The organism is Streptomyces sp. NPDC028308, assembly GCF_055565855.1.
In genome coordinates this window covers 279638-394980 of sequence record NZ_JBVHTO010000007.1, presented here as the reverse complement: position 1 = coordinate 394980, position 115343 = coordinate 279638, and the positions used below count along the sequence as shown (strand labels likewise).

Here is a 115343-nt window from a genome sequence, read left to right as displayed (position 1 = left end):
CGGCGACAGCGCCGCCCGTGTCCTCTCGCTCGCCCAGCAGACCGCCGACCAGGCGATCGCCGAGGCGCGCTCCGAGGCCAACAAGATCGTCGGCGAGGCCCGCAGCCGCGCCGAGGGTCTGGAGCGGGACGCCCGCGCCAAGGCCGACGCCCTGGAGCGGGACGCGCAGGAGAAGCACCGCGTCGCGATGGGCTCCCTGGAGTCCGCCCGCGCCACGCTGGAGCGCAAGGTCGAGGACCTGCGCGGCTTCGAGCGCGAGTACCGCACGCGTCTGAAGTCCTACCTGGAGTCGCAGCTGCGCCAGCTGGAGACCCAGGCCGACGACTCGCTCGCTCCGCCGCGTACGCCGGCCACCGCGTCGCTTCCGTCGTCCTCCGCGCCCTCCATGGCGCCGGCCGGTGCGAGCGCTCCGGGCTACGGCGGCAACCAGGGCATGGGCGGCAACCCGTCGCAGCCCGGGCCGTCCTACGGCGGTCAGCAGCAGATGTCGCCGGCGATGACGCAGCCGATGGCGCCGGTGCGGCCGCAGGGGCCGTCGCCGATGCAGCAGGCTCCCTCGCCGATGCGGGGCTTTCTGATCGACGAGGACGACAACTGACGGGCTTCGGTACGCCTTAGGCGTCGGCAGCGTCAGGGCGGGGCCCCCGGGTGATTCCGGGGGCCCCGCCCTTTTGTCTTGCCTTGCGGCTGCCTGTGGGACGGCGAAGGCCCGGGGCACCGTGGATGCGGTGGCCCCGGGCCTTCGCCGTTGCCCGGTGTGGGGGTGGGCGTGGGGGTTTCCTCGCCCCCTCCGCCCCTTCCCGTCCCGTCCCCGGGGGCTGCGCCCCCGGACCCCCCTGTCGCGCTCCGCGCTCGTCCTCAAAACGCCGGACGGGCTGATTTGGCCCCTCCCGCGTCCCGAGCTGATGGACTCCGGACGGGCTGAACGTGCTCCAGCCCGTCCCGGGCTGGTGGGCCCCGGACGGGCTGGAACTGCCGCTGTCGCCTCAGTTCGCCTTGCGGAGGTGGAAGGTCAGGGTCAGAGGGGCGTCCGTGAAGGCGGGGCCGTAGGTGTCGTCGGGCTCGCCCTGGTTGAAGTCCGTGGCGAGGACCTCGTCGGCGATGAGGCCGGAGTGCTCGGACAGGGCCGCGATCACGGCCGGGTCCGTCGCCGTCCAGCGCAGGGCGATGCGGTCGGCCACGTCGAGGCCGCTGTTCTTGCGGGCCTCCTGGATCAGGCGGATCGCGTCACGGGCCAGGCCCGCCCGGCGCAGCTCCTCGGTGATCTCCAGGTCGAGGGCGACCGTCGCGCCCGAGTCGGAGGCGACCGACCAGCCCTCGCGGGGGGTCTCCGTGATGATCACCTCGTCCGGGGCGAGGGTGACCGTCTCGCCGTCGACCTCGACGGAGGCCGTGCCCTCGCGCAGGGCGAGGGACAGGGCGGCCGCGTCGGCGTTCGCGACGGCCTTGGCGACCGCCTGGACGCCCTTGCCGAAACGCTTGCCGAGGGCGCGGAAGTTCGCCTTGGCCGTGGTGTCGACCAGGGAGCCGCCGACCTCGGAGAGCGTGGCGAGGGAGGTGACGTTCAGCTCGTCCGTGATCTGGGTGTGCAGCTCCGGGTCGAGGGACTCGAAGCCGGTCGCGGCGATCAGCGCGCGGGACAGCGGCTGGCGCGTCTTGACGCCCGACTCCGCGCGCGTGGCACGGCCCAGCTCCACCAGGCGGCGGACCAGGACCATCTGCCGGGACAGCTCCGGGTCGACGGCGGACAGGTCCGCCTCCGGCCAGGACGACAGGTGCACCGACTCCGGGGCGCCCGGGGTGACCGGGACGACCAGGTCCTGCCAGACCCGCTCGGTGATGAACGGGGTCAGCGGGGCCATCAGGCGCGTGACGGTCTCGACGACCTCGTGCAGGGTCCGCAGGGCCGCCTTGTCGCCCTGCCAGAAGCGGCGGCGCGAGCGGCGCACGTACCAGTTGGACAGGTCGTCGACGAACGCCGACAGCAGCTTTCCGGCGCGCTGGGTGTCGTACGACTCCAGGGCCTGGGTCATCTGGTCGGTGAGCGCGTGCAGTTCGGACAGCAGCCAGCGGTCCAGGACCGGGCGGTCGGCCGGTGCCGGGTCGGCCTCGCTCGGGGCCCAGCCCGAGGTGCGGGCGTACAGGGCCTGGAAGGCCACCGTGTTCCAGTAGGTGAGGAGCGTCTTGCGGACGACCTCCTGGATCGTGCCGTGGCCCACCCGGCGGGCGGCCCAGGGCGAGCCGCCCGCGGCCATGAACCAGCGGACCGCGTCGGCGCCGTGCTGGTCCATCAGCGGGATCGGCTGAAGGATGTTGCCCAGGTGCTTGGACATCTTGCGGCCGTCCTCGGCGAGGATGTGGCCGAGGCAGACGACGTTCTCGTAGCTGGACTTGTCGAAGACGAGTGTGCCGACCGCCATCAGCGTGTAGAACCAGCCGCGCGTCTGGTCGATGGCCTCGCTGATGAACTGCGCCGGGTAGCGGCTCTCGAACAGTTCCTTGTTCTTGTACGGGTAGCCCCACTGCGCGAACGGCATGGAACCCGAGTCGTACCAGGCGTCGATGACCTCCGGGACGCGGGTCGCGGTGCGCCCGCAGCCGTCCTCGGGGCACGCGAACGTGACCGCGTCGATGTACGGGCGGTGCGGGTCCAGGCCCGACTGGTCGGTGCCCGTCAGCTCGGTCAGCTCGGCGCGGGAGCCCACGCAGGTGAGGTGGCCCTCCTCGCACGTCCACAGCGGCAGCGGGGTGCCCCAGTAGCGGCTGCGGGACAGCGCCCAGTCGATGTTGTTGTTCAGCCAGTCGCCGAAGCGGCCGTGCTTGACCGAGTCGGGGAACCAGTTGGTCTTCTCGTTCTCCTGGAGGAGACGGTCCTTGATGGCCGTGGTGCGGATGTACCAGGACGGCTGCGCGTAGTACAGCAGGGCCGTGTGGCAGCGCCAGCAGTGCGGGTAGCTGTGCTCGTACGGGACGTGCTTGAAGAGCAGACCGCGGCCGAGGAGGTCCTCGGTGAGCTTCTCGTCGGCCTTCTTGAAGAAGATCCCGCCCACGAGCGGCACTTCCTCCTCGAAGGTGCCGTCCCGGCGGATCGGGTTGACGACGGGGAGCCCGTACGCCCGGCAGACCTTGAGGTCGTCCTCACCGAAGGCGGGGGACTGGTGGACCAGACCCGTACCGTCCTCGGTCGTCACGTACTCGGCGTTGACCACGTAGTGGGCCGGCTCCGGGAACTCGACGAGCTCGAACGGACGTTGATAGGTCCAGCGCTCCATCTCGGCGCCGGTGAAGGTCTGTCCCGTGGTCTCCCAGCCCTCACCGAGCGCCTTCTCGACGAGCGGCTCGGCGACGACGAGCTTCTCCTCGCCGTTCGTCGCGACGACGTACGTGACGCCGGGGTGCGCGGCGACCGCCGTGTTGGAGACCAGCGTCCAGGGGGTCGTCGTCCACACCAGGAGCGCGGCCTCGCCGGCGAGCGGACCGGAGGTGAGCGGGAAACGGACGTACACGGACGGGTCGACGATCGTCTCGTAGCCCTGCGCCAGCTCGTGGTCCGACAGACCCGTCTCGTCGCGCGGGCACCACGGGGCGACGCGGTAGTCCTGGACCAGCAGGCCCTTGTTGAAGATCTCCTTCAGCGACCACCAGACGGACTCCACGTACTCGGGGTCCATCGTGCGGTAGGCGTCGTCGAGGTCGACCCAGTAGCCCATGCGGTTCGTGAGCTCGGTGAAGGCGTCCGTGTGGCGGGTCACCGACTCGCGGCACTTGGCGTTGAACTCGGCGATGCCGTACGCCTCGATGTCCTTCTTGCCGTCGAAGCCGAGTTCCTTCTCCACCGCGATCTCGACGGGGAGGCCGTGGCAGTCCCAGCCGGCCTTGCGGGCCACGTGGTAGCCGCGCATGGTGCGGAAGCGGGGGAACACGTCCTTGAAGACGCGCGCCTCGATGTGGTGGGCGCCCGGCATGCCGTTGGCGGTGGGCGGGCCCTCGTAGAACACCCACTCGGGGCGGCCCTCGGACTGCTCCAGGCTCTTGGCGAAGATCTTCTGCTCGCGCCAGAAGTCGAGCACGGCGTGCTCGAGGGCGGGCAGGTCGACCTGGGCGGGCACCTGGCGGTACGTCGGCGCTGTCATCGGCGAGCTTCCTCCAACGGACTTTCTGCCTTCCGTCGGAGGGACGAGAGCTCTGCTGCCGTAGCAACCCACGCCGTGTGCGGCGCGCTCCCGCGGTACCACCCTCCTTGGCCCTCCGGCGCGCGGTGTGCACCGGTGAGCCCCCTCATTGGGGTCGCGATGCCGGGTCTACTGGCCCCACGCGGGGTGTTCTTCCGGCGGCTCCGGGGTGATCTTCACGTCGCGCTGGCCCCCGGGCTTCCACCGCCCCCGGGTCGCTCCTGGCCGCCTACGCCGCTACTCGTCCCCATCCACGCTTCTCGCTCCGCCCAGTGTACGGCGCCCCGGGGACCGCGGCCGACCGGTTTCCCGGGGTCCCCGGCGGGCGCCCGCCGGCACCGCGCCGGCCTGCGGGCTGACCCGAATGGCGCGGTCCCCGGGTCCGGATCGCGGGACGCCGTACTCGGCGGATTACCCGGCGGGGAGCTGGGCACAACGCTTGCAGGCTCGCCGCGCGACACGCGTGGGGCGGGCGAATCGTTGGCGTGCCCCGTTGCCGCGGGCCTGAAGTCGATTTATCGTCCCAGCACGATTCGCGAGCAAGATCACAATATGTGAAGGGGCCGCGGCCATGGTGGCGAAAAAGACCGCCGTACAGCAGTCGGCGTCCGGCAGATCCACGGGTCCGGCGGCCAAGGACATGGAGGGCGGGAAGCAGACCGGGGGGCGGGCCCGGGGGACCACGGCGTCGGCCGCGCGACCGGCTTCCGCGAAGATCTCCGCCGAGGACGCCCCCGCCGGGGAGGCGCCCGGCGCGAAGACGGCGGCCGGGAGGAAGCGGGCCGCCGGGACGGCGGGCGGGAAGACGTCGGCCGCGCGGAAGGTTGCCGGGAAGGCGTCCGCCGCGAAGACGGCCGGCGGGAAGTCCGCCGCCGGGAAGGACGCGGGCGCGGCACGGACCGCCGGGCCCGAGGCGGCTCCGGCGGAGGCGGCGGAAGGCGGCAGGACGGCGCGGGCGAAGACGCCGGCGAAGAAGGCCCCGGCCAGGAAGGCGCGGGCGGCCGGGGGCGGGAGCGGCGCGGAGCACGAGGCGGACGGGCGGGGCCCGGCGAAGGACGCCGCGACGCCGGGCGCCGGGAACAACGGCACCACCAGGAGGGCCGGCGCGAGGAGCGCGGCCGGCAGGAGCAGCACAACCGACAAGGCGGCCGCCTCCGCGGCCGAGGGCGCGGCCGAGGCCGCGAAGAAGACGGGAGCCACGACGGTGGTTGCGAAGAAGACCCCTGGCACGGCCACGGCGGCGAAGAATCCCAGCGCGGTTCCCAAGGCGCGGCTCGCGGCGGCGGAACCCGGCGAGCTCGCGGTGCGCCCGGGCGAGGACCCCTGGACTCCCGAGGAGGTCGAGGAGGCACGCGCGGAGCTGGCGTCCGAGGCGGTCCGGCTGGGCGCCGAGATCACCGCCTCCGAGGAGGCACTGGCCGGCCTGATGCGGGACTCCGGTGACGGCGCCGGCGACGACGAGGCCGACACCGGCACCAAGAACATCACCCGCGAGCACGAGATGTCCCTCGCGGCCAACGCGCGCGAGATGCTCGACCAGACCGAGCGTGCCCTGCTCCGCCTCGAAGCGGGCACGTACGGCCTGTGCGAGAACTGCGGCGAGCCCATCGGGAAGGCCCGTATGCAGGCCTTCCCGCGCGCCACCCTGTGCGTGGAGTGCAAGCAGAAGCAGGAGCGCCGTTACTGACCGGCCGGTGACGGGTTCCCGGCGCCGCGTCCGGCGCGCGCCGCCGGGTCGCTCGGGGCCGGCCACGGACCGGGCCCCGGGCCGGTCCCGGATCGGCCGCCGCCGGGGCCTCAGGGGCCTCCTGAGCACGTGGCCGCCGGGGCCCGTGCCGTACTCTCGTCCTCAGTCAGGCACCTAGGTTGAGGGACTCACGTGGCAGAGGCGGAGCGCATCATCGGTACGCCGGAAACCCCAGACGCGTCGGGGGCCGAGCCGGACCAGCCCGAAGGGGACACGGCGCCGGCCGAGCGCCCGGGCTCCGAGGGGCCGTCGGACGCGCCCGCGCGACCCAGGGGCGGGCGGCGCATCGCCGTGCTGTTCACGGTCGCCGCGCTGGCCTACGCCCTCGACCTCGTGAGCAAGATGCTCGTGGTGGCGAAGCTGGAGCACCACGCGCCGATCGAGATCGTCGGGGACTGGCTCAGGTTCGAGGCGATCCGCAACGCGGGCGCGGCCTTCGGCTTCGGTGAGGCCTTCACCATCATCTTCACCGTGATCGCGGCCGCCGTGATCGTGGTCATCGCCCGGCTCGCGCGCAAGCTCTACAGCCTGCCGTGGGCGATCGCGCTCGGCCTGCTGCTGGGCGGCGCGCTGGGCAACCTGACCGACCGGATCTTCCGGGCGCCCGGCGTCTTCGAGGGCGCGGTCGTCGACTTCATCGCCCCCAAGCACTTCGCCGTCTTCAACCTCGCGGACTCGGCGATCGTCTGCGGCGGCATCCTGATCGTGCTGCTGTCCTTCCGCGGGCTGGACCCGGACGGCACCGTCCACAAGGACTGACGGCCCCGTTCACGGGCACTGGCGTTCGGGTTCTGGTCAGGGGGTGCCGGGCCCGTCCGGCATACTCGACGGGTGAGCACGATTCCCGAGATCCGTACCCTGCCCGTGCCGGACGGCCTGGAGGGCGAGCGTGTCGACGCCGCCATCTCCCGCATGTTCGGCTTCTCCCGTACGAAGGCGGCCGAGCTGGCCGCGGCAGGCAAGGTGCTGGTCGACGGCACGGTGGTCGGCAAGTCCGAACGGGTGCACGGCGGCGCCTGGCTCGAGGTGGAGATGCCGCAGGCGCCCGCACCCGTGCAGGTCGTCGCCGAGCCCGTCGAGGGCATGGAGATCGTGCACGACGACGACGACGTGCTCGTGATCGTCAAGCCCGTCGGTGTGGCCGCCCACCCCAGCCCCGGCTGGTCCGGGCCGACCGTGATCGGCGGCCTGGCCGCCGCCGGGTACCGGATCTCGACCTCGGGCGCCGCCGAGCGCCAGGGCATCGTGCACCGGCTCGACGTGGGCACCTCGGGCCTGATGGTGGTCGCCAAGTCGGAGTACGCGTACACCTCGCTCAAGCGCCAGTTCAAGGAGCGCACGGTCGACAAGCGCTACCACACGCTGGTCCAGGGCCACCCGGACCCGACGAGCGGCACCATCGACGCCCCCATCGGACGGCACCCGAACCACGACTACAAGTGGGCGGTGACCGCCGAGGGCAAGCCCTCCGTCACGCACTACGACCTGGTGGAGGCGTTCCGCGCGGCGTCGCTCCTCGACGTCAAGCTGGAGACCGGCCGCACCCACCAGATCCGCGTCCACATGGCCGCCCACCGCCACCCCTGCGTCGGCGACCTGACCTACGGCGCGGACCCGACCCTCGCCAAGCGCCTCGGGCTCACCCGGCAGTGGCTGCACGCCGTGCGCCTCGGCTTCGAGCACCCCGGCGACGGCCAGTGGGTGGAGTTCGGGAGCGAGTACCCGCAGGACCTCCAGCAGGCGCTGGACAAGGTGCGTGAGGAAAGCAACGCATGAGCGAGGGCTACGTGCTGCGCGTCGCCGAGGACACCGCCGACCGTGAGGCGTGCTTCGCGGTCCGCAAGGAGGTCTTCGTCGTCGAGCAGGGAGTCCCCCAGGACGTGGAGTACGACGCGTACGACGCGGGCGGCGCCCTGCACGTGCTCGCGGTGCGCGACGACGGTGTGCCGCTGGGCACCGGGCGGCTCCTGTACGGCGAGGAGGCCGCGGCCAGGACCGGCGGCGACCCGGCCGTCGGATCCCTCGGCCGCCTCGCGGTGAAGCGGGAGGCGCGCGGACTCGGTGTCGGTGCCGCGCTGGTGCGCGCCATCGAGGACGCGGCACGCGGGCGTGGACTGGCCGCGGTGGACCTGCACGCGCAGACCCATGCCCTCGGGTTCTACGAGCGGCTCGGCTACGTGGCGTACGGCCCGGAGTTCCCCGACGCGGGAATTCCGCACCGGTCGATGCGGCGGTCCCTGTAGCGCGGGGCGCTCGTCCGGTCCTGCCGGTGGCGTGCGGCGCTCCCGGGGGCCCGCCGTCGCGGCGTTCGGATTCGGCGCGTGGCACGCTGGACGTCTGGCAGTTCTTGATCGTCTAGACCGTCGGAGCGCTGAGACCGTGGATCAGTTGGCCCTGCTGTTCGTGCTGCTGCTCGGGGCCGTCGTGAGTGTCCCGGTCGGTGACCGGTTCAGGCTGCCCGCCCCGGTCCTGATGACACTCCTCGGGATCGTGCTGGCCCTGCTGGACTTCGTCCCGAACGTGGACATCCCGCCGGACCTGATCCTGCCCGCCCTGCTGCCGCCCCTGCTGTACGCGGCCGTGCGGCGGACCTCGTGGAGACAGTTCGCGGCCAACAAGCGGCCGATCTTCCTGCTCGCCGTCGCGCTCGTCTTCGTCACGACGGCGGTGGTGGCGGCCGTCGCCGGCGCGATCGTGCCGGGTCTGCCGGTCGCCGCCGCCGTCGCGCTCGGCGCCCTGGTCGCGCCGCCCGACCCGGTGGCGGCGACCGCCGTCGCGGGACAGCTCGGGCTGCCCCGCCGGCTGGTGTCGATCCTGGAGGGCGAGGGCCTGTTCAACGACGTGACGGCCATCGTGCTCTACCACGTCGCCATCGCCGCCGCCGTCAGCGGGACGTTCTCCCTGCCGGGCGCCGCCCTCGACTTCCTGCTGTCCGCCGTCGTCGCCCTCGTCATCGGCGTCGCGCTGGGCTGGGGCGCCAACAAACTCATGGACCTGCTCGGCGACCCCACCCTGCAGATCGGCCTGACCCTGCTGGTGCCGTACGCCTCCTACGTCCTCGCGGAGGAACTCCACGGCTCCGGGGTGCTGGCCGTGCTGACCACGGCGCTCTTCCTGGCCGAGTACTCCACCGACGCCGACGACGTGATGACGAGGCTCGCCGGGCACACCTTCTGGGACGTGGTGGACACCCTGGTCACCGGCGTCGCCTTCGGGCTCATCGGGCTGGAGCTGCACAACGCCATCAGGACCGCCGAGGGGCACTGGGGCGAGATGCTCGGCTGGGCCGGGGCCGTCGTCCTCGTGGTCGTCCTCGTCCGGCTGGCCTGGCTGCTGCCGGCGACCTGGCTGACCCAGCGCCTGCACGCGAAGCGGGACTACGACGAGGACATCCCGACCTCCTGGCGCGAGACCGTGGTGATGTGGTGGGCGGGGATGCGGGGCGTGGCCTCGGTGGCCCTGGCGCTGGCGATCCCGCTGAAGATGGACGACGGCTCGCCGTTCCCGAACCGGGACGAGATCATCTTCATCGCCTTCGGGGTGATCATGGCGACGCTCGTCCTCCAGGGCCTCACCCTCCCGTTCCTGGTCAGGAAGCTCGGCGTGCGCCCCGACGTCGACAGTGAGAAGGAGTTCGAGAAGGGCCTGGCGATCCGCGCGGCCAAGGCCGCCAAGCGCAGGCTGAAGGAGATCGAGGAGGTGGAGGAACTGCCGGAGGAGCTGTCCGAGCAGTTGCTGCGCCGGGCCTTCGACATCGGGCTGCGGATCAGCCCCGAGCTGGGCGACGACGAGCGGCGCGAGGCGCACGAGCAGCGGGCCCGGCGGATCAGGCGGGTCCGGCGCATCCAGGCGGAGATGATGAGCGCGGCCCGGCACGAGGTGCTCTCCGCGCGCAGCGAACCGGGGGCGGACCCGGAGATCGTGGACCGGGTGCTGCGCCATCTGGACGTGCGCAGTCTGCGCTGACGCTGTTCCGGCGCGCGGCCGGCGGCCGCGGGACCGGCGCGCGCCCCAACGGCCTTTGTACGATCGGCGCATGGCACGCAACGTGGTGATCAGCGGCGGCGGTAAGGGGATCGGGCTGGCGGCGGCGCAGGCGTTCGCAGCGGACGGGGACCGGGTCCTGCTGCTCGGCCGCCGGGGCGACGTGCTGGAGCGGGCGGCCGTACCCGGGGCGCTGGCCTTCGCGGCGGACCTCAGCGACCCCGAGGACGTACGCGAGGCCGCCGCCTTCGTCGCGTCCGAACTCGGCACCGTGGACGTGCTGGTGCACAGCGCCGGCGGCAACGGCAGCCGCGAGACGGCGCCCGACGAGGACCCGCTGGAGGCGCTCGCGCGCACCTGGAGCGTCAACTTCCGGCTCAACACCCTGACCGCCGCGCTGCTGACCGAGGCGCTGCGGGACCGGCTCGCCTCGCCCGGCGGGAGGGTGCTCTTCCTGAGCTCCATCGCCGCCTACCGGGGGTCGGGCGCCGCGGCGTACGCGGCGTCCAAGGCGGCGCTGCATCCGTACGCGTTCGCCCTGGCCAGGGAGCTGGGACCGCGCGGCGTCACGGTCAACGTGGTGGCGCCCGGCTACGTGGAGGACACCGAGTTCTTCGGCACCGGTCTCGACGCGGAGCGGCGGGCGCGGCTCGTGGCGGAGACCTCGACGGGCCGCGTGGGTACGCCCGGTGACGTCGCGTCGACCCTGCACTGGCTGGCGTCGCCGGCCGCCGGGCACGTGACCGCCCAGGTGATCCAGGTCAACGGCGGGGCGGAACGCGGCCACTGAGCGGCACCCGGCGGATGTGCGGCGGGGCCCGGCGGCCACCTCACGTGGTCGCCGGGCCCCGCCGTTTCGCATTCCCGCGGGCGTCCGCCTCGCGGCGTGGGTTCAGCCGCGTCCGGTGCGCGGTGTCTCGTGGACGCGCCGGGGCGCGCCGTCGAAGGGCGAGCGGCCGTTGCGGCGGCTCGGCAGCAGCACGGCGTCGGCGGTGTTGACCCGGGGCAGCGCGTACGGGTGCTCCTGCGTCAGCCAGCGGATCATCTGCTCGCGCACCGTGACCCGTACGGTCCAGATGTCGTCCGCGTCCTTCGCGGTCGCCAGGGCGCGGACCTGCAGGGTGCTGGGCGTGGTGTCGGTCACCGCGAGGCCCCAGTCACGGCCGTCCCAGGCGGGGCACTCCCGCAGGATGTCGCGCAGCTTCTCGCGCATCAGCGGCACGGGAGCGGTGTGGTCGAGGTGGAAGAAGACGATGCCGGTCATCTGGGAGCTGCCGCGCGACCAGTTCTCGAACGGCTTCGACGTGAAGTACGACACGGGCATCGTGATCCGGCGCTCGTCCCAGGTCCGTACCGTCAGGAACGTGAGCGTGATCTCGTCGACCACGCCCCACTCGCCGTCCACCACGACCGTGTCACCGAGGCGGACCATGTCGCCGAAGGCGATCTGCAGACCGGCGAAGAGGTTGCTGAGGGTGGACTGGGCGGCGACACCGGCGACGATGCCGAGGATGCCCGCAGAGGCCAGCAGCGAGGCGCCGGCCGCCCGCATCGCCGGGAACGTGAGCAGCATCGCGCTGACCGCCATCACCCCGACGATCGCGGTGACCACCCGCTGGATCAGCGACACCTGCGTGCGCACCCGGCGGACCCGGGCGGGGTCGCGGTGGGCGTTGGCGTAGCGCGAGTACGAGGTCTGGACGATCGCCGCGGCGATGCGCACCACCAGCCAGGCGGTCGCACCGATGAGGACCAGGGTCAGGGCGCGGCCTATGCCGACGCGGTGGTCCCGGAACAGCGACACCTCGTCGTAGGCCCCTCTGAGCAGGGCGGAGCACAGGACGAGCTGGAAGGGGACACGGCCGCGGCGCAGCAGGCCCCACATCGGGGTCTCGTGGTGGCGGGCGTCGGTTCGTCGCAACAACTGGTCGACGGCCCAGCCGACGACCAGAGTGAGGACGACCGAGCCGCCGACGACGATCAGCGGGCGCAGTACGTTCTCCATGCCTGCGCGCCTAACCGGGACGGGCCCACCTCAACCTGTGATCTATGTCCGGTTCCGGGTACGGGCCGGTCCGTCACTGTGGGTGCGGGCTGGCACCATGGCCTCATGAACATCATGCTCTTTCACTCGGCCTACGGGCTGCGCCCCGCGGTGCGAGCGGCGGCGGAGCGGCTGCGCGCGGCGGGACACGAGGTGTGGACCCCCGATCTCTTCGAGGGCCGGACCTTCGAGACCGTCGAGGAGGGCATGGCCTTCAAGGACGGGATCGGCAAGGACGAGCTGCTCAAGCGCGCGATCCTGGCCGCCGCGCCCTACTCGGAGCGGGGACTGGTGTACGCGGGCTTCTCCTTCGGCGCCTCGGTCGCGCAGACCCTGGCCCTCGGCGACGACAAGGCCCGCGGGCTGCTGCTCCTGCACGGCACCTCGGACATCGCGGAGAGCGCCTCGGTCGACGAGCTGCCGGTCCAGCTGCACGTCGCCGAGCCCGACGCCTTCGAGACGGACGACTGGCTCAGCGCCTGGTACCTCCAGATGCAGCGCACCGGCGCCGACGTCGAGATCTACCGCTACGCCGGCGCCGGGCACCTCTACACCGACCCGGACCTGCCGGACTTCGACGCGGAGGCGGCCGAGGCCACCTGGCGGGTGGCGCTCGGCTTCCTCGACTCGCTCTAGGGTCGTGTCCGGTTCAGGGGGCTACGCGGCTCAGCCGGCGGCCCGGTACGCGGCCCAGCTCTGCTGCATGCGCGTCACCTGGCCGGCGGTGAACTGGTACATGCACGCGTCGTACGTGTAGTCCATGAAGTTGTGGATCGGGTCGACGCCCGTCTTGTTGGTGCAGGTGTCGCGTCCGGTCGGGCACTCGAACGCGGCGCTCTTCTCGGCCGGGGTGTCGGTGACGTAGTCGCCGTTGCCGTTGCAGCCGCCCTGGAAGGTGTGGTACAGCCCCATCCAGTGGCCGACCTCGTGCGTGGCGGTGTCGCCCTCGTCGTAGTTGGTGGCCGAGCCGCCGGGCAGCGACGCGTCGAGGACGACGACACCGTCCATGGAGGGGCTGGTCTTGTAGGAGCTGGGGAAGGTGGCCCAGCCGAGCAGCCCGCCGCCGAGGTTGGCGGTGTAGATGTTGAGGGCGTTGGCGCCGCCCTTGCGGAGGGCGGACTTCATCGCCTTCTCCGCGGTCGAGCCCGAACTCAGGTTGTACCAGGACGCGTTGTCCGTGTAGTCGGTTCCGGCCAGCGTGAACTGGTAGCCCGAGTCGGTGTTGCCGGTGCCCTGGCCCGCGTACGCGGCGTTCAGGACGCTGAGCTGGCTGCTGATCTGGGCCGAGCTGAGCTGCCCGGTGGCGCCGTCGTGGATGACGTGGAAGTACACCGGGATGGTGGTCGACGCGGCCGCCGCGGACAGGCTCTGGCCGCTCGCGCGCAGCTTGTCGAGCTTCTTGTGCAGATCGGCGTCCATGGCCTGGGCCTTGGCCTGGGTGAGCTCGTTCGGCTCGGCCCGGTGCTCGCCGGCCTTGGGGCGGGCCTCGCGGGCGAGGGAGCTCACGTCGTCGGCGCAGTCGGCGGCCGGAGTCTTGGCCGCCGCGAGGCCGGTGGGGGCGGAGAGCGGAGCGAGCATGAGGGTTCCGGCCACGACGGCCGTGCCGAGAAGGCGTCTGCGCAGATGGGGGGATATTCGGGCAAGCGCACGCATGCTGACTCCTAGCGGATGCGGTGGGGAGGGCCTTTCTGGCCGCCGCCGGGAGATTACGTGGACATGATGAATCTTGAAGAGAATCCTTTAGGCCCAATCAAACGTCAGGCAAACAAGGGCAATTGGGGGAAGAAATTCGGTCCCCGTCCGAAGTTTGAGATGTAGACGTAATGGGCGCGGTAACCACGGCGGGTGGTGTGTCCGGATTCGGACCGTGCTCGGCACCACCCGCCGTAGTGGCGTGATCTTCCGTTAACAGGGCTCAGCCGTTGCGCAGGTGGCCGAAAGTCGCCCCTCGTACACCTCGCCGTCGCGCTAGCGCACCGGCGCGTACACCCGCTCGATCTTCTGCGTACCGCTGCGCGTGCGGTACGAACGCGCCCAGGACGAGGTCGCGTCCGGGTCCCGGCGGTCGGAGAGCACGTAGTAGTCCATCTGCGCGCGGTCCGCGGTGAGGTCCAGGACGCCGTAGCCGTGGCGGTCCGTGTCGACCCAGTGGACGTGCCGGTTGGCGGCCCGGATCAGCGGCGAGGCCACCGTGGAGACGGTCCCCTCGGGCACCTTCACGATGTCGTCGAGATTGTCCGAGGTGACCGAGGTGACGACGAACTCCGTGGCCGCCGAGGGCGACAGTGGATACGTGCCCGCGTCGACCGGCACGTCGTTGGCCCAGGCCATGTGGATGTCGCCGGTCAGGAAGACGGTGTTGCGGATCGCGTGGGAGCGCAGGTGGGCGAGGATCTCCCGGCGGTCGTCCGTGTACCCGTCCCACTGGTCGGTGTTGAGGGCGATGCCCTCCTGCGGCAGCCCGAGCAGCTTGGCGAGCGGCTTGAGCAGATCGGCGGGCAGGGCGCCCACCGCGAACGGCGAGATCATCACCGAGTTGCCGACCAGCCGCCAGGTGGTGTCCGAGCTCTGCAGACCCGCCTTGAGCCAGTCGAGCTGCGCCCGGCCCGTGAGCGTACGGTCCGGGTCGTCCACCGAACCGCTGCCCGTGGACGCCTGCTGGGAGCGGAAGGAGCGCAGGTCCAGCAGTGAGAGATCGGCCAGCTTGCCGAAGCGCAGCCGGCGGTAGGTGGTGCCCTCGATCGCCGGGCGGACCGGCATCCACTCGAAGTACGCCTGCTTCGCGGCCCGTTGGCGGGCGGACCAGGCGCCCTCGGCGCCCTCGGTGTGGTTCACCGCGCCGCCCGACCACGCGTTGTCGGCGAACTCGTGGTCGTCCCAGATCGCGACGACCGGCGCCGTGTGGTGCAAGGCCTGGAGGTCCGGGTCGGTCTTGTAACGCCCGTGCCGGACGCGGTAGTCGGCCAGGGTGACGATCTCGTGCGCCGGGGCGTGCGGCCGGACGACCGTGCCCCGCGTCGCGTACTCGCCGGACTTGTACTCGTAGATGTAGTCGCCCAGGTGCAGCCAGGCGTCCAGGTCGCCGCGCGCGGCGAGGTGGCGGTACGGCGAGAAGAAACCGGCCTCCCAGTTGGCGCAGGAGACCACGCCGAAGCGCATCCCGGACACGGCGGCGTCGTGGGCCGGGGCGGTGCGGGTGCGGGCGGCGGGCGAGTCGGTGCCGCCGCAGGAGAAGCGGAACCAGTAGTCGGTGGCCGGCGCCAGGCCGCGGATGTCGGCCTTGACCGTGTGGTCGGAGGCGGCCGACGCGGTGGTGGAGCCCTTGGCGACGACGGTGCCGAACGACCGGTCCTCGGCGACGGTCCAGGACACCTCGACGTCGGGGCCGAGCCCTGAACCGGGTATCGCCTCGGACGTGGGCGTCACCCGGGTCCACAGCAGGATCCCGTCGGGCAGCGGATCGCCGGAGGCGACGCCGTGCAGGAAGGCCGGGGTCTCGGCGGCGGCGCGGGCCGGGACTGCGGCGGCGAGCGGAGCGCCGAGGACGGCGGTGGCGGCCGCGGCCTTGACGACCGTACGGCGGCGGGGGGCGCGCAACTCGGCGGCGCCCACGGGGTGTTGCGGCTCGGTGGATCTGTATCGACTGGTCACGGACGATCAGATTACTGACCGGTACGGCGTCTGAGCGGGCGAACCGCGGAAAGTTCGCCCGCTCTTCGGCTGCCGGACCGTCAGGTTTCCGGCCGGCGGCCCCCGGGACCCGCCGGCCGGCGCCCGTCAGCCCTTGAGCGCCTTGTCGATCGCCGTCCGGTACTCGGCCACGGTCATCGGCGCGGTCTTGCCGTCCGAGCCGACCACTGCCTTGCCGTCCATCTTCAGCGTCGGGGTCGCGGAGACCCCGCTCTTGTCGAACGTCTCGGACATGTCGAGCGCCCAGCGGTCGTAGGTGCCGTCCTCGACCGCCTTCCGGAACTCCTTGTTGCCCTTCAGAGCGTCGACCGTGTCCGCGACCTTGATCAGGTAGGCGTCGTCCTTGAACTTGTCGTCCGACTCCTCGGGGTGGTACTTCGCCGAGTAGAGGGCGGTCTTGTACTCCAGGAACGCGTCCGTGCTGACGTTCAGGGCGGCGCCCATGGCGCTCAGGGCGTTCTTCGACCCCTCGCCCTGGGCGTTGTTGTCGATGAACGTGGCCCCGATGTACCGGATCTTGTACTTGCCGTCCGCGACGTCCTTGTCGACGGTCGAGCCGACCGTCTGCTCGAAGCTCGCGCAGATCGGGCAGCGCGGGTCCTCGTACATCTCCAGCGTCTTCGCGGCGTCGCTCTTGCCGATGACGACGGTCGTGCCCTTGGCGCCGGTCGTGTGGGCGGGCTTGACCAGCCTGTCGTCCTTGGCCGCCTCCCAGTAGCCGGGCTTGTTGTTCTGCACGACGGTGTACCCGATGCCGCCGGCTATCGCGAGGACGCCGACGACCGAACAGGCCACGACGACCTGCCGCTTGACCTTGGTGCGCCGGGCCTCGCGCTCGCGCTCCTGGCGCAGCCGCTCACGGGCCGCCATCTTCGACGCCTGGCTGTTCCGCTTGCTCATAGTGGTGATCTCCATGGGGGACGCGCACACGTCGTGCGCGCGACAGGTAGGGGGGACTGCTGGTGCTCGGGATGTTCGCCGGTTCCCGCTCAGGCGGGAAGGGCCGAGCGGGGCGGTCCACGCCGTCCCAGGGAGTGCACGAACAGCAGGGTCCGGGCGGCGCCGGTCCGGCGGACGGGGCGCGCCAGCCGGCGGGCCGGGGCGAGCGGCACGCCGACGGAGGCGACGGCGAGCGACAGCGGCCGGAAGGTGGCGGCGCCGACCGCGCGCAGCAGCTGGGCCAGGGCCCGCTCGCCGCGCCGCAGCCAGGCGGCCGCGAGCAGCCCGACGCCGACGTGGGCGCCGAGGAGCAGCCAGGCGGCGCCCGGGTCGGCGTGCGCCAGCAGGGCCGCCGCGCCGTCGCCGTGCCCGGCGGTCACGCGGGCCAGCGGGGTGCCGACCTCACCGCCGCCGCACAGCACGTCGAGGCCGACGGAGCGCAGCGGGCCGGTGACCGGTCCGCCGGCCCGGCCGTAGCAGACGTGCTGGCCGGTGGTGAACACCGTGTCGGCGGCCAGTTCCAGGGGGATCAGCAGGACCGCGATCCGGCCGAAGCCGCGCTCGCGGCCCGCCAGCGCGTACGCGACGGCGAAGACGGCGCCGGTGATTGCCGCCACGGTGCTCAGGGGCAGCGGAGCCCGGGACAGCAGCACGTGCGACGCGGTCGAGAGCGTCACGACGACTGCCGTGAACAGAGCCGCCCGAAGGGCTCTGAGCTGGGTCCCGGATATGTCCATAGCGCTGGAGAGTGTCCCACGGGCCGCCGTAAGGGCCCCCTAAAGGGTTCCTGTGCGTTACGGGAGCGTTGTACGGCGTCCCGCGCGGCGGCGGCCCGGACCGGCCGCGGGTCCCGCGGCCGGGGCGGAGGGCTACAGGCCGGGGATCCGGCCGTTGCGGAAGAGGTCCACGAAGATCTGGTGGTCGGCACGCGCGCGTGCGCCGTAGTCGTGCGCGAAGTCCACCAGGAGGTCCGCGAAACCGTCCTCGTCGGCGGCGATCGCCGCGTCGATGGCGCGCTCCGTGGAGAACGGCACCAGGTCCGAGTGGCCGCTCTCGTCGTCCGCCGCCGCGTGCATCGTCGCCGTGGCACGCCCGAGGTCCGCGACGACCGCCGCGATCTCCTCCGGGTCGTCGATGTCGCCCCAGTCGAGGTCGACCGCGTACGGCGAGACCTCGGCGACCAGCTGGCCCGCCCCGTCCAGCTCGGTCCAGCCCAGCCACGGGTCGGCGTGCGCCTGAAGGGCGCGCTGCGAGATGACCGTGCGGTGGCCCTCGTGCTGGAAGTAGTCACGGATCGAGGCGTCCGTGATGTGCCGGGACACGGCCGGGGTCTGCGCCTGCTTGATGTAGATCACGACGTCGTTCTCCAGGGCGTCGCTGTTGCCCTCCAGGAGGATGTTGTACGACGGCAGGCCGGCCGAGCCGATGCCGATGCCGCGCCGGCCCACGACGTCCTTCACCCGGTAGGAGTCGGGGCGGGACAGGGAGGACTCCGGGAGCGTCTCCAGGTAGCCGTCGAAGGCGGCGAGCACCTTGTAGCGGGTGGCCGCGTCCAGCTCGACCGAGCCGCCACCCTCGGCGAAGCGGCGCTCGAAGTCGCGGATCTCCGTCATCGAGTCCAGCAGCCCGAAGCGGGTCAGCGAACGCGCCAGGCGCAGGGCGCCCAGCAGCGGGCCCTCGGCGGTGTCCAGCGTGAAGGGGGGCACCTCGTCGCTCTTCGCGCCCGTGGACAGGGCGCGGACGCGCTCGCGGTAGGCGGTGGCGTAGACCCTGACCAGCTCGGTGATCTGCTCGTCGCTCAGCGCCTTCGCGTAGCCGATCAGCGCCACGGAGGCGGCGAAGCGCTTGAGGTCCCAGGTGAAGGGTCCGACGTAGGCCTCGTCGAAGTCGTTCACGTTGAAGATCAGGCGGCCCTGGGCGTCCATGTACGTGCCGAAGTTCTCGGCGTGCAGGTCGCCGTGGATCCACACCCGCGAGGTGCGGTCGTCCAGGTACGGGCCGCCCCGCTTCTCCGCGTCCAGGTCGTGGTAGAAGAGGCAGGCCGTGCCCCGGTAGAACGCGAAGGCGCTGGCCGCCATCTTGCGGAACTTCACGCGGAACGCGGCCGGGTCGGCGGCCAGGAGCTCGCCGAAGGCGGTGTCGAAGACGGCGAGGATCTGCTCGCCGCGTTGCTCGGCGCTGAGCTGCGGGACCGACATCGCTGGGTGCCTCCTGGTGCAGGTGATGCGTGACATGGGGGACGGTCGCGCCGCCCTCTGGGGGACGGACGGCCCCGTCCACTTCCAACGGACGAAGGTACGCGGGAGTGCCCGCGTCCCCCGCACGAAGGTACGGGGGAGAGCCCCCGGAGTGTCAGTGCCGAGGCATAGACTTCGACGCTGTCCCCCCAGACTGTCCGCAGCCTGTCGACGAGTGTTCTTCTGTTCTTCCTGGAGGCCGAAGCCGTGTCAAAGCCGCCGTTCACGCACCTGCACGTCCACACCCAGTACTCGCTGCTGGACGGTGCCGCGCGGCTCAAGGACATGTTCGCCGCCTGCAACGAGATGGGCATGACGCACATCGCGATGAGCGACCACGGCAACCTCCACGGGGCCTACGACTTCTTCCACACGGCGCAGAAGGCGGGCGTCACCCCGATCATCGGCATCGAGGCGTACGTCGCCCCGGAGTCCCGGCGCAACAAGCGCAAGATCCAGTGGGGCCAGCCCCACCAGAAGCGCGACGACGTGTCCGGTTCGGGTGGTTACACGCACAAGACGATCTGGGCGGCGAACAAGACGGGCCTGCACAACCTCTTCAGGCTCTCCTCGGACGCGTACGCCGAGGGCTGGCTGCAGAAGTGGCCGCGCATGGACAAGGAGACCATCTCCCAGTGGTCCGAGGGGCTCATCGCGTCCACCGGCTGCCCGTCCGGCGAGCTGCAGACCCGGCTGCGCCTCGGCCAGTTCGACGAGGCACTGAAGTCGGCCGCCGAGTACCAGGAGATCTTCGGCAAGGACCGCTACTTCCTGGAGCTGATGGACCACGGCATCGAGATCGAGCGCCGGGTCCGTGACGGCCTGCTGGAGATCGGCCGCAAGCTCGGCATCCCGCCCCTGGTCACCAACGACTCGCACTACACGTACGCGCACGAGGCGACCGCCCACGACGCGCTGCTGTGCATCCAGACCGGCAAGAACCTCTCGGACCCCGACCGCTTCCGCTTCGACGGCACCGGCTACTACCTGAAGTCCACGGACGAGATGTACGCCATCGACTCCTCGGACGCCTGGCAGGAGGGCTGCGCCAACACCCTCCTGGTCGCCGAACAGATCGACACCAGCGGCATGTTCGAGGCCAAGAACCTCATGCCGAAGTTCGACATCCCGGAGGGCTACACCGAGGTCACCTGGTTCCAGGAGGAGGTCCGGGTCGGCATGAACCGCCGCTACCCGGGCGGGGTGCCCGAGGACCGCCAGAAGCAGGCGGAGTACGAGATGGACGTCATCATCCAGATGGGGTTCCCGGGGTACTTCCTCGTCGTCGCCGACTTCATCATGTGGGCCAAGAAGAACGGCATCGCGGTCGGCCCCGGCCGAGGCTCCGCGGCCGGCTCGATCGTCGCCTACGCCATGGGCATCACCGACCTCGACCCGATCGAGCACGGGCTGATCTTCGAGCGGTTCCTCAACCCCGAGCGCGTCTCCATGCCCGACGTCGACATCGACTTCGACGAGCGCAGGCGCGTCGAGGTGATCAGGTACGTGACCGAGAAGTACGGCGCCGACAAGGTCGCCATGATCGGCACGTACGGCAAGATCAAGGCGAAGAACGCCATCAAGGACTCCGCGCGCGTGCTGGGCTACCCGTACGCGATGGGCGACCGGCTCACCAAGGCCATGCCCGCCGACGTCCTCGGCAAGGGCATCGACCTGAACGGCATCACCGACCCCTCGCACCCGCGGTACAACGAGGCCGGCGAGATCCGCGCGATGTACGAGAACGAGCCGGACGTCAAGAAGGTCATCGACACCGCCAAGGGCGTCGAGGGACTGGTCCGGCAGATGGGCGTGCACGCGGCCGGCGTGATCATGTCCAGCGAGCCCATCGTGGACCACGCCCCGATCTGGGTGCGGCACACCGACGGCGTCACCATCACGCAGTGGGACTACCCCCAGTGCGAGTCGCTCGGCCTGCTCAAGATGGACTTCCTGGGCCTGCGCAACCTGACCATCATGGACGACGCCGTCAAGATGGTGGAGGCCAACAAGGGCGTCAAGCTGGAGCTCCTCGAGGTCCCGCTGGACGACCCCAAGACCTACGAGATGCTCTGCCGCGGCGACACCCTCGGCGTGTTCCAGTTCGACGGCGGCCCGATGCGCTCGCTGCTGCGCCAGATGCAGCCCGACAACTTCGAGGACATCTCCGCCGTCTCGGCCCTGTACCGGCCCGGCCCGATGGGCATGAACTCGCACATCAACTACGCCGAGCGCAAGAACGGGCGCCAGGAGATCACCCCGATCCACCCGGAGCTCGAAGAGCCCCTGAAGGAGACGCTGGGCCTGACCTACGGCCTCATCGTCTACCAGGAGCAGGTGCAGAAGGCCGCCCAGATCATCGCCGGGTACTCGCTCGGCGAGGCCGACATCCTGCGCCGCGTGATGGGCAAGAAGAAGCCCGAGGAACTGGCGAAGAACTTCACGATCTTCCAGGCCGGCGCCAAGAAGAACGGCTTCTCGGACGAGGCGATCCAGGCCCTGTGGGACGTCCTGGTGCCCTTCGCCGGCTACGCGTTCAACAAGGCGCACTCCTCCGCGTACGGCCTGGTCACCTACTGGACCGCCTTCCTCAAGGCCAACTACCCGGCCGAGTACATGGCGGCCCTGCTGACCTCGGTGAAGGACGACAAGGACAAGTCGGCCGTCTACCTGAACGAGTGCCGGCGCATGGGCATCAAGGTCCTGCCGCCCAACGTGAACGAGTCCGAGCACAACTTCGCCGCCCAGGGCGACGACGTGATCCTCTTCGGCCTCTCCGCCGTCCGCAACGTCGGCACGAACGTGGTCGAGGCGATCATCCGCGGCCGCAAGGCCAAGGGGAAGTACACGTCCTTCCCCGACTACCTCGACAAGGTCGAGGCGGTCGCCTGCAACAAGCGCACCACCGAGTCGCTGATCAAGGCGGGCGCGTTCGACACGATGGGGCACACCCGCAAGGGCCTCACCGCGCAGTACGAACCGATGATCGACAACGTGGTGCAGGTCAAGCGCAAGGAGGCCGAGGGGCAGTTCGACCTCTTCGGCGGGATGGGCGACGACGCCGCGGACGAGCCGGGCTTCGGACTCGACGTCGAGTTCACGACCGACGAGTGGGACAAGACCTATCTCCTCGCCCAGGAGCGGGAGATGCTCGGCCTCTACGTCTCCGACCACCCGCTCTTCGGACTGGAGCACGTCCTGTCCGACAAGGCGGACGCGGGCATCTCCCAGCTCACCGGCGGCGAGCACGCGGACGGCGCCGTGGTGACCATCGGCGGCATCATCTCCGGTCTCCAGCGCAAGATGACCAAGCAGGGCAACGCCTGGGCCATCGCGACGGTGGAGGACCTCGCGGGCTCCATCGAGTGCATGTTCTTCCCGGCGACGTACCAGCTGGTGTCGACCCAACTGGTCGAGGACGCCGTGGTGTTCGTCAAGGGACGCCTCGACAAGCGCGAGGACGTGCCGCGGCTCGTCGCGATGGAGCTGATGGTCCCCGACCTGTCGAACGCGGGCACCAACGCGCCCGTCATCCTGACCATCCCGGCCGTGAAGGTCACCCCGCCCATGGTCAGCCGGCTCGGCGAGATCCTCAGTCACCACAAGGGCGACAGCGAGGTCCGCATCAAGCTCCAGGGCCCCCGCAAGACGACCGTGCTGCGGCTCGACCGGCACCGGGTGAAGCCCGATCCCGCCCTGTTCGGCGACCTGAAGGTGCTGCTCGGACCGTCCTGCCTGGCCGGCTGACCCACCGGGGGGCGGCGCCGCGAGAGGCGGCGGGACGGACGCGGCGAGGGGCGCACCCACAGGCGGGTGCGCCCCTCGATGTGTGCTCGGGCTTCAACAGCCCCGGCGCCCGCCTCAGTTGTGGCCGAAGCGCTTCTGGTGCTTGCGGGCGACGTCGGCGGGGCTGCCCTGCACCTGAGCCAGCTGCGCTGCCTCGGTGGCGGTGGAACGCGTGTGCTCCGGAGCCTGGTCGGGCTGCGTGGAGCGGTCCTGGGCGGCGCCCTGCTTGCGGTTCTTGTTCTTGGCCATGGGGATCTGCCTCCTGAAGGGGGTCTAGGGGCCAGGGCCGGAACCAGATTCACACGGGCCGACAACCCGCGCATGTCGGACAATCACCGTGCGTGACAAGCGCAGTGGAGGACCGATACACCGCTGCGCCACGCCGAAGATCGAGTTCGGGCCGTTAACCTTCGCGCCGTCGGGCAGACTCGAAGCAGGCCCGAAGCAAACCTCCCGGAAACCGGAAAGAGGGTGGACCCGTGGACCGCTGCATCGTCCTGGTGGACGCCGGGTACCTGCTCGGGGCTGCCGCCAGTCTTCTCGCCGGGGAACCCTCTCGCTCCCGGATCACCGTCGACCACGCCGCCCTCATCCAGGGGCTGCGCGAGCGCGCCGAGTCCGACACGGAACGGCCCCTGCTGCGCATCTACTGGTTCGACGGCGCCCCCGACCGCGTACCGCAGCCCGAGCACCGCAGACTCCGGGTGATGCCCCGCGTCACGGTGCGCCTGGGCGCGCTGACCCGCAGCGACGGGCGGTGGGCGCAGAAGGGCGTCGACGCCGCCATGCACGCCGAACTGACCGAGCTGGCCCGCAACCGCGCCTGCTCCGACGTGGTCCTGGTCACCGGCGACGGGGACCTGCTGCCCGGCATGATGGCCGCGAAGGAGCACGGGGTCGCCGTCCACCTGTGGGCCGTGCAGGCCGCGGACGGCGACTACAACCAGTCGGAGGACCTGGTCGCCGAGGCGGACGAGCGCCGCGTGCTGGACCGGGTCTGGATCACAAAGGCCGTCCGCGCCAAGGAGGTCGGCGGGATCTGCGCGCCGCCGCCCGTGCCGCGGCCCGAGATCGCCGCCATCCTCTCCGCTCCGCTGCCCGAGTCCGCGCTCGCCGCCGCTGCCGAACGCTCCCAGGAGCGGGCCGAGCACGTCACGGCGGAGGAGCCGCGCGACACCGTGCAGGAGCGGGTCCCCGCCCCCAAGGGCGTCCCGACCCCCAAGGACCTGGCCGCCCTGCGCGGTCCCGGCACCCAGCCCGCCCAGCACCCGACGACCGCGACCCTGCGCTGGTCCTCCGACAAGGGCTGGGTCGAGCGCCCGGGCGGCGGCGGGGAGCCCGCCGAGGCCGCCGCGCTGCCCACCCTCGCCCAGCTCACCTCCGCCGAGCAGCGCTGGGCGGACCGCGAGGAGGACATCACCACCGTCGGTGGCGACCCGTACGAGGTCGGGCAGGTGTTCGCGCGCCGGTGGATGGCGCGGCTCACCGACCAGTCCCACCTGCAGAAGCTCTCGGCGATGTACCCCCGCGTCCCGCACCGGGTGGACGGGGAACTGCTGCGGTACGCGGCCCGCTTCGGCCTCCTCGCCCACAAGGACGACCAGATCGACGAGCACGACCGGTACGCGATCCGGGCCGGCTTCTGGCGCGAGATCGACGTGCGTACGGCGGCCGAGCACGCGCCCGCGGGGGAGTGAGCCACGGCCCCGGGCGCATAACGGGGCATCGGACCCCGTAGGCTCGTCCCTCGTGAGTACGCGCACGGCACAGTCAGTCCGCAGGGGACACGGTGGTGCCGTCGTGTGTGCCGTGCGGGGCCTGACGAAGACCTACCCGGCGGTGCGCGGACGGCGCGGCAGCCCCGCGACACCCGAGGTGCGGGCCAACGACGAGGTGCGCCTCGACATCCGGCGCGGGGAGATCTTCGGACTCCTCGGGCCCAACGGCGCCGGCAAGTCCACCCTCGTACGCCAGCTGACCGGGCTGATGCGGCCCGACAGCGGCAGCGTCGAGATCCTCGGGCACGACATCGTGCGCCACCCGGAGCGGGCGGCGCGCATCCTCGCGTACCTCGGGCAGGAGTCCACCGCCCTCGACGACCTGACCGTGTCCCTCGCCGCGGAGACGACCGGGCGGCTGCGCGGCCTCGAACTGCGGCAGGCGCGCGCCGAACGGGACGCCGTCCTGGACGAGCTCGGCCTCGCCCCCCTCGCCTCCCGCCCGCTGCGCAAGCTCTCCGGCGGACAGCGGCGGCTGGCCTGCTTCGCCGCCGCCCTGGTGGGCCGGCGGCCGCTGCTCGTCCTGGACGAGCCCACCACCGGCATGGACCCCGTCGCCCGCCGCGCCGTGTGGGCCGCCGTCGACCGGCGCCGCGCCGAGCACGGCACGACCGTCCTGCTGGTCACCCACAACGTCATCGAGGCCGAGACGGTGCTCGACCGGGTCGCCGTCCTCGACCGGGGCCGGGTCATCGCCTGCGACACCCCGGCCGGGCTGAAGGAGCAGGTCGCCGGGGAGGTGCGGGTCGATCTCGTCTGGCGGCAGAGCGCCCCGCTCGAGGTCCCCGAGGTCGCCGCGCTGCGCGACCGCGCCGTCGAGTCCGGCCGCCGCTGGACGCTGCGGCTCGCGCCCGAGGAGGCCCGCGCGGCCGTCGCCACGGTCACCGGGGGCGCCGCCTTCGCCGCCCTGGACGACTTCACGCTGGCCACGCCGAGCCTGGAGGACGTGTACCTCGCGCTCGGCGGGAACGGGCAGGGGCTGGTGAGATCGTGAGCGCACGGACCGCGGCATCCGTACGTGAGGCCGAGGACGCCGCCGGGCCCCGCCCGGGCGGGGCCACGGACACCGGTGGCCAGGACGGCTGCCGGAGCGAAGAGGAGCAGCTCGACGTGAGTGTCGTACCCGCCGGCGTCCTGCCGGGCAGCGCGCCGCCCCTGGCCGAGGACGCCGGCGACGCCGCGGAGCTGGGGCCGCGGGCCCGCCTGTGGCCGTCGCTGGCCGCCGTGTACCGGGCGCAGCTCTCCCGGGCCCGGGTCGCGCGCATCCCGCTGCTGTTCGTCGCCACCTTCCAGTCCGTCGGCATCATGATCCTGATGCGCGGCGTGGTGGACGGCGGCGGCGAGGCACGGTCCGTGGTGGCCGGGGCCTCGGTCCTGGTCGTCGCCTTCGTCGCCCTGAACCTGCTCGCCCAGTACTTCGGGCAGCTCCGCGCCGGCGGCGGACTCGACCACTACGCCACGCTCCCGGTGCCGCCCGCTGCGGTGGTGCTCGGCGCGGCGGGCGCGTACGCCTCCTTCACCGTCCCCGGGACCTTCGCCACCGCCCTCTTCGGCTGTGTCCTCTTCGGGCTGCCGATGACCCACCTGTGGGTGCTCGTCGCGGTGATCCCGCTCGCCGGTGCCGCCCTCGCCGGGCTCGGCGCCGCACTCGGGCTGCTCGCGCCCCGGCCCGAACTCGCCACGCTCCTCGGCCAGCTGGGGATGTCGGCGGCGCTGCTGCTCGGGGTGCTCCCGCCGGAGCGGCTGCCGACGGTGGTCCAGTACGCCCGCGACCTGCTGCCGTCGACGTACGGCGTCGAGGCCTTCGCGCGGACCTTCGACGCCCACCCCGACTGGGCCTTCGTCCTGGGCGACCTCGCGGTGTGCGCCGGGGTCGGCGTCGCCTCGCTGGCCGTCGCGACCTGGGCCTACCGCCGGGCGGCCGTCCGGTGACGCGGCCGACGGCGGGGCCTGGCACGATGTCAGGGTGACCGCACCGCTGACTCCGCCTCCGCCGCCGCACCAGGGTCCCCCGCACGATGCCTGGCAGGCGCCCCCCGCCGCCGGGACGTCCGCGTACGAGCAGGACGGCCCCGGGATGAAGACCGAAGTGCTGGAGGCCGCCGCGGTCACCGTCGCGGTGGCGCTCGCCGGGGTGCTGCTCGGTCTGCTGTGGTGGTGGCTGGCCCCGCACGTCCCGCTCGTCGGCGGCCTCGTCGACAAGAAGTGGGTCGTCTACTTCAAGGACACCGAGGGCGAGCAGGCGATCGGTGTCGACGGAACGTTTACCCTCCTCGCGGTCGCGTTCGGCGCGGTCAGCGCGCTGGGCGTGTTCCTGATGCGGCGGCGCGGGGGCGTGCCGCTCGTGGTCGGGCTCGCCGTGGGCGGGCTGCTCGGGTCGCTGCTGGCCTGGCGGATCGGGGTGTGGCTCGGGCCCACCCAGAACGTGATCGCCCACGCCCAGGCCGTGGGCAAGGGGGTCACCTTCTCCGCGCCGCTGAAGCTGAACGCCAAGGGGGCGCTGCTGGCGTGGTCCCTGGCGGGGCTGGTAATGCATCTGGGGCTCACCGCGTTGTTCGGGCCCCGGGATCCGGAGCCGTACCCCTCGCCGTACGGGACGGCCACGCCTCCGGCGGGGTCGTAGGGGGCCGGCGGGCGCCGATGCGGGGCCGAGGTGAGGGCGTTTCGCCCCCTCGGCCCCTTCCCGTCCCGTTCCCGGGGGCCGCGCCCCGGACCCTGCGCGCTCGTCCTCGGACGCCGGACGGGCCGACGTGCCCAGCGACCTTATGCCGGGCGCCTGCCGTGGTTCGGGCGGCCCTTGCGCGTGCGCCATTTCCGCTTGCGGGTTCGTTTCGACATGTTCCTCGTACTTAACCGAGGAACGGGCCCGCGTCGAGGGGTCAGGCGCGGGCGACGGGGGCCGAGACCGCTCCGGTGAGGGTCGCGAGGTCGGCGGGCGCGAGTTCGACCTCCAGGCCGCGGCGGCCCGCCGAGACGCAGATCGTGGCGTGCCGGCCGGCGGAGGCGTCCAGGACCGTGCGGAGCTTCTTGCGCTGGCCCAGCGGGGAGATGCCGCCGCGTACGTACCCCGTCGTGCGCTCGGCGGCCGCCGGGTCCGCCATCGCCGCCCGCTTGCCGCCCACCGCCGTGGCCAGGGCCTTCAGGTCGAGGGAGCCCGCGACGGGGACGACGGCGACCACGAGGGCGCCGTCGACGTCCGCCACCAGCGTCTTGAAGACCCGGTCGGGGGAGACGCCCATGGCCTCGGCGGCCTCCTCGCCGTACGAGGGGTGGGCGGGGTCGTGTTCGTAGGCGTGCACCGTGTACGGGACGCCCGCGGCGGTCAGGGCCACCGTCGCCGGGGTGCCGCCCGACTGCTGCTTCTTCTGCTTCTTCGCCATCGCCTTCTCGGATCCGGGAGACGTGTCGGGGGAGATGTCAGTTCAGACTCGTCGGGCCGCGCGTCAGCTCCGACGCCGGCAACGACGGCAGATTACGGATGATCGCCGTCTCCGCGCGCAGGAGTCTCAGCTCGTCGCGCAGGCGCGAGGCGGTGTCCGGTGCCTGGAGCAGCCGCTGCTTCACCGGGATGTCGTGCATCATGGCCGCCGCGACGAGGTACGACACGACGGACGGCTCGTCCGGCAGGTCCGCGCCGGTCGCCAGCGAGCGCTCCCGGGCGCCGGCCAGCCGCTTCTGGTACTGGCGGAAGGCCCGCAGGACGCCCTCGGCGAGCGCCCCGGCCTCGTCCCCGGGGTCCTCCTCCAGTTCCTCCAGCTCGGCCGTGAGGTAGGCGCCGGACGCGTCCACGGACAGCACCCGGACCCGGGTGGTGCCGGTGGCCAGCACCTCGAAGCTGCCGTCGGCCCGCTCGCGGATGGTCGCCGCGTCCGCGACGCAGCCCACCTCGTGGAAGGCGGCGGCCGGCTCGTCCCCGAAGCCGGCGGCGGGACCGCGCTCCAGTACGGCCGTCGGATCCGGCATGCCGGGCGCGGTGGGCGCGACCTCGTGGCCGTCGCGGATGGCGACGACGGCGAACCGGCGCGGTTCGTCCTCGGGGGTCTTCAGGAGATCGCGCATCATGGCGCGATAGCGCTCCTCGAAAATGTTCAGGGGCAGCACGAGACCCGGGAACAGAACCGAGTTCAGCGGGAAGAGCGGGAGCCGGACGGTGGTCACGACGGCAAAGCCTAATGGTCGCCGGAGGCGCGGCGTCCGCCCCGCCCACCCTGTGGATGGCCCGACGGTCCGCGCGTGCCCAGCGGGAGCCCGGAGGCCACCTCCAGACGGATCCCGTCCCGCAGCTCCAGGAACTGCCCCAGCGGGTCGTCGGAGATCCGGTCCCAGGGGAACGAGGTGGCGTACGGGCCGATCTCCCGCAGCTGGTCCAGGGCGTCCTGCCAGCGGTCGAGCGTGATCAGCACGAAGGTCAGGAGGTTGCGGACCTCGGCCGGCCAGGGGTCGCCGGACGGGTAGGCGGCGGAGACCTCGATGGCGAGGTCGGCGGCCGTGTCGAGGCGTCGGCGCGGCACCGCGGGCCCGCCGCCCTCGGTCAGGTAGGCGAAGGCTGCCCGGACGGGCAGGGCCCGCACCAGCGAGCCGGGCAGGGCGTCCTGCGCCGCCCGCTCGGCGAAGTCGAAGCACTCGCGGTGGGAGCCGTACCAGGGGGCCGAGAGGTACTGGAGCGCCGCCACATGACAGCCGTAGTGGTGCGGGGAGCGGCGTACGGCCTCGCCCCACACCTGCTCGAACTCGGTGTGCCCGGCGTTCGTGCCGCGGGCGTGGTCGAGCGCGATCCGCCAGGGCACCGGATCGCGCGGGTCGGCCTCGGAGGCGGCGGTGACGAGCGGGGCGACCTGGCGCAGCAGCTCGGCGCGGGCGGGCGACTCCCAGCCCCGCCGGACCGCCAGTTCGGCGCGGACGAGCAGGGCGTCCGGGTCGTGCGGCGCGGCGGCCTGCCAGGCGCGCAGCCAGCCGTCGCGCGAGCGGGCGAAGGCGGCCAGGCGGATCGCGTAGCGGTCGCGGCTCTCCCATTCGGCGGCGTCGCGCGTGGTGGCCAGGAGCTTGGCCGCGGGCCCGTACTCGCCGCCGCCCGCGGCGACGAGCGCGGGACCCAGCCGCTCGTCGGGCGCGTCGAGGAGCACCTCGTCGTCGGTGGGGAGTCCGGCCGCGAGGCGCGACGTGTGCGTCGCCATCCGGGCGGTGCGAAGGAGCGCGCGCAGCAGTGCCATGGTGGCCCCATTGAAAACCGCAGGTGGGGACAGGGCCAGGGGGTATGCGGTGACGCTTTCGTAACCCTCGGCCGGTTGCCTGGCCGAGGGTCAAGGACAGGCAAAAGATGACCGATGTTCAACTCCTGCCCGGGCGGGGAGCCTCAGTTCCTGCGCAGGGTGCGCGTCGCGCCCGCCGCCACGGTCGTCGCCAGGACCCAGCCCAGCAGGATCACGACCGCCGCCAGCCACTGCCAGCCAGCCCGCAGCTGCCAGTAGCCCACCTGGCCCAGGTCGATGACGGGCAGCAGCAGGTCCAGCGCGAACAGGGAGGGGTTCCAGGAGGGGTGCTCGCCGCCCTTGATCGGCGGATGGCTCGCGTGGGCGAAGGCGAACGAGCCGGCCGCCCACAGCACCGCCATCCACACGGCCGCACGGCCCGGCCGGTACCCGTAGGCGACCGTCCAGTCCTGGGCGTACCCCCAGAGCTTGCCCGCGAGCGGCAGCGTCTCGCGGCGCCGGCGCTGCTTCTCCAGGAGCACCTCGCGCGCGTCCTCGTCCTCACCGGAGCCGCGCAGCACGGCCGCGAGGCGTTCGTAGGGCTCCGGGTTGTACTCGGCGGTCGCCGCGGCCACCCACTCCAGGCGCCGGGTCAGCGGGAAGGCGCCCTGCGGCACCAGGTTCTCGTAGGCGAAGCCGCCCATGTGCAGGCTGCCCGGGCCCGGCCAGCTGGCGGCCCTGTCGACCAGGTTCACCACCCGCGCGCCGGACAGCACGACCTTGCCCCGCTCCGGTCTCTCCCCGAGGAACCGCAGCTCCGGCGTCTGGACCCGGCGCAGGGACAGCTCCTGGTCGTCCTCGAAGACGAACCGGGCCTGGTCCAGGTCCAGGGCGTCGCCGAACCGCCCGTCGTCCAGCCGGACGCCGCCCTGGCACACGAAGCGCTGGATGCGGGTGCCGCGCGCCGGTGTGCCGCCGCCGGTCAGCAGCGGGTTGCCGACGGCCGCCGGGGTCAGGTACAGCGTGCGTTCGACCGTCAGCTGGGGCGCGTTCAGGGCGAGGCGGCCGTAGGGGTTGGTGAGGCGGCTGCCGCGCAGGCTGAGCGAGACGCCGACCTGGGCGCCGCGCAGGCTCAGCTCGCCGTGCGACTCCAGCATCTCCGCCTGGAGGTCCTGGCCCACGCTCATGCCGTCGCCGGTGATCGAGCGCATGCGCCGGTCCCGGTAGACGACGGCCTGGTTCAGCATCAGGTCCGTGCCGATCCGGGCGTCGGTGAGCCGGACGCCGTTGTGGAAGCGGCAGCGCGGCAGATGGAGGTCGCCCTCGGTGTGCACCCGGGCCGCCTCCAGCCGCGGCACCGAGCAGTCGACCAGCCGCACGGTGGTGAACCGGGCCTCCGGCAGCAGGACCTCCTTCTCGAACCGGCACCCCTTCAGCTCCAGGTACGGCTGGATCGTGCCGCCCGCCAGGTCGAGGGTGTCCATGATCTGTACGCCCGTCAGCTTCAGGGAGGAGACGCGGCCGTCCAGCGCGGGCGGTCCGTCCAGCAGCAGCCACGCCACGATCCTGGCCCGCACGCTGCGCTCGGGTCCCCAGGGGTGGCCCCCGTGCGGATCGTCCACGACGGTGTCGCCGCTCCGCAGGTCGTACACGCTGCCGTTGCGGAAGGCCTGCCACATCCCGGCCTCGGCGGCGGTCAGCTCGTCCGGCAGGTCCCCGTTCCTGACGCCGGCACCCTCGGTCACGTGTCTTCCTTCCTCCCCAGCTACTCGCCGGTTTCGTACACCCGTTCAATGCCCGTTCGGTGACGGGCGGAACGCTAGCGGTGACGGGGATCTCCCGGGGCGACTGTCGGCCACCGGTTCAGGCCACGTCCGGGCCGTCTGTCCAGGTCTTGTATCAGCCATTGATACGGGCGTCCGGTGCCCGATGGCGGTCTGAGAGAATTGGCCATGTGATCTCCCGAATCGATCTGCGCGGCGACGCCCTCCCCGAGGGCTCCGCCCTGCGCGACCTGCTGCCCCGAGCCGACTTCGACGTTGCGGCCGCCCTGGAGAAGGTGCGTCCGATCTGCGAGGCCGTGCATCATCGGGGCGACGCGGCGCTGATCGACTACGCGGAGAAGTTCGACGGCGTCCGCCTGGAGTCCGTCCGGGTCCCCGTCCAGGCCCTCACCGACGCCCTGGAGAAGCTCGACCCCGCCGTGCGCGCCGCCCTGGAGGAGTCCGTCCGGCGCGCCCGGATGGTCCACCGCGCCCAGCGCCGCACCGCGCACACCACCCAGGTCGTGCCCGGCGGCTCGGTCACCGAGAAGTGGGTCCCCGTCGGCCGGGTCGGGCTGTACGCGCCCGGCGGCCGCTCGGTGTACCCCTCGTCCGTGGTCATGAACGTGGTCCCGGCGCAGGAGGCCGGCGTCGGGTCCATCGCGCTCGCCTCCCCGGCCCAGGCCGAGTTCGGCGGCCTGCCGCACCCGACGATCCTCGCGGCCTGCGCCCTCCTCGGTGTCGACGAGGTGTACGCGGCCGGTGGCGCCACGGCCGTCGCGATGTTCGCGCACGGCACCGAGTCCTGCCCCTCCGTGAACATGGTCACCGGCCCCGGCAACATCTGGGTCGCCGCCGCCAAGCGCTACTTCACCGGCCGCATCGGCATCGACGCGGAGGCCGGACCCACCGAGATCGCCATCCTCGCCGACGACACCGCCGACCCGGCGCACGTCGCCTCCGACCTGATCAGCCAGGCCGAGCACGACCCTCTCGCGGCCGCCGTCCTCGTCACCGACTCCGTCGCGCTGGCCGACGCGGTCGAGAGGGAACTGGCCCGGCAGGTCGCCGCCACCAAGCACGTCGAGGACCGGATCGCCCCCGCGCTGGCGGGCCGCCAGTCCGCGATCGTGCTGGTCGACGGCGTGGAGGAGGGCCTGCGGGTGGTCGACGCGTACGGCGCCGAGCACCTGGAGATCCAGACCGCCGACGCCGCCGCCGTGGCCGAGCGGGTCACGAACGCCGGCGCGATCTTCGTCGGCCCCTGGGCGCCCGTCTCCCTCGGCGACTACTGCGCCGGCTCCAACCACGTCCTGCCCACCGGCGGCTGCGCCTGCCACTCCTCGGGCCTGAGCGTGCAGTCGTTCCTGCGCGGCATCCACATCGTCGACTACTCGCGCGACGCCCTCGCCGAGGTCGCGCACCACGTCGTGACGCTCGCCGAGGCCGAGGACCTGCCCGCCCACGGCGCCGCCGTCAAGGCCCGGTTCGGCTGGAAGGTGCCCAGCGCGTGACCGGCATCGACGACCTCCCCGTCCGCGACGAACTGCGCGGCAAGACCCCGTACGGCGCACCCCAGCTCGACGTGCCCGTCCGGCTCAACACGAACGAGAACCCGTACCCGCTGCCCGAACCGCTCGTCGAGCGGATCGCCGAGCGGGTGCGCGAGGCCGCCCGCGGCCTCAACCGCTACCCCGACCGGGACGCGGTGGAGCTGCGCACGGCGCTGGCCCGGTATCTGACGGACACCGGCAAGTACGCGGTCGGCCCGGAGAACGTCTGGGCGGCCAACGGCTCCAACGAGGTCATCCAGCAGCTGCTGCAGACCTTCGGCGGCCCCGGCCGGACCGCGATCGGCTTCGAGCCCTCGTACTCGATGCACGCCCTCATCGCGCGCGGCACGGGCACGGGCTGGATCCCCGGCCCGCGCAACGAGGACTTCACCCTCGACCTCGCGGCGGCGGAGGCGGCCGTCGCCGAGCACCGGCCGGACGTCGTCTTCATCACGACGCCGAACAACCCCACCGGCAACTCCGTCCCGCCGGAGACCGTCCTCGCGCTCTACGAGGCCGCGCAGGCGGCGAAGCCGTCCATGGTGATCGTCGACGAGGCGTACGTCGAGTTCAGCCACGGAGCCTCGCTGCTGCCGCTCCTCGAAGATCGGCCGAATCTCGTCGTCTCCCGCACGATGTCCAAGGCCTTCGGCGCCGCCGGACTGCGCCTCGGCTACCTCGCCGCGCACCCCGCGGTCGTGGACGCCGTCCAACTCGTCCGGCTGCCCTACCACCTGTCGGCCGTCACCCAGGCGACCGCGCTGGCCGCCCTGGAGCACACCGAGACGCTGCTCGGCTACGTCGAGCAGCTCAAGGCCGAGCGGGACCGGCTGGTCACCGAGCTGAGCGCGCTCGGCTTCGAGGTCACCGCCTCCGACGCCAACTTCGTCCAGTTCGGGCGGTTCGAGGACCCGCACAAGGCCTGGCAGGAGATCCTCGACCGGGGTGTCCTGGTCCGGGACAACGGCGTACCGGGCCGGCTGAGGGTCTCCGCGGGCACCCCCGCCGAGAACGACGCGTTCCTGGACGCGGTCCGTGAACTACCGAGTCTCGTGGGGGACACCCCCACACCCCCGAAGGAGCAGAGCGCATGAGCCGCGTAGGCCGCGTGGAACGTACGACGAAGGAGACGTCGGTCGTCGTCGAGATCAACCTCGACGGCACCGGCAAGGTCGATGTGGCGACCGGCGTCGGCTTCTACGACCACATGCTCGACCAGCTCGGCCGGCACGGTCTGTTCGACCTGACCGTGAAGACCGAGGGCGATCTGCACATCGACTCGCACCACACCATCGAGGACACCGCCCTCGCGCTCGGCGCCGCCTTCCGGCAGGCCCTCGGCGACAAGGTCGGCATCTACCGCTTCGGCAACTGCACGGTCCCGCTGGACGAGTCGCTCGCCCAGGTGACCGTCGACCTCTCCGGCCGCCCGTACCTGGTGCACACCGAGCCCGAGAACATGGCGCCGATGATCGGCGAGTACGACACGACGATGACCCGGCACATCCTGGAGTCCTTCGTCGCCCAGGCGCAGATCGCCCTGCACGTGCACGTGCCGTACGGGCGCAACGCGCACCACATCGTGGAGTGCCAGTTCAAGGCGCTGGCCCGTGCCCTGCGGTACGCCTCCGAACACGACCCGCGCGCCGCGGGCATCCTCCCCTCCACGAAGGGCGCGCTGTGACCGGCCTGTCGAGCATCCTGATCGTCGTCGGACTCTTCCTGCTCGGCGGTGTCTACTCCTTCGTCAAGCAGCAGATGCCCAAGGGCCTGATCGTGCTGCTCTCCATCGGCGCCGCGATGTGCCTCCTCGCCGGTGTCGTGCGGCTGGAGGTGTGGAATTGAGCGCCGCCAAGAAGGTCGTCGTCTTCGACTACGGCTTCGGCAACGTGCGGTCGGCCGAGCGGGCCCTCGCCCGCACCGGGGCCGAGGTCGAGATCACGCGTGACTTCGACCGCGCCATGAACGCGGACGGGCTGCTGGTACCGGGCGTCGGCGCCTTCGCCTCCTGCATGCAGGGGCTGAAGGAGGCGCGCGGCGACTGGATCGTGGGCCGACGGCTCGCGGGCGGCCGCCCGGTCATGGGCATCTGCGTCGGGATGCAGATCCTCTTCGCCCGCGGCATCGAGCACGGGGTGGAGACCGAGGGCCTGGACGAGTGGCCCGGCGCGGTCGAGCCGCTCCAGGCCGACATCGTGCCGCACATGGGCTGGAACACCGTCGAGGCCCCGGCCGGCTCCCAGCTCTTCGCGGGACTCGACGCCGACGCGCGCTTCTACTTCGTGCACTCCTACGCCGTCCACGACTGGTCCCTGGAGATCACGAACCCGACGCTGCGGGCGCCCCTGGTGACCTGGTCGACGCACGGCAAGCCGTTCGTCGCCGCCGTCGAGAACGGCGCCCTGTGGGCCACCCAGTTCCACCCCGAGAAGTCCGGCGACGCCGGAGCGCAGCTGCTGAACAACTGGATCGGAACCCTCTGATGCCTTCGAAGCTCGAACTCCTCCCCGCCGTCGACGTCCGCGACGGCCAGGCCGTCCGCCTGGTGCACGGCGAGTCCGGGACGGAGACGTCGTACGGCTCCCCGCTGGAGGCCGCCCTCGCCTGGCAGAACGCGGGCGCGGAGTGGCTGCACCTGGTCGACCTGGACGCAGCCTTCGGCACCGGCGACAACCGCGCGCTGATCGCCGAGGTCGCCGGCGCCATGGACATCAAGGTGGAGCTGTCCGGCGGCATCCGCGACGACGACACCCTGGCCGCCGCCCTCGCCACCGGCTGCACCCGGGTCAACCTCGGCACCGCCGCCCTGGAGACCCCCGAGTGGGTCGCCAAGGTCATCGCCGAGCACGGCGACAAGATCGCGGTCGGCCTCGACGTACGCGGCACGACCCTGCGCGGCCGCGGCTGGACCCGCGACGGCGGCGACCTCTACGAGACGCTGGCCCGCCTCGACTCCGAGGGCTGCGCGCGCTACGTCGTCACCGACATCGCCAAGGACGGCACCCTCCAGGGTCCCAACCTGGAGCTGCTGCGCAACGTGTGCGCGGTGACGGACCGCCCCGTGGTGGCCTCCGGCGGGGTCTCCTCCCTGGACGACCTGCGCGCCATCGCCGAACTCGTGCCGCTCGGTGTCGAAGGCTCGATCGTCGGGAAGGCGCTGTACGCGAAGGCGTTCACCCTGGAAGAGGCCCTGGAGGCGGTTGCCCAGTGACCGACGTACGACGTGTGACGACAGGCGCGCCCTGGGAGGACACCTTCGGGTACTCCCGCGCGGTGCAGCTGCCCAACGGCCTGGTGCTGGTCTCCGGCTGCACCTCCATCGTGGACGGCGAGATCGCCGGGGGCGGTCCCTACGAGCAGACGGTGAACGCCTTCAACGTCGCCTTCGCGGCGCTGAAGGAGCTGGGTCTCGAACGCGAGGACGTCGTCCGTACCCGGCTGTACCTCACGCACGCCCGGGACGTGGAGGACGTGGGGCGCGCGCACAAGGAGCTGTTCGACTCGGTGCGGCCCGCCGCGTCGATGCTCATCGTCTCCGGGTTCGTCGACCCCAGCCTGGTCGTCGAGGTCGAGGTCGAGGCGTACCGGGGAGTGTCCGCTCCATGACCCTCGCCGTACGTGTCATCCCCTGCCTGGACGTGGACGACGGCCGGGTCGTCAAGGGCGTCAACTTCCAGAACCTGCGCGACGCGGGCGACCCCGTCGAGATGGCCAAGGTGTACGACGCCGAGGGCGCCGACGAGCTGACGTTCCTGGACATCACCGCGTCCTCGGGCAACCGCGAGACCACCTACGACGTGGTGCGCCGCACCGCCGAGCAGGTCTTCATCCCGCTCACGGTCGGCGGCGGTGTGCGCACCGCCGAGGACGTGGACAAGCTGCTGCGGGCCGGCGCGGACAAGGTGGGCGTGAACACGGCCGCCATCGCCCGCCCCGACCTGATCAGGGAGATCGCCGAGCGCTTCGGCCGGCAGGTGCTGGTCCTGTCGGTGGACGCGCGCCGCACCGAGACCGGCTCCTTCGAGGTCACCACGCACGGCGGCCGCAAGGGCACCGGCATCGACGCCGTCGAGTGGGCGCACCGGGCCGCCGAGCTGGGCGCGGGCGAGATCCTGCTCAACTCGATGGACGCGGACGGCACGAAGAACGGCTACGACATCGAGATGATCGAGGCCGTTCGCAAGCACGTCGGCGTGCCGCTGATCGCCAGCGGGGGAGCGGGGCGGCTGGGCGACTTCCCGCCCGCCGTCGCGGCGGGGGCCGACGCGGTGCTGGCCGCGTCCGTCTTCCACTTCGGTGACCTGCGCATCGGCCAGGTGAAGGAGACCCTGCGGGAGGCCGGACACCCCGTCCGCTGACCCCTCCCGCCCCGACCGTCCGACGGCCCGTACCGGGCAGCTTCCGTGGCTGCCGGGTACGGGCCGTCCGCGTGTGCCGGGCACCGGGGCGGGCGGGATACCGGACGCGGGTCGACGGTGAGACCGGTGATTCTGCCGATGTGCGGGGGCGGGCGGGCCGGGACAGTTGCCGCTGCAACCACCCGAGACGGACCCCGCCGTTCCGGACGCGTTCCCCCACCGGCGCCCCACGCCATGGGAACGCCGTCCGGCGGCCGGGTCCGTCGACCCTCCCGAGAGGATGCACACCGTCGTGCAGCAGCCGAGCAGCGAACTCCCCACCGCCGCACCCGCCCTGGCCCCTTCCCGGCCGGGCCGCCTCAAGTCCCGCCTCGTACGGTCCGGTCTCGCGGCCCTCCTGGCCGTCGGCGGACTCGTCGCGGGCCAGGCCACCGGAGCACAGGCCGCCGGGACGGAGGCCGCCGCGAACCCCTACGAGCGGGGTCCGGCGCCGACCGAGTCGAGCATCGAGGCCCTGCGCGGCCCGTACGCCGTCTCCGAGACCTCGGTCTCGTCCCTCTCCGTCACCGGCTTCGGCGGCGGCACCATCTACTACCCGACCTCGACCAGCGACGGCACGTTCGGCGCCATCGCCATCTCGCCCGGGTACACCGCCTACCAGTCGTCCATCGCCTGGCTCGGACCGCGGCTCGCCTCCCAGGGCTTCGTGGTGTTCACCATCGACACCAACACGACGCTGGACCAGCCCGCCAGCCGCGGCGACCAGCTGCTGGCCGCGCTGGACTACCTGACCTCGCGCAGCACCGTCCGCTCGCGGATCGACAGCAGCCGGCTGGGCGTCATGGGCCACTCCATGGGCGGCGGAGGCACCCTGGAGGCGGCCAAGGACCGTCCCTCGCTCCAGGCGGCGATCCCGCTCACCGGCTGGAACCTCGACAAGACCTGGCCGGAGATCAAGACGCCGACCCTGATCTTCGGGGCCGACGGGGACACGATCGCGCCGGTGGCCACGCACTCCGAGCCCTTCTACTCGAGCCTGCCCAGCTCGCTCGACAAGGCGTACCTGGAGCTGAACGGCGCCACGCACTTCACGCCCAACAGCTCCAACACGACGATCGCGAAGTACAGCATTTCGTGGCTGAAGCGGTTCATCGACAACGACACCCGCTACGAGCAGTTCCTCTGCCCGCTGCCGCGTCCGTCCCTCACGATCGACGAGTACCGCGGCAACTGCCCGCACACCTCCTGACCCCGCGGGCGCCGGCCGGTCCCGGCGGCTCCGCCTGACCCCGGCGGGACCGCCCGCCCCCGGTGAACCGATGACGGCCGTGTGACACGCGGCCGTCATCGGCGTGTCCGGAGGTCCTCGGCCCGACTCGCCCGTCGCGCAGGGGCGTTGAAGGGCCGGGCGGGCCTCCGGGCACTGTGCGGCTGCACAAGCTTGCCTCCCCGGGGCTGGGACGGTGCCCATCGCGCACCGTCCCGTCGGGCACCTTTGGGCTGGTCACGCGGGGTGTCCGGGCGAGCGGGACAAGTGAAGGCGGGACTTCCGCGTTCGGTTACGCGGAAGTAACGTAACGGACGTGACCGGAATGACGACTGCGCGAAGTCCTCTCCGGATATACGACCGGAGTGCTGAACCGCCGCCCGCTCGGGGGGCGTTGGAGGAGTCCGGGCGAAGCGGTGGCCCCGTGCCGCCGCCCGCCCCCGGGCACGCTCCCGGACCGGGGGCCGGGCAGGCCCCCGCCTGGGCGCCGGCCTGCGCTCCGGTGGCCGGGCCGCCCGACGGCCCGCCACCCGGCACCGGACAGCCCCCGTCGCGCGGAGGGGACGCGACGGGGGCCCCGGCCCGAAAGCCGCGCGGGCGCCCACCCGTTGCTGAACGGACGCCCGCCGTATACGCCGACGCGCCCTCTGAAGCGGTCGCCGACGCGCGGGCCACCGCGGTCTCCGACGCGGGGCAGGGCCCGGCAACTGGTGAAGGGCCGCTCGGAAGTTGGGCCGATGCGGATGCCGGCGCGTCCGGCGGGGGCCGGGGTGGCGCGTCGCGTGAGGGGGCCGGGAGTGGGTCGGCGTCCGGTGCCGGCCCCGGAGCCGCAGCCGGGGGTGCCGTCGCGGACCCGGCCGGGGACTTCTCCGGGCTCGGCCGCCCGTCGCCTGCCGGGTACGCACACACCGGTCAACTCTCGGCATCTGTAGAGGAGTTGTTGCTGCTGGCGGCGGCCGAGCAGGAGCGGGACGCGGGGGCCGCGGGAGTGGACGCCGGGGTCGTGCTGAGGGCCGCGGAGGCGGCCGGGCTGGACCCCGGTGTCGTCGAGGCGGCGGAGGCCGCGGGAGTCGTCCGGTCGGCCGGGGGCCGCCTGCGCTTCACGGATCCGGCCCTGCCCCGCTCCGTCTACGCCGCCGCCCCACGCGCCCACCGCCGCGCCGCCCACCGCCTGCTGGCGGACGCCTTCGGCCCGGACCGGTGTACCGGGCACTCCCCGCCCGCGCGCTCCGGCCCGGCGGGGGAGGGGACGGTGTCCGGCCCGGGTGCCGCGTCCGATGATGAAGTGGCGCTCGGTCGCCGGGAGTTGTCAGGGACGGGCTCGGTCGAGGCGGAGGTCTCGTCCGGGGCGGGCGTGTCCGGTGCCGGGGACGTGCCGGTGATGTCGTCGCCGGGCGGACCTGGTCCGGTGGGAGAGGGGGCGCCCCGGGGTTCCCTCGGCGCGGAGGCCGGGGACGGGCTCGGCGGGGAGCGGTGGGCGCTGGCGGTGCTGTATCACCGGGCGTCCGCCGCCGAGGGCCCGGCGCCGGAGCTGGGCGACGAACTGGCCGCCGCAGCCGGTGCCGAACCCGGTCCGAACCGGCGCCCCACGCACCCGGAGCGGGCCGCGGCCTACGCGCGGGCCGCCGAACTCGCCGCGGACGCGGGCCCGCGGGCCGTCCGGCTGACGGCCGCCGCTGAGCACGCCCGGCTCGGCGGACTCCCGGACCGAGCGCGGGAGTTGCTGGACGCGGCCGGCTGCGAGGACCTCCCCGAGGCGCTGCGCGGCGCCGCCGAACTCGTCCGCGGCCTGCTCTCCCTGGGCGACGGCCCGGTGGCCGACGCCCGCGAGACCCTGCTCCTGGCCGCCGAGCTGCTCGCCCCGCACGACTCCGCCCGCTCCCGCGCCGCCCGGCTCGCGGCCATGGAGGCGGCCTGGGCGGCGGGCGACGCGGCGGCGTACGTGGAGGCGCTGGAGCATCCCTCCGCCCGCACCGACCCCGACCGGCGCCTGGCCGGGTACCGCGCCGGGATGGCCGCGGTGATGCGCGGACGCCTGCACGCCGGACGGGAGCGGCTGCGGGGATACCTGGCGAGCGGCGCGACCGACGCCGCCGACGACCCGGAACGCCTGCTGCGCACCGGGGTGGCCGCCCTCGTCGTCGGCGATCTCGCGGCGGCCGGGCGGATCAACTCCCGTGCCCTGGCCGTCGCCCGGGCCCGGGGCCCGTACATCCTCGTACCGCAGGCCCTGGAGCACCTCGCCTACGGTGAGCTGCGCGCCGGCCGACACGCCCGTGCCCGCGCCCACGCCGAGGAGGGTCTGCGCAGCGCCCTCGCCACCGGCCAGCACAACATCGCGGCGCACCACCACGCGATCCTCGCCCTCGCGGCCTCCGTCGAGGGCGACCCCGGTGCCGTGGCCGAACACGCCACCGCCGCCGAACGCGTGGCCGCCCCGCACGGCCTGGTCCAGGCGGCCACCCTGGCCCAGTGGGCGCGGGCCCGCGCCGACCTCGGCCGGGGCAGGGTCCCGGAGGCCGCCGCACGCCTCGGCCCGCTGGTCGGCCCCGGCCCCCGGCACGGCCACTTCGCCGTGCGCATGCTGGCCATCCCCTGCTTCGTGGAGGCGTCGGCGCGCGCCGGCGAGCCGGAGGCCGCCCGTTCCGCGGTGGCCGAGTTCGCCCGCTGGGCCGCGCAGGGCGCCGACCCGCAGGCCCCGGCCCAGCTGGCGCGCTGCCACGCGCTGCTGGCCGGCCCGGAGGAGTGCGAACCGTTCTTCGCCACGGCCCTCGCCCACCACGACCGCGCGGGCGGCGACTTCGAGCGCGGTCGCACCCTGCTGCTGTACGGGGCCTGGCTGCGGCGCCGCCGCAGACCGGGGGAGGCCCGCGGCCGGCTCCGCGACGCCCTCGTCTCCTTCGAGCGCGGCGGAGCCCTCGGCTGGGCGACCCAGGCGCGGGCGGAGCTGCGGGCCACCGGGGAGGCGGGGGCGCAGGAGCCGCCCGGGCCGCTGGCGCTCCTGACCCCGCAGCAGCTGCGCATCGCCCGCTGCGTGGCGGAGGGCGCCACCAACCGGGAAGTGGCGCTGAGGCTGTCCGTGAGTCCGCGCACAGTCGACCACCACCTGCGGAACGTCTTCGCAGCTCTGGGGGTCCGCTCGCGTGTCGAGCTGTCCCGATTGGTGGACCGGGCGGAGAAGACCGTCGCACACCCCTAGGTACCGACCGGGCGGTATGTCATCCTGCGGACTCAGGAAGGTCCGGTGGGACCGGCGTGCCGTGCGGTGGCGCGCCGTGCCGAACCGGGCCGAGCCGACTCCGGTGGAGGACAGCGATGCAGCACCTCGTACAGGACCACGCCCGGACCGTGTCCGGTCCGCGGCCACTCGTACCCGCCGCCCGCTCGGCCGTCGACGGGGAGGCGCTCTCCGTGCTGCACAGGGCGGCCCGGGTCCTGCTGGCGGGACTGCCCGAGCTCACCGAGCGCCTGATGGTCGTCCTGCGGGAGCGCGAGCCGGCGTACCGGGCCGCCATCCAGAGCGACGTCGACGGCGTACGCGAGGAGGTGCAGCGCTCCCTGCGGCTCAACGTGGGCTCCCTGCTGCGCCCCGGCGAACTGCGCGAGGCGGCGCGCCGCTGCTCCTGGGGGATCGGCAGGGCGCGGGCCGAACGCGGCCTGCCGTTGGACGCCCTGCTGCGCGCCTTCCGGCTGGGCGGCGGGATGGTCTGGCAGGGGCTGGTGGACGAGACGACCCGCCGCCACCCCTCGGACGTACGCCTCCTCGTCCACGTGGCCGCCGACGTGTGGAACTTCGTCGACGAACACTGCGCGATCGTCGCCGACGCCTACCGCCAGACGGAACGCGAGCTGACCTGGCGTCGAGAGAACCGGCTGCGCCTGATGACCGCCGCGCTGCTGGACGGCACCGCGCGCATCTCCGACCTGCCGGCCACGGCCTCCGCGCTCGGCCTCCCCGAGCAGGGGCGGTACGCGGTCGTGCTGGCCCAGCTGCCCGCGGGCCCGGCGCTGGTGAACGGCCGGACCCCGGTGGACCTCCCGGGCCTGCGCGTGCAGTGGTACCGCGAGGGGGGCGGCGACTACGGCATCGTCCTGCTGGGCGGCCACGCCCGCGGCGAGGGCGGCCGGGCACCCGGTGACGACCCGTGGTTCCACGGCACGCACGCGCACGGCGATCCGTCCCCCGGCCACGGGGAGCTCCCGGCGGGCGACGGCGTCCGTCCCCGCGGAGACGGCGAGCACGACCGGGCCGACGGCGACGGCGAAGGGGGCGCCGGTGAAGGGGGCGGGGCGCAGGAGCGGCCGCGTGCCCACGGGCTCGTCGAGGACGCCGGCGACATCGCGCGCGTGCTGTCCGCCCCGCCCGGCACCCGGATCGGCGTGAGCCCGGTGGTCGACGGCCTCGCCTCCGTCGGGGACGCCCGCCGGCTCGCGGACACCGCTCTGCGTGCCTGTCCGCGCGCCGGGGGCACGGTCGTCCTGGAGGAGAACCTGCCGGCCGCCCTGGTCGTCTCCGCCCCGGCGCTCGGCGCGGCGCTCGCCGAGCGGGTCCTCGGCCCCCTGCTGCGGCTGGACCCCTCCGACCGCGACATCCTGCTGGACACCCTCACGGCCTGGTTGGCCTGCGACGGTTCCGCCCAGCGGTCGGCCGCCCGCCTCTACTGCCACCGCAACACGGTCCTGAACCGGCTGCGCCGCTGCGAGCAGCTGACCGGCCGCTCCCTGACCCGCCCGACGGACGTGGTGGAGCTCTCGCTGGCGCTGGCCGCCCGGACACTCCTCGACCCATTCCGCACCGGCCGGGCGGACGGCGCGGAAGGGGGAGGGAGCGAAAGAAAAACTGCGCAATACTAATTGCGCAGTTTTCGCTTCGTACTTTACGCTGCCGGGATGGCAGACCGTCAGCAGCGCCGCATCACGGATCTGGGCACGCTCAAGGCACTCGCCCATCCGCTCCGCTCGCAGTTGTACCGGGCCCTGATCATGGCCCGGACGGCCACGGCCTCGCAGCTCGCCGAGCAGGCGGGGGAGGCCGTGTCGCTGGTCAGCTACCACCTGCGCAAGCTCGCCGACCACGGCCTGATCGAGGAGGCCGAGGCGCCCCGAAAGGACGGGCGCGAGCGCTGGTGGCGGCCCGCGTCGGACGGGATCGACATCCGCGAGGCGGACTTCCGGGACGCCCCGGAGAAGGCCGCCGCGCACCAGGCGGCCACCCGCCTCTTCCACGAGCAGCGCACGGAGGCCCACCGGCGCTACCTCGACGAGCGCGCCACCTGGGACGCGGAGTGGCGCGGCGCGTCCACCGACTCCGAGTCCCTCATGCGGCTCACGGCCGGCGAGCTGTCCGCGCTGACCGGCGAGTTGCTCGCCGTGCTCCGGACGTACGAGGAGCGGGGCCGGGCCGCGGAGGCGGCCGGCGACACCGAGGGGCGCGAGAACGTGGCGCTGTACGTGTTCGGATTCCCGTTCCGTGCCTGAGATGACGCCGCCCGTGACCCTCGGGACCGCACCCGCCGCCGAGACGGCCCCCGCGGCCGTACGGCCCGCCCACCGCGACGGCAACGTCCTGCGCTGGCTGTGCGCCTACACGGCCTCCATGGTGGGCGACAACGTCTACTACATAGCCCTGTCCTGGGCTGCCGTCCAGGCCGGGACGCCCTCGCAGGCCGGACTGGTGATGGCCGTGAGCGCCGTGCCCAGGGCCCTGCTGATGCTCGGCGGGGGAGTGGTCGCGGACCGGTTCGGGCCCCGGAAGGTCGTCATCGGCAGTGACGCTGTGCGCTGCGCGGCCGTCCTCGCGGTGGCCGCCCTGCTGTTCGCGTCCTCGCCGGGGCTGTGGCCCCTGGCGGTGCTCGCCCTCGTCTTCGGCACCGTGGACGCCGTCTTCATGCCGGCCGTCGGCGCCCTGCCGGCCCGCATCACGTCCCGCGCCCAGCTCGCCCGCGTCCAGGGCATGCGCGGCCTCGCGATCCGCTTCGCCAACGTGGTGGGCGCCCCGCTCGGCGGCCTCGGCGTGGCGGTGGGCGGCGCGGCGGCCGCGTTCGGGCTCGCGGGCCTGCTGATCGCGGTCTCCGTGCCGCTGCTGGTCTCCGTACGCATGAGGGGCCTGCCCCCGGACGAGGCGCCCGGCACCCCGGCCGTTCCGGAACCGTCCGCCCCGGCCGACGACGCCCCGGGACACGGCGCCCCCGACAGCGGCGCCCGGAAGGCCGCGCCGACCGCCTGGCGCGATCTCCACGACGGCCTGCGCTACATCCGCCGCCACCGGGTGCTGGCCCCGCTGATGGTCGCCATCGCCCTGGGCGACCTGGGCTTCGTCGGCCCGCTGAACGTCGGCCTTGCCCTGCTCGCGGACCAGCGCGGCTGGGGCGCCTCCGGCATGGGCTGGGTGCTCGCCGGCTTCGGGACCGGCGCGGGGCTGGTCTCCCTGCTGCTCACGGCACGCGGCCGGCTCCCGTACGCCGGACGGGTCATGGCGATCGCCCTCCTGCTGGGCTGCGTCGCCATCGGGTCCCTCGCGTACGTCCCCGCGGTGGCCGCCGCCGTGGGCGTGGCGCTGCTCGTCGGACTCCTCGCCGGGCTCAGCGGCGTCCTGTGCGGCGCGCTGCTCCAGACGGAGACCGACCCGGCCTACCTCGGCCGGGTCAGCGCCGTGGCGGGCCTCGTCAGCCTCGGCCTCGCCCCGCTCAGCATGCCGGCGTCCGCCGCGGCCGTCGGCCTGTGGGGCACCGGCCCCGTCTTCGTCGTCAGCGCCGTCGTCTGCGGCCTCGGCGGAGTGGTCGCGCTGTGCTCGCCCCCGCTGCGGCGCGCGGAACTGCCCACGTGACCACGGGGGCGCTCCCGGGTCCGCGGGCATGGCCCCGACACCGGGGCACGGGTGACCCCGCGCCCCGGTCCGGACGCCGAGCGGGACGACTCCCCGGTCAGATGCCGAGCTGCTTCGCCTGCTGAAGCCTGGCGATCGCTTCCTTGTCCCCGTCCAGCTCCACGTCGGCCACGTTCTGGCGGCCGTAGGCGAAGAGCAGCACCTCCGAGGGCTCGCCGGTCACCGTGACCACCGGCGTGCCCTTGCGGGCGACCGCCGTCTGGCCGTTCGGGCGCCGCAGCACCAGGCCGGTCGGCGCGCCGCGGCCCACCAGCCGGGCCGTGCGGTCCAGACGCGACCACAGCGCGTCCTGGAAGACGGTGTCCAGGGGCCGGGGCGTCCAGCCGGGCCGGGCCCGCCGCACGTCCTCGGTGTGCACGTAGAACTCGATCGTGTTCGACGCCTCGTCGATCTGCTTCAGCGAGAAGGGCGAGAACCGCGGAGGCCCCGAACGGATGAGCTGGATCAGCTCCTCGTACGGCTTCTCGGCGAACTCCGCCTGCACCCGCTCCAGCCGGGGTGTCAGCTGCTTGATCAGGATCCCGCCCGCGGCGTCCGCGCGCCGCTCGCGCACCACGACGTGCGCGGCGAGATCACGGGTCGTCCAGTCCCCGCACAACGTGGGGGCGTCAGGTCCCTCGGCCTCCAACAGGTCGGCGAGGAGAAGTCGTTCACGCTTCGCATGGGTCGACATGCCAGCCAGCCTACGACCGCCGCACCCGTCCGCCCAGTGGAGGCGCGGCACGCGGCGGTACGCGGTCCGCCCTGTGGACGTCCGTCGGCCCGGTCCGTCCGGGGCGGCACAATGGTCGGCATGACCAGCACGCCCCCTCCCAGCAGCCTCGACCCCGCGATCGCCGCCCGCCTCCGGCGCAGCGCCGACGGGCTCGTCCCCGCCATCGCCCAGCAGTACGACACCGGCGAGGTGCTGATGCTCGGCTGGATGGACGACGAGGCGCTGCACCGCACGCTCACCACGGGCCGCTGCACCTACTGGTCGCGCAGCCGCCGGGAGTACTGGGTCAAGGGCGACACCTCGGGGCACGTCCAGCACGTGAAGTCCGTGGCCCTGGACTGCGACGCCGACACCGTCCTCGTCAAGGTCGACCAGGTCGGCGCCGCCTGCCACACCGGCGCCCGCACCTGCTTCGACGCCGACGTCCTGCTCGCGGACGCCGGGTCCCCCGTGCCGCCCGCCGGTCAGTAGGGTCGGTCGCCATGGACCTCGAGACGTTCCGCAAGCTGGCCACCGACCGCCGGGTCATCCCCGTCAGCCGCAAGCTCCTCGCGGACGGCGACACCCCCGTCGCCCTCTACCGCAAGCTGGCCGCCGAGCGCCCCGGCACCTTCCTGCTGGAATCGGCCGAGAACGGCCGGTCCTGGTCCCGCTACTCCTTCGTGGGCGTCCGCAGCCACGCGACCCTCACGGAGCGCGGCGGACAGGCCCACTGGCTCGGGACACCCCCGGTCGGCGTGCCCGTCGACGGTGATCCCCTGGTCGCCCTGCGGGCCACGATCGAGGCGCTGCACACCCCGCACGAGGACGGCCTGCCGCCCTTCACCGGCGGCATGGTGGGCTATCTGGGCTACGACATCGTGCGCCGCCTGGAGAAGATCGGCCCCGGCGAGCGCGACGACCTGCGGCTGCCCGAGCTGACCATGCTGCTCACCAGCGACCTCGCCGTCCTCGACCACTGGGACGGCACGGTCCAGCTGATCGCCAACGCGATCAACCACAACGACCTCGACACCGGAGTCGACGAGGCGTACGCCGACGCCGTGGCCCGGCTCGACGCCATGGAGGCGGACCTCTCGCGGGCGGTCTCCCAGCCCCCGGCCGCGCTCCCGCCGTCCGAGCTGCCCGAGTACACGGCGCTGTGGGGCGGACCGCAGTACCAGGACGCCGTCGAGGACATCAAGGAGCGCATCCGGGCGGGCGAGGCCTTCCAGGTCGTCCCCTCGCAGCGCTTCGAGACCCCCTGCACGGCGAGCGCCCTGGACGTCTACCGTGTCCTGCGGGCCACGAACCCCTCGCCGTACATGTACCTCTTCCGCTTCGACGGCTTCGACGTCGTCGGGTCGTCCCCCGAGGCCCTGGTCAAGGTCGAGGACGGGCAGGCGATGGTCCACCCCATCGCGGGCACCCGGCCGCGCGGCGCCACCGTCCAGGAGGACCAGGCCCTCGCCGACGAGCTGATCGCCGACCCCAAGGAGCGCGCCGAGCACCTCATGCTCGTCGACCTCGGGCGCAACGACCTCGGCCGGGTCTGCGAGCCCGGCTCCGTCGAGGTCGTCGACTTCATGTCCATCGAGCGGTACTCGCACGTCATGCACATCGTCTCGACGGTCACCGGGCGCGTCGCCGAGGGCCGCACCGCCTTCGACGTGCTGACCGCCTGCTTCCCCGCGGGCACCCTCTCCGGGGCGCCCAAGCCGCGCGCCATGCAGATCATCGACGAGCTGGAGCCCTCCCGGCGCGGGCTGTACGGCGGCTGCGTCGGCTACCTCGACTTCGCCGGCGACTCCGACACCGCCATCGCGATCCGCACGGCGCTGCTGCGCGACGGCACGGCCTACGTGCAGGCCGGGGCCGGAGTGGTGGCCGACTCGGACCCCGCCGCGGAGGACGCCGAGTGCCGGAACAAGGCCGCCGCGGTGCTCCGCGCGGTGCACACGGCGAACCGGCTCGGCCGATAGGACGTGTCTCACGTGAACCCCGGGTGACGGTTCGCCCGGGGTTCAGGCGATAGTGGAGTACGTGACTGCTGTACCTCACCCCCGATCCGAAGCCGCCGCGGGACCCTCCGGGTCCGGCCGCCGCAGCCTCGCCACAGCCCTGTCGTGCGGCGCGCTCGGCGCCGCCGTGACGCTGCTGGCCACCCGGCGGAACTGGTCGGAGGGCACCGCGACGGTGGCCGGCGGCGACTTCCCGCTGACCGCCAGCGGCAGCGACGTCACGGGCGTGCCCGCGGCCCTCGCCGTCGTCGGCCTCGCCGCCCTCGTCGCCGTCTTCGCCGTACGCCGCTCCGGCCGGCTGCTCGTCTCCGCGCTGCTCGCGCTCTCGGGCGCCGGCATCGTCGTCGCGGCGCTCCTCGGCGCGGACGACGGTTCCGCGCTCGACGAGAAGGCCGCCGAGGCCTCCGGCGACACCGCCGCGACGGTGCACGCGCTCAGCCACACCGCCTGGCCGTACGTCGCCGCCGTCGGCGGGGCGCTCATCTTCCTGGCGGGGCTGCTGGCGCTGCGCTACGGACGGCTCTGGCCCGCGATGTCCGGCCGCTACGAGCGCGACGGCACCCCCCGGCCGCGCAAGGCCAAGCCCGTCGACCCCGACCGCCCCGAGGACCTGTGGAAGGCCCTGGACCGCGGCGAGGACCCGACCGGGACGTAGGACCCGCGCCCGGACGGTCCCGCCGGGACCTTCGGCCCGGGACCCACGTCCCGACCCGGCCGGGACGGCGGACGGGGTGCCACCCCGCGCTCAAGGCGGCCGCGCCGATACGGGACAATGGACGTCGAGCGTCCGGCTCACACACGTACACAGCACTGAGGAGCAAGTCATGGCGGGCAGCAGCCACGGTCACACCCCGGCCGCCTGGACCGGTGTCATCATCGCCTTCATCGGTTTCTGCGTTTCCGGTGCCTTCATGGTGCTGGCGAACCCGCTGGGCTTCTGGGCCGGCATGGTGATCGTCGTCCTCGGTGGTGTCGTCGGCGGCATCATGCGGGCGATGGGCATGGGCCAGCCGAAGGAGGCGCACGTGCAGAAGCCGCACTCGGCGCCCCAGGTCGCCGGCGCCGAGAGCTGACCCGCCCGGCCGGGGCACGCCCCGCCCCGACGTCACGAGCGCACAGGAGAGCGGCCCCCGCACCGGGGGCCGCTCTCCCGTGCCCCGCGGGCGCCCCTCGCGCCCGCGGGGCACAATGCGTCGGGTGAACGCCGAAACCCGAAGGGTGAACCCGCCGCACGCGGGCACCGGCCCTGCGGCCGGGGCCGCGCGGCGCCTCGCCGCCCCCGCGGGCGTCCTCGCCGCGGTCGCCGGCGCCTTCGCCTACGTCGGGGCCGTCGACCCGAACGAGCCCGGGCACTACCCGGTCTGCCCGATGCTGCGCTACACGGGCCTGTACTGCCCCGGCTGCGGCGGACTGCGCAGCGCCCACGCCTTCGTGCACGGCGACTTCGCGACCGCGCTCACGGACAACGCGCTCGCTGTCGCCGGGTACCTGCTGTTCGCGGCGGTGTGGACCGTCTGGGTGGTCCGCGTGGCGCGCGGCCGGCCGGTACGGGTCGAGCTGGGCAACGTGCAGCTGTGGGCGGCGGGCGTGCTGCTGCTGGCCTTCACCGTTGTCCGGAACCTGCCGTCCGGCGGCTGGCTGCACCCTTGATCGTGGGGCAAATGTCCAGGTGGTGGGACCGGCGTCAACCGGATGCGAGGCCTACGCCTTCCTCCGGATACCATCGCAGTGACCGGTGTGAACCGTCACGACGGCGAGAACCGGGTCCGACCGCTCGACCGCTCAACTGTCCACCGCAGGGAAGGGGGCCGCTCGCGTGAGTGTGCTCGACGAGATCATCGACGGAGTCCGTGCCGACCTCGCGGAGCGGCAGGCGCGCGTCAGCCTCGACGAGCTCAAGGAGCGCGCGGCGAAGGCTCCGGCGGCCAAGGACGGCGTGGCCGCGCTGCGCGGCGACGGCGTCAAGGTCATCTGCGAGGTCAAGCGCTCCAGCCCGTCCAAGGGCGCGCTGGCCGCCATCGCCGACCCCGCCGCACTCGCCGCCGACTACGAGGCGGGCGGCGCGTCCGTCATCTCCGTGCTGACCGAGCAGCGCCGCTTCGGCGGCTCGCTGGCCGACCTGGAGGCCGTCCGCGCCAAGGTCGACATCCCCGTGCTGCGCAAGGACTTCATCGTCACCTCGTACCAGCTGTGGGAGGCCCGGGCGTACGGCGCCGACCTCGCCCTGCTGATCGTGGCGGCCCTCGACCAGGCCGCCCTGGAGTCCCTCATCGAGCGCGCCGAGTCCATCGGGCTCACCCCGCTGGTCGAGGTGCACGACGAGGACGAGGCCGAGCGGGCGGTGGACGCCGGCGCGAAGGTCATCGGCGTCAACGCCCGCAATCTGAAGGACCTCAAGGTCGACCGCACCACCTTCGAGCGGGTCGCCCCCGAGATCCCGGACCACCTCGTCAAGATCGCCGAGTCCGGCGTCCGCGGACCGCACGACCTCATCGCGTACGCCAACGCCGGCGCCGACGCGGTCCTGGTGGGCGAGTCCCTCGTCACCGGCCGCGACCCCAAGGCCGCCGTCTCCGACCTCGTGGCGGCCGGGGCCCACCCCGCGCTGCGGCACGGACGGGGCTGACGCTCCCGTGGCCGACCCGACCGCCTCCCGCCCCCGGGTGAGCCCGTGCTCGCCCGGTGCCGGCGGGTGCCTGCGGTCGGCCGCCCCGCTCCCCGCCGCCCCGGCCGCGCGGGACCCCTACGCCCGCCTCGCCCGCGGCTGCCGCCCGCGCGGCTGCCGGGCGCCGGCCCGCCGGGTGCACGGCCGCCGGGTCCGCTATGTCATCGGGGACGAGCCCGGCCAGGTCAACGGCATGCGATGGCGCCGGCGCGTGCCCGCGCCCACACCGGCCCCGGCCGCCCTCCGGGTGGCCTGACCGTCCCGCACCGCCGCCCGGTGGCCCCGCCACCGGCCGCGACGACGGGGACGGCCCGGGTCCGGTGCCCGCGCGCGGCGTGCGCGTCCGTGGATCACGTGACCCTGTCCGACCCGTGACCGGGGCAGACGCCCCAGCGAGGTATCCGCATGCCCAGCGAGTTCTTCATTCCCGACCCCGAGGGTCAGGTCCCCAGCACCGAGGGGTACTTCGGCGCGTTCGGCGGCAAGTTCATCCCGGAGGCGCTGGTCGCCGCCGTGGACGAGGTCGCCGTCGAGTACGACAAGGCCAAGGCCGACCCCGAGTTCGCCCGCGAGCTGGACGACCTGCTCGTCCACTACACGGGACGCCCGAGCTCCCTCACCGAGGTGCCGCGCTTCGCCGAACACGCGGGCGGCGCCCGGGTGTTCCTCAAGCGCGAGGACCTCAACCACACCGGCTCGCACAAGATCAACAACGTGCTCGGCCAGGCGCTGCTCACCCGGCGCATGGGCAAGACCCGCGTCATCGCCGAGACCGGGGCCGGGCAGCACGGCGTGGCCACCGCCACCGCCTGCGCCCTGTTCGGGCTCGACTGCACCATCTACATGGGCGAGATCGACACCCAGCGCCAGGCGCTGAACGTCGCCCGGATGCGGATGCTCGGCGCCGAGGTCATCGCCGTGAAGTCCGGCAGCCGCACCCTCAAGGACGCCATCAACGAGGCGTTCCGCGACTGGGTCGCCAACGTCGACCGCACCCACTACCTCTTCGGCACGGTCGCGGGCCCGCACCCCTTCCCCGCCATGGTCCGGGACTTCCACCGGGTGATCGGCGTCGAGGCCCGCCGGCAGATCCTGGAGCGCGCCGGACGGTTGCCCGACGCCGCCGTCGCCTGCGTCGGCGGCGGCTCCAACGCCATCGGCCTCTTCCACGCCTTCATCCCCGACGCGGACGTGCGCCTCATCGGCTGCGAGCCCGCCGGGCACGGCATCGAGACCGGCGAGCACGCGGCGACGCTCACCGCGGGCGAGCCCGGCATCCTGCACGGCTCGCGCTCCTACGTCCTCCAGGACGACGAGGGCCAGATCACCGAGCCGTACTCGATCTCGGCCGGTCTGGACTACCCCGGCATCGGCCCCGAGCACGCCTACCTCAAGGACAGCGGCCGCGGCGAGTACCGCGCGGTCACCGACGACGCGGCGATGCAGGCGCTGCGCCTGCTCTCCCGCACCGAGGGCATCATCCCGGCGATCGAGAGCGCGCACGCGCTGGCCGGCGCCCTGGAGGTCGGCCGGGAGCTGGGCAAGGACGGGCTGATCGTCGTCAACCTGTCCGGGCGCGGCGACAAGGACATGGACACGGCCGCCCGCTACTTCGGCCTGTACGACACCGATGCCGCCGTCCAGGCGGACGAGGCCGGCGACGGCGCGGAGATCGAGGGGGACGCCAAGTGAGCGGCAACATCCGGCTGTTGAGCGACACGCTCGCCGGCGCCAAGGCCGAGGGCCGGGCCGCCCTCATCGCCTACCTCCCGGCGGGCTTCCCGACCGTGGACGGCGGGATCGCGGCCGTCAAGGCCGTCTTCGACGGCGGCGCCGACGTCGTCGAGGTGGGGCTGCCGCACAGCGACCCCGTCCTCGACGGTCCCGTCATCCAGACCGCCGACGACATCGCCCTGCGCGGCGGCGTCAGGATCGCGGACGTGATGCGCACGGTCCGCGAGGCGCACGCGGCCACCGGGAAGCCGGTGCTCGTGATGACGTACTGGAACCCCATCGACCGCTACGGCGTCGAGCGCTTCACGGCGGAGCTGGCCGAGGCGGGCGGGGCCGGCTGCATCCTGCCCGACCTGCCGGTGCAGGAGTCGGCGCTGTGGCGGGAGCACGCCGAGAAGCACGGCCTCGCGACCGTCTTCGTCGTCGCCCCCAGCAGCAAGGACGCCCGGCTCGCCGAGATCACCGCGGCGGGCTCCGGCTTCGTCTACGCGGCCTCGCTGATGGGCGTCACCGGCACCCGCGAGTCGGTCGGCGCGCAGGCGCAGGACCTGGTGGGGCGTACCAAGGCCACCACCGACCTGCCCGTCTGTGTCGGCCTCGGTGTCTCCGACGCCCGGCAGGCCGCCGAGGTGGCCGGCTTCGCCGACGGCGTCATCGTGGGCTCGGCCTTCGTGAAGCGGATGCTGGACGCGCCCGACGAGGCGGCCGGCCTGGACGCCGTACGCGCCCTCGCGAGCGACCTGGCGAAGGGCGTGCGCCGCACCGCGTGACCCCTGCGCGCGGTGCGCGGGACGCCTGGTCCCGCGCGCCGGCGCGACGCGGACCGTCGTATACATGCACGTAAAGGACAATCTACTCACTCGAACGGGTGGACCTGGGGCCGGGGAGGCGCGCTGCGCCTCCCCGGTTCGTTCTGCCGGATGTGAGCGAGAAGAACCGTGACGGAAAGCGCACCGCCCGCGAGCGGCTGGCGGTCGAGCGAGAGAAGCACAAGGCCGCGGAGAAGCGCCGGCGCGCGCTGATCGTGGGTGCGTCGGTGGTCTGCGTCCTTGGTCTGGCCGCGGTGGTGGGCGTCCTCGCCGCCAACGCGGGCAAGGACGACAAGAGCGACAGCGCGGGCCCCGTCGTGTCGCCCTCGGGGGCGCAGGGCAAGGACGGTCTCGCGATCCCCGTCGGCCAGGACGGCGCCAAGTCCACCCTCACGGTGTACGAGGACTTCCGCTGCCCGGCCTGCAAGTCCTTCGAGACGGTCTACCGCCCGACGATCCACGAGCTGGTGGCCGCCGGCCAGCTCAAGGTCGACTACCACCTCGCCACCCTCATCGACGGGAACATGGGCGGCAGCGGCTCCCGCCAGGCGGCCAACGCCGCGGCCTGCGCCCAGGACGCCGGGAAGTTCACCGCGTACCACGACGTCCTCTACGACAACCAGCCCCAGGAGACCGACGACGCCTACGCCGACACGGACAAGCTCATCGAGCTCGCGGGCAAGGTGGACGGGCTCGACACTCCCGCGTTCCGCGCGTGCGTGAACGACGGCACGCACGACAGCTGGGTGGTGAAGTCGAACCAGGCCTTCCAGGCCGGCCACTTCGGCGGCACGCCGACGGTCCTGTTCGGCGGCAAGAACATCTACGCGGACCGCACGATGACCCCGGCGAAGCTGAAGCAGATGGTGCAGGCGCAGAACAAGGGCTGAGCCCCCCGTCCCGCGCCGCGCGTGCGGCGCCGCCCCCGGTCTCCCGCAGGCCGGGGGCGCTCCCCGTTATGGACCCGTAGCCGGGCCGCCCGCCGTGGGCCCCGTCCGGCACGGTAGCGTCGACCCTGCCATGGAACTTGCCTACATTCCCAGCCCGTCGCGCGGGGTGCTGCACCTCGGCCCCATTCCGCTGCGCGGCTACGCGTTCTGCATCATCATCGGCGTCTTCGTGGCCGTCTGGCTCGGCAACAAGCGCTGGGTCGCCCGCGGCGGGCGTCCCGGCACGGTGGCCGACATCGCGGTCTGGGCCGTCCCGTTCGGCCTGGTCGGCGGACGGCTCTACCACGTGATCACGGACTACGAGCTGTACTTCAGCGAGGGCCGCGACTGGGTGGACGCCTTCAAGATCTGGGAGGGCGGACTCGGCATCTGGGGCGCGATCGCGCTCGGTGCCGTGGGCGCGTGGATCGGCTGCCGCCGCCGCGGCATCCCGCTGCCCGCGTGGGCGGACGCCCTCGCGCCCGGCATCGTCTTCGCCCAGGCCATCGGCCGCTGGGGCAACTGGTTCAACCAGGAGCTGTACGGGCGGGAGACGTCGCTCCCCTGGGCGCTGCACATCACGTCCTCGACGGACGGCCGGGTACCGGGCTACTACCACCCGACGTTCCTGTACGAGTCGCTGTGGTGCGTCGGTGTCGGATTCCTGGTCATCTGGGCCGACCGCCGCTTCAAGCTCGGGCACGGCCGGGCGTTCGCGCTGTACGTCGCGGCGTACTGCGTGGGCCGCGGCTGGATCGAGTACATGCGCGTCGACGACGCCCACCACTTCCTGGGCCTGCGCCTGAACGACTGGACCGCGATGGTGGTCTTCGTCCTCGCGGTGGTCTACATCGTCCTCTCGGCGCGGCTGCGGCCCGGACGCGAGGAGGTCGTCGAGCCCGGCGCCGGACCGGACGACTCCGGTGACGGTGACGGTGACGGCAAGGGCGACGGAGTCGGCGACGGTGACGACGCGACCGGCCCTGAGGCCGTCGACCTCGGCAAGAAGGCCGACGGCGGGACCTCGGAGACGTCCGGCGGGAAGGCCGCCGGGAAGTCCGACGAGTCCACCGGCACGTCCGGGTCCGCGAAGCAGGACGAGGACACGGCGGACGGCGCCGGAGCGGCCTCGGCGACGAAGGACGAGGCCGGGTCGGCCAAGAAGAGCTGACGCACAGCGCCGCGGGACGGAGGGCACCGGATCACGGATCCGGTGCCCTCCGTCCGTGTGCCGGGCGGGGAACGCCGCGGGCCCGGACGCCTCACCCGCGGCGGCGGGCCAGCGCCAGCGTCCGCTGGGCGCCCGCCACCACGGCCGCGTCGACGAAACGGCCGTCGGGCAGGGCCTGCGCCCCCGGATGGGCGGCGGCCGCCTTCAGGACCGCCTCCGCCGAGTCGGTCTCCTCCGGGGTCGGGAGATACGCCCGCTCGATGACGGGCAGCTGCCGTGGATGGATGGCGGCGCGTCCGAGGAAGCCCAGCGCGCGCCCGTGGGCACAGGACACGGCCAGCCCGTCCAGGTCCCGGATGTCCGGGTAGATCGACTGGGTGGGCGGCGCCAGACCCGCGGCCCGGGCGGCCACGACCACCCGGGAGCGCGCCCAGTCGAGACCCGCGTCCTCCCGTACGCCGAGGTCCGCCCGCAGGTCCGCCTCGCCGAGCGCGATGCCACGCAGGGCGTGGTGCGAGGTCGCGACCGCGAACGCCTGCTCCACACCGAGGGCCGACTCCAGCAGGGCGTACAGCCGCGGGGCCCCGCCCTCGGCGGGCACGGCGCCCTCCGCCACCCGCACGACGTCCCGCGGCGAGACCACCTTCGGCAGCCGCAGACCGGACAGGCCGGGGAGCCGGGCGAGCAGGTTCAGGTCGGCCTCGGCCAGCGGGCCGTCCAGGGCGTTCACCCGGACGTGGACCGGGACCGGCGGGACCTCGGAGAGCAGGTCCGCCGTGGCCTCGCGGGCGTACTCCTTGCGGTCGGGGGCGACCGCGTCCTCCAGGTCGACGATGACGACGTCCGCGCCGCTGCCGAGCGCCTTGGCCACCACCTCGGGACGGTCCCCGGGCACGTACAGCCAGGTGAGCAGGGGTTCCGGGGTCACAGGGCGCCCTCCGCCCGCAGACCGTCGATCTCCGGCTCCGTCAGGCCGAGTTCGGTGAGCACCGCCCGGGTGTCCGCGCCGTGCGGACGGCCCGCCCAGCGGATCGCGCCGGGGGTCTCGGAGAGCCGGAAGAGGACGTTCTGCATGCGCAGCGGGCCCAGTTCGGGGTCGTCGACGGTGGTGATGCTGTCCAGGGCCGCGTACTGCGGGTCCGCCATGACGTCCCGGACGTCCTGGACGGGCGCCACCGCCGCCTCCGCCTTCTCGAACGCCTCCAGGACCTCCTCACGGGTGTGGCGGGCGATCCAGGTGCCGACGGCCTCGTCCAGGACGTCCGCGTTGCGGGCCCGCTCCGCGCCCGTCGCGAACCACGGTTCGTCGATCAGCTCCGGGCGCCCCACCAGCCGCATCAGCCGCTCGGCGACCGACTGCGCCGACGTGGACACCGCGACCCACATGCCGTCGGCCGTGCGGTAGGTGTTGCGCGGCGCGTTGTTGGCGGAGCGGTTGCCGGTACGGGGCTGGACGTGGCCGAGCTGGTCGTACCAGAGGGGCTGCGGGCCGACGACGGTGAGGATCGGCTCGATGATCGCCATGTCGACCACCTGGCCCGCGCCCGTGCGGTCCCGGGCCGTCAGCGCCGTCATCACCGCGTACGCCGTCGTCAGGCCGGCGATCGAGTCGGCCAGCCCGAACGGCGGCAGGGTCGGCGGGGCGCCCGGTTCGCCGGTGATCGCGGCGAACCCGCTCATCGCCTCCGCCAGCGTGCCGAAGCCGGGGCGGTGCGCGTACGGGCCGAACTGGCCGAAGCCGGTGACCCGGGCGAGCACCAGCCGCGGATTGACGGCCGACAGCTCCTCCCAGCCGAGGCCCCACTTCTCCAGGGTGCCGGGGCGGAAGTTCTCGACGACCACGTCGGCGGTCGCGGCGAGGCGGAGCAGGGTGTCCCGGCCGCCGGGGCTCGACAGGTCGAGGGTGATCGCGCGCTTGTTGCGCCCGAGGAGCTTCCACCACAGGCCGACGCCGTCCTTGGAGGGCCCGTGGCCCCGGGACGGGTCCGGTCTGTCCGGATGCTCGACCTTGATCACCTCGGCGCCGAAGTCGCCCAGCATGGTGGCGGCCAGGGGTCCGGCGAAGAGGGTCGCGAGGTCGAGGACGCGCAGGCCGGTCAGCGGCCCGTCCCGCGTCGGCGTACCGGCACCGGACCGACGCGCGGCGTCCGGACTCCCTTCCGCGCCGGCTTCCGGGCCGGTGCCCGGGGTGTGCCGCGCGGCGCCGTGCTCCGTCCCGGCGCTCATGACGCGGGCCGCGACGCCTGGGCGTCGATCTCGGAACGGCAGGGCATCGAGGACGAGGCGCCCGGCCGCTGCACCGACAGCGCGGCGGCCGCGGAGGCCCAGGCGAGGGCGGACCCCATCGGCCGGCCCTCGGCGATCGCGACGGCGAGGGTGCCGACGAAGGTGTCGCCCGCGCCGGTGGTGTCCACCGCCGTCACCCGCGGCGCCGGGACGCTGATCGGGTCGTGGTCCCGGGCGACGTACAGGCTGCCTCCCGCGCCCATCGTGACGATCACGGCCGGGACCCGGGCGAGCAGGGCCTTGGCCGCCTCCCGGGGCTCGGTGACCCCGCCGAGCGCGACGGCCTCGTGCTGGTTGGCGACCAGCAGGTCGACCGCGTCCAGCAGTTCGGGCGGCAGTGGCCGGACGGGGGAGGGGGTGAGGATCGTGCGGACTCCGTGGGCGCGGGCGGCCTCGGCACCGGCGATCACCGCCGCGAGCGGGATCTCCAGCTGGAGCAGCAGCGCGTCGGCGGCGGCGATGAGGGCCTCGTCGCCGGGGGCCAGGTGGTCGACGGTGCCGTTGGCGCCGGGGATGACGACGATGGCGTTGGCACCCTCGTCGTCCACGACGATGTGCGCGGTGCCGGACGGGCCCTCGGTGGTGCGCAGATGGTCGGTGTCCACGCCCGAGTGTTCGAGGGTGGCGCGCAGTCCGGCGCCGAACGTGTCGGAGCCGACCGCGCCGATCATCGAGACGTCGGCGCCCGCGTGGGCCGCGGCGATGGCCTGGTTGGCGCCCTTGCCGCCGGGGATCGTGCGGAACTCCCGGCCCGTCACGGTCTCCCCGCGCCGCGGGGCCTTGGCGACGTAGGCGACGAGGTCCATGTTCGTGCTGCCGAGCACGGCGATGAGGGTCATGGGCGGCAGGCCTCCTGACGGTTCTGGTGGTGGGTGAGCTGGGCGAGGGTGTCGAAGCCGACGCCGTCGAAGTCGGCGACCGAGGTGGCCAGCCGGTTCTTCAGGGGCGCGGTCCACCGCTCCGGCAGGGCGGCGGGGTCGCGCGCCAGCAGGCCCGCGACGCTGCCCGCCGTCGCGCCGTTGGAGTCGGTGTCCCAGCCGCCCGACACCGCGCGGCAGACGGAGCCGGTGAAGTCGCCGTCCGCGTGGGTGAGCGCGGCGGCGATCAGCGCGGTGTTGGGGACGGCGTGCACCCAGTGGTAGGCGCCGTGCGTGGCGTGCAGTTCGTCCACGACCGTCTCGAAGTCCGCCGTCGTACGGGCGAGTTCGACGGCGTGGCGGACCGCTCCGGCCAGCCGGGAGCCGGCCGGGACGACGGCGAGTCCCGCGTCCAGGCAGGCGTGCACGTCGCTCCGGCCGCCGGCCGCCTCGGCGATGACGGCCGCCGCGAACATCGCCGCGTAGACGCCGTTCGCCGTGTGGGTCAGGACGGCGTCCCGGTGGGCCTGTGCGGCGGCGGCCGCCGGGTTCGCGGGGTTCGTCCAGCCGTGGACGTCCGCGCGGATCAGCGCGCCGATCCATTCGCGGAACGGGTTGCGGTGCCGGGCCGTGCGCGGGGGTTCCACACCGCTGAGGAGGTTGCGGTACGCGACGCGCTCCGCGGTGAACGTGCGGCCGGCCGGAAGTTCGTCCAGCCAGAGGCGGGCCACGTCGGCGGTGGTGAAGCCGCGGCCGTACCGCTGGAGCAACAGCACGTTCAGCAGCGGGTAGTTGAGGTCGTCGTCCTCCGGCATGCCGTCGATGTTCTCGGCGAGGGAGTTCGGCGCGGAGCGCTTGTTCCAGGGGTGGGCCGCCGTCAGTCCGGGTGGCAGCCCGCGGGCCGTGAACCACGTGCTCAGGGGCCAGTTGCCGGTGGCCCGGGCCCGTTCGCGGATCGCGTGCAGGGGGAGCTTCTCCACGGGTCTGCCCAGCAGGCAGCCGACGGCCCGGCCGAGCCAGGCCGCCTCCAGCGCGAGCGGGCCCGGCCCCTCCGCCGGGGCGTCGGCCGCGTCGCGGGCGGGCCAGTCGGGGCAGCGGTCCCTGATCCCGTCGAGCCCGGTCGGCTCCCGGTCCGCCAGGGCGCCGGGCAGGTCGGCCAGTTCGTCGAGCAGGTCCTCGGCGAGGACACGCAGATAGGGGGAGACCGGAGCAGTCGAGGCGCCCGCCCGCTCGGGGGCTCCGGGGCCGCCCGCCGCCCGCCAGCGGGCCGCGACGGCGGCCGCCTCGCGGCCGTCCTCGGCCGCCTGGCGCAGTTCGTGGCCGAGGAGGTCCTCGGGCTGCACCCACGTCAGCCGGAGCATGGCGCCCCCGTGAGCGCGCCGAACGCCGCCTCGTGGGCCCGCCGCCGCCGTACGTCCCGGCCGAAGATCTCGCGGGCGACCTCCGCGAGGGCCGTCGCGGGCGCGTGCAGGTCGAGACGGCTCGCCTCGGCGACCGTCTTCGCCCAGTCCTCGGGGACCGCCGAACCCAGGGCGCCGGCGAGGGCGCCGGACATCGTGGCGATCGAGTCGCAGTCCCGGCCGTAGTTGACCGAGCCCAGCACGGCGTGCCGGTAGTCGCCGCCGGCGACCACCAACATGCCCAGGGCGACCGGGAGTTCCTCGATCGCGTGCAGGCGGGAGGGGCGGCGGGCACCGAGCGAGGGGGAGCGGTAGTCCGGGCCGACCGTGTCGTAGGGGGCGACCGCCTCGCGCAGCGGCCGCAGCGCCGACTCGAAGTCCGTGTGCCGGGCGGCGACTTCGCAGACCGCCTCGACCGCGGCCCGCGTCCCGTCCTTGGCGAGGGCGAGGCACGCCTCGACGACCGAGGCGGGGGTGGCCCCGGGAACGCACGCCGCGGCGACCGCCGCCGCGAAGACGCCCGCCGCCTCGCGGCCGTACGACGACTGGTGGGCGCCGGCGACGTCCAGCGCCTCGGCGTACGCGGCGGCGGGATTGCCCGCGTTGACCAGGCCGACCGGCGCCATGTACATCGCCGCGCCGCAGTTGACGATGTTCCCGGTGCCGGCCTCCCGCGGGTCGACGTGCCCGTAGTGGAGCCGGGCCACCAGCCACTTCTCGGCCAGGAAGATCCGCTGGAGGGGGAGGGCCTCAGCCTCCAGCTCGGGGATCCAGCGCGGGGTGCCCATCAGGTCCGGGACCAGGTGCTCGGCGACCGCGTAGGCGTCGAGGTGGTCGCGGACCGCGGTGTACACGCGGACCAGGGCGTGGGTCATCAGGGTGTCGTCCGTGACGTGCCCGTCGCCCTTGTGGTACGGGGCGATCGGGCGGGCGGTGCGCCAGGTGTCGCCGTTCCAGGGGCCGACGACGCCGTGCACGCGGCCGCCGTGACGTTCGAGGATCTGCTCCGGGGCGTAGCCCTCGACCGGCCCGCCGAGGGCGTCGCCGACGGCGGCTCCGACGAGGGCCCCGGTGATCCGTTCTTCCAGGGTTTCCGTGGTGGTGGGCGTCATGCCCGAATCATCCCCCCGGTGTGCTCAGTTCCGTGGCTGCCAGGAGTCCGGCGAGTTCCACCAGGTCGGTGCCCGTGAGGCGGGGCAGGGCGCAGCCGGAGAGCGTGCGGCAGGCGTCCCGCCAGGCCGCGGGGATCGTGTCGCCGCCGCCGAGCGCGCCGGTCAGCGCGCCCACCAGGGCGGGGGCGGAGTCGGCGACCCGGGACAGGCACGCGGCGGCGGGCACCGCCTCGGCGATCCGGCCCCGCGCGGCGGTCGCGAGGGCGAGGGCGACCGGGACGGTCTCGGCGGCGGCGATGCCGTAGCTGTAGACGTGGTCGACGATCTGGTGCTCCAGCAGGGGGACCAGGCCGAAGGTGCTGTCGGCGCCATGGGCGAGGGCGATCGCGTGCCGGGCGTTGCGTCCGATCTCCGTCGCCTCCGGCAGCTCCGCGAGCGCGGCCGTCACGCAGGCGTCGACGTGCGCCCCGGTCAGGGCGAGCGCGAGCGCGGCGGCCATGGCGCGGGCGCCGTGCACACCGTCGCCGTCCTGGGTGTAGCGGGCGTCGAACTCGGCGAGTTCCGCGGCGAGTCCGGGCTCGCCGGGATGGGCCACGGCGAGCACGCAGGCGCGTACGCAGGCCGCGTCGTCGAAGTAGTGCGGGTTGTCGTGGCCGGTGGCGGGCGGGCGCAGACCGGCGGCGAGGTTGCCGAGGCCGGCCCGGACGGAGATCCGGGCACGCAGCGGCAGGACGGCCGACTCGACCTCCGGGGCGCGTTCGGCCGCGGCGGCGACCTCGCCGGCGACGGCGTTCCACGCCAGGTCGATGGCGGCGCGCATCCGGCGCTCCCGGCTGAGGTCGCCGAGGGCGCCGGCGTCCCCGGCCCGCAGGACCGCCTCCGCCGTGAAGGCCGCCCACTCGGCGTCGTCCGACGGGCCGAGCCGCAGCGGCTCGGGCGGCTGGTTCAGGGCGATCGGCACGGGCAGCGTCGTGGTGGCGTTCTGCTCCGCGAAGGTGTCCAGCTCACGGGTCAGCCGCCGGGTCCACTCGGGCATCCGCGCGGCCCGGTGCCGGGCCGCGGGCCATCCGGCGGCGTCCCCGGCGGCCAGCCCGAGCAACAGCCCCTCGACACGCCGCACCGCCGCCCCACTCCGGACACCCCCCGCCGGACCGACCCCGCCCCCGGGAACCGCCTTGAGGAGGATGACGAGCGGGGGGCCGGGGTGGGGCGCGGGGGTGCCGTCGGTCGGGATGGCCGACGTGGTCACCAGGGTGGTGAGAGGCGGGCGGGAGAGGGCTGAGGGGGCGTCTTCGGCCGGGTCGACGGGGAAAGCCGCCGGGAGGGTGACTGCCGGGTCGGCGTGGGACACGGAGGCGCCGCCGGTCGGCGCGGTCACGAGGGCGGTGAGGGGTGGGCCGGGGGGAGCCGAGAGGGCGTCCTCGGTCAGGGCGGTGAGCGGTGGGCCGGGGGGAGCCGAGGGGAAGTCCTCGCCCGGGACTGCGGGGAGGGCCGCCGGGAGGGTGACTTCCTGGCCGGGACGGAGCGCGGGGGTGTCGTCGCTGAGGGTGGCCGGCGGCGTCACGAGGGCGGTGAGGACCGGGCCGGGGAGGGGTGTGTGGGAATCCTCGGGCAGGTCGGCAAGCGGCGGCCCGGGGAGGGCGGGAGCGGAATCCTCGCCCGGCACGGCGGGGACGGGCTCCGCGATGGTGACTGCCGGGTCGGCGTGGGTCGATGGGGCGTCGCCGGTCGGCGCGGTCACGAGGGCGGTGAGGGGTGGGCCGGGGGGAGCCGAGGGGGCGCCCTCGGTCAGGGCGGGGAGCGGTGGGCCGGGGAGATTCGAGAGGGCGCCCTCGGGCAGCGTGGGGAGCGGTGGGCCCGGGGGAGCCGAGAGTGCGTCCTTGGTCGGGGCGGGGAGCGGTGAGGGGGCGTCCCTGCCCGGGGCCGCCAGGCCGGTCGCCGGGGTGGTGAGCGGCGGGTCTGTTCGTGGTGGAGGGGTCTCCTCGGCCCGGGGTGAGGCCGAGGCGTCGGCCGGGGGGCCGGGGTGTGTCGCCGGGGTGTCGTCGGTGAGCGCCGGGGTCGTCGGGTCGAGGGGAAGTGCGGCGGGGGCGTCGGACGCCGCGCCCTCGCCGGGCTCGTCTCCCACCAGGCCGGGCGTCACGGCCGCACCCCGTCGGTGCCTGCCGCGCCGCGACGCGGGTCCTCGGCGGCGCGGGCCGAGGGGCCGGAGGCGTCCGCGGCCCACCTCTCGTCGTCGTCCGGGGTCAGCAGCTCCGCCACGTCCAGCACGTGGTGGCCCGCCATGGACGGCAGGCAGCTGCCCCGCGCCGGCCCGATGGCGGCCGCCCACTCGGCCGGCACGGAGCGGGCGCCACCCGTGGCGCCGGCCAGCGCCCCGGCCACCGCGGCCGTCGTGTCCGCGTCGCGCCCCATGTTCACGGCCGTGAGGACGGATCCCGTGAAGTCGCCGTCGGCCGCTGCGTACGCGCCGAAGGCGAGGGCGACGGCTTCCGGGGCCAGGTCCGTCCACGGGTAGCCGCCGATGACTACCGCGGAGCGGACCGCGCGTTCGCCCCGGTGGGCGACCGCGACCGCGCGCCGCAGGGACCGGGCCGTCCAGGAGTCGTCCGGGATCACCGCGAGGGCGCAGGCCACGACGGCGATGGTCGGCGCCCCGGTCATCGCCGCCGCGACCCCCGCCGCCACCGCCTGGCCGCCGTAGATGCCCTCGCCCTCGTGGCTGACCGAACCGTCGATCGCCACGAGGCGGGCCGCCTCCGCCGGACGCCCCGCCGCGAAGACGCCGAAGGGGGCCGCGCGCATCGCGAGACCGTCGCTCCAGGCGTGCCGGTGCTGGGCGGAGATCGGCGCCGCCAGCCCCCGGCGCAGGTTCTCCAGGGTGCCCCGTTCGCTGAACCCGGCGCCCCGGAACGGCCCCTCGTCGCGGTCGGCGATCCACTGGTGCCAGGCCGTCTCGACATGGTGCACGGTGAGGGCCGAGCCGTGGCGGGCCAGCAGCAGCCCGGAGAAGATCGCGTACTCGGTGTCGTCGGTGCCGGCCGGGTGCTCGGCGACGTAGCCGGTGATCCGGCCCCACCGCGCCCGGATCTCGGACGGCTTCATGTTCTCGGCGGGCGCCCCGAGCGCGTCCCCGACGGCGAGCCCGAGCAGTGCGCCGCGCGCCCGGTCGCGCAGCGCGGCGGCGTCCTGGGGCGCCGGGACCGAGGGAATGCAGGCGATGGAAGCCATACGGTGCCTCTCTCTCGCGGCTCCCGACACGGCGCGCGGAGCCACAGCGCGGAACCGTGTGCGGCACCAGGGCGCGGAACCGTGCGCGGAACCCTTTGCGGATCTGTCCCACCGGAACGGTTCGGCACTGCCTCGCGGCCCGCAGCGTCACCCGGTCGACAGCTGTGCGGAGTGATCCACGGATGAGCGTCCGAGGGGCAAAGGCGCAGGTTAGCCCAGCCTTTCCTTGCTGGCGGGCGCGAAATTCGGGGCGTACCTTTGTTGTTGTCGAAAAGTAGAACTCGTCCAAAACGCCTGCCTGGGGGACCGCGATGGCCATCATCGACACCGAAGCCGCACTGCACGAAGCCCACCGCGACAACCACACGCACCGCGACGTCACCGGCGGCTGGCTCCGCCCCGCCGTGTTCGGCGCGATGGACGGACTCGTCTCCAACCTCGCCCTCATGACCGGCGTCGCCGGCGGGTCCGTCGCCCACCAGACGATCGTCATCACCGGTCTCGCGGGCCTCGCGGCCGGCGCCTTCTCGATGGCCGCGGGCGAGTACACCTCGGTCGCCTCCCAGCGTGAGCTGGTCGAGGCGGAACTCGACGTCGAGCGGCGCGAGTTGCGCAAGCACCCGCAGGACGAGGAGCGCGAGCTCGCCGAGCTGTACGAGGCACGCGGCGTCGAGCCGGAGCTCGCCAGGGAGGTCGCCAGGCAGCTGTCGCGCGACCCCGAGCAGGCGCTGGAGATACACGCCCGCGAGGAGCTCGGCATCGACCCGGGCGATCTGCCCTCGCCGTCCGTCGCCGCCGTGTCCAGCTTCGGCTCCTTCGCCCTGGGCGCCCTGCTCCCCGTCCTGCCGTACCTGCTGGGCGCGACCGCGCTGTGGCCCGCGCTGGTGCTGGCGCTCATCGGGCTCTTCGCGTGCGGCGCCGTGGTGGCCCGGGTGACGGCGCGTTCGTGGTGGTACAGCGGGCTGCGGCAGCTCGCTCTCGGTGGTGCCGCGGCGGGTGTGACGTACGTCCTGGGCAGCTGGTTCGGTACGGCCGTAGGATAAGGCGCGACGGACTTATGCAAGGGACTGCATAAGTAGTCGTTACTCGGCGGTTTCGAACGCTTAACCACTGGGCATGACCCGTAAGCGCGTGGGCAACGAGGCCCGCGCCGCACCCTGCGCGACGGGCGACGACGCCCGCCGGGCCCGGGTCCGAGGACATCGATCTGTCCGCCGGGACCCCCACACTCCACCGCCGTGCGCGGTACCCCCGCCGCGACCGCGGTGTCCGCATGTTGGAACGAAGTATCCGGTTCCCGAGAACCGCCCCATCATGTAACCTGCACGAAATTTTGCACTCCACCGCAGAGGGCCAACGTCGTCCCTCGGCAATCGCATATGCCACGACGACGACGGGAGAGCCGATGCGTACGCCGCGCCAGCCGTCCCAGCACTCCACGAATGGCCAGAACTGGTCCTTCATGGATGCTCGCCCTGCTGCCCAGGGTATGTACGACCCCCGCAACGAGCACGACGCCTGCGGCGTCGGCTTCGTGGCCACCCTCACCGGCGAGGCGAGCCATGCGCTGGTCGAGCAGGCGCTCACGGTTCTGCGCAACCTGGAGCACCGCGGTGCCACCGGCTCCGAGCCCGACTCGGGCGACGGCGCCGGCATCCTGTCCCAGGTCCCGGACGCCTTCTTCCGTGAGGTGGCGGCCTTCGAGCTGCCCGAGGCCGGTTCGTACGCGGTCGGTATCGCCTTCCTGCCCGAGCACGGCGCCGACGCCGCCGTCTCACAGATCGAGACGTTCGCCGCGGAGGAGGGCCTCACCGTCCTCGGCTGGCGCGAGGTCCCGGCCGCCCCGCAGCTGCTCGGCGCCACCGCCCGCTCGACGATGCCCGCCTTCCGTCAGCTCTTCGTGAGCGACGGCACCAGCGCGGGGATCGAGCTCGACCGCAAGGCGTTCGTGCTGCGCAAGCGCGCCGAGCGCGAGGCCGGTGTCTACTTCCCGTCCCTGTCGGCCCGCACCATCGTCTACAAGGGCATGCTGACCACCGGCCAGCTGGAGCCCTTCTTCCCGGACCTGTCCGACCGCCGCTTCGCCTCCGCGATCGCGCTCGTGCACTCCCGGTTCTCCACCAACACCTTCCCGAGCTGGCCGCTCGCCCACCCGTACCGCTTCGTCGCGCACAACGGCGAGATCAACACGGTCAAGGGCAACCGGAACTGGATGAAGGCCCGCGAGTCGCAGCTCGTCTCCGACCTGTTCGGCAGCGACAAGCTCGACCGCATCTTCCCCGTCTGTACGCCGGACGCCTCCGACTCGGCGTCCTTCGACGAGGTCCTCGAACTGCTGCACCTCGGCGGCCGCTCGCTGCCGCACTCCGTGCTGATGATGATCCCGGAGGCCTGGGAGAACCACGCCTCCATGGACCCGGCCCGCCGCGCGTTCTACCAGTACCACGCCACGCAGATGGAGCCCTGGGACGGTCCCGCCTGCGTCACCTTCACCGACGGCACCCAGGTCGGCGCGGTCCTCGACCGCAACGGCCTGCGCCCCGGCCGCTACTGGGTCACCGACGACGGCCTCGTCGTCCTCGGCTCCGAGGTCGGCGTCCTCGACATCGACCCCGCGAAGGTCGTCCGCAAGGGCCGCCTCCAGCCCGGCCGCATGTTCCTCGTGGACACCGCCGAGCACCGCATCATCGAGGACGACGAGATCAAGGCCGCCCTCGCCGCCGAGAAGCCCTACGCGGAGTGGCTGGAGGCCGGCGAGATCGAGCTGTCCGACCTGCCCGAGCGCGAGCACATCGTGCACACGCACGCCTCGGTCACCCGCCGCCAGCAGACCTTCGGCTACACCGAGGAGGAGCTGCGCGTCATCGTCGCGCCGATGGCCCGGGCCGCCGCCGAGCCGATCGGCTCGATGGGCACGGACACCCCCATCGCCGCGCTCTCGCAGCGCCCGCGCCTGCTCTTCGACTACTTCACGCAGCTGTTCGCACAGGTCACCAACCCGCCGCTGGACGCCATCCGCGAGGAGCTCGTCACCTCCCTGCGCTCCTCGCTGGGCCCGCAGGGCAACCTCCTGGAGCCGACCGCCGCGTCCTGCCGCAGCGTCACCCTCCCGTTCCCGGTGATCGACAACGACGAGCTGGCCAAGCTCATCCACATCAACGCCGACGGCGACATGCCGGGCATGAAGGCCGCGACGCTCTCCGGCCTGTACCGGGTCTCCGGCGGCGGCGACTCGCTGGCCGCCCGGATCGAGGAGATCTGCGCCGAGGCCGACGCCGCCATCGAGAACGGCGCCCGGCTGATCGTCCTGTCCGACCGGCACTCCGACGCCGAGCACGCGCCGATCCCCTCGCTGCTGCTCACCGCGGCCGTCCACCACCACCTCATCCGCACCAAGCAGCGCACCCAGGTGGGCCTGCTGGTCGAGGCCGGCGACGTCCGCGAGGTCCACCACGTGGCCCTCCTCATCGGCTACGGCGCCGCCGCCGTCAACCCGTACCTGGCCATGGAGTCCGTCGAGGACCTGGTCCGCGCGGGCACCTTCCTGGAGGGCATCGAGCCCGAGCAGGCCATCCGCAACCTGATCTACGCCCTCGGCAAGGGCGTCCTGAAGGTCATGTCCAAGATGGGCATCTCGACCGTCGCCTCCTACCGCGGCGCCCAGGTCTTCGAGGCCGTCGGCCTGGACCAGGCCTTCGTCGAGAAGTACTTCAACGGCACCGCGACGAAGATCGGCGGCGCCGGTCTCGACGTCATCGCCAAGGAGGTCGCCGCCCGCCACGCCAAGGCGTACCCGGCCTCCGGCATCGCGCCCGCGCACCGCGCCCTGGAGATAGGGGGCGAGTACCAGTGGCGCCGCGAGGGCGAGCCGCACCTGTTCGACCCGGAGACGGTCTTCCGCCTCCAGCACTCCACGCGCACCCGCCGCTACGACATCTTCAAGAAGTACACGGAGCGCGTGAACGAGCAGTCCGAGCGCCTGATGACGCTGCGCGGCCTGTTCGGCTTCACCTCCGGCCGCGAGCCGATCTCCGTCGACGAGGTCGAGCCGGTCAGCGAGATCGTCAAGCGCTTCTCCACCGGCGCCATGTCGTACGGCTCCATCTCCAAGGAGGCGCACGAGACCCTCGCCATCGCCATGAACCAGCTGGGCGGCAAGTCCAACACCGGTGAGGGCGGCGAGGACGCGGACCGGCTGTACGACCCCGCGCGCCGTTCGTCGATCAAGCAGGTCGCCTCCGGCCGCTTCGGCGTCACCTCCGAGTACCTGGTCAACGCCGACGACATCCAGATCAAGATGGCGCAGGGCGCCAAGCCCGGCGAGGGCGGCCAGCTGCCCGGCCACAAGGTCTACCCCTGGGTCGCCAAGACCCGGCACAGCACCCCCGGCGTCGGTCTGATCTCCCCGCCGCCGCACCACGACATCTACTCCATCGAAGACCTCGCCCAGCTGATCCACGACCTGAAGAACGCGAACCCGCAGGCGCGGATCCACGTGAAGCTGGTCTCCGAGGTCGGCGTCGGCACGGTCGCCGCGGGTGTCTCCAAGGCGCACGCGGACGTGGTGCTCATCTCCGGCCACGACGGCGGGACGGGCGCCTCCCCGCTCACCTCGCTCAAGCACGCGGGCGGCCCCTGGGAGCTCGGCCTCGCCGAGACCCAGCAGACGCTGCTGCTCAACGGCCTGCGCGACCGCATCGTCGTGCAGACCGACGGCCAGCTGAAGACCGGCCGCGACGTCGTCATCGCCGCGCTGCTCGGCGCCGAGGAGTTCGGTTTCGCGACCGCGCCCCTCGTCGTCTCCGGCTGCGTCATGATGCGCGTCTGCCACCTGGACACCTGCCCCGTCGGCATCGCCACCCAGAACCCGGTGCTGCGCGACCGGTTCGCCGGCAAGGCCGAGTACATCGTCAACTTCTTCCAGTTCATCGCCGAGGAGGTCCGCGAGATCCTCGCCGAGCTGGGCTTCCGCTCCATCGAGGAGGCCGTCGGCCACGCGGAGGCGCTCGACGTCACCCGTGCCGTCGACCACTGGAAGGCGCAGGGCCTGGACCTGTCCCCGCTGTTCTACGTGCCCGAACTGCCCGAGGGCGCCGCGCTGCACCAGGTGATCGCGCAGGACCACGGCCTGGAGAAGGCGCTGGACAACGAGCTGATCAGGCTCGCCGGCGACGCACTGGCCGCGAACTCCCAGGCCGACGCCCGCCCGGTCCGCGCCCAGGTCCCGATCCGCAACATCAACCGCACGGTCGGCACCATGCTCGGCCACGAGGTGACGAAGAAGTTCGGCGGCGCGGGCCTGCCCGACGACACCATCGACATCACCTTCACCGGTTCCGCGGGCCAGTCCTTCGGCGCCTTCCTGCCACGCGGTGTCACGCTGCGCCTGGAGGGCGACGCCAACGACTACGTCGGCAAGGGCCTGTCCGGCGGCCGGGTGATCGTCCGTCCCGACCGGGGCGCCGACCACCTCGCGGAGTACTCCACCATCGCGGGCAACACGATCGCGTACGGCGCGACCGGCGGCGAGCTGTTCCTGCGCGGCCGCACCGGCGAGCGCTTCTGCGTCCGCAACTCCGGCGCCACCGTGGTCTCCGAGGGCGTGGGCGACCACGGCTGCGAGTACATGACCGGCGGTCACGCTGTCGTCCTCGGCGAGACGGGCCGCAACTTCGCGGCCGGCATGTCCGGCGGCGTCGCGTACGTCATCGACCTGGACCGCGACAACGTGAACGTGGGGAACGTGGACGCCGTCGAGGCCCTCGACGACGCCGACAAGCAGTGGCTGCACGACGTGGTGCGCCGCCACCAGGAGGAGACGGGCTCGACCGTCGCCGAGAAGCTCCTGGCCGAGTGGGACACCGCGGTGGACCGCTTCAGCAAGATCATCCCCAGCACGTACAAGGCAGTGCTCGCCGCCAAGGACGCCGCCGAGCGAGCCGGTCTCTCCGAGACCGAGATCACCGAGAAGATGATGGAGGCGGCGACCAATGGCTGATCCCAAGGGCTTTCTCAACCACGGCCGCGAGGTCGCGCGCAGCCGCCCCGTCGAGGAGCGCGTGCGCGACTGGAACGAGGTCTACGTTCCCGGCTCGCTGCTGCCGATCATCCCCACGCAGGCCTCGCGCTGCATGGACTGCGGCATCCCGTTCTGCCACAACGGCTGTCCGCTCGGGAACCTCATCCCCGAGTGGAACGACTACGCCTACCGCGAGGACTGGCAGGCTGCGTCCGAGCGCCTGCACGCGACCAACAACTTCCCGGAGTTCACCGGCCGCCTGTGCCCGGCTCCGTGCGAGTCGGCCTGCGTGCTCGGCATCAACCAGCCCGCGGTGACCATCAAGAACGTCGAGGTCTCGATCATCGACAAGGCGTGGGACACCGGGGACGTCAACCCCCAGATCCCCGAGCGCCTCAGCGGCAAGACCGTCGCCGTCGTCGGCTCCGGCCCCGCGGGTCTCGCCGCCGCCCAGCAGCTGACCCGGGCCGGCCACACCGTCGCGGTGTACGAGCGCGCCGACCGCGTCGGGGGCCTGCTGCGGTACGGCATCCCCGAGTTCAAGATGGAGAAGCGGCACATCAACCGGCGTATCGAGCAGATGCGCGCGGAGGGCACCCGCTTCCGGACCGGCATCGAGATCGGCCGCGACCTCAAGGCGACGGACCTGCGCAAGCGGTACGACGCCGTGGTCGTCGCCGCCGGTGCCACCACCGCCCGCGACCTGCCCGTCCCGGGCCGCGAACTGAACGGCATCCACCAGGCGATGGAGTACCTGCCCCTCGCCAACAAGGTGCAGGAGGGCGACTACGTGGCGCCCCCGATCACCGCCGAGGGCAAGCACGTCGTCGTGATCGGCGGCGGGGACACCGGAGCCGACTGCGTGGGCACCGCCCACCGCCAGGGCGCCGCCTCCGTCACGCAGCTGGAGATCATGCCGAGGCCCGGCGAGGACCGCGCCCCGCACCAGCCGTGGCCGACCTTCCCGATGCTGTACAAGGTCACCTCCGCGCACGAGGAGGGCGGTGAGCGGGTCTACTCCGTCAACACCACCCACTTCGAGGGCGACGAGGACGGCAACGTCCAGTGGCTGCACCTCGTCGAGGTGGAGTTCGTCGACGGCAAGCTCACCCAGAAGCCGGGCACGGAGCGGAAGATCCCGGCCCAGCTGGTGACGCTGGCGATGGGATTCACGGGCACGGACGTCCAGAACGGCCTGGTCTCGCAGTTCGGCCTGGAGCTCGACGAGCGCGGCAACATCGCCCGCGACGGCGACTACCACACCAACGTGCCCGGCGTCTTCGTCGCCGGTGACGCGGGCCGCGGCCAGTCGCTCATCGTCTGGGCCATCGCGGAGGGCCGCTCGGCCGCCCGCGGGGTCGACCGCTTCCTGACCGGGGCCAGCGACCTGCCGGCCCCGATCCGCCCGACGGACCGCTCACTGATGGTCTGACGCCCCACCCCACAGTCGTCCCGCACAAAGGCGTGCGGAACTGAACGCGGCGCCTGCCCCGTCCCCGACCGGACCTGGGCGGGCGCCGTGGTGCGTCCGGGGACCCTCCGCTACTCCACCTCGTACGTCTCCCCGTACACCCGCCACTTCAGAGGGGTGTCCAGGTCCAGGTTGCCGTCGTACAGGAAGCGGCGCTGGGCGGTGTCGATGCGGCTGGTGTCGCGGTGGTCGGGGGAGGCCTTCATGGCGCGGCGGCGGATGTCCAGGAAGATGTCGAGGTACGCCTTCTCGGAGCCGCCCTCGGCCGGGGTGTCCGCCTGTGCGACGGCCCTCTCGCGCATGCCGTCGAAGCCGTCGGGGCCCCGCCCGGCGCCGTGCATGACCATCGCGTCGTAGTAGACGAACTGGCCGAGCGTGCCGAGCCCGTCGAGCTTCGCGCGCCGTACCGCCGGGTCGAAGTACAGACGGTCCCGCTCCCGGTCCTGGACCTCGCGGAACGCCGGGACGCGCGCCTGCGCCTTCCAGGCCGCCGTGAACCCGGGCCCGAGGCCGCGGTGGGAGTCGGTGCCGTCGACCTCGCGCAGCGCGGGCAGATAGCGGGCGAGCGGGTTGCCGGGGTTCCTCTCCGTGTAGCGCTCCACCACGGTGAGCAGGTCGTGGGTGCCGGAGCAGAAGCCGACGATGCCCGCGGTGAAGCCCCGGCCGTCCCCGATGTCCTCGATGTAGCCGTACTGGCCGCGCCAGTCGAGCGTGGAGTTCTCGGCGCTCGCCACCAACTGCTGGGCCAGCTCCTTCTTGTCCGGTGCGGCGAGGCCGGCCGGCCGGGGTGCGGTCCGGCCGCCGCCCGCCTCGGGGCCGGCGGACGGAGCGGCGGGCCGCGACGCGGTCGCACCGCCCTTGTCGTCCCGCGTGCCTCCGTGATCGGGCAGCGCGCACCAGAGGGCCGCCGCGGCCGCGAGGGGGACGGTGGCCCACAGCAGGCCGACGGCACGTTTCATGCCGCACAGGGTACGGCGGGCCGGCGCCCCGCCGGGCTCAGGCCAGTCCGGTCGCCAGGTCCGACTGCTTGACCACCGCCAGCACCACCAGGAGCGCCAGCAGTGCCACGCAGGCCGCGGCCTGCACCGGCGGCCGGTGGCGTCCGCGGGGCGCGTAGGCGTACGCGAGGGTCACCGCGCCGCCCGTCAGCAGACCGCCGAGGTGGCCCTGCCAGGACGTCAGGCCCGCCGAGATGAGCAGCCACAGCAGCAGACTCCCGATGAACTGGTTGACCTGCCGCATGTCCCCGCCGATCCGGCGGGACGTCACGTAGTACGCGGCGCCCACTCCGAAGATCGCGCCCGAGGCGCCGACCACGGCGACGTACGGCGCGATCAGCAGCACCAGGACCGAGCCGCCGAGGGCCGACAGCAGATACAGGGCGAGGTAGCGGACGCGGCCGAGCCGGGCCTCCACGACGGCGCCCAGGCTCCACAGCGAGGCCATGTTCATCACGATGTGCAGGATGCCGAACGGGGTCTCCGTGGCGGGCAGATGGAGGAACGCGCCGGTCAGCAGCCGGTACCACTCCCCGGCGATCACGCCCTCCGGGTGGTAGCCGGCCGGGTAGCCGTCCAGCCAGAGGTAGTGCTCACCCGCCGACGAGAGGCCGGCGCCCAGCATCTGGAAGCGGCTCGTCACGTCGGAGCGCGCCAACTGGGCCAGGTAGGCCAGCACGTTGAGCGCGATCAGCACGTACGTCACCACGGGCACCGTCGAGACCCGGCCGCCGAAGACGGTCCGGGCCTGCCGGATCGACCGCGCGCCCTCCCGCACGCACTCGACGCACTGGTGGCCGACGGCCGCCTCCCGCATGCAGTCGGGGCAGATGTAGCGGTCGCAGCGGGTGCAGCGGACGTGCGACTCCACCTTGGGATGGCGGTAGCAGGTGGTGACGGTGGACTCGGACTCCACGCCGGCTCCTCACAGGTACGGGTGACACGGGGACGGTGAGCCGGTGGGGTCGGCGGCGAACAAAATAGCGAACGCAGGTCAGAGGCCCGGAAGGGGGGCCGTCCGGGCCGGCGCGGTGGCGTAATCTCGGCATGCGCGTGACCGGGGAGCGCGGCGAGAGGGGAGCCCGTATGGCGGGGATCAGTCTGAGCAAGGTGCAGGAGACGGCGCCCGCGCTGGTCAGCCTGTACAAGACCGCGGGGGCGTCCCTCACCAAGTACGGACTGGACGGGCAGCGGGCCGCCGTCTACCTCGTCGTCGACTACTCGGGCTCCATGAAGCCGTACTACAAGGACGGCAGCGTGCAGGCGCTCGCCGACCGGGTGCTCGGTCTCGCGGCCCACTTCGACGACGACGGCACGGTCCCGGTCGTCTTCTTCTCGACCGACATCGACGCGGTGACCGACATCGCGCTCGTCAACCACCGGGGCCGGATCGAGCGGATCGCGGCCGGGCTCGGCCACATGGGCAAGACCAGTTACCACCTGGCGATGGACGCGGTCATCGATCTCCACCTGGACAGCGGCGCCAAGGACCCGGCGCTCGTCGTCTTCCAGACCGACGGCGGCCCCATCAACAAGCTCGCCGCCGAGCGGTACCTGTGCAAGGCGGCCGAACTCCCGCTGTTCTGGCAGTTCGTCGGCTTCGGCGACCCGGGCAGCAGGCAGTTCGACTTCCTGCGCAGGCTGGACGACCTGGCCGTCCCGCAGAAGCGCTCCGTCGACAACGCCGGCTTCTTCCACGCCGGTTCGGATCCGCGCGCGGTGTCCGACGCCGAACTGTACGACCGTCTCGTGGGCGAGTTCCCGCAGTGGCTGGCCGCGGCGCGGGCGCGCGGCATCGTACGGTGACCCGGCTGCTGCCCGCCTCCGCACGCACCCCCGTGCCCTGGCGCGACGGCGGCGGTGTCACGCGTGAGATCGCCGCCTGGCCACCGGGCGCGGACATGACCGGCTTCGTCTGGCGCGTGAGCCTGGCCGACGTCGGCGCGGACGGTCCGTTCTCCGCGTTCCCGGGCGTCGACCGCACCCTGACCGTGGTCGAGGGCGCCGGGATGGACCTCACGGTGGGCGGCGAGCGGCGTCTCGTCGACGCCCGCCTCGTGCCGCAGCACTTCCGGGGCGACGTGCCGACCCACTGCCGGCTGATCGACGGACCGGTCGTGAACCTCAACGTCATGTGGCGCAGGGACGGCGGCCGTCCGGCTCCGACCGTCGCGGTGGTCCGGGGCCGGCTGCCCCTGCCCGCCACGCCCGTGCTGGTCGTCGCGCTCGACGGGAGCGCCGAGGTGGCGGGGACAGTCCTCGGCCCGTACGACGCCGTCCTGCTGACCGGCACGGACACCGTGCTGCACACCAGGGGCAGCGCCGCCGTCGTCGGCAACGTCCCGCAGGACTGACGCGGCCCGCCGTACGCCCCGACGCGCTTTCAGGTGAGCCCCGCGCCCACCCCCTTCGTCGAGGCGTGGGTCACCGGCGACCGGCGCGAGCACCACATCCCGGACCGGCCGCGCAACGTGCCCACCCGCACCGGCCTCGGCGTCGCCTGCCTCACCCCGTACTCGGTGCTGCTGATCTGTGGCGGCAACGCACGGCGAGTACGTCGAGGTCCACGAACCGCCGTCGCGGGCACGGCGGTTCACCCTCACCCAGCACGAGCAGCCCCGGCCGTACGAGGCCGGCCCCCGCGTCGACGCGAACGGAGTCGCCCGCCGCGTCACCCTCTCCCGGCGGCTCCGCGCGCGGCCGGCCCACGCCATGCAAGGGCCGGGGACGCGGATCCCGAAGCCGACGGAGGAGGAGTACCGGGAACTCACGGGCGCCGACCACCACCGATGACGCGTGCCCGGCACTCGGACGGCGTGCCCCACGCCGTCCGCAGGGCTCGGGCCCGGGTCAGCCAGAGCGAGAGGTCGTACTCGGCGGTGTAGCCGATCGCACCGTGCAGTTGCAGCGCGGTCCTGGCCGTCGCGTACGCGCCCTCGCAGGCCAGCACCTTGGCGGCGGCCACGTCGGCCGGGTCCATGGTGAGCGCGGCACCGAACAGCATCGGCCGGGCGAACTCCAGGGCGGTCCGCGCGTCCGCGAGCCGGTGCTTGACGGCCTGGAACGAGCCGACGGGGACACCGAACTGGGTGCGCCGCCCCACGTACGCGACGGTCCGCTCCAGCAGCGTTAGCCCGGCGCCGAGCGCCTGGGCGGCGGTGGCGAGGCGGGCCCAGTCCAGGGCGCGGGCGCACGCGCGGATGACGTCGGGACCGGCGGCCAGCACGTCGCCGCCGGGCAGGGGGCGGGTCAGCCGGCGGGACGGGTCAAGGGACACGCGCACCGGTCCATGGCCGGGAGCCGCCCGCAGCTCGTCGCCGCGCACCGCGAGGACCACCCCGGCCGCCTCCCCGTCCAGCGCGTACGCGTCCCCGAAGGCCAGCGTCGCCACGGATCCGCCCGACGCCAGCGCCGGCAGCAGCCGACCGGCAGGGCCCGGGTCGTCGAGCCCCGCGAGCAGCACGGCGGCCGCCACCGTCTCCACCAGCGGACCGGGCACCGCGTGCCGCCCCGACTCGACGCAGGCGACGGCCAGTTCCACCGGCAGCGGCCCGACTCCGCCGTACGCCTCCGGCACGGCCAGCGCGAAGACGCCCGCGTCGGCCAGCCGGGACCACAGCGCCCGGCCCGGCGCCCGCTCGCCCGCGCCCCAGGCCCGCGCTACCGCGGGGGTGTCCGCGGACGTCAGCATCGCGTCGAGCGAGCGGGCGAAGGCACGCTGCTCGGCGTCCGGCAGGAAACGCATCACCGGCGGCCCTTCGGCAGGCCGAGCAGCCGCTCGGCGACGATGTCGCGCTGGATCTCGTTCGTGCCCGCGTAGATCGGGCCGGCCAGCGCGAAGACGTACCCCTGCGCCCAGTCGGTGCCGGACAACTCCCCGTCCGGGCCCAGCAGATCGAGCGCCGTCTCGTGCAGCGCGAGGTCGAACTCGGACCAGAACAGCTTGTTCAGGCTGGACTCCGCGCCCGGGGACTCGCCCGCTTCGGCCCGGGAGGCGTGCGCGTACGTGAAGAGCTGGTAGGCGCGGGCGCCGATCACCGCGTCGGCCACCCGGTCCCGCAGCGCCGTGTCCACGGGGTCCGCGCGCTCGTGCCAGAGCCGGGTCAGCCGGTCGGCGGCGGCGAGGAAGCGCCCCGGGGAGCGGAGCGTCAGACCGCGCTCGTCGCCCGCTGTCGACATGGCGACCCGCCAGCCGTCGCCCGGCTCGCCGATCACGTCCTCGTCCGGCACGAAGACCTCGTCCAGGAAGAGTTCGGCGAATGCGGGCTTGCCGTCCAGGCGGCCGACCGGGCGGACCGTCACCCCGGGCGACCGCAGGCCGAACATCAGATACGTCAGCCCCTGGTGCCGCCTCGGCGCGTCCGGGTCGCTGCGGAACAGCCCGAACGCCCGGTCCGCGAACGCCGCCCGCGACGACCACGCCTTCTGCCCGCTCAGCAGCCAGCCCCCGGCCGTGCGCACCGCCCGGGACCTCAGCGAGGCCAGGTCGGACCCCGCCTCGGGCTCGGACCACGCCTGCGCCCAGATGTCCTCACCACGAGCCATCGGCGGAAGGACGCGGGCGCGCTGCTCCTCCGTGCCGTGCGCGAAGAGGGTCGGGGCGAGCAGGCTGATGCCGTTCTGGCCGACCCGGCCCGGGGCGCCGGCCGCGTAGTACTCCTCCTCGAAGACCAGCCACCGGACGAGATCCGCGTCCCGGCCGCCGTAAGCCGCCGGCCAGGACACCACCGACCAGCGGTCGGCGGCCAGTTCGGCCTCCCACGCGCGGTGGGCGGCGAAGCCCTCGGCGGTCTCCAGAGAGGGCAGCGGCACCGGCGGGACATGGGCGGCGAGCCAGGCCCGGGCCTCGGCGCGGAACGCCTCGTCGGCGGGGGAGTGCGTCAGATCCATGGGCGGCACCCTTCGGTGACGGGCTCGGGCCGGCGGCGGGCCGCACCTTCCCTAACAAGTGTTTGGTAGGTTAGCTTGGGGTCATGAGCGACGTCGAGAGTCCGGCGTACGTACCAGGCCACGGGCTGCTGAGCGGCCGCACCGCCGTCATCACCGCCGCCGCGGGCACCGGCATCGGCGGCGCCACCGCCCGCCGCTTCCTGGAGGAGGGCGCGCGCGTCCTCCTCGGCGACGCCCACGCACGACGGCTGGACGACACCGCCCGCGCCCTGGCCGAGGAGTTCGGCGCCGCGAACGTCGCCGCCCGGCCCTGCGACGTCACCGACGAGGACCAGGTCCGGGCCCTCTTCGACACCGCCGCCGCCCTCCACGGCCGCCTGGACGTCGTCGTCAACAACGCCGGCCTCGGCGGGACCGCACCCCTCGCCGACATGACCGACGCACAGTGGTCGAAGGTCCTCGACGTGACCCTGACCGGGACCTTCCGCTGCACCCGCGCCGCCCTGCGCCTGTTCCGGCACCACGGCCACGGGGGAGTCGTCGTCAACAACGCCTCCGTCGTCGGCTGGCGCGCCCAGGCCGGACAGGCCCACTACGCCGCCGCCAAGGCCGGGGTCATGGCGCTCACCCGGTGCGCCGCGATGGAGGCAGCCGCCTACGGGGTCCGGGTCAACGCCGTCTCGCCCAGCCTCGCCATGCACCCGCACCTGGTGAAGGTCACCACCCCCGAACTGCTGGAGGAACTCACCGCCCGCGAGGCCTTCGGCCGGTACGCCGAGCCCTGGGAGGTGGCCAACGTGATCGTGTTCCTGGCGTCCGGCTACTCCTCGTACCTCACCGGCGAGGTCCTGTCCGTCAGCAGCCAGCATGCCTAGGTCGTGTCCGCGAAGACCCGTCGTCCGCCCGGAGGGCGGGTCTTCGCGGACACGACCTAGGACGACAATGACCGTGTGCCTACCAAGAAGAAGACCCAGGTGACCGCATCGCCGGAGCGGCGCCGTGAACTCCTCGGCACGGCCGCCGAGGTCTTCGCCGACCAGGGCTACAACGCCACCACCGTACGCAAGATCGCCGACCACGCCGGCATGCTCGCGGGCAGCCTCTACTACCACTTCGACTCCAAGGAATCGATGCTGGAGGAGATCCTGCGGACCTTCCTCGACGAGCTCTGGGACGGCTACGACACCGTCCTCGCCGCCGAACTCGGGCCCCGGGAGACCCTGGAGGCCCTCGTCACCGAGTCCTTCCGGGAGATCGACCGGCACCGCGCCGCCGTCGCCATCTACCAGAAGGAGTCCCGGCACCTCGTCGCGCAGGAGCGCTTCGCGTTCCTCGCCGAATCCCAGCGCAACTTCGAGAAGGCGTGGCTCAGCACGCTCGAACGCGGCGTGGCCGCCGAGGTGTTCCGCGCCGACCTGGACATCCGGCTCACCTACCGCTTCGTGCGCGACACCGTCTGGGTCGCCGCGTCCTGGTACCGGCCCGGCGGACAGCACAGCCCCGAGGAGATCGCCCGGCAGTACCTGTCGATGGTGCTGGACGGGATCTCCCTACGCGACACGTGACCCTGGAGGGACACCGTCATGGCCGAGGCCTACATCGTCGAAGCGGTCCGCACCCCCGTCGGGCGACGCGGCGGGGGACTGGGCGGGGTGCACCCGGCCGACCTGGGCGCACACGTCCTCAAGGCCCTGGTCGGGCGGAGCGGGGTGGACCCCGCCGCCGTCGAGGACGTCGTCTTCGGCTGCCTGGACGCGGTCGGACCCCAGGCCGGTGACATCGCCCGCACCAGCTGGCTGGCCGCCGGACTGCCCGAGGAGGTGCCCGGCGTCACCGTCGACCGCCAGTGCGGATCCTCCCAGCAGGCCGTGCACTTCGCCGCCCAGGCCGTCCTGTCCGGCACGCAGGACCTCGTCGTCGCGGGCGGCGTCCAGAACATGACGCGGATCCCCATCGCCTTCGCCTCCCGCCGGGCCGCCGAACCGCTCGGCCTCACCGAAGGCCCCTTCGCGGGCAGCGAGGGCTGGCGGGCCCGCTACGGCGACCTGCCCGTCGACCAGTTCCACGGCGCCGAGATGATCGCCGCGAAGTGGGGGATCACCCGCCGCGACCAGGAGGAGTACGCCCTGCGCTCGCACCGGCGGGCCGTACGCGCCGCCGACGAGGGCCGCTTCGCCCGCGAGACCGTGGCCTACGGGCCGGTCACCGCCGACGAGGGGCCGCGCCGGGACACCTCGCTGGAGAAGATGGCCGCCCTGAAACCTGTCGTGGACGGCGGCACGATCACCGCCGCCTGCTCCTCCCAGGTCTCCGACGGCGCCGCCGCGATGCTGCTCGCCTCCGAACGGGCGCTGCGCACGCACGGCCTGACACCGCGCGCCCGCGTCCACCACCTCTCCGTCCGCGGGGAGGACCCCGTCCGCATGCTGTCCGCGCCCATCCCGGCCACCGCGCACGCGCTGAAGAGGACCGGCATGTCCCTCGACGACATCGACCTGGTGGAGATCAACGAGGCGTTCGCGCCGGTCGTCCTCGCCTGGACGCGGGAGACCGGGGCGGACCCGGAGAAGGTCAACGTCAACGGCGGCGCCATCGCCCTCGGCCATCCGCTCGGCGCCACCGGCGTGAAGCTGATGACGACCCTGCTGCACGAACTGGAGCGCACCGGCGGCCGCTTCGGCCTCCAGACCATGTGCGAGGGCGGCGGCCAGGCGAACGTGACGATCATCGAACGCCTCTGACACGTCCGGCGTGCCTGCCGCGTCCGGCGCCTTCGACGCGGCCGACGGCTCCGGCGCTTTCGGCGCGTCCGCCTGTACGCGCGTGAGGTGCCGGAGGGCTGCCCGGGCGGGCGTGGGCCTCAAGGGGGAGGCCGGCGCCCGAGGGACTGCCCAGGAAGGGGGAGGCCGCGCCCGAGGGACTGCCCAGGAAGGGGGAGGCCGCGCCCGAGGGACTGCCCAGGAAGGGGGAGGCCGCGCCCGAGGGGCTGCCCGGGGGGCCTGGGCCTCAAGGGGGAGCCCAGGCAGCGAGTGACCCGGAGTCGGCCCCTGGCGACACCGGTGACTCAGGGGCGGGGCGGGGCATCGGGTGTCAGCGTCCGGAGTGTCGCCTCCGCCTGCGCCATCACCCGCTCGACCAGCTCCGCGCACGACGGCAGGTCCTCGATCACGCCCGCGACCTGCCCGGCCGACATCAGCCCCAGGTCCGTACGGCCGTCGACCATCGACGCCCTGAGCAGCATCGGGGTGTTGGCGGCCATCAGCACCTGGCTCCAGGCCAGGTCCCTGCCGTGCCGCATCGCGAGTCCGTCGCGGACCATCCGGGACCAGGACAGGCCGGAGACCTTCCGGAACCCGGCGGCTCGCCACAGCGCCCGGACCAGCGACCGCGTACGCCCCGACCGTTCCAGGGCGTCCACCAGGTCCGTCCGCAGCATCCGGTGCGGGAGACCGTCGACGGCCGTGGTGAGCGTGACGTCCTTGACCGTCGCCGCCAGGTATCTCGCCAGCACGGCGGCCGGGACCGTAGAGTCGGACGTCAGCAGGAAGCGCGTGCCCATCGCCACGCCCGCCGCCCCGTACGCCAGCGCCGCCACCAGCCCCCGCCCGTCGTGGAAGCCGCCAGCCGCCACGACCGGGATGTCCACCGCGTCCACCACCTGCGGCAGCAGCACCGTCGTCGCCACCTCACCGGTGTGCCCGCCGCCCTCGCCGCCCTGCACGATCACCGCGTCCGCGCCCCAGGCGGCCACCTTCTCCGCGTGCCGCCGCGCACCGACGGACGGGACGACGACGACCCCCGCCTCCTTCAGCTCGCCGATCAGCTCCCGCGAGGGCGCGAGCGCGAAGGACGCGACGCGCACCCCCTCCTCGACGATGATCCGCACCCGGTCACCGGCGTCCCCCGCGTCCGCGCGCAGATTCACCCCGAACGGCGCGTCCGTACGGGACTTGACCTCCCGTATCGCCTCCCGCAGCCGGCCGGGTGCCATCGTCGCGGAGGCCAGGATGCCGAGGGCGCCCGCGTTCGCCGCGGCGGAGACCAGGCGGGGGCCCGCCACCCAGCCCATGCCGGTCTGCACGACCGGATGGCGGACGCCGACGAGCCTGGTCAGCGCGGTCTCCATCAGCGCCCCGCCGGACGCGGGGCGGGCGCGGCGGGGTCGGCCACCTCGCGGTCCCGGGCACCCTCGGGGTCGACCACCTCGCGGAGCAACCGGCGCTCCTCGTCCGTCGGTTCACGGGTGCGGGGCACCTCGTCGGGGACGTGCAGCGCGAAGCCGGTCGCCGCCCGGACCTGCTCCACGGTGACGCCCGGGTGCAGGGAGGCGAGGCGCATCGCGTGGTCGGGGGTGTCGAAGTCGAGGACACCGAGGTCGGAGACGACGCGGGCGACGCGGTGGTAGCGGCTCGCGCCCGGTCCCGCCGCCGCGGCCCGGTCGTACCCCACTCCGCACACCATGTCGACGGCCGCGACGAAGACGCGCGGCGAGTGCTTCGGCACCCAGTAACTGGTCGGATTGTTCAGGGTGTTGACCGGAGCGCCCCGCACGCCGAGGAGCTGGCGGACGGGCCGGGACCAGTCGCCGACGCACGCGATGTTCTGGTTGCCGAAGCGGTCGAGCTGGCTCGCGCCCATCATCACGTGCCGCCGCCCGCCGGTCACCAGGGCCAGGTGCGCGCGGTACGGCAACCAGCCCTCCGGGGTGCCGTCCGGCCCGACGAGCATCGCCTCGCCGTCCGTGAGCAGCAGGTCGGGTGCGAAGGTGAGCCGGGCCAGCCGGGCGCCGAGGGCCGGGATCACGCCCATGGGGGAGGCGAGCACCTCCCCGGCGCCGCGCCAGGTCTCGGCGCAGGCGATCACGCAGTACTCGGCGCGGGTGGGCGGGGGAGGCGGTGCGGCGGGGGTGCTCACGAGGTCCCTTCCTTCCGCCAGGCGCGGACGGCGCGCTGGTAGTCCTGTTCGCCGCCGCTCAGGAACCGCTCGGCGAACTCGGCGTACGGCGTGCCCGCGTAGAGCCTCTGGAAGGCCTCGTCGCGTCCGTGGTCCGGGGCGCAGGACGTGAAGTGCGCGCCGCCCGGTGCCTCGACGACGCCGGTCACGTACGACCGCTTCAGCAGCAGCGTCTGCGGGGCGGCGTCCGCGGTCAGCGCGGCGGTCTCCACGAGCCGCTCGCACGAGACGTACGCGGCGTCGGCCGCCTCGCAGAACAGGTCGTCGAAGTACGGGTCGGGGCCCAGATACTGCCCGTTGCCCAGGCGGTCCGCGCGGTTCATGTGCACCAGCGCGGCGTCCAGGCGCAGGGCCGGCATGGCGACGAACTCCTCCCGGACGCCCGTCCTGGCGTCGGCGTACGGCGAGGTGACCGTCCGCAGGGCCGGGTTGACCCGCATCACGTCGGAGCCCAGGCCGGCCCGCACCGGCAGGAAGGGCAACCGGTTGGCCGCCGCGTGCAGCCCCCACATGAACATCGCCTCGTCGATCTCCGTCAGCTCGAACTCCGCCCGCTGCCGTGCCGCGCGGTAGTGCGGTTCGAGCGGGATCGAGTCGAGGGTGACGAAGGGGGTGACGAGCCTGCGGACGCGACCCGCGGCGGCGAGCAGGCCGACGTCCGGGCCGCCGCACGAGACGACGGTGAGATCGGTGATCCGGGACCGGAGCAGTGCTCTCACCAGCGCCATCGGCTTGCGGCGCGAGCCCCAGCCGCCGATGCCGAGCGTCATCCCGCTCTCCAGCCGGCCGACGGCCTCCTCGGCCGACATCCTCTTGTCGCTCATCGGACCCCCTCCGCCCCGCCCACCGGCTCACCCGCCGAAGCCGGTGCGGGTTCACCCGCCGGAGCCGGCGCAGGCTCCCTGCCGAAGCGGTCACGGACCCGGCCCGCGACCCCGCTCAGGCCGGCCTCGAAGGTGAAGCCCTGCTCGAAGCGGTAGCTGCGGCGCACGTCCACGGGGTCGATGCCGTTGATGGCGGCCTTGGCGAGCCGGACCAGACCGCCGTCCTTGGCGGCGATCTCGCGGGCCAGCTCCAGGGCCCGTGCGGGCAGTTCGCCACGCGGTACGACCCGCCAGACCGAGCCGTGCGCGTGCAGCTCGGCGGCGGTCGCCGTGCGCGAGGTGTAGTACAGGACGCGCATCAGGTGGGGCGGCACCAGCCGGGCGAGATGCGTGGCGGCGCCGAGCGCGCCCCGCTCCAGCTCGGGCAGCCCGAACGTGGCGTCCTGGCTCGCGACGATCGCGTCCGCGTTCCCCACCAGCCCGATGCCGCCGCCCAGACAGAAGCCCTGCACCGCGGCGACGACCGGCACCTCGCACTCGTACACCGCGGCGAAGGCCTCGAAGCAGCCCCTGTTCGCCCCGATCAGCGCGTCGTGCCCCTCCGTGTCCCGCTGTATCTCCTTGAGGTCGACCCCGGCGTTGAACCCGCGCCCCGTCGCCCCGAGCACGACGCAGCGCACGGCCGGGTCGCGGCCCGCGGAGCGGACGGCGTCGGCCAGCTCGAACCAGCCCCGCACCGGCAGCGCGTTCACCGGCGGGTAGTCGACCGTGACGACGGAAATCCCGGATTCCGGGGACGAGGTGGAGACACCCATGGGCGCATCAGCTACCTTTCCACCAAACGTTTGTTAGGTGCACCGTCGAAGCTAGCAGCGAACGCATCAGAGCGGGAGGCCCTGTGGACGACGTGGATCTCGGCGGCAGGACCGTCGTCGTCACCGGCGGCACCCGCGGCGTGGGCGCCGGGATCGCGCGGGCCTTCGCCGCGGCGGGCGCCGATGTCGTCGTCTGCGCCCGCAGGCCGCCGCCACGCCCGCTCCAGGGCGTCGGCTTCACCTCCGTCGACCTGCGGGACCCGGACGCCGTCCGTGACTTCTTCGACGGCCTGGCCCGCGTCGACGTCCTGGTCAACAACGCGGGCGGCACCCCGTACCGGCCGCTCGCGGACTCGGAGGCCGAGCGGCACGCGCGTGTGATCGAGCTCAACCTCACGGCGCCGCTGACCGCCTCGCTCGCCGCACGCCGGCAACTCCGGCGAGCCAAGGGGGCGATCGTGATGATCGGCAGCGTGAGCGGCACCCGGCCCTCGCCCGGTACGGCGGCCTACGGCGCGGCCAAGGCGGGACTGGAGAGCCTCGCCCGCTCGATGGCCGTCGAGTGGGCGCCCGACATCCGGGTCAACACCCTCGTCGTCGGCATGGTCCGCACCGAGCGGTCCCACCTGCACTACGGCGACGAGGACGCCCTCGCAGCCGTCGCCCGGACCGTCCCGCTCGGACGCCTCGCCGAACCCGCCGACGTGGGCCGGGCCGCCGTCTTCCTCGCCTCCGACGCCGCCGCGTACGTCAGCGGGGCGAGCCTGCTCGTGCACGGCGGCGGGGAAAGGCCCCGCTTCCTCGACGCAGCGACCGCCGGCAAGGAGGACTGAGATGAGCGCACCCCTGCTGTGCGAGGGGCGGGTCGTGGTGGTCACCGGCGCGGGCCGCGGACTCGGCCGGGCGCACGCCCTCGCGTTCGCCGCCGAGGGCGCCCGGGTCGTCGTCAACGATCTCGGGGTCGGCCTCGACGGCACCCCGGACCCGGACAGCCCGGCCGCGCGCGTGGCCGAGGAGATCCGGGCGGCGGGCGGCGCGGCCGTCGCCCACGGCGGCGACGTCGCGACCACCGAGGGGGCCGCCTCCCTCGTCCGCACCGCCCTCGACACCTACGGACGCCTCGACACCCTCGTCAACAACGCCGGATTCCTGCGCGACCGCATGCTGGTCAACCTCGGCGAGGACGACTGGGACGCCGTGCTGCGCGTCCACCTCCGGGGCCACTTCCTGCCCCTCAGGCACGCGGCGGCGCACTGGCGGGCGGAGGCGAAGGCGGGACGCCCGCCGCGGGCCCGCATCGTGAACACCAGCAGCGGCGCCGGCCTGTCGGGCTCGGTCGGGCAGGGGAACTACAGCGCCGCGAAGGCCGGGATCCTCGGGCTGACCCTGGTCGCCGCGGCCGAACTCGCGCGGTACGGCGTCCAGGTCAACGCGATCGCCCCCGCGGCCCGCACCCGCATGACCGAACAGGCCTTCGCCCAGGCCATGGCCCCGCCGGACACCCCCGGCGCCTTCGACGCGATGGCGCCCGCGAACGTGTCGCCGCTCGTCGTGTGGCTCGGCTCCGACGCGTGCGCCGGCGTCACCGGCCGGGTCTTCGAGGCCGAGGGCGGGCGCATCACGGTGATGGAGGGCTGGCGTCCTGGCCCCACCGCCGACAAGGGCGCGCGGTGGACTCCCGCGCAGGCCGGGGAGACCGCCCGGGAACTCCTGGCCGAGGCGGTGGCCCCGGCACCGGTCCACGGGTCGGGGGAGCGGACGCCGTGACGGGGGCGGCGTACGGCACACCGATGGCGGCCGGGCGCACCGGGCTCAGGTGTCGCACTCCAGCACCGTCCGGCACAGGGCGCAGCGGGCCCGCACCCGGCCGCGGACGGGGACCCGGATGCGCTGGTGGCAGGTGGGGCACGGGAACGACACCCGCAGCGGCCCGTCGCCGTCCGGCGTGAACGTGTAGGACGCGCCGGGCTGCGGGTCCGGCGGCAGCCGGTGGTCCCGGGCGTGGCGGCGGTCCTTCGCGTAGCGGCGGCGGCCCGCCCACCCGGCCGCGGTCAGCGGCGGCTGCTGCTCGTCGTGGCGGGCCCGCGCCATGCCCTTCGTGTACGCCGTGTACGCCTGCGGGCTGGTGAACCACACCGACGGGTCCTCGCCGAAGACCAGGGCCCGCTTGGCGAGCACGTAGCCGAACTCCTCCGGCGTCAGATAACCGAGCTTCTGCGAGGAGGACGCGTCCTCGCGGAAGGCGTCGAGCAGGAGCCAGCCCGCGCCGAGGTACGCCGCCGCGGTGTCCGTGAGGATCTCGTTGTCCCGGGTGCCGGGGAAGGCGAGGTCGAGGCGGTGCAGGTAGACGTGCATCACCTCGTGGGCGAGGGCGGCCCCGATGTCGCGCCGGTGGGTGCGGAAGCGGTCGTTGAGCTCGACGAAGTACTCGGGCCCAGCGGTGAGTTCGACGTTCGCCGCATGGGTCATCTCGCGGAAGCCGACGACCATCCTGGCGTCCGGCAGCCGGTAGTGCCGCACCATCTCGCGGGCCACGCGCTGGGCACCCAGATGCAGGTCGTCGGTGTCGCAGAACGCCACGTCGGCCGGGGGCACGCTGCTCGCGAACGTCTGGACGGTGTCGTAGGACAGCCGTCTCCAGAGCGCCGTGATCGCCGCCCGCACGGTGTCCAGGTGCGGGAAGCCGTGCTCGACCGGTCCGCCGTTCGCCACGTCCGCACCCCCTGAAGACGCCGGAACAGGCCCCTGGGGAGACCTGGACTCCTCTCTCCACCTTACGGGGACGGCCGCCGCGTCGGCGCGGCCGTTTCCGTGGGCGCGGCCGTTCGCGCGGACGTCGCCGGTCCGCGGCACGCCCGCCGGCCGGGTGGGCGCGGCTGAGGCTCGCGGAGGCCCGAGCACGGGATGGCCGCTCTCCGGGCCGAAGTCCTCGGGGCGGACGTCCGCGGCCCGTCGTGGCCGGAAAGGGCGCCTTGTGGGGCGGGTGCGGCCGTCTCGATAATCCAACCGCGAGTTGGCGGGGTCATGCCATAAGACCCGGCTTCCTCGCGCAACCCCCCACGAAAGGAAGCACGTTGAAGTCTCTCCGGAAGTTCACCGGGCTCAGACGGCTCCTCGCGGCCGGCGCCGTGACCCTCGCCGCCGTCTCCCTCCAGCCCCTGTCCGCCCAGGCCGCGCCCCAGCCCGTCGTCGGCGGGACCCGGGCCGCGCAGGGCGAGTTCCCGTTCATGGTCCGCCTCTCCATGGGCTGCGGCGGCGCCCTGTACGCCAAGGACGTCGTCCTGACCGCCGCCCACTGCGTCAACGGCTCCGGCAGCAACACCTCCATCACCGCCACCGCCGGCGTCGTCGACCTGCAGAGCAGCGGCGCGACCAAGGTCAGGTCCACCAAGGTGCTCCAGGCCCCCGGCTACAACGGCAAGGGCAAGGACTGGGCCCTCATCAAGCTCGCCCGGCCCATCGAGCTGCCCACCCTGAAGATCGCCACCACCACCGCGTACAACAACGGCACCTTCACCGTCGCCGGATGGGGAGCCGCGCGCGAGGGCGGCTCCCAGCAGCGGTACCTGCTCAAGGCCGCCGTCCCCTTCGTCGACGACGCCACCTGTCGTCAGGCGTACGGCAGCGACCTCGTGCCCGGCGACGAGATCTGCGCGGGCTTCCCGCAGGGCGGCGTCGACACCTGCCAGGGCGACTCGGGCGGACCCATGTTCCGCAAGGACGACACCGGCGCCTACCTCCAGGTCGGGATCGTCAGCTGGGGCGAGGGCTGCGCGCGGGCCGGGTACCCCGGCGTCTACAGCGAGGTGTCGACCTTCGCGGCCGACATAGCGCGGGCGGCGGCCGGACTGTAACCACCGTCGCCACACCGCTCGGGCCCCGTCCGGGCCCGAGCGGCACCCCGAGCGGCACCCCGAGCGGCACCCCGGGCGTCCGCGCCGCCGCCAGGACCCGGGCCACGCCCCCCGCCCGGTCGCCGACGCCACCCCTCTCCCGGCGTCACCCCGTCCCGGCGCCCGCCCGCGACTCCGCCGCACCGGACCGCGACTCCGCCTCGGCCGGGGCGCGCAGCACCGGCGACGGCACCGCCGCCACCGCACCGGCCGCCTCCGGGAGATCCGGGGCCTGCGCACCGGCGCCCTCGCACTCCAGCACCCACACCTCGTTGGCCCCCTCCCGCAGCACCGGCCCGGGCACGTACAGCGCCCGCTGCGGTCCGACGGACCAGTACCGGCCCAGGCAGAAGCCGTTGACCCAGGCGAACCCCCGCGTCCAGCCCGGGAGTTCGAGGAACGCGTCACCCGCGCCGCGCACCGTCACGGTGCCGCGGTACAGCCCCGGGGCGCCGCTCGCGGGCACCGGCGTGAAGGGGACGGAGCCCACGTCGTCCAGCGCGTCGAGCCGCAGCCCGCGCGCCCGCACCCCGTGCAGGTACTGCCGCTCGTGCAGCAGCCCGCCGGTGACGCCCTTCGGCTCGCCCGTACGCGGCCCGTAGTTGACCCGCCCCAGGGACTCCACCCACACCTCCACGCGCGCCGGCCCCGCGACCGGCTCCCGGAGCTGCTCGTCGCCCTCCGACAGCACCCCCGCCCGCACACCGTCGACATTCACCACGGCGAGGTCCCGCAGGCCGCGCAGGGTCAGCGGACGGGGCTGCCGGGGCCCGGGAACGCTCACCTCGTACTTCACCAGCCCCCGGTCCACGTCCAGTTCCTCGAACGTCGGCGGCATCGCGTACTCGCCCTCCGGACCGCCCACCGCGTCCAGCACGGTGTCCAGCGACGCCCACCCCTCCAGCGCGGCCACCGCGGACGCCCCCAGCTCCGGCGGGGCCGGCGGCACCTCCGGCGGCGGCCCGTCCGCGTACGCGGCGAGCACCTCACGGAAACGCCAGAACTTCTCGGTGGGGCGCCCCAGTTCGTCGACCGGCGCGTCGTAGTCGTACGACGTCACGTCCGGCTCCAGCGGCCCCTCGTGCAGCTCGCCCCCACCCCGGTTGGCGCCCGCCCAGCCCCCGAAACTCGTACCGCCGTGCGCCATGTACAGGTTGACCGACGCCCCGCACTCCAGGATCTCCCGCAGCGCCGACGCCGCCTCCCCGGGATCGCGTACGACGTGCTCGGCGCCCCAGTGGTCGAACCAGCCGCACCAGAACTCCATGCACATCAGCGGGCCCCGCGGACGGTACCCGCGCAGCTCCGCGAACGCCTCACGCGCCCGCGAACCGAAGTTCACCGTCGCCAGGACCCCCGGGACACCGCCGCCCGTCAGCATGTGGTCCTCGGGACCGTCCGAGGTGAACAGCGGCACACACACGCCCTCGGCCCGCAGCAGGTCCGCCAGCCACCGCAGATACACGGCGTCGGAACCGTAACTGCCGTACTCGTTCTCGACCTGCACCATCAGCACCGGCCCACCCCGGTCGACCTGCCTCGCCACCACCTCCGGCAGCAACCGCCGGAACCAGCGCCCCACCGGCGCCAGGAAACGCTCGTCGCGGCTGCGCAGCGCGACACCGGAACCCGTCAGCCAGTGCGGCAGCCCCCCGTTCTCCCACTCCGCGCAGATGTACGGCCCCGGACGCACGATCGCCCACAACCCGGCCTCCCGCACCGCGTCCAGGAACCGGCCCAGCCGGCCCACGTCGGCGAAGCGCCCCGGGGACGGCTCGTGGAGATTCCACGGCACGTACGTCTCCACGCAGTTGAGGCCCATCGCCTTCAGCATCCCCAGCCGGTGCCCCCACTGCGCCTCGTGCACCCGGAAGTAGTGCAGCGCCCCGGACAGCAGCCGCACCGGCCGCCCGTCCAGCAGAAAATCCTCGTCCCCCACCGTGAACTCGCTCATGCCCACCACCCTCACCCCCTGGCGGGAGCCACGTCCATGGACAAAGATCAGCGCGGGTTGGACCAATCGAAGACCCCCGGAACAGCCCCCGAGCGAGCCCACGACAGCCCCGGAACCCGGACGAAAAGGCAGGAGGCGGCGGATGTACCGGACCTGGATGCGGTACCTCACCCCCGGCCCCGCCCACCACCGGCTCGGCCTCGTCTGCCTCGGCGTCGGACTCCAGCACGGGCGACTGCCCACCGTCGGACCCCGCACCCTCGACCACCACGTCGCCGTCCTGATCACCGCCGGGAGCGGCTGGTTCCAGGACACCCACGGACACCGGCACACCGTCACCGCACCGGCCCTGCTCTGGCTCACCCCCGGCGTCCCCCACCACTACGGCCCCGACCCCGCCTGGGACGAGTGCTTCGTCGACTTCACCGGCCCCGCCACCGCCACCTACACCGAACTCGGCTACATCGAACCCGGCCGGCCCGTCGTCCCCCTCGCCGACGCCGACGCCGGCGCCGCCCGCGCCACCGTCACCCGCATCGCCCGCGCCGCCCGCCGCGACAACCCCCTGCTGGACGTGGAGACCGGCGCCGCCGTCCACGAACTCCTCGTCGCCCTGCGCCGCGCCCGCGCCGACCTCACCCCCGACGGCGACGAAGTCCTCCAGGCCCTCGCCCGCGACGCCTTCCAGCCCCTCACCGTCGCCGAACACGCGGCCCGCCACGGCATGACCCCCGCCGAACTGCGCACCGCAGTCCGCCGCGCCGCCGGCTCCAGCCCCAAGGACTACCTCCTCGGCATCCGCCTCGGCCACGCCAAGGAACTCCTCGCCGCCACCGACCTGCCCGTCGCCGCCGTCGCCCGCCGCGTCGGCTACGACGACCCCGCCTACTTCTCCCGCCTGTTCACCCGCCGCGTCGGCACGGCACCCGTCCGCTTCCGCGAACAACAGGCCCGCACCGCCCCCGGCGAATGGAGCGACCGGATGCCGGACCCCGACGATCCGCCGATCATCGAAGGACCCCACGCCCCTTAGGGTGGACCCCCATGACCCACGGCAACACCAACGAAGCCAACGAAGCGAACACCTTGGCCGGACACGACGCCGTCGACCCCGCCGTGCGCGCCGAACTCGGCCGGCTCCGCGACAGCATCGACAACATCGACGCCGCCGTCGTCCACATGCTCGCCGAACGCTTCAAATGCACCCAGCAGGTCGGACACCTCAAGGCCCGGCACCAGCTGCCGCCCGCCGACCCCGCCCGCGAGTCCCGCCAGATCGCCCGGCTGCGCCAGCTCGCCGAGAACGCGAAACTCGACCCCGCCTTCGCGGAAAAGCTCCTCAACTTCATCATCGCCGAGGTCATCCGCCACCACGAGCACATCGCCGACCACTCCGGAACCGGCCCGTCCGGCCCGGCGCGGTGACCGCGCGCCCGCGCGCGCACGGTCCGGGGGAGTGACAGCGCGCCCGCGCGCGGGCATCCTGCCCTGAGCACTCCTCGTCAGGCCACGGGCACATGCCGTGAACGCCGCTTCGGTCTAAGCTGGTCGGCCAAGTGCGAGGGACGTCGGGCCGAGGGGGCGCCGGGCATGCCGTCGGATGCCAAGATTCTCATCGTCGACGACCATGAGGACACGCTGTACGCGCTGGAGAGCGCGCTCGCTCCGCTGGGCTACCGGCTGACGCGCGCCACCAGCGGCGACGAAGCACTCAAGGAGGTCCTGCGGGGCCAGGTGGGACTGCTCCTGCTCGACGTGCGCATGCCCGGCGTCAGCGGCCTCGACGTCGTGCGCTACATGCGCCGCCTGGAACAGACCCAGCACATCCCGATCATCCTCCTCACCGGCTTCGGCCCCGACTCCGAACTCACCTCCACCGCCTTCGGACTCGGCGTCGCCGACCTCGTCATGAAACCCGTCGACCCCTGGACCCTGCGCACCAAGGTCCGCTACCTGTACGACGCCCACCAGCGCTCCCAGGCCCTCGAACACGAACTCCGCGACCTGCGCGCCCAAGCCGCCGCGCGAATCACCCGCACCCCCGCCCTCACCCACCCCGACAACCGCGTCCCCGTCCAGCGCGAGGCCGCCCGCACCCCCCGCCGCGGACACGACCTGACCTGACCGGACGGCCCACCCGACCGCACCACCCCGGGACAAACGCCGTGTACCGATCCGGCGCTGTGCCATCCCCAGGCCATCGGGCAGCATGTCCCCCATGTCCGTACTGACGCGCGACGAAGCGCAGACCCGTGCCGAGCTCCTCGACGTCCACCGCTACACGATCGCCCTCGACGTGACCGGCGGAGACGAGACCTTCGGCTCCCACACCGCCATCCACTTCACGGCCCGCGCGGACGCGGACACCTTCGTCGAGCTCAAGCCCGCCGACCTGCGCTCCGCCACCCTCGACGGACAGCCCCTCGACCCCGCCACCCTCACCGGGCACCGGCTCCCCCTCACCGGCCTCACCGCCGGCGAGCACGAACTGCGCATCGACGCCACCATGCGCTACTCCCGCACCGGCGAAGGCATGCACCGCTTCACCGACCCCACCGACGGCGAGACCTACCTCTACACCCAGCTGTTCATGGACGACGTCCAGCGCGTCTTCCCCGCCTTCGACCAGCCCGACCTGAAGGCCGTCTTCGAACTCACCGTCCACGCCCCCGACGGCTGGACCGTCCTCGCCAACGGCATCACCGAACACCTCGGCGACGGCCACTGGAAAGCCGCACCCACCCCCCGGATCTCCACCTACCTCGTCGCCGTCGCCGCCGGCCCCTGGCACTCCGTACGCACCGAACACCAGGGCCTGCCCTTCGGCATCCACTGCCGCCGCTCCCTCGCCCCCCACCTCGACACCGACGCCGACGAGATCCTCGACGTCACCCGCGCCTGCTTCGACCGCTACCACGAGAAGTTCGAGGAGCCCTACCCCTTCGACTCCTACGACCAGGCGTTCGTCCCCGAGTTCAACGCCGGCGCCATGGAGAACCCCGGACTCGTCACCTTCCGCGACGAGTTCATCTACCGCTCCGCGGTCACCGACACCGAGCGGCAGACTCGCGCCATGGTCATCGCCCACGAGATGGCGCACATGTGGTTCGGCGACCTCGTCACCCTCCGCTGGTGGGACGACATCTGGCTGAACGAGTCCTTCGCCGAGTACATGGGCTACCAGACCCTCACCGAAGCCACCCGCTTCACCGACACCTGGACCGACTTCGGCGTCGCCCGCAAGTCCTGGGGCTACGACGCCGACCAGCGCCCCTCCACCCACCCCGTCGCCCCCGACCCCGAAGCCGTCCCCGACACCGCCTCCGCGATGCTCAACTTCGACGGCATCTCCTACGCCAAGGGCGCCTCCGCCCTGCGCCAACTCGTCGCCTGGCTCGGCGAGAAGGACTTCCTCACCGGCATCAACACCCACTTCGCCCGCCACAAGTTCGGCAACGCCACCCTCGCCGACTTCATCGAATCCCTCGCCGACGCCACCGACCGCGACGTCCACGCCTGGGCCGCGGCCTGGCTGCGCACCACCGGCATCGACACCCTCACCCCCACCGTCACCGCCGGCGACGACGGCACCTGCACCCTCACCGTCGACCACGCCGGCAGCCGCCCCCACCGCATCGCCGTCGGCCTCTACGACCCCGACCTCACCGACGACGGCCGCCTCACCCTGCGCCGACGCCTCGAACTCGACGTCCCCCAGAGCACCCCCGCCCCCATCGGCAAACGGCCCGCCCTGCTCCTCCTCAACGACGGCGACCTCTCCTACGCCAAGGTCCGCTTCGACCCCGAATCGTTCGCCGCCGTCCGCCACTCCCTGTCCGCCCTGCCCACACCCCTCACCCGCGCCGTCGTGTGGAACTCCCTGCGCGACTCCGTACGCGACGGCGAACTGCCCCCCGCCGCCTACCTGGAGGCCGCCCGCGCCCACCTCCCGCGCGAGACGGACCTCGCCGTCGTCCAGGGCGTCCTGTCCTTCGCCACCGTCCAGGTCGCCGACCGCTACCTGCCCCCCGAGGACCGCCCCGCCGCCCTCGCCACCCTCACCGACCTCTGCCGCGACCTCATCCGCCGCACCGAGGACGGCCGCGACCCCGGCCTCCGGCTGACCGCCGTACGCCACTACATCGACGTCGCCGCCCACCCCGACACCATCAGCGCCTGGTTCTCCGAGGGCACCGTCCCCGGCGGCCCCGAACTCGACCCCGAACTGCGCTGGCGCATCCTCGGCCGGCTCGCCGTCCTCGGCGCGATCGACGACGCCGTCATCGAGGCCGAACTCGTCCAGGACCCCAGCGCCACCGGCCGCGAAGGCGCCGCCCGCTGCCACGCCGCCCTGCCCGACCCGCAGGCCAAGAGCAGGGCCTGGGACGAGATGTTCGCCTCCGACGACCTCTCCAACTACCTGTTCACCGCCACCGCGCAGGGCTTCTGGCAGCCCGAGCAGAGCGACCTGCTCCGCCCCTACGTCGAGCGCTACTGGCAGGACGCCATCGCCGTCGCCGCCCGCCGCGGCCCCGCCATCGCCGAGGCCGCCGGACGCTGGGCCTTCCCCGTCCACGCCGTCTCCGCCGACACCCTCCGCCTCGGCGAGCGGTGCCTGAGCGACGGCGACCCCATCCCGGCCCTCCGCCGCAAGCTCGCCGACCAGCTCGACGACCTCGCCCGGGCCTTGCGGGTCAGGGAGGCGTAACACCGCGACGGCCCCGGCCGTACGACCCCGAAGGGCGCCCGGAACCCACCGGGCGCCCTTTCCCGTACGCCCCACCGGACGCCGGCCGAGCCTCCCGGGCCGCCGAGCCTCCCGGGCCGGCCGCGACAGATCGTCAACCGACACCTCCACCGGACACCCGGCCCGCCTCGGGCCCACCCAGGTTGCCCGGGGGAGTGCCGGTGCCGTCCCGGCCGAGCCGGCGCGTGCTCCGGGCCGCCCGGTCCGGGGGAGTGTCCGAGGGGATCCTCTCGGGCTGTCCGGCGTGCCCCCGCCGGGCTCGCGTTCGTCCGAGGCCGGGCGGAGCCGCCCGCCTCGTCGGCACCCCGTAGCACCCCCGCGTCCCCCACACGTTCCCCGCACGCGGGAGTACCCCCTTTCGGGTCCCGGTCGTTGGGCTTTCCGGGCGCGCCGCACCCCGCGCGTCCAAGCTGGAACTCCCTGCCCTGCGCCCCTTCGGAGGACGCCCATGAGCTCGCCGCCCCTCGCCTCAGGTCCCGACGGCCCCGGCGCACTGCGGCCGCTGCTCGACACCGTCCTCGACGCCCTGCACGAAGGCGCCGCCACCCGCGGCGGCCCCCTGCCCGCAGGCGGCCCGCAGACCGTCGCCCGCCGCGTCCGGGACACCCTCGGCGACCCCCTGCCCCACGAAGGCTCCGACGACGCCCTGCACGTCCTCGTCCGCGCCCTCACCGAAGGCGCCGCCGACCCCGCCGACCCCCTGTGCGCCGCCCACCTCCACTGCCCGCCCCTCGCCGTCGCCGCCGCGGCCGACCTCGCCGCCTCCGTCCTCAACCCCTCTCTCGACTCCTGGGACCAGGCCCCCGCCGCGTCCGAGCTGGAGACACTCGTCACCGACGCCCTCGCCGCCGAGATCTACCCCCCGGACCCCCACCAGACGAACACCCGACCGAAGAAAGGTGCCGCCCTCGTCACCACCGGCGGCACCGAAGCCAACCAGCTCGCCCTCCTCCTCGCCCGAGAAACCCACGGCGGCATCCAACTCGTCTGCGGCGCCAACGCCCACCACTCCCTGCGCCGCGCCGCCTGGCTCCTCGGCCTCCCCGAACCCGTCGTCGTCCCCGCCCCCGCCGGCACCATGGACCCCGCCGCCCTCGACGACGCCCTCACCGAACTGCCCGGCCCCCGCGGCTCCTTCCTCGTCGCCGCCACCGCCGGCACCACCGACGCCGGACTCATCGACCCACTGCCCGACATCGCCGACCGCTGCGCCGCCCACGGAGCCCGCCTCCACATCGACGCCGCATACGGCGGCGGCCTCCTCTTCAGCGACCGCCACCGCAAACTGCTCGACGGCCTCGCCCGCGCCCACACCGTCACCCTCGACCTGCACAAACTCGGCTGGCAACCCGTCGCCGCCGGCCTCCTCGCCGTACAGGACCCCGACGACCTCCACGTCCTCGGCCACTCGGCCGACTACCTCAACGCCGACGACGACACCCACGCCGGACTCCCCGACCTCCTCGGCCGGTCCCTGCGCACCAGCCGACGCCCCGACATCCTCAAGATCGCCGTCACCCTCAAAACCCTCGGCCGCACCGGACTCGGCGCCCTCGTCGACCGCGTCTGCGCCCACGCCCGCGAACTCGCCGCACTCATCGAAGCCCACCCCCGCTTCGAGCTCTACGACCAGCCCACGATCAGCACCGTCCTCTTCCGGCCCACCGAAGCCACCGACGACACCGTCGCCGCCGTACGCCGCACCCTCCTCACCGAAGGCCACGCCGTCCTCGGCCGCGCCGCCCCCGACGGCCGCCTCTGGCTCAAGGCCACCCTGCTCAACCCGCACGCCCGGACCGGCGACCTGGCCGCGCTCCTGAAACTGGTGGAAGGACACACAGCCCGATGAGCCCGACGCCCATCCCCCCACGCCACGAACCCGAAGCACCCCGCGACCTGGTGGGCATCGGCATCGGCCCCTTCAACCTCTCCCTCGCCGCCCTCGCCCACCCCCTCACCGAACTCGACACCGTCTTCTACGAACAACGCCCCACCTTCGACTGGCACCCCGGCCTCCTCATCGACGGCACCACCCTCCAAGTCCCCTTCCTCGCCGACCTCGTCACCCTCGCCGACCCCGCCAGCCCCTGGACCTTCCTCAACTACCTCAAAGCCCGCGACCGCCTCTTCCCCTTCTACTTCGCCGAGCGCTTCCACATCCAGCGCGCCGAATACGACGGCTACTGCCGCTGGGTCAGCGACAGCCTCCCCGGACTCCACTTCGCCCACCAGGTCGACGCCGTCCGCTGGAACCCCGAACGCGCCCTCTTCGAAGTCGACTTCACCCAACTCGACGCCGACGGCGAAGCCGAAGCCCTCGGCCGCACCTACACCCGCAACATCGTCATCGGCGTCGGCACCGCCCCCCACATCCCCGACGCCCTCAAACCCCTCGTCGAAGCCCCCGGCGTGCCCGTCATCCACGCCGCGGACTACCTCGAACACCGCGACCGCTTCCTCACCGCCGACCACATCACCGTCATCGGCGCCGGCCAATCAGGCGCCGAAGTCTTCCTCGACCTCCTCAGAAACCGCCCCACCGGACAAGAGAAGATCCACTGGCTCGCCCGCACCGAAGCCTTCGCCCCCATGGAGTACTCCAAACTCGGCCTCGAACACTTCACCCCCGACTACACCCGCTACTTCCACGCCCTCACCGAACCCGTACGCGACCGGCTCCTCGCCGCCCAATGGCAACTCCACAAAGGCATCGACGCCGACACCATCGCCGCCATCCACGACGAGCTCTACCGCCGCACCCTCCACGGCGGCTGGCCCGACGCCGTCCTCACCCCCGCCGTCCACGTCCGCACCGCGGGACGCGTCGCCACCACCAAAGTCGAACTCCACCTCGAACACGTCCAGCAAGGCACCCGCTCCCGCCTCACCACCGACGCCGTCGTCCTCGCCACCGGCTACCGCGAACGCCCCCTCAGCCGCATCCTCGCCGGACTCGACCCCTACCTCCGCCGCGACAGCGCCGAACGCCCCCGCATCGACGACCGCTTCCGCCTCGTCCTCGACCCCTCCGTCACCGGCCAGGTCTACGTCCAGAACGCCGAACTCCACACCCACGGCGTCGGCGCCCCCGACCTCGGCCTCGCCGCCTGGCGCAGCGCCACCATCCTCAACTCCCTCACCGGCAAAGACCCCTACCCCCTCCCCGAACGCACCTCCTTCACCACCTTCGGACTCGAACCCAGCCCCCACGTCCCCCACGCCCGCCGCGCCCCCGTCCTCCTCACCCCCCTCGTCGACGAACGCTGACACCACCACCGGCGACCGACAGCGAAAAGCCCCGGACCGGGACGGCACCACCGTCCCGACCCGGGGCCCACACCCCGGCCGGCTCCTAGAACACCGGCACACCGTTCCGCGTCAGCCGCCAGTCCACCGACGCGAACTCCGCCGGGTCCAGACTGCCCTTCGCCGTCACCCACTCCGCGATCCGCGTACGGATCTCCGTCGACTCCGACCACAACTCCTGCGCCGACGCCACATGCGGAAACGCCCCGCCACCGTTCGCCCGGTAGTTGTTCACCGCGAACACGAACCGCTCACCGTCCGACAACGGCGCACCATTGAACGACAGGTTCTTGATCCGCGAACCCGGCGCCTCAGCTATGTCGATGTCGTACCGCAGCCCCGACACGTAGTCGTAGTTGTAGTCCGGCCGGTTGTTCGCGTTCGTCAGCTTCTCCGGATCCACCACCGCGTCCGCCGCCGTCCGCACGAAATAATCCGCCGAATACTCCAGGTACGCCCGCACCTGAGCACCCGTCAGCAACTTCGCCACCAGCGTGTTGTCGTACACGTACAGACTCGACAGATCCCGGATCGTCACCTCGCCCGCCGGGATCTCCGACGTCCGCGAGAACGGCGACGCCTGCGCGATCACCGGCAACGACGCGTACTCCGTACCCGCCAGCGCCGCCCGGACCACGTCCTCCTGCACCTTCGTGATCAGGTCGATGATCGGCGCGTCCTTGAACCGCGCCTCCACCGTCGTCAGCGTCTGCGTCGCCGTCCCCACCACCTGGTTGACATACGTCACCACCGCGTCGTGCTCCGCCTTCAGCAGCTTCGTGATCCGCGGATCGTCCGCCACCGTCTTCGAATCACGCAGCGACGCCGCCACCGACTCGACCCGCCACCGGCCCTTCTCGAAGACCAACTCGAAGTCGAACAACGACAGACGCTCCGCGTAACACAACGGCTCCGACAACACGACCGTCCGGCCCGTCGCCGCGTTCGTCACCTTCAGCTCCGGGATCTCCACATGCGCGTGCCCCACCAGGATCGCGTCGATCCCCGGCACCTGCTGCGCCACCAGAGCCGCCGAATTCTCCACGTACGGCAGCTGATCACCGTACGACGACGTACCCGACGAACCACTGTGCGCCGACACCACCACCACGTCCGCACCCATCGACCGCAGCTTCGGCACCCACTTCGCCGCCTGCTCCTCCAGCCCCGGGAACGTCAACCTGCCCTGCACATACGCCTTGTCCCAAATCGCGATACCCGGATTCGTCAACCCCAGCACCGCCACCCGCACCGGCGGCAGACCAGGCACATGGAACTTCTTCATGAAGTACGGCGGAAAAGCCGGCTTCAACGTCTTCGCGTCCAGCGCGTTCGCACCCAACAACGGGAAATCACACTGCGACTCGAACTTCCGCAGCGTCTCGATCCCGTAATTGAACTCGTGGTTGCCCAGCGCCACCGCGTCATAGCCGATCGCATTCATCGCCTGCGCCATCGGATGCACCGGACCACCCTCGGCGGTGATCGGATCCACCTTCGCGTAGTAATACGTCAGAGGCGTGCCCTGAATCGTGTCACCCGCGTCCAACAGCAGCGTGTTGCCACGGCCCTTCTCCTCGCGGACCTGCTCCACCAGCGTCGAGATCCGCGCCAGACCCATCGCGTTGCCCTTGGCGTCGGAGTACTCCGCGTCCTTGAAGTAGTCCCAGTTGAAGACATGCCCGTGCAGATCGGTCGTGCCCATCACCGTCAGCGCGTACCGCTTCGGACGCTTCGCACCCCCCTCCACCGCCGCCGCCTGCGCGGCCGGAGCACCCACCGCACCCGTCAGCGCCACCCCGGCACCCGTCACAGCGGACCTCTTCAGAAACTTCCGGCGGTTCAACGGCATGACAGCGACTCCTCGGGGCGATGGTGAACGACGCGCGTAGATTCTGACCCACCCCCCACACCCCCGAACAGATCCCGCAGGTTTCGATCTGATGACCGGCACACCCCACAACCCGCCACTCCGGTGACACAGTGGGACGTATGACCCCCACCCCCGACGCCCCCCACATCACCGTCCGCGGCGAAGCCCACCTCGAAACCGAACCCGAACTCGCCCGCATCGGCATCACCCTCACCGCCCGCGGAACCGACCGACGCGCCACCCTCGCCGACCTCACCCGCCGCAACACCACCACCCTCGACCTCGTCAAAACCTACGGAGACGCCGTCGAACACCTCGAAACCAGCGCCCTCACCATCACCCCCGAACTCACCCGACACGGCCGCGGCGAACGCGTCCGCGCCCACCACGGCCACCTCCACCTCACCGCCGAACTCAACGACTTCACCGCACTCGGCGAACTCACCACCCGCCTCGCCGACCTCGACCTCACCCGCATCGACGGCCCCTGGTGGACCCTCCGCCCCACCTCACCCGCCCACAAGCAAGCCCGCCAACAAGCCGTCCACGACGCCGTCCAACGCGCCCGCGAATACGCCGAAGCCCTCGGCACCACCCTCACCGCACTCCTCGACCTCACCGACACCGAACCCGAACCCGCCCACCCCCTCGACCGCGCCATGCGCACCATGACCTACGGCGCCGAGAACACCGACGAACCCGCACCCCTCGACCTCGAACCACAACGCCGGCACATCCACGCCCAGGTCACCGCCCGATTCACCATGGCACCCCCGAACCTGTGACCCCACGGCGCTCATCGGAGCACCCCCGCGCACAATTCAACCCTTGTCAATAGCCCTTCACACAAAGGTTGTTGGGCAGTCACGCACGCCCAATTCTCTACCCGCCGGTAAGCCCTAGGCTCAGACCATGCGCCGAGCAAAAATCGTCTGTACTCTGGGGCCCGCCACCGACTCGTACGACCAGATCAAAGCACTGGTCGAAGCCGGAATGGACGTCGCCCGATTCAACCTCAGCCACGGCACCCACGCCGAACACGAGGAGCGCTACCAACGCGTACGAAAGGCCTCCGACGAAACGAGCCGAAGCGTCGGAATCCTCGCCGACCTTCAAGGCCCGAAGATCCGCCTCGGCCGCTTCCGCGAAGGCCCCGTACTCCTTGAACGCGGCGACACCTTCACCATCACCGTCGAACCCGACACCGAAGGCGACCGCCACACCTGCGGCACCACCTACGACGGACTCGCCACCGACGTCACACCCGGCGAACGCATCCTCGTCGACGACGGCAAAGTCAGCCTCGAAGTCACCGCGGTCGACGGCCCCCGCGTCCACACCACCGTCGTCGAAGGCGGCATGGTCTCCGACCACAAAGGCCTCAACCTCCCCGGCGTGGCCGTCTCCGTCCCCGCCCTCTCCGACAAGGACGAAGCAGACCTCCGCTGGGCCCTGCGCACCGGCTTCGACGTCATCGCCCTTTCCTTCGTCCGCAGCGGCCGCGACATCGACGACGTCCACCGCATCATGGACGAGGAAGGCCGCCGCCTCCCCGTCATCGCCAAAGTCGAGAAACCCCAGGCCGTCGACAACATCGACGATATCGTCGCCGCCTTCGACGGCATCATGGTCGCCCGCGGCGACCTCGGCGTCGAAATGCCCCTCGAACAGGTCCCCATCGTCCAGAAGCGCGCCATCAAACTCGCCAAGCGCAACGCCAAACCGGTCATCGTCGCCACCCAGATGCTCGACTCGATGATCGAGAACTCCCGCCCCACCCGCGCCGAGGCCTCCGACGTCGCCAACGCCGTCATCGACGGCACCGACGCCGTCATGCTCTCCGGCGAGACCAGCGTCGGCAAGTACCCCATCGAGACCGTGCGCACCATGGCCCGCATCGTCGAAGCCGCCGAAGAGGACATCCTCGCCAAGGGACTGCCGCCCCTCACCGAACGCAACAAGCCCCGCACCCAGGGCGGCTCCGTCGCCCGCGCCGCCGCCGACATCGGCGACTTCCTCGGCGCCAAGTTCCTCGTCGCCTTCACCCAGTCCGGCGACACCGTCCGCCGCCTCTCCCGCTACCGCTCGCCGATCCCCCTCCTGGCGTTCACCCCCGACCCCGCCACCCGGTCCCAGCTCAACCTCACCTGGGGCGTCGAGACCTTCCTCGGACCCCACGTCGACTCCACCGACGCCATGGTCGACCAGGTCGACGAGCAGCTCCTGAAGATCGGCCGCTGCCAGAAGGGCGACATGGTGGTCATCACCGCCGGCTCCCCGCCCGGCATCTCCGGCTCCACGAACCTGGTCCGCGTCCACCACATCGGCGAGGACGACACCCCCAAGTGACCGGCCCCGGGCCCCTCAAGAGGAGGGGCCCACCGCGCCGGACTCAGTACTTGGGCCCCACGTGCGCGTCCATCAGAGCCACGTCGGCCCTGCGGGCCACGGAGATGTTGTAGGCGTTCCCGTGCCGGGTGCAGTGCGTCCACGTCACCCCGAGGCGGTCCAGCGTGTCGGTGTAGAGCCGCCGGATGTCGCCGGAGACGTTGGTGAAGAAGTACCGCGGATACTCGTACCGCTTGCGCTCACCGGCGACGACGCGGGTCGTCCAGTTGATGATCCGGCACCCGTCGGAGTGGATGAGCCCGCGGACGAACTCCCACGGATGAGCGTCCACGATCTCCCGCTGCCACCCCTCCAGCACGATCACCCGCTCATGCTTCTTGCCGGGGCCGTGCTGGGGGAAGAGACAGGGCCAGTGAGAGGTGAACGACTTCACTTCGACACAACCCGACCTTTGGCGACGTGCGACGCTCGGGCGCGCCATCACCCTGCGCATTGCGTCCTCGGCTGCTGCGATGAGCCCGGTCTGCCGAGCATTACAGAAGACGGACAAATGGTGCTGCTTGCGCTTTGAAATGATGTGGCCGTCACCGAGGTATAGGCCCAGTAGATAGGCGTACGCAACTTTGTCGATTTCCTGGCCTGTGCACCGCGGGCAGTCCGTGGGCTGCTCATACGTCTCGCCGCGCGCCCGGCGGTCCTCGCTGCGCCACCAGCCGATGGTTCCGCGCGGAATACCCAGGCGCTCCGCCACTATCCGGTTCGGCATCCCCTGGCGCATGAGTTCGACAGCGAAGGCCCGGATCGAAGGACTGTGCTTCATGTCGACACTCTGTGCAATGAACGGCTGCTGCGCTCACGCAAAAGCGGATGTTCACGAGAACGTGAACATCCGCTTAATGGGTGACCTTGTAATCCAAGGAAAAGTGCCCCGAGTCGGATTCGAACCGACGCTGTCGGTGGTTTGAGCACCGTGTCTCTACCGCTGGACTACCGGGGCTTCCTGCAAAACGAAGGCTGGTGCTCACCCGCTGTGCCCCCACCTTACCGCAGCTAGGTACGCTCTTGGGAGCAGTACTTGTCTGCCCTGGAACAAGGAGCACCCCGTGACCGCCCCCGAGTCGCCCCAGCCCGTGGACGCGCCCGACGACGACAAGTCGCACGTACCTCCGCTGACGACCCGTGTCGTCATCGCCGAGGACGAGGCGCTGATCCGTCTCGATCTCAAGGAGATGCTGGAGGAGGAGGGCTACACCGTCGTCGGTGAGGCGGGTGACGGTGAGCAGGCCGTCGAGCTGGCCCGGGAGCACAAGCCGGATCTGGTGATCCTCGATGTGAAGATGCCGAAGCTGGACGGGATCTCGGCGGCGGAGAAGATCGCCGAGGAGAGCATCGCGCCGGTGCTGATGCTGACGGCGTTCTCGCAGCGTGATCTGGTGGAGCGGGCGCGTGACGCGGGTGCGATGGCGTATCTGGTGAAGCCGTTCAGCAAGAGCGACGTGGTGCCGGCGATCGAGATGGCGGTGTCGCGGTTCACGGAGCTGAAGGAGCTGGAGAAGGAGGTCGCGGACCTCAGCCAGCGGCTGGAGACGCGGAAGCTGGTGGACCGGGCGAAGTCGGTGCTGCAGACGGAGTACGGGCTGTCGGAGCCGGCGGCGTTCCGGTGGATCCAGAAGACGTCGATGGACCGGCGGATGTCGATGCAGCAGGTTGCGGAGGCGGTCATTCAGGACGCCGAGGAGAAGAAGTCGTCGAAGGGTTAGTCCCGGCGGCGCGTTCGGTACGGCGAGAGGCCCGCGACCCCGGTGGGGGTGCGGGCCTCTTCGTGTGTCCGGGTGCGGTGGGTCAGTCCTCGCCGAGGTAGGCCTTGCGGACGGACTCGTCGTGGAGGAGGTCCTGTCCGCTGCCGGAGAGGACGATGTTGCCGATTTCCATGACGTGTCCCTGGTCGGCGAGGGAGAGCGCCGCCTGGGCGTTCTGTTCGACGAGCAGGATGGTGGTGCCCTGGGCCTTGAGCTCGGTGATGGTCGCCATGATCTTCTGCATCATGATCGGCGAGAGGCCCATGGAGGGTTCGTCGAGCATGAGCAGCTTGGGCTGGGACATGAGGGCCCGGCCCATGGCGAGCATCTGCTGTTCACCGCCGGAGAGGGTGCCGGCGGCCTGCTTGCGGCGTTCCCCGAGGATGGGGAAGAGGTCGTAGGCGCGCTGGATGTCCTTTTCGATGCCTGCTTTGTCGGTGCGCAGGAAGGCGCCGAGTTGCAGGTTCTCGGTGATGGTGAGCCGGGGGAAGATGTGGCGTCCCTCGGGGGAGTGCGCGAGTCCGAGGGCGACGATCTTGTGGGCGGGAACGCCGTTGACGATCTTGCCGTCGAAGCGGATGACTCCGGAGGTCGGCTTGAGGAGCCCGGAGAGGGTGCGCAGGGTGGTGGTCTTGCCGGCGCCGTTGGTGCCGATGAGGGTGACGATCTGGCCGGCTTCGACGGAGAAGGAGATGCCCTTGACGGCTTCGATCTTGCCGTAGGCGACCTTGAGGTCTTCGACCTCGAGCAGTGCGGTCACTGGGCGCTTCCTTCCTTGCTGGTGGTGCTCTGCGCTCCGTGGGCCTCGGCGGCTTCGACTTCGGCGAGTTCGTCGGCGCCGGGGGCGCCTTCGAAGGGGGTGCCGAGGTAGGCCGCGACGACGCGTTCGTCGCCCTGGACCACGTCGGAGGTTCCTTCGACGAGTTTTTCGCCTTGGACGAGGCAGGCGACGCGGTCGCACAGGTTGAAGATGAAGCGCATGTCGTGCTCGATGACGAGGACGGCGATGCCCTTGTCCCGGATGGCGAAGACGAGTTCTTCGGTGGCCCGGGTCTCTTGGGGGTTCATGCCGGCGGTGGGCTCGTCGAGGAGGAGGAGTCCGGGGTCGCTGGCGAGGGCGCGGGCGATTTCGAGCTTGCGCTGTTCGCCGTAGGGGAGGTTGCGGGAGAGGTGGTCGGCCTTGTGGGCGAGGCCGATGAACTCCAGCAGTTCCATGGCGCGTTCGCGGCTGGCGGCTTCTGCCTTGCGGAAGCCGGGGCCGCGCAGGAGGGCGGACCAGAGCCCTTCCTTGGTGCGGGTGTGGCGGCCGACGAGCACGTTCTCCAGGACGGTCATGTTGGCGAAGAGCCGGATGTTCTGGAAGGTGCGGGCGATGCCGGCGCTGGTGACGAGGTGGGGCTTGGGGGGCAGGACGGTGCCCTTGTAGGCGACTTTGCCCTCGGTGGGGACGTAGAGGCCGGTGAGGCAGTTGAAGAAGGTGGTCTTGCCGGCGCCGTTGGGTCCGATGAGGCCGACGATCTCGCCGCTGTTGACGGTGAGGTCGACGCCGCGGACGGCGGTGAGGCCGCCGAAGCGCATGGTGACGCCGGTGGCTTCGAGGACGGGGCTGGTGGCCGTGGTGGTGGTCATGTGGGTCACGCCCCTGCCTTGGTGACGCCGACGGTGGTGTCGGGCAGGCTCTGTTCGGGGATGTCGAGTTGGCCGGTGTCGTGGAATTCGAGCTGCCGGCGGCGGTTGGCGATGATGCCTTCGGGGCGGAATCGCATGAGGATGACGAGGGCGATGCCGAAGGCGAAGAGCTGGTACTCCTTGAGGAAGCCGAGCTTCTCGGGGAGCAGGTAGAGCAGGGTGGCGCCGAGGATGGGTCCGTTGACGGTGCCCATGCCGCCGAGGACGACGGCGGCGAGGAGGAACGCCGAGTTCGGGGGGACGGATCCGGCGAACTGGTAGGGGGCGGGGTTGACGCTGTAGCCGACGTGGGCGCTGACGGTGCCGGCGAGGCCGGCGAGGCTGGCGCCGAGGGCGAAGGCGATGAGCTTGACGCGGAAGCCGTTGATGCCCATGGCGGTGGCGGCGGTCTCGTCTTCGCGGATGGCGATCCAGGAGCGGCCGATGCGGCTGTCGGCGGCGCGGTTGAAGACGACGACGACGATGCCGGTGATGACGAGCATCAGCAGGAAGTAGTTGGCGAAGCGGCCGAGGGTGATTCCGCCGATGGCGTGGGTGGCACCGAAGTTGAACCCGAAGATGTCGAGGTCGGGGATCATGGAGATGCCGTTGGGGCCGTTGGTGAGGTTGGGTCCGGAGGATCCGTCGAGGTTGTTGACGCCGATGCGGAAGATCTCTCCGAAGCCGAGGGTGACGATGGCGAGGTAGTCGCCGCGCAGTCGCAGGGTGGGGGCGCCGATGAGGACGCCGAAGACGAGCGACGCGGCCATTCCGGTGAGCATGGCGGCCCAGAAGGGGAACTGGACGCCGGAGAAGCGGGAGAACTCGCTGCCGGAGACGAGGGCTGCGGCGTAGGCGCCGACGCCGAGGAAGGCGACGTATCCGAGGTCGAGGAGTCCGGTGAGGCCGACGACGATGTTGAGGCCGAGGGCGACGGTGGCGACGACGAGGATGTTGACGCCGAGGTTGGCGTTGTGTTCGTCGCTTTCGACGAAGGGGAAGATCGCCGCGGCGAGGAAGGCCATGGAGGTGGCGAATCCCTTGTGGCGGGCGTTGAGTTCGGCGAAGCGGTCGAAGAGTCCGGCGGTGAGGAGTGCCCAGGCGCCGAGGACGACGAGGAACAGGTAGCCGATGAACGTTTCGCTGGCTTCGGGGTCGACGCCGATGCCGTAGGTGAAGACGATGAGGGCCACGGCGGTGGCGGCGGTGATGACGAGGCGTTCGCCCCAGGCGGGGAGGGGGGTGGCCGTGGGGAGGTGGTCGGGCTTGGTGACGTAGTCCTTGAAGGTGTCGCCCGGCTTGGGGAGGGCGAGGGTGCCGAGGACGGCGATCAGGGAGCCGATGGCGGCGATGTAGGCGCCGGGGTCGAGGGCGACGAGGCCCTTGAGGTCGACGGCGATCGCGATGGCGCTGAACCAGGCGACGGCGAACGCCGAGGCCGCGGCGAGGACGACGGGCTGGGTGGCGCCGGTGGGGTTGAGCCAGCGCAGGCCGCGGATGTCCCAGAGGGTGAGGGCGTAGACGACGGTGAGGAGGCCTGCGACGAGTGCGAGGACCTGGAGTCCGGCGGGGGAGCCGTAGTAGGTGAGGTCCCCGGGGAATTCGTCGGTGTAGGTCCAGGACATGAACGTGCTGGCGATGGTGGCGAGGGCGCCGACCAGGACGAGGGCGCGGGCCACGGTGGGCGGGAGCGCGATGAGGCCGCGGGCGGGGTCCGTCCGGGGGGTGGCCGCCGGGGTCTTCTCGGTGGTTGCCATGGTGCTCACGCCCTGTCCGCGACGCGTTCGCCGACTAGGCCTTGTGGCCTGAACAGCAGTACGAGGATGAGGAGTACGAAGGCCCAGACGGAGGACCAGCCGCCGCCGCCGAGCTGCTGCATGCCGGGGATGCCGTCGATGTAGGAGGTGGCCATGGTCTCGGCGAGGCCGAGGACGAGGCCGCCGATCATGGCGCCGTAGATGTTCCCGATGCCGCCGAGGACGGCCGCGGTGAAGGCCTTGAGGCCCATCTGGAAGCCCATGTCGTACTTGATCTGTCCGTAGCGCAGGCCGTAGGAGACGGCGGCTACGGCGGCGAAGAAGCCGCCGATGGCGAACGCGATCACGATGATGCGGTTGGTGTCGATGCCCATGAGCTGGGCGGTGTCCGGGTCCTGTGCGGTGGCCTGCATGGCGCGGCCGGTGCGGGAGAGGCGGACGAAGAGGGCGAGGGCGGCCATGCAGAGGGGGGCGGCGATGATGACGAAGGCCGCGCCGCTCTGGATGCGGATGTCGCCGATGTGCCAGGGACCGAAGTCGAGCTGGGGGAAGGTGCGGTCGGTCTTGGCGTCGGGGTACCAGTTGAAGACGGCCTGCTGGAGGGCGAGGGAGAGGCCGATGGCGGTGATGAGGGGTGCGAGGCGTGGTGCGCCGCGCAGTGGTCGGTAGGCGAAGCGTTCGGCTCCGACGGCGATGAGGACGGAGACGAGTCCGCCGCCTATGAGCATCGCCGGCAGGGCTATCCACATGGATGTGCCGTTGGGCAGGACGTACAGGTAGACCGAGAGTGCGCCGAAGCCTCCGGTCATGAAGATCTCGCCGTGGGCGAAGTTGATGAGCTGGACGATGCCGTACACCATCGTGTAGCCGATGGCGATCAGCCCGTACATCGAGCCGAGGAACAGCCCGTTGGCCAGCTGCTGCGGCAGGGTGTTCACCGCATGGCCTCCATGTGGGTGGGGAGAGTTGAGCAGGGCGTATGAAACGGGCCGCGCGGTGACGTGTGGTCAGTGGCCGCGCGGCCCTGTGGTGGTGCTGAGGGCCTGTCGTCCGGATCAGGCCGGTGTCGCGGGTGCCGGGACGAACCGTCGGTCGCGGCTGGACTGATCCGGACTACAGGCCCTGGCGGCGGTGTGGATCAGCCGTTGAAGGTGCCGCTCTTGACGGCCTTCCACTTGCCGTCGACGACCTGGTAGACGGTGAGCTGCTTGTTGGTGGTGTCGCCGTACTCGTCGAAGGAGACGGGGCCGGCGATGCCGTCGAACTTGGTCTTCTGGACTTCCTCGACGACCTTGGCGCGGGCGTCGGAGGGGACCTTGCCGTCCTTCACGACGTTGCCGATCGCCTTGATGATGGCGGTGGCGGCGTCGTAGGAGTAGCCGCCGTAGGTGCCGTAGTCGCCCTTGAGGCCGGAGGCCTTGTACTTCTTGATGAAGTCGGCGGCGGAGGGCAGGGTGTCGACGGGCTGGCCGACGGAGGTGACGAGGTCGCCTTCGGAGGTCTTGCCGGCGGTCTCGATGTAGGTCGGGGTGAACATGCCGTCACCGCCGAAGAGCGGGACCTTGGCGCCGGCGTCCTTGAGCTGCTTGGTGAGCTTCTCGGACTCGTCGTACTGGCCGCCGTAGTAGACGAGGTCGGCCTTGGAGTTCTTGATCTTGGTGACGAGGGCCGAGAAGTCGGTGTCGCCGGTGTTGACGTGGTCCTCGCCGGCGACCTTGCCGCCGGCCTTGGTGAAGCCGGCCTTGAAGAGCTTGGCGAGGCCGGCGCCGTAGGTCTGCTTGTCGTCGACGACGAAGACCTTGCGCTTCTTCAGGGTGGTGTAGGCGTAGTCGGCCGCGAAGCCGCCCTGCAGGGCGTCGGTGGTGGCGGTGCGGAAGTACGTCTTGAAGGGACGCGCCTTCTTCGTCTGCCAGTTCTTGCCCTGGGTGAGCTCGGGGGCGGTGTTCGAGGGGGAGATCTCGACCAGGTTGGCGGTGGCGAACACCTGCTGCATCTGGGTGGCGACGCCGGAGTTCAGCGGGCCGACGACGCCGAGGACCTTGTCGTTGCCGACGAGCTGGGTGGCGTTGGTCTGGCCCTGGGCGGGGATCGCCTTGTCGTCGAGGGCGACGACCTTGAATTTCACGCCGGGGACGAGGTTCTTCTTGTTGGCGTCGTCGACGGCGATCTGGACGCCGCCCTTGATGCCGAGGCCCGTGGCGGAGTTCTGGCCGGTCAGCGGCGCGTCGACGCCGATGATGACCTCGGTCTTCTTGCCGCTGTTGTCACCGCCCTTGTCGTCGTCGCGCGAACCGCAGGCGGTCAGCGTGAGTGCTCCCGTGGTGAGCACGGAGGTGAGTATGACCAAAGAACGGTGTCGCACGTTTAATCCTCTCCCTGGCGCAGCAGCTCTATTGAGCTGCCGTGTGTCTCGCCGGGCCGTACTGGGGTGGTACAGGTGCCGTGCTGCAGACGCGCCCGGCGGCGCGGTGACTGGCCGTGACTCTAAGCCCGTCTGTGGGCGGCGGCATCGCCGTGGGCTGGCTTGTGACTTTCTTGTTATGACGTGCTGGTGGGGGAACTTCTCGGACGGGGGCTCTCGGACGGTTTGGCGGAAAAGCTCCGGAGTCCACATTTTGAGAATCCGCACTTCCGGTTGCGCGTGGGCGTGGGCGGCGCCGGGCGGGGTGGCGGGCGGTCCGGAGGGGCCTTGGGAGGTGGTGGGAGCGCTGCCCGGGGAGGCCGGAACTGTGATGTTGTATTGCGTCCGTGTTACGCAGCGTTACGGCGGGCCGGGGCTGTTCGGGCTCGGGGAGCGGCCTGGGTGGGGGTCGGCGAGGTGGTGTGGCGGGTATTCCCGGGATGGGCGGTGTCCGTGGTGCGAGGTGCGCGGTTCCGGGTGGTGCCGTCTGGACTCGCCGCAGGGAACCGGGGTCGGCCCTCCCGGGCGCCCTCGTCAACTCGGTTCCGGAGAAGCCTCGTTGATGCTGATCCAGGCGCTCGCGGCGTGGCCGGCGGCGCCGACTCGCCCTGGACGCGGGGGAGTCGGCGCCGGTGACGCCGCGGTGGGGCCCGGTGGCGCAGGCGCGGGCCGCCGCCGTGCCGGGCCGGTGTGCCGTTCGGCTACGGCAGTTTCACGAAGGGCGCGAGGAAGGCGCGGGCTCCGGGGGTGTCGAGGCGGTAGGCGACGTTGGTGGCGTAGCACGGTGTGTCGCCGGTGATGGTGGTGGCGGCGAGGACGCGCCGGCCGCCGAGCACGGCGAAGTTCGGGCCGCCCGAATCGCCGTAGCAGGCACCGCCGTTGCCCTGGGGGGCGGTCATCGCGAGGCGTACCCAGGCGTTGTTGAGGGCGTCGAAGGAGACGGGTGCCTTCATGCGGACGCCGCCGCCGGGGTGGGTCTGGCCGCCGGGGCCGTTGAGGGCTTCCTGGGTGCCGTATCCGGCGACGGTCCAGGAGGTGGTGTTCAGTCCCCGCGGGCCGAGGGCGCCGAGCTGTCCGGCGGTGGGGAGGGCGGCGGGGGTGAAGGTCCAGCGGGCCCGGAGCCGGTCGGCGGGCAGTTCGACGACGGAGATGTCGTGGGTGTCGGAGGCGGGGCCCGGGTACGCGGGGTGGGTGTGGGCGGTGCCTTCGACGGCGACGGCTTCGGCCTGGGCGGTGGGGTCGCCGGGGTGGGCCTTCGCGGCGGCGTCGAGTCCGGCCTGGACGTCCTGGTCGAGGGAGACGTAGAAGCGGACGTCGTCGGGCCAGTCGGTGGTGCAGTGCGCCGCGGTCAGGAAGGTGCCCGAGTCGATCATGGTGCCGGAGCAGACCCAGTCGACGCGGTCGGGGGTGGCGGGGTCGTCGTCGTTGTCCCAGGTGGCGACGAGGGCGCCGACTTCGGTGCGCTCGGGTGCGGGGGTCGCGTTGTAGGAGTTGATCGCGGAGGAGGGCAGCGCGGTGGCGAGGACGGCGGCGCAGGCGGCCGCGGTGACGGCACTGGCGCGGGCCATGGTGGTGGCGCGTACGGCGGTCAAGAGAACCCCTTTTTGGGCTGGGTGGGACGGGTGTTCTCCTGCGGGGGGTGATCAGCGCACAGTGAAGCGTGTGGGGCGGGTCGCGGCAAGGGTGCCGTCCCGCCCCGGTCGTCCTCGCGGGGTGCGCTGGGGTCAGCGGGCGGCGCGGACCTGCTCGGCGTCGCCGGGGCGGGCGTCGCGGAGCATGCAGGTGAGGCGGGCGGTGCAGACGCGCTTGCCGTCCTCGCCGGTGATGACGATCTCGTACGTCGCCGTGGAGCGGCCCTGGTGCACGGGGGTGGCCACGCCGGTGACGAGGCCGGAGCGGGCGCCGCGGTGGTGGGTGCAGTTGAGGTCGACGCCGACGGCGATCTTGGAGCTGCCGCCGTGGAGCATGGCGCCGACGGAGCCGAGGGTCTCGGCGAGGACGGCGGAGGCGCCGCCGTGGAGGAGGCCGTAGGGCTGGGTGTTGCCCTCGACGGGCATGGTGCCGACGACGCGGTCCGCGGAGGCTTCGAGGATCTGGACGCCCATGCGGGTGCCGAGGTGGCCCGCGGAGAAGAGCGCGGGCAGGTCGACACCGAGGGAGGCGTACTCGTCGACGACCTCTTGCGGGAACTTCACGCTGTGCTGCTCGCCCATCGGGCCGGGCTCCGTTCGTCGTGGATCACTTCGTCGTGGATCACTGTCGCTGAGCAAACGCTCAGTCGGTTGCCGATTGTTCCAGACGGACGACGACGGATTTGCTCGCCGGGGTGTTGCTGGTGTCGGCGGTCGCGTCGAGCGGGACGAGGACGTTGGTCTCGGGGTAGTACGCGGCGGCGCAGCCCCGGGCGGTCGGGTAGTGGACGACGCGGAAGCCGGGGGCGCGGCGTTCGACGCCGTCGCGCCACTCGCCGACGAGGTCGACGTAGGAGCCGTCGGCGACGCCGAGGGCGTGGGCGTCCTCGGGGTTGACGAGGACGACGCGGCGGCCGTTCCTGATGCCGCGGTAGCGGTCGTCGAGGCCGTAGATCGTGGTGTTGTACTGGTCGTGGGAGCGCAGGGTCTGCAGCAGGAGGCGGCCCTCGGGCAGCTCCGGGTGCTCGACGGGCGCCGCGGTGAAGTTGGCCTTGCCGGTGGCGGTGGGGAAGCGGCGTTCGTCGCGCGGGGCGTGGGGCAGGGCGAAGCCGGCGGGGTCGGCCACGCGCGCGTTGAAGTCGGTGAAGCCGGGGACCACGCGGGCGATGCGGTCGCGGATCGTCGCGTAGTCCTTCTCGAACTCCTCCCAGGGGGTCCGGCTGGCCTCGCCGAGGACGCGGCGGGCGAGGCGGCACACGATGGCCGGCTCGGACAGCAGGTGCCGGCTCGCGGGCTCCAGGCGGCCGCGCGAGGCGTGCACCATGCCCATGGAGTCCTCGACGGTCACGAACTGCTCGCCACCGCCTTGGAGGTCGCGCTCGGTGCGGCCGAGGGTGGGCAGGATCAGGGCGCGGACGCCGGTGACCACGTGGGAGCGGTTGAGCTTGGTCGACACGTGGACGGTGAGGCGGGCGCGGCGCATGGCCGCCTCGGTGACGTCGGTGTCGGGTGAGGCGGAGACGAAGTTGCCGCCCATCGCGAAGAACACCTTCGCCTCGCCGTCGCGCAGGGCGCGGATGGCCCGTACGACGTCGTAGCCGTGCTCGCGGGGCGGGGCGAAGCCGAACTCCTTCTCCAGCGCGTCGAGGAACGCCGGGGCGGGCCGTTCGAAGATGCCCATCGTGCGGTCGCCCTGCACGTTGGAGTGGCCGCGCACGGGGCAGACGCCCGCGCCGGGGCGGCCGATGTCGCCGCGCAGCAGCAGGAAGTTGACGACCTCGCGGATGGTGGGCACGGCGTGCTTGTGCTGGGTGAGGCCCATGGCCCAGCAGACGATGGTGCGCCGGGAGGCGAGGACCATCTCCAGTGCCTCGTCGATGTCCGCGCGCGTGAGGCCGGTCGCGGTGAGGGTGTCGTCCCAGTCGGCGGCGCGGGCGGCCTCGGCGAACTCCTCGTAGCCGTGGGTGTGTTCGCGGACGAAGTCCTCGTCGACGGCTCCCTCGGTCTCCAGGATCAGCTTGTTCAGGAGGCGGAAGAGTGCCTGGTCGCCGCCGAGGCGGATCTGGAGGAACAGGTCGGTGAGGGCGGCGCCCTTGATCATGCCCTGGGGGGTCTGCGGGTTCTTGAACCTCTCCAGGCCGGCCTCGGGCAGCGGGTTGACCGTGATGATCTTCGCGCCGTTCGCCTTGGCCTTCTCCAGCGCGGACAGCATGCGGGGGTGGTTCGTGCCCGGGTTCTGGCCGGCGACGATGATCAGGTCGGCCCGGTACAGGTCGTCGAGCAGGACGCTGCCCTTGCCGACGCCGAGGGTCTCGGTCAGCGCCGAGCCGGACGACTCGTGGCACATGTTCGAGCAGTCCGGCAGGTTGTTCGTGCCGAGCTCGCGGGCGAACAGCTGGTAGAGGAACGCGGCCTCGTTGCTGGTGCGGCCCGAGGTGTAGAAGACGGCCTCGTCGGGGGAGTCGAGCGCGGTGATCTCCTCCGCGACGATGTCGAAGGCCCGCTCCCAGGACACCGGCTCGTAGCGGTCGGCGCCCTCCGGCAGGTACATGGGGTGGGTGAGGCGGCCCTGCTGGCCCAGCCAGTAGCCGCTGCGGCCGGCGAGGTCGGAGACCGGGTGCGCGGCGAAGAAGTCGGGGGTGACCCGGCGCAGCGTGGCCTCCTCGGCGACCGCCTTCGCGCCGTTCTCGCAGAACTCGGCGGTGTGCCGGTGCTCCGGTTCGGGCCAGGCGCAGCCCGGGCAGTCGAAGCCGTCCTTCTGGTTGACCCGCAGGAGGGTGAGGGCGGTGCGGCGCACACCCATCTGCTGCTGGGCCATGCGCAGGGTGTGCCCGATGGCGGGCAGCCCGGCGGCCGCGTGCTTCGGCTCGGCGACCTGCGGCGCGTCCTGGACCGGATCGCCCTTGGGCGGCTTGCTGGCCATCGTCTCGACCCCTTCGCGTGCACGCGTGCGCTGTCTTCGTCCCCGCTCGGTCCGGGGGCCCGGTGGCCGGGTCCTCGCACGGGTCCGATCCTCGCACGCGCCGCCCGCGGTGCCGGTGCCCGGGCCCGGACGGCTCTCGCTGTCAGTGGGGCGTGGCAGGATCGGGGGCGTGGCAGAAACAGCATCGAAGAAGACCGAGCAGACCTCCGGCACGGGCCGTCCGCGGCTGATGCTCATGGACGGGCACTCGCTGGCCTACCGCGCGTTCTTCGCGCTCCCCGCGGAGAACTTCACGACCGCGACGGGCCAGCCGACGAACGCGATCTACGGCTTCGCGTCGATGCTGGCGAACACGCTGCGCGACGAGGCGCCCACGCACTTCGCGGTGGCGTTCGACGTGTCCCGCAAGACGTGGCGGTCCGAGGAGTTCACCGAGTACAAGGCGAACCGCTCGAAGACCCCCGACGAGTTCAAGGGCCAGGTCGAGCTGATCGGCGAGCTGCTCGACGCGATGCACGCGGAGCGGTTCGCCGTGGAGGGCTTCGAGGCGGACGACGTGATCGCCACGCTCGCCACGCAGGCCGAGGCCGCCGGGTTCGACGTGCTGATCGTCACCGGCGACCGCGACTCCTTCCAGCTGGTCTCCGAGCACACCACCGTGCTCTACCCGACCAAGGGCGTCTCCGAGCTGACCCGCTTCACCCCGGAGAAGGTCTTCGAGAAGTACGGGCTGACGCCGGCGCAGTACCCCGACTTCGCGGCGCTGCGCGGCG

The 115343-nt window shown here is 72.7% G+C and carries 98 protein-coding genes, 1 tRNA gene and 1 pseudogene (2 of these 100 running past the window's edge); 59 read left to right on the top strand and 41 right to left on the bottom strand.

Going from position 1 to position 115343, the window contains the following annotated elements; genetic code table 11:
- Positions 1–598, top strand: the 3' portion of a protein-coding gene (locus ACZ4VA_RS18555) for a DivIVA domain-containing protein (protein ID WP_355791822.1). It extends 554 nt beyond the left edge of the window; only the last 598 of its 1152 coding nucleotides appear in the window; its start codon lies beyond the left edge, outside the window; the stop codon is at positions 596–598.
- 388 nt (positions 599–986) lie between these two features.
- Here ACZ4VA_RS18555 and ileS read toward each other — a convergent pair whose 3' ends face one another.
- Positions 987–4133, bottom strand: coding sequence for an isoleucine--tRNA ligase (gene ileS / locus ACZ4VA_RS18550; RefSeq protein ID WP_468082049.1), 3147 nt, complete (start codon positions 4131–4133; stop codon positions 987–989).
- 610 nt (positions 4134–4743) lie between these two features.
- Here ileS and ACZ4VA_RS18545 point away from each other — a divergent pair.
- From ACZ4VA_RS18545 to ACZ4VA_RS18520, 6 genes are all read left to right on the top strand, one after another.
- Entirely contained in the window at positions 4744–5859 is a 1116-nt protein-coding gene (locus ACZ4VA_RS18545; RefSeq protein WP_356170225.1) for a TraR/DksA C4-type zinc finger protein, read from the top strand.
- A gap of 192 nt (positions 5860–6051) precedes the next feature.
- Positions 6052–6678 carry a signal peptidase II gene (gene lspA, locus ACZ4VA_RS18540; RefSeq protein ID WP_356170228.1) on the top strand — a complete coding sequence of 209 codons (627 nt, stop codon included), beginning with the start codon at positions 6052–6054 and terminating at the stop codon, positions 6676–6678.
- A gap of 72 nt (positions 6679–6750) precedes the next feature.
- Positions 6751–7695, top strand: a complete 945-nt coding sequence (locus ACZ4VA_RS18535; RefSeq protein WP_355794106.1) for an RluA family pseudouridine synthase — start codon at positions 6751–6753, stop codon at positions 7693–7695.
- On the top strand, positions 7692–8162 hold the full coding sequence (locus ACZ4VA_RS18530) for a GNAT family N-acetyltransferase (protein ID WP_355794107.1): 471 nt from the start codon (positions 7692–7694) through the stop codon (positions 8160–8162). Before ACZ4VA_RS18535 ends, ACZ4VA_RS18530 begins: the two co-directional genes overlap by 4 nt.
- 136 nt (positions 8163–8298) lie before the next feature.
- On the top strand, positions 8299–9885 hold the full coding sequence (locus ACZ4VA_RS18525) for a Na+/H+ antiporter (protein WP_356170232.1): 1587 nt from the start codon (positions 8299–8301) through the stop codon (positions 9883–9885).
- Between the two features lie 70 nt (positions 9886–9955).
- Positions 9956–10693 carry an SDR family NAD(P)-dependent oxidoreductase gene (locus ACZ4VA_RS18520; RefSeq protein WP_468082045.1) on the top strand — a complete coding sequence of 246 codons (738 nt, stop codon included), beginning with the start codon at positions 9956–9958 and terminating at the stop codon, positions 10691–10693.
- Between the two features lie 102 nt (positions 10694–10795).
- On the opposite strand, the gene ACZ4VA_RS18515 is transcribed toward ACZ4VA_RS18520, so the two are convergent.
- Positions 10796–11908, bottom strand: coding sequence for a mechanosensitive ion channel family protein (locus ACZ4VA_RS18515; protein WP_356170238.1), 1113 nt, complete (start codon positions 11906–11908; stop codon positions 10796–10798).
- 105 nt (positions 11909–12013) lie between these two features.
- Between ACZ4VA_RS18515 and ACZ4VA_RS18510 the strand changes: the two genes are divergently transcribed.
- Positions 12014–12583 carry a dienelactone hydrolase family protein gene (locus ACZ4VA_RS18510; RefSeq protein ID WP_355790115.1) on the top strand — a complete coding sequence of 190 codons (570 nt, stop codon included), beginning with the start codon at positions 12014–12016 and terminating at the stop codon, positions 12581–12583.
- Between the two features lie 30 nt (positions 12584–12613).
- Here the strand turns inward: ACZ4VA_RS18510 and ACZ4VA_RS18505 are convergent, their stop codons facing one another.
- The 5 genes from ACZ4VA_RS18505 to ACZ4VA_RS18485 all read right to left on the bottom strand — a co-directional run bounded on the left by ACZ4VA_RS18505 (position 12614) and on the right by ACZ4VA_RS18485 (position 18774).
- Positions 12614–13600, bottom strand: a complete 987-nt coding sequence (locus ACZ4VA_RS18505; RefSeq protein WP_355790118.1) for a zinc metalloprotease — start codon at positions 13598–13600, stop codon at positions 12614–12616.
- A gap of 315 nt (positions 13601–13915) precedes the next feature.
- Complete coding sequence (locus tag ACZ4VA_RS18500) at positions 13916–15598, bottom strand: alkaline phosphatase D family protein (protein WP_356170242.1); 1683 nt, start codon at positions 15596–15598, stop codon at positions 13916–13918.
- Between the two features lie 126 nt (positions 15599–15724).
- A complete protein-coding gene (locus ACZ4VA_RS18495; protein ID WP_388905459.1) occupies positions 15725–16537 on the bottom strand; it encodes a thioredoxin domain-containing protein in 813 nt (270 codons plus the stop codon).
- Positions 16538–16626: 89 nt separating this feature from the next.
- The gene (locus ACZ4VA_RS18490; RefSeq protein ID WP_468082041.1) at positions 16627–17313 is read right to left on the bottom strand and encodes a hypothetical protein; all 687 of its coding nucleotides are present in this window, start codon (positions 17311–17313) and stop codon (positions 16627–16629) included.
- A 132-nt stretch (positions 17314–17445) separates the two neighbouring features.
- Complete coding sequence (locus tag ACZ4VA_RS18485) at positions 17446–18774, bottom strand: DUF2252 domain-containing protein (protein ID WP_355785878.1); 1329 nt, start codon at positions 18772–18774, stop codon at positions 17446–17448.
- Positions 18775–19020: 246 nt separating this feature from the next.
- On the opposite strand from ACZ4VA_RS18485, the gene dnaE reads away from it, so the two are divergent.
- A complete protein-coding gene (gene dnaE / locus ACZ4VA_RS18480) occupies positions 19021–22560 on the top strand; it encodes a DNA polymerase III subunit alpha (protein ID WP_355785881.1) in 3540 nt (1179 codons plus the stop codon).
- A gap of 114 nt (positions 22561–22674) precedes the next feature.
- Here the strand turns inward: dnaE and ACZ4VA_RS18475 are convergent, their stop codons facing one another.
- Entirely contained in the window at positions 22675–22848 is a 174-nt protein-coding gene (locus tag ACZ4VA_RS18475; RefSeq protein WP_355785884.1) for a hypothetical protein, read from the bottom strand.
- Positions 22849–23078: 230 nt separating this feature from the next.
- Here ACZ4VA_RS18475 and ACZ4VA_RS18470 point away from each other — a divergent pair, with 230 nt between their 5' ends.
- The 4 genes from ACZ4VA_RS18470 to ACZ4VA_RS18455 all read left to right on the top strand — a co-directional run bounded on the left by ACZ4VA_RS18470 (position 23079) and on the right by ACZ4VA_RS18455 (position 27000).
- A complete protein-coding gene (locus ACZ4VA_RS18470) occupies positions 23079–24296 on the top strand; it encodes an NYN domain-containing protein (RefSeq protein WP_468082038.1) in 1218 nt (405 codons plus the stop codon).
- Positions 24297–24399: 103 nt separating this feature from the next.
- Positions 24400–25371 (top strand): ABC transporter ATP-binding protein, encoded by a 972-nt coding sequence (locus ACZ4VA_RS18465; protein WP_356170257.1) that lies wholly within the window; start codon positions 24400–24402, stop codon positions 25369–25371.
- Between the two features lie 116 nt (positions 25372–25487).
- The gene (locus ACZ4VA_RS18460; protein WP_355793894.1) at positions 25488–26309 is read left to right on the top strand and encodes an ABC transporter permease; all 822 of its coding nucleotides are present in this window, start codon (positions 25488–25490) and stop codon (positions 26307–26309) included.
- A gap of 34 nt (positions 26310–26343) precedes the next feature.
- On the top strand, positions 26344–27000 hold the full coding sequence (locus ACZ4VA_RS18455) for an AAA family ATPase (protein WP_356238894.1): 657 nt from the start codon (positions 26344–26346) through the stop codon (positions 26998–27000).
- Between the two features lie 256 nt (positions 27001–27256).
- Here the strand turns inward: ACZ4VA_RS18455 and ybaK are convergent, their stop codons facing one another.
- The 4 genes from ybaK to ACZ4VA_RS18435 form a co-directional block, all read right to left on the bottom strand.
- Positions 27257–27757 (bottom strand): Cys-tRNA(Pro) deacylase, encoded by a 501-nt coding sequence (gene ybaK / locus ACZ4VA_RS18450; RefSeq protein ID WP_355788818.1) that lies wholly within the window; start codon positions 27755–27757, stop codon positions 27257–27259.
- 37 nt (positions 27758–27794) lie between these two features.
- A complete protein-coding gene (locus ACZ4VA_RS18445; protein WP_356170264.1) occupies positions 27795–28535 on the bottom strand; it encodes an LON peptidase substrate-binding domain-containing protein in 741 nt (246 codons plus the stop codon).
- Positions 28536–28546: 11 nt separating this feature from the next.
- The gene (locus ACZ4VA_RS18440; protein ID WP_468082034.1) at positions 28547–29587 is read right to left on the bottom strand and encodes a hypothetical protein; all 1041 of its coding nucleotides are present in this window, start codon (positions 29585–29587) and stop codon (positions 28547–28549) included.
- A gap of 143 nt (positions 29588–29730) precedes the next feature.
- Entirely contained in the window at positions 29731–31311 is a 1581-nt protein-coding gene (locus ACZ4VA_RS18435; RefSeq protein WP_468082032.1) for an oxidoreductase, read from the bottom strand.
- A 209-nt stretch (positions 31312–31520) separates the two neighbouring features.
- On the opposite strand from ACZ4VA_RS18435, the gene hisD reads away from it, so the two are divergent.
- From hisD to ACZ4VA_RS18370, 13 genes are all read left to right on the top strand, one after another.
- Positions 31521–32843 carry a histidinol dehydrogenase gene (gene hisD / locus ACZ4VA_RS18430; protein ID WP_355783637.1) on the top strand — a complete coding sequence of 441 codons (1323 nt, stop codon included), beginning with the start codon at positions 31521–31523 and terminating at the stop codon, positions 32841–32843.
- Positions 32840–33976, top strand: coding sequence for a histidinol-phosphate transaminase (locus ACZ4VA_RS18425; protein ID WP_355783634.1), 1137 nt, complete (start codon positions 32840–32842; stop codon positions 33974–33976). The genes hisD and ACZ4VA_RS18425 overlap by 4 nt, the downstream gene beginning before the upstream one ends.
- Positions 33973–34566 (top strand): imidazoleglycerol-phosphate dehydratase HisB, encoded by a 594-nt coding sequence (gene hisB / locus ACZ4VA_RS18420; protein WP_355783631.1) that lies wholly within the window; start codon positions 33973–33975, stop codon positions 34564–34566. Before ACZ4VA_RS18425 ends, hisB begins: the two co-directional genes overlap by 4 nt.
- Positions 34563–34727, top strand: a complete 165-nt coding sequence (locus ACZ4VA_RS18415) for a hypothetical protein (RefSeq protein ID WP_355783629.1) — start codon at positions 34563–34565, stop codon at positions 34725–34727. Before hisB ends, ACZ4VA_RS18415 begins: the two co-directional genes overlap by 4 nt.
- Positions 34718–35365, top strand: a complete 648-nt coding sequence (hisH, locus tag ACZ4VA_RS18410) for an imidazole glycerol phosphate synthase subunit HisH (protein ID WP_355783626.1) — start codon at positions 34718–34720, stop codon at positions 35363–35365. The genes ACZ4VA_RS18415 and hisH overlap by 10 nt, the downstream gene beginning before the upstream one ends.
- Entirely contained in the window at positions 35365–36093 is a 729-nt protein-coding gene (priA, locus tag ACZ4VA_RS18405; protein WP_355783624.1) for a bifunctional 1-(5-phosphoribosyl)-5-((5-phosphoribosylamino)methylideneamino)imidazole-4-carboxamide isomerase/phosphoribosylanthranilate isomerase PriA, read from the top strand. Before hisH ends, priA begins: the two co-directional genes overlap by 1 nt.
- On the top strand, positions 36090–36488 hold the full coding sequence (locus ACZ4VA_RS18400) for a RidA family protein (RefSeq protein ID WP_355783621.1): 399 nt from the start codon (positions 36090–36092) through the stop codon (positions 36486–36488). Before priA ends, ACZ4VA_RS18400 begins: the two co-directional genes overlap by 4 nt.
- Positions 36485–37240 (top strand): imidazole glycerol phosphate synthase subunit HisF, encoded by a 756-nt coding sequence (gene hisF, locus ACZ4VA_RS18395; RefSeq protein WP_355783618.1) that lies wholly within the window; start codon positions 36485–36487, stop codon positions 37238–37240. Before ACZ4VA_RS18400 ends, hisF begins: the two co-directional genes overlap by 4 nt.
- Before the next feature lie 280 nt (positions 37241–37520).
- Entirely contained in the window at positions 37521–38489 is a 969-nt protein-coding gene (gene bdeA, locus ACZ4VA_RS18390; RefSeq protein ID WP_389390620.1) for a bis(hydroxyethyl) terephthalate hydrolase, read from the top strand.
- Between the two features lie 958 nt (positions 38490–39447).
- Positions 39448–41706 carry a helix-turn-helix transcriptional regulator gene (locus ACZ4VA_RS18385; protein ID WP_452924595.1) on the top strand — a complete coding sequence of 753 codons (2259 nt, stop codon included), beginning with the start codon at positions 39448–39450 and terminating at the stop codon, positions 41704–41706.
- A 116-nt stretch (positions 41707–41822) separates the two neighbouring features.
- Positions 41823–43361, top strand: coding sequence for a helix-turn-helix domain-containing protein (locus tag ACZ4VA_RS18380; protein ID WP_356238902.1), 1539 nt, complete (start codon positions 41823–41825; stop codon positions 43359–43361).
- Positions 43362–43397: 36 nt separating this feature from the next.
- Positions 43398–43985 (top strand): ArsR/SmtB family transcription factor, encoded by a 588-nt coding sequence (locus ACZ4VA_RS18375; protein ID WP_355788290.1) that lies wholly within the window; start codon positions 43398–43400, stop codon positions 43983–43985.
- 1 nt (position 43986) lies between these two features.
- A complete protein-coding gene (locus ACZ4VA_RS18370; RefSeq protein WP_452924598.1) occupies positions 43987–45333 on the top strand; it encodes an MFS transporter in 1347 nt (448 codons plus the stop codon).
- Between the two features lie 97 nt (positions 45334–45430).
- Here the strand turns inward: ACZ4VA_RS18370 and ACZ4VA_RS18365 are convergent, their stop codons facing one another.
- Entirely contained in the window at positions 45431–46066 is a 636-nt protein-coding gene (locus ACZ4VA_RS18365) for a TIGR03085 family metal-binding protein (protein WP_355788295.1), read from the bottom strand.
- Positions 46067–46177: 111 nt separating this feature from the next.
- Here ACZ4VA_RS18365 and hisI point away from each other — a divergent pair, with 111 nt between their 5' ends.
- The 11 genes from hisI to lgt all read left to right on the top strand — a co-directional run bounded on the left by hisI (position 46178) and on the right by lgt (position 55416).
- Positions 46178–46579, top strand: a complete 402-nt coding sequence (gene hisI / locus ACZ4VA_RS18360) for a phosphoribosyl-AMP cyclohydrolase (RefSeq protein ID WP_356170290.1) — start codon at positions 46178–46180, stop codon at positions 46577–46579.
- A gap of 11 nt (positions 46580–46590) precedes the next feature.
- Positions 46591–48069 carry an anthranilate synthase component I gene (locus tag ACZ4VA_RS18355; protein ID WP_355794153.1) on the top strand — a complete coding sequence of 493 codons (1479 nt, stop codon included), beginning with the start codon at positions 46591–46593 and terminating at the stop codon, positions 48067–48069.
- Positions 48070–48121: 52 nt separating this feature from the next.
- A complete protein-coding gene (locus ACZ4VA_RS18350) occupies positions 48122–48763 on the top strand; it encodes a TIGR02234 family membrane protein (protein WP_355794152.1) in 642 nt (213 codons plus the stop codon).
- 169 nt (positions 48764–48932) lie between these two features.
- Positions 48933–49181, top strand: a complete 249-nt coding sequence (locus ACZ4VA_RS18345) for an HGxxPAAW family protein (RefSeq protein WP_356170294.1) — start codon at positions 48933–48935, stop codon at positions 49179–49181.
- 115 nt (positions 49182–49296) lie between these two features.
- The gene (locus ACZ4VA_RS18340) at positions 49297–49758 is read left to right on the top strand and encodes a DUF2752 domain-containing protein (RefSeq protein ID WP_468082023.1); all 462 of its coding nucleotides are present in this window, start codon (positions 49297–49299) and stop codon (positions 49756–49758) included.
- Between the two features lie 166 nt (positions 49759–49924).
- On the top strand, positions 49925–50734 hold the full coding sequence (gene trpC, locus ACZ4VA_RS18335) for an indole-3-glycerol phosphate synthase TrpC (protein WP_355795697.1): 810 nt from the start codon (positions 49925–49927) through the stop codon (positions 50732–50734).
- A 70-nt stretch (positions 50735–50804) separates the two neighbouring features.
- Entirely contained in the window at positions 50805–51029 is a 225-nt protein-coding gene (trpM, locus tag ACZ4VA_RS18330) for a tryptophan biosynthesis modulator TrpM (protein WP_389390740.1), read from the top strand.
- A 149-nt stretch (positions 51030–51178) separates the two neighbouring features.
- Positions 51179–52465: a tryptophan synthase subunit beta gene (trpB, locus tag ACZ4VA_RS18325; RefSeq protein WP_355790934.1), complete on the top strand. Its 1287-nt coding sequence runs from the start codon at positions 51179–51181 to the stop codon at positions 52463–52465.
- A complete protein-coding gene (trpA, locus tag ACZ4VA_RS18320; protein ID WP_355790931.1) occupies positions 52462–53277 on the top strand; it encodes a tryptophan synthase subunit alpha in 816 nt (271 codons plus the stop codon). Before trpB ends, trpA begins: the two co-directional genes overlap by 4 nt.
- 152 nt (positions 53278–53429) lie before the next feature.
- A complete protein-coding gene (locus ACZ4VA_RS18315) occupies positions 53430–54206 on the top strand; it encodes a DsbA family protein (RefSeq protein ID WP_355790929.1) in 777 nt (258 codons plus the stop codon).
- Positions 54207–54336: 130 nt separating this feature from the next.
- Entirely contained in the window at positions 54337–55416 is a 1080-nt protein-coding gene (lgt, locus tag ACZ4VA_RS18310) for a prolipoprotein diacylglyceryl transferase (RefSeq protein WP_356238913.1), read from the top strand.
- A 91-nt stretch (positions 55417–55507) separates the two neighbouring features.
- Here lgt and ACZ4VA_RS18305 read toward each other — a convergent pair whose 3' ends face one another.
- The 7 genes from ACZ4VA_RS18305 to ACZ4VA_RS18275 form a co-directional block, all read right to left on the bottom strand.
- On the bottom strand, positions 55508–56344 hold the full coding sequence (locus ACZ4VA_RS18305; protein ID WP_356170303.1) for an HpcH/HpaI aldolase/citrate lyase family protein: 837 nt from the start codon (positions 56342–56344) through the stop codon (positions 55508–55510).
- Complete coding sequence (locus tag ACZ4VA_RS18300) at positions 56341–57642, bottom strand: CaiB/BaiF CoA transferase family protein (protein WP_468082019.1); 1302 nt, start codon at positions 57640–57642, stop codon at positions 56341–56343. The genes ACZ4VA_RS18305 and ACZ4VA_RS18300 overlap by 4 nt, the downstream gene beginning before the upstream one ends.
- Positions 57639–58541 carry a ribokinase gene (gene rbsK, locus ACZ4VA_RS18295; protein WP_356170309.1) on the bottom strand — a complete coding sequence of 301 codons (903 nt, stop codon included), beginning with the start codon at positions 58539–58541 and terminating at the stop codon, positions 57639–57641. The genes ACZ4VA_RS18300 and rbsK overlap by 4 nt, the downstream gene beginning before the upstream one ends.
- Positions 58538–59920 (bottom strand): ADP-ribosylglycohydrolase family protein, encoded by a 1383-nt coding sequence (locus tag ACZ4VA_RS18290; RefSeq protein ID WP_468082016.1) that lies wholly within the window; start codon positions 59918–59920, stop codon positions 58538–58540. Before ACZ4VA_RS18290 ends, rbsK begins: the two co-directional genes overlap by 4 nt.
- Positions 59908–61071 (bottom strand): ADP-ribosylglycohydrolase family protein, encoded by a 1164-nt coding sequence (locus tag ACZ4VA_RS18285; protein ID WP_389390626.1) that lies wholly within the window; start codon positions 61069–61071, stop codon positions 59908–59910. Before ACZ4VA_RS18285 ends, ACZ4VA_RS18290 begins: the two co-directional genes overlap by 13 nt.
- Positions 61072–61078: 7 nt before the next feature.
- The gene (locus tag ACZ4VA_RS18280) at positions 61079–62305 is read right to left on the bottom strand and encodes an ADP-ribosylglycohydrolase family protein (protein ID WP_468082110.1); all 1227 of its coding nucleotides are present in this window, start codon (positions 62303–62305) and stop codon (positions 61079–61081) included.
- 902 nt (positions 62306–63207) lie between these two features.
- Positions 63208–64299, bottom strand: coding sequence for an ADP-ribosylglycohydrolase family protein (locus ACZ4VA_RS18275; RefSeq protein WP_356238921.1), 1092 nt, complete (start codon positions 64297–64299; stop codon positions 63208–63210).
- Between the two features lie 311 nt (positions 64300–64610).
- Here ACZ4VA_RS18275 and ACZ4VA_RS18270 point away from each other — a divergent pair, with 311 nt between their 5' ends.
- From ACZ4VA_RS18270 to ACZ4VA_RS18260, 3 genes are all read left to right on the top strand, one after another.
- Positions 64611–65342, top strand: a complete 732-nt coding sequence (locus ACZ4VA_RS18270; RefSeq protein WP_355780975.1) for a VIT1/CCC1 transporter family protein — start codon at positions 64611–64613, stop codon at positions 65340–65342.
- 362 nt (positions 65343–65704) lie between these two features.
- Complete coding sequence (gene gltB, locus ACZ4VA_RS18265; RefSeq protein WP_468082013.1) at positions 65705–70297, top strand: glutamate synthase large subunit; 4593 nt, start codon at positions 65705–65707, stop codon at positions 70295–70297.
- The gene (locus ACZ4VA_RS18260) at positions 70290–71750 is read left to right on the top strand and encodes a glutamate synthase subunit beta (protein ID WP_355780980.1); all 1461 of its coding nucleotides are present in this window, start codon (positions 70290–70292) and stop codon (positions 71748–71750) included. Before gltB ends, ACZ4VA_RS18260 begins: the two co-directional genes overlap by 8 nt.
- A gap of 110 nt (positions 71751–71860) precedes the next feature.
- Here ACZ4VA_RS18260 and ACZ4VA_RS18255 read toward each other — a convergent pair whose 3' ends face one another.
- Both ACZ4VA_RS18255 and ACZ4VA_RS18250 read right to left on the bottom strand, forming a co-directional pair.
- Entirely contained in the window at positions 71861–72748 is an 888-nt protein-coding gene (locus tag ACZ4VA_RS18255) for a chitosanase (RefSeq protein WP_468082010.1), read from the bottom strand.
- A 37-nt stretch (positions 72749–72785) separates the two neighbouring features.
- Entirely contained in the window at positions 72786–73703 is a 918-nt protein-coding gene (locus ACZ4VA_RS18250) for a rhomboid family intramembrane serine protease (RefSeq protein WP_468082008.1), read from the bottom strand.
- Positions 73704–73873: 170 nt separating this feature from the next.
- Between ACZ4VA_RS18250 and ACZ4VA_RS18245 the strand changes: the two genes are divergently transcribed.
- The 3 genes and pseudogenes from ACZ4VA_RS18245 to ACZ4VA_RS18235 all read left to right on the top strand — a co-directional run.
- Positions 73874–74593, top strand: coding sequence for a vWA domain-containing protein (locus tag ACZ4VA_RS18245; protein WP_355793564.1), 720 nt, complete (start codon positions 73874–73876; stop codon positions 74591–74593).
- Positions 74590–75141, top strand: coding sequence for a HutD/Ves family protein (locus ACZ4VA_RS18240; RefSeq protein ID WP_356170331.1), 552 nt, complete (start codon positions 74590–74592; stop codon positions 75139–75141). Before ACZ4VA_RS18245 ends, ACZ4VA_RS18240 begins: the two co-directional genes overlap by 4 nt.
- A gap of 51 nt (positions 75142–75192) precedes the next feature.
- Positions 75193–75580: pseudogene (locus tag ACZ4VA_RS18235) on the top strand (hypothetical protein); the annotation flags it as partial.
- Here ACZ4VA_RS18235 and ACZ4VA_RS18230 read toward each other — a convergent pair.
- Together ACZ4VA_RS18230 and ACZ4VA_RS18225 are read right to left on the bottom strand one after the other, a co-directional pair.
- Positions 75555–76532, bottom strand: a complete 978-nt coding sequence (locus tag ACZ4VA_RS18230) for an acyl-CoA dehydrogenase family protein (protein ID WP_468082005.1) — start codon at positions 76530–76532, stop codon at positions 75555–75557. The pseudogene ACZ4VA_RS18235 and the gene ACZ4VA_RS18230 sit on opposite strands and share 26 nt — an antisense overlap.
- On the bottom strand, positions 76532–77677 hold the full coding sequence (locus tag ACZ4VA_RS18225; RefSeq protein WP_388905437.1) for an acyl-CoA dehydrogenase family protein: 1146 nt from the start codon (positions 77675–77677) through the stop codon (positions 76532–76534). The genes ACZ4VA_RS18230 and ACZ4VA_RS18225 overlap by 1 nt, the downstream gene beginning before the upstream one ends.
- An 83-nt stretch (positions 77678–77760) precedes the next feature.
- Here ACZ4VA_RS18225 and ACZ4VA_RS18220 point away from each other — a divergent pair, with 83 nt between their 5' ends.
- From ACZ4VA_RS18220 to ACZ4VA_RS18210, 3 genes are all read left to right on the top strand, one after another.
- Entirely contained in the window at positions 77761–78552 is a 792-nt protein-coding gene (locus ACZ4VA_RS18220; RefSeq protein ID WP_356238940.1) for an SDR family oxidoreductase, read from the top strand.
- A gap of 75 nt (positions 78553–78627) precedes the next feature.
- Positions 78628–79242: a TetR/AcrR family transcriptional regulator gene (locus ACZ4VA_RS18215; RefSeq protein ID WP_355793789.1), complete on the top strand. Its 615-nt coding sequence runs from the start codon at positions 78628–78630 to the stop codon at positions 79240–79242.
- Positions 79243–79260: 18 nt separating this feature from the next.
- On the top strand, positions 79261–80418 hold the full coding sequence (locus ACZ4VA_RS18210; RefSeq protein ID WP_356169123.1) for an acetyl-CoA C-acetyltransferase: 1158 nt from the start codon (positions 79261–79263) through the stop codon (positions 80416–80418).
- A 323-nt stretch (positions 80419–80741) separates the two neighbouring features.
- Here ACZ4VA_RS18210 and ACZ4VA_RS18205 read toward each other — a convergent pair whose 3' ends face one another.
- Genes ACZ4VA_RS18205 through ACZ4VA_RS18190 form a run of 4 tightly spaced genes read right to left on the bottom strand, consistent with a single transcriptional unit; the run spans position 80742 to position 84269 of the window.
- Complete coding sequence (locus ACZ4VA_RS18205) at positions 80742–81803, bottom strand: NAD(P)H-dependent flavin oxidoreductase (protein WP_356169126.1); 1062 nt, start codon at positions 81801–81803, stop codon at positions 80742–80744.
- A complete protein-coding gene (locus ACZ4VA_RS18200) occupies positions 81803–82591 on the bottom strand; it encodes a CoA-transferase subunit beta (protein WP_356238947.1) in 789 nt (262 codons plus the stop codon). Before ACZ4VA_RS18200 ends, ACZ4VA_RS18205 begins: the two co-directional genes overlap by 1 nt.
- Entirely contained in the window at positions 82588–83454 is an 867-nt protein-coding gene (locus ACZ4VA_RS18195; RefSeq protein ID WP_355788452.1) for a CoA transferase subunit A, read from the bottom strand. The genes ACZ4VA_RS18200 and ACZ4VA_RS18195 overlap by 4 nt, the downstream gene beginning before the upstream one ends.
- Positions 83451–84269 carry an enoyl-CoA hydratase family protein gene (locus ACZ4VA_RS18190; protein ID WP_468082001.1) on the bottom strand — a complete coding sequence of 273 codons (819 nt, stop codon included), beginning with the start codon at positions 84267–84269 and terminating at the stop codon, positions 83451–83453. The genes ACZ4VA_RS18195 and ACZ4VA_RS18190 overlap by 4 nt, the downstream gene beginning before the upstream one ends.
- Before the next feature lie 92 nt (positions 84270–84361).
- Between ACZ4VA_RS18190 and ACZ4VA_RS18185 the strand changes: the two genes are divergently transcribed.
- Positions 84362–85102 (top strand): SDR family oxidoreductase, encoded by a 741-nt coding sequence (locus ACZ4VA_RS18185; protein ID WP_356169318.1) that lies wholly within the window; start codon positions 84362–84364, stop codon positions 85100–85102.
- A gap of 1 nt (position 85103) precedes the next feature.
- Positions 85104–86036, top strand: coding sequence for an SDR family oxidoreductase (locus ACZ4VA_RS18180; RefSeq protein WP_356169137.1), 933 nt, complete (start codon positions 85104–85106; stop codon positions 86034–86036).
- A gap of 45 nt (positions 86037–86081) precedes the next feature.
- Here ACZ4VA_RS18180 and ACZ4VA_RS18175 read toward each other — a convergent pair whose 3' ends face one another.
- Positions 86082–86981, bottom strand: coding sequence for a hypothetical protein (locus ACZ4VA_RS18175; protein ID WP_356169140.1), 900 nt, complete (start codon positions 86979–86981; stop codon positions 86082–86084).
- A 362-nt stretch (positions 86982–87343) separates the two neighbouring features.
- Here ACZ4VA_RS18175 and ACZ4VA_RS18170 point away from each other — a divergent pair, with 362 nt between their 5' ends.
- A complete protein-coding gene (locus ACZ4VA_RS18170; protein ID WP_356169143.1) occupies positions 87344–88123 on the top strand; it encodes a S1 family peptidase in 780 nt (259 codons plus the stop codon).
- A gap of 145 nt (positions 88124–88268) precedes the next feature.
- On the opposite strand, the gene ACZ4VA_RS18165 is transcribed toward ACZ4VA_RS18170, so the two are convergent.
- Entirely contained in the window at positions 88269–90116 is a 1848-nt protein-coding gene (locus tag ACZ4VA_RS18165; RefSeq protein ID WP_356238958.1) for a glycoside hydrolase family 35 protein, read from the bottom strand.
- A gap of 142 nt (positions 90117–90258) precedes the next feature.
- Between ACZ4VA_RS18165 and ACZ4VA_RS18160 the strand changes: the two genes are divergently transcribed.
- The 6 genes from ACZ4VA_RS18160 to ACZ4VA_RS18135 all read left to right on the top strand — a co-directional run bounded on the left by ACZ4VA_RS18160 (position 90259) and on the right by ACZ4VA_RS18135 (position 98130).
- Positions 90259–91149: a helix-turn-helix domain-containing protein gene (locus ACZ4VA_RS18160; RefSeq protein ID WP_468081998.1), complete on the top strand. Its 891-nt coding sequence runs from the start codon at positions 90259–90261 to the stop codon at positions 91147–91149.
- An 11-nt stretch (positions 91150–91160) separates the two neighbouring features.
- On the top strand, positions 91161–91541 hold the full coding sequence (locus ACZ4VA_RS18155; RefSeq protein ID WP_355780684.1) for a chorismate mutase: 381 nt from the start codon (positions 91161–91163) through the stop codon (positions 91539–91541).
- 165 nt (positions 91542–91706) lie between these two features.
- Positions 91707–92240: a response regulator gene (locus ACZ4VA_RS18150; RefSeq protein ID WP_355780664.1), complete on the top strand. Its 534-nt coding sequence runs from the start codon at positions 91707–91709 to the stop codon at positions 92238–92240.
- Positions 92241–92325: 85 nt separating this feature from the next.
- Positions 92326–94824, top strand: coding sequence for an aminopeptidase N (gene pepN / locus ACZ4VA_RS18145; RefSeq protein WP_468081996.1), 2499 nt, complete (start codon positions 92326–92328; stop codon positions 94822–94824).
- A 487-nt stretch (positions 94825–95311) separates the two neighbouring features.
- Positions 95312–96712, top strand: coding sequence for a pyridoxal phosphate-dependent decarboxylase family protein (locus tag ACZ4VA_RS18140; protein ID WP_355780670.1), 1401 nt, complete (start codon positions 95312–95314; stop codon positions 96710–96712).
- Positions 96709–98130, top strand: coding sequence for a lysine N(6)-hydroxylase/L-ornithine N(5)-oxygenase family protein (locus ACZ4VA_RS18135; protein ID WP_355780673.1), 1422 nt, complete (start codon positions 96709–96711; stop codon positions 98128–98130). Before ACZ4VA_RS18140 ends, ACZ4VA_RS18135 begins: the two co-directional genes overlap by 4 nt.
- An 85-nt stretch (positions 98131–98215) precedes the next feature.
- Here the strand turns inward: ACZ4VA_RS18135 and ACZ4VA_RS18130 are convergent, their stop codons facing one another.
- On the bottom strand, positions 98216–100021 hold the full coding sequence (locus tag ACZ4VA_RS18130; protein WP_468081994.1) for a bifunctional metallophosphatase/5'-nucleotidase: 1806 nt from the start codon (positions 100019–100021) through the stop codon (positions 98216–98218).
- Between the two features lie 140 nt (positions 100022–100161).
- Here ACZ4VA_RS18130 and ACZ4VA_RS18125 point away from each other — a divergent pair, with 140 nt between their 5' ends.
- Both ACZ4VA_RS18125 and pyk read left to right on the top strand, forming a co-directional pair.
- Positions 100162–100827, top strand: a complete 666-nt coding sequence (locus ACZ4VA_RS18125; protein WP_389390637.1) for an SIMPL domain-containing protein — start codon at positions 100162–100164, stop codon at positions 100825–100827.
- A gap of 127 nt (positions 100828–100954) precedes the next feature.
- Positions 100955–102391, top strand: coding sequence for a pyruvate kinase (gene pyk / locus ACZ4VA_RS18120; protein ID WP_356169160.1), 1437 nt, complete (start codon positions 100955–100957; stop codon positions 102389–102391).
- 43 nt (positions 102392–102434) lie between these two features.
- Here pyk and ACZ4VA_RS18115 read toward each other — a convergent pair whose 3' ends face one another.
- Entirely contained in the window at positions 102435–103169 is a 735-nt protein-coding gene (locus ACZ4VA_RS18115) for a helix-turn-helix domain-containing protein (RefSeq protein ID WP_468082107.1), read from the bottom strand.
- Positions 103170–103315: 146 nt separating this feature from the next.
- Positions 103316–103388, bottom strand: a tRNA-Leu gene (locus ACZ4VA_RS18110).
- A gap of 106 nt (positions 103389–103494) precedes the next feature.
- Between ACZ4VA_RS18110 and ACZ4VA_RS18105 the strand changes: the two genes are divergently transcribed.
- Positions 103495–104151: an ANTAR domain-containing response regulator gene (locus tag ACZ4VA_RS18105; RefSeq protein ID WP_356169163.1), complete on the top strand. Its 657-nt coding sequence runs from the start codon at positions 103495–103497 to the stop codon at positions 104149–104151.
- An 82-nt stretch (positions 104152–104233) separates the two neighbouring features.
- Here ACZ4VA_RS18105 and ACZ4VA_RS18100 read toward each other — a convergent pair whose 3' ends face one another.
- The 8 genes from ACZ4VA_RS18100 to ACZ4VA_RS18065 all read right to left on the bottom strand — a co-directional run bounded on the left by ACZ4VA_RS18100 (position 104234) and on the right by ACZ4VA_RS18065 (position 114570).
- Positions 104234–104950: an ABC transporter ATP-binding protein gene (locus tag ACZ4VA_RS18100; protein ID WP_355790608.1), complete on the bottom strand. Its 717-nt coding sequence runs from the start codon at positions 104948–104950 to the stop codon at positions 104234–104236.
- Entirely contained in the window at positions 104947–105828 is an 882-nt protein-coding gene (locus ACZ4VA_RS18095; protein ID WP_356169166.1) for an ABC transporter ATP-binding protein, read from the bottom strand. The genes ACZ4VA_RS18100 and ACZ4VA_RS18095 overlap by 4 nt, the downstream gene beginning before the upstream one ends.
- Positions 105825–107615: a branched-chain amino acid ABC transporter permease gene (locus ACZ4VA_RS18090; protein WP_355779238.1), complete on the bottom strand. Its 1791-nt coding sequence runs from the start codon at positions 107613–107615 to the stop codon at positions 105825–105827. The genes ACZ4VA_RS18095 and ACZ4VA_RS18090 overlap by 4 nt, the downstream gene beginning before the upstream one ends.
- 5 nt (positions 107616–107620) lie before the next feature.
- Positions 107621–108553, bottom strand: coding sequence for a branched-chain amino acid ABC transporter permease (locus ACZ4VA_RS18085; protein ID WP_355779188.1), 933 nt, complete (start codon positions 108551–108553; stop codon positions 107621–107623).
- A 200-nt stretch (positions 108554–108753) separates the two neighbouring features.
- The gene (locus ACZ4VA_RS18080) at positions 108754–109977 is read right to left on the bottom strand and encodes a branched-chain amino acid ABC transporter substrate-binding protein (RefSeq protein WP_355779191.1); all 1224 of its coding nucleotides are present in this window, start codon (positions 109975–109977) and stop codon (positions 108754–108756) included.
- Between the two features lie 740 nt (positions 109978–110717).
- Complete coding sequence (locus tag ACZ4VA_RS18075) at positions 110718–111608, bottom strand: trypsin-like serine protease (RefSeq protein WP_356169171.1); 891 nt, start codon at positions 111606–111608, stop codon at positions 110718–110720.
- Positions 111609–111740: 132 nt separating this feature from the next.
- Positions 111741–112229 (bottom strand): PaaI family thioesterase, encoded by a 489-nt coding sequence (locus ACZ4VA_RS18070; RefSeq protein WP_355795019.1) that lies wholly within the window; start codon positions 112227–112229, stop codon positions 111741–111743.
- A gap of 61 nt (positions 112230–112290) precedes the next feature.
- Positions 112291–114570, bottom strand: a complete 2280-nt coding sequence (locus ACZ4VA_RS18065; protein ID WP_468081989.1) for an FdhF/YdeP family oxidoreductase — start codon at positions 114568–114570, stop codon at positions 112291–112293.
- Positions 114571–114739: 169 nt separating this feature from the next.
- On the opposite strand from ACZ4VA_RS18065, the gene polA reads away from it, so the two are divergent.
- A protein-coding gene (polA, locus tag ACZ4VA_RS18060) for a DNA polymerase I (RefSeq protein ID WP_356169177.1) crosses the window boundary here: on the top strand, positions 114740–115343 show its start. 2123 nt of this gene lie beyond the right edge of the window; the window shows 604 of its 2727 coding nt (coding positions 1–604); the start codon lies at positions 114740–114742; its stop codon lies beyond the right edge, outside the window.

Excerpts from the sequence above, each read along its gene's own strand:
- ACZ4VA_RS18070 (WP_355795019.1), bottom strand. The coding sequence starts at position 112,229 with ATGGGCGAGCAGCACAGCGTGAAGTTCCCGCAAGAGGTCGTCGACGAG.
- ACZ4VA_RS18155 (WP_355780684.1), top strand. The coding sequence starts at position 91,161 with ATGACCCACGGCAACACCAACGAAGCCAACGAAGCGAACACCTTGGCC.
- ACZ4VA_RS18255 (WP_468082010.1), bottom strand. The coding sequence starts at position 72,748 with ATGAAACGTGCCGTCGGCCTGCTGTGGGCCACCGTCCCCCTCGCGGCC.
- ACZ4VA_RS18290 (WP_468082016.1), bottom strand. The coding sequence starts at position 59,920 with ATGCTCCGGCTGACGTGGGTGCAGCCCGAGGACCTCCTCGGCCACGAA.
- trpB (WP_355790934.1), top strand. The coding sequence starts at position 51,179 with ATGCCCAGCGAGTTCTTCATTCCCGACCCCGAGGGTCAGGTCCCCAGC.
- ACZ4VA_RS18300 (WP_468082019.1), bottom strand. The coding sequence starts at position 57,642 with ATGAGCGCCGGGACGGAGCACGGCGCCGCGCGGCACACCCCGGGCACC.
- ACZ4VA_RS18340 (WP_468082023.1), top strand. The coding sequence starts at position 49,297 with ATGCGTCGGGTGAACGCCGAAACCCGAAGGGTGAACCCGCCGCACGCG.
- ACZ4VA_RS18090 (WP_355779238.1), bottom strand. The coding sequence starts at position 107,615 with ATGGCAACCACCGAGAAGACCCCGGCGGCCACCCCCCGGACGGACCCC.
- ACZ4VA_RS18475 (WP_355785884.1), bottom strand. The coding sequence starts at position 22,848 with ATGGCCAAGAACAAGAACCGCAAGCAGGGCGCCGCCCAGGACCGCTCC.
- ACZ4VA_RS18115 (WP_468082107.1), bottom strand. The coding sequence starts at position 103,169 with ATGCGCCAGGGGATGCCGAACCGGATAGTGGCGGAGCGCCTGGGTATT.
- ACZ4VA_RS18370 (WP_452924598.1), top strand. The coding sequence starts at position 43,987 with ATGACGCCGCCCGTGACCCTCGGGACCGCACCCGCCGCCGAGACGGCC.
- hisF (WP_355783618.1), top strand. The coding sequence starts at position 36,485 with ATGACCCTCGCCGTACGTGTCATCCCCTGCCTGGACGTGGACGACGGC.
- gltB (WP_468082013.1), top strand. The coding sequence starts at position 65,705 with ATGCGTACGCCGCGCCAGCCGTCCCAGCACTCCACGAATGGCCAGAAC.
- ACZ4VA_RS18205 (WP_356169126.1), bottom strand. The coding sequence starts at position 81,803 with ATGGAGACCGCGCTGACCAGGCTCGTCGGCGTCCGCCATCCGGTCGTG.
- hisB (WP_355783631.1), top strand. The coding sequence starts at position 33,973 with ATGAGCCGCGTAGGCCGCGTGGAACGTACGACGAAGGAGACGTCGGTC.
- rbsK (WP_356170309.1), bottom strand. The coding sequence starts at position 58,541 with ATGACCCTCATCGCCGTGCTCGGCAGCACGAACATGGACCTCGTCGCC.
- ACZ4VA_RS18245 (WP_355793564.1), top strand. The coding sequence starts at position 73,874 with ATGGCGGGGATCAGTCTGAGCAAGGTGCAGGAGACGGCGCCCGCGCTG.
- ACZ4VA_RS18130 (WP_468081994.1), bottom strand. The coding sequence starts at position 100,021 with ATGCCGTTGAACCGCCGGAAGTTTCTGAAGAGGTCCGCTGTGACGGGT.
- ACZ4VA_RS18440 (WP_468082034.1), bottom strand. The coding sequence starts at position 29,587 with ATGGCACTGCTGCGCGCGCTCCTTCGCACCGCCCGGATGGCGACGCAC.
- ACZ4VA_RS18165 (WP_356238958.1), bottom strand. The coding sequence starts at position 90,116 with ATGAGCGAGTTCACGGTGGGGGACGAGGATTTTCTGCTGGACGGGCGG.
- ACZ4VA_RS18190 (WP_468082001.1), bottom strand. The coding sequence starts at position 84,269 with ATGGGTGTCTCCACCTCGTCCCCGGAATCCGGGATTTCCGTCGTCACG.
- ACZ4VA_RS18195 (WP_355788452.1), bottom strand. The coding sequence starts at position 83,454 with ATGAGCGACAAGAGGATGTCGGCCGAGGAGGCCGTCGGCCGGCTGGAG.
- ACZ4VA_RS18220 (WP_356238940.1), top strand. The coding sequence starts at position 77,761 with ATGAGCGACGTCGAGAGTCCGGCGTACGTACCAGGCCACGGGCTGCTG.
- ACZ4VA_RS18270 (WP_355780975.1), top strand. The coding sequence starts at position 64,611 with ATGGCCATCATCGACACCGAAGCCGCACTGCACGAAGCCCACCGCGAC.
- pyk (WP_356169160.1), top strand. The coding sequence starts at position 100,955 with ATGCGCCGAGCAAAAATCGTCTGTACTCTGGGGCCCGCCACCGACTCG.
- ACZ4VA_RS18545 (WP_356170225.1), top strand. The coding sequence starts at position 4,744 with ATGGTGGCGAAAAAGACCGCCGTACAGCAGTCGGCGTCCGGCAGATCC.
- ACZ4VA_RS18160 (WP_468081998.1), top strand. The coding sequence starts at position 90,259 with ATGTACCGGACCTGGATGCGGTACCTCACCCCCGGCCCCGCCCACCAC.
- ACZ4VA_RS18150 (WP_355780664.1), top strand. The coding sequence starts at position 91,707 with ATGCCGTCGGATGCCAAGATTCTCATCGTCGACGACCATGAGGACACG.
- ACZ4VA_RS18365 (WP_355788295.1), bottom strand. The coding sequence starts at position 46,066 with ATGTCGACCCATGCGAAGCGTGAACGACTTCTCCTCGCCGACCTGTTG.
- ACZ4VA_RS18495 (WP_388905459.1), bottom strand. The coding sequence starts at position 16,537 with ATGAGCAAGCGGAACAGCCAGGCGTCGAAGATGGCGGCCCGTGAGCGG.
- ACZ4VA_RS18510 (WP_355790115.1), top strand. The coding sequence starts at position 12,014 with ATGAACATCATGCTCTTTCACTCGGCCTACGGGCTGCGCCCCGCGGTG.
- ACZ4VA_RS18140 (WP_355780670.1), top strand. The coding sequence starts at position 95,312 with ATGAGCTCGCCGCCCCTCGCCTCAGGTCCCGACGGCCCCGGCGCACTG.
- ACZ4VA_RS18530 (WP_355794107.1), top strand. The coding sequence starts at position 7,692 with ATGAGCGAGGGCTACGTGCTGCGCGTCGCCGAGGACACCGCCGACCGT.
- ACZ4VA_RS18505 (WP_355790118.1), bottom strand. The coding sequence starts at position 13,600 with ATGCGTGCGCTTGCCCGAATATCCCCCCATCTGCGCAGACGCCTTCTC.
- pepN (WP_468081996.1), top strand. The coding sequence starts at position 92,326 with ATGTCCCCCATGTCCGTACTGACGCGCGACGAAGCGCAGACCCGTGCC.
- ACZ4VA_RS18135 (WP_355780673.1), top strand. The coding sequence starts at position 96,709 with ATGAGCCCGACGCCCATCCCCCCACGCCACGAACCCGAAGCACCCCGC.
- lgt (WP_356238913.1), top strand. The coding sequence starts at position 54,337 with ATGGAACTTGCCTACATTCCCAGCCCGTCGCGCGGGGTGCTGCACCTC.
- ACZ4VA_RS18225 (WP_388905437.1), bottom strand. The coding sequence starts at position 77,677 with ATGGATCTGACGCACTCCCCCGCCGACGAGGCGTTCCGCGCCGAGGCC.
- ACZ4VA_RS18125 (WP_389390637.1), top strand. The coding sequence starts at position 100,162 with ATGACCCCCACCCCCGACGCCCCCCACATCACCGTCCGCGGCGAAGCC.
- priA (WP_355783624.1), top strand. The coding sequence starts at position 35,365 with ATGCCTTCGAAGCTCGAACTCCTCCCCGCCGTCGACGTCCGCGACGGC.
- ACZ4VA_RS18345 (WP_356170294.1), top strand. The coding sequence starts at position 48,933 with ATGGCGGGCAGCAGCCACGGTCACACCCCGGCCGCCTGGACCGGTGTC.
- ACZ4VA_RS18230 (WP_468082005.1), bottom strand. The coding sequence starts at position 76,532 with ATGCGTTTCCTGCCGGACGCCGAGCAGCGTGCCTTCGCCCGCTCGCTC.
- ACZ4VA_RS18275 (WP_356238921.1), bottom strand. The coding sequence starts at position 64,299 with ATGGCTTCCATCGCCTGCATTCCCTCGGTCCCGGCGCCCCAGGACGCC.
- ACZ4VA_RS18355 (WP_355794153.1), top strand. The coding sequence starts at position 46,591 with ATGGACCTCGAGACGTTCCGCAAGCTGGCCACCGACCGCCGGGTCATC.
- ACZ4VA_RS18210 (WP_356169123.1), top strand. The coding sequence starts at position 79,261 with ATGGCCGAGGCCTACATCGTCGAAGCGGTCCGCACCCCCGTCGGGCGA.
- ACZ4VA_RS18490 (WP_468082041.1), bottom strand. The coding sequence starts at position 17,313 with ATGGACATATCCGGGACCCAGCTCAGAGCCCTTCGGGCGGCTCTGTTC.
- ybaK (WP_355788818.1), bottom strand. The coding sequence starts at position 27,757 with ATGGCGAAGAAGCAGAAGAAGCAGCAGTCGGGCGGCACCCCGGCGACG.
- ACZ4VA_RS18260 (WP_355780980.1), top strand. The coding sequence starts at position 70,290 with ATGGCTGATCCCAAGGGCTTTCTCAACCACGGCCGCGAGGTCGCGCGC.
- ACZ4VA_RS18520 (WP_468082045.1), top strand. The coding sequence starts at position 9,956 with ATGGCACGCAACGTGGTGATCAGCGGCGGCGGTAAGGGGATCGGGCTG.
- ileS (WP_468082049.1), bottom strand. The coding sequence starts at position 4,133 with ATGACAGCGCCGACGTACCGCCAGGTGCCCGCCCAGGTCGACCTGCCC.
- ACZ4VA_RS18180 (WP_356169137.1), top strand. The coding sequence starts at position 85,104 with ATGAGCGCACCCCTGCTGTGCGAGGGGCGGGTCGTGGTGGTCACCGGC.
- ACZ4VA_RS18485 (WP_355785878.1), bottom strand. The coding sequence starts at position 18,774 with ATGTCGGTCCCGCAGCTCAGCGCCGAGCAACGCGGCGAGCAGATCCTC.
- hisI (WP_356170290.1), top strand. The coding sequence starts at position 46,178 with ATGGTCGGCATGACCAGCACGCCCCCTCCCAGCAGCCTCGACCCCGCG.
- ACZ4VA_RS18380 (WP_356238902.1), top strand. The coding sequence starts at position 41,823 with ATGCAGCACCTCGTACAGGACCACGCCCGGACCGTGTCCGGTCCGCGG.
- ACZ4VA_RS18285 (WP_389390626.1), bottom strand. The coding sequence starts at position 61,071 with ATGACGCCCACCACCACGGAAACCCTGGAAGAACGGATCACCGGGGCC.
- ACZ4VA_RS18065 (WP_468081989.1), bottom strand. The coding sequence starts at position 114,570 with ATGGCCAGCAAGCCGCCCAAGGGCGATCCGGTCCAGGACGCGCCGCAG.
- ACZ4VA_RS18375 (WP_355788290.1), top strand. The coding sequence starts at position 43,398 with ATGGCAGACCGTCAGCAGCGCCGCATCACGGATCTGGGCACGCTCAAG.
- ACZ4VA_RS18515 (WP_356170238.1), bottom strand. The coding sequence starts at position 11,908 with ATGGAGAACGTACTGCGCCCGCTGATCGTCGTCGGCGGCTCGGTCGTC.
- bdeA (WP_389390620.1), top strand. The coding sequence starts at position 37,521 with ATGCACACCGTCGTGCAGCAGCCGAGCAGCGAACTCCCCACCGCCGCA.